Source organism: Amycolatopsis sp. NPDC050768 (assembly GCF_040654155.1).
Classification (GTDB): domain Bacteria; phylum Actinomycetota; class Actinomycetes; order Mycobacteriales; family Pseudonocardiaceae; genus Amycolatopsis.
In genome coordinates this window covers 112,422-227,764 of sequence record NZ_JBFAHL010000003.1, presented here as the reverse complement: position 1 = coordinate 227,764, position 115,343 = coordinate 112,422, and the positions used below count along the sequence as shown (strand labels likewise).

Sequence of the window (115,343 nt, the reverse complement as noted above, 5' to 3'; positions counted from 1 at the left end):
AGCTCGCCTACGGCAAGCAGTGCAGTGGCCAGCAGGTCAACTACACCGCCAGCGGCTCGGGCGCGGGTGTCAAGCAGTTCAACGGCAACCAGGTCGACTTCGGCGGCACGGACTCCCCGGCCACCGGCGCCGACCTCGAGGCCGCCAACAAGCGCTGCGCCTCCCCGGCGTGGAACATCCCGATGGTCGTCGGCCCGGTGGCCGTCGGTTACCACCTGTCGGGTGTCGACAAGCTCGTTCTCACGCCGTCCGTGATCGCGAAGATCTTCAGCGGTGGCATCACGAAGTGGAACGACCCGGCCATCAAGGCGATCAAGGGCAACGAGAGCTTCACCTTCCCGGACAAGGCGATCCAGGTCGTCTCCCGCTCGGACGAGTCGGGCACCACCGACAACTTCCAGAAGTACCTCGGCGCGGCTGCCAAGGCCGACTGGACCAAGGGCGCGGGCAAGAAGTTCAACGGTGGCGTCGGTAACGGTGCTTCCGGCTCGAACGGTGTCGCCACCACGGTCAAGGGTGCCGACGGCTCGATCACGTACGTGGAGGGCGCGTTCGCCAAGGACGGCGTCACCCCGGCCCTGATCGACAGCGGCTCCGGCGGCGTCGAGCTGTCCGCCGAGAACGTCGCGAAGTCCCTCGACTCCGCGACCTTCCTGAACCCGGGCTCCAACGACCTCGCGCTCGACCTGAACAAGATCTACGCGAGCAACGTCGCCGGTGCCTACCCGCTGCTGCTCACGACCTACGAGCTGGTGTGCTCGAAGTACTCGAACCCGGACGTCTCGAAGGCCGTCAAGGCGTTCCTGACCACGTCGGCGACGACCGGCCAGCAGCAGCTGTCGAGCAAGGGCTACGTGCCGATCCCGCAGAGCCTGCAGGACAAGGTGCTGACCGCCGTCAAGGCGATCTCCTGACTTATCCTCGACTTGGCTGAATAACAAGTACACGCAGGACCTAACCAGTCGATGAGCGAGTCATCCTCGACGCGAACGCCCACCGGCACCCCCGGTGGGCGTTCGTCGTCCGCCCGAGCGTTCCCGGAGGATCCGATTTCGGACACAACATCCGCGCCGGCGCCCGAAAGGCCACCCGCGCAGGAGAAGCCGAAGAAGGTGCGGGCCGGTGACCGCATCTTCCAGAACCTGACCACCGGGGCCGGCATCTTCATCGTGGCTCTGATCGGCCTGATCGGGATCTTCCTGATCATCCAGGCCATCCCGGCGCTGCGGGTCGACAAGGTCAACTTCCTGTTCAACCACGGGTGGTCGACGAACGACCCGGAGAACATGGCGTTCGGCATTGCCGACCTGTTCGAGGTCACCGTGGCCACCTCCGTGGTGGCGCTGATCATCGCCATGCCGGTGTCGCTCGGCATCGCCCTGTTCCTCACCCAGTACGCGCCGAAGCGGCTCGCCCGCGGGTTCGCCTACGTGATCGACCTGCTGGCCGCCGTGCCGTCGATCATCTTCGGCCTGTGGGGCATCATCGTGTTCGCCCCGGCGATCGAGCCGTTCTCGCTGTGGGTGAACTCCACGTTCTCGTGGTTCCCGCTCTTCGCGCCGGGCAACGTGCAGCCCAACGTGCGCGGCACGATTTTCACGGCCGGCATCGTGCTGGCGGTGATGATCCTGCCGATCATCACGTCGCTCTCGCGCGAGGTCTTCGAGCGCACGCCGACCCCGCACATCGAAGGCGCGCTGGCGCTGGGGGCCACCCGCTGGGAGGTCATCCGCACCACGGTGCTGCCGTTCGGCAAGGCCGGTTACGTCGGCGCGTCGATGCTGGGCCTCGGCCGCGCGCTCGGTGAGACCATCGCGCTCGCGGTCATCCTGCTCATCCCGCAGGGCCGCAACTTCGACTGGAGCCTCTTCGACGGCGGTGCGACGTTCGCGTCGAAGATCGCCGCGAACTACAGCGAGTTCAACAACGCCACCTCGGCCGGCGCGTACATCGCCGCAGGTCTGGTGCTGTTCGTGCTGACGTTCCTGGTGAACTTCGCCGCCCGCTCCGTCATCAGCAAGAAGGGGGACTGAGCATGTCCACAACGCTCGAACGTCCCGCTGTGACCCCCGCGTTCCAGCAGGTCAGCCTGGCCCGCAAGGCCAAGAACGGCCTCGCCACCGTGCTCGTGTGGCTGGCGTTCCTGATCGCCGTGGTGCCGCTGGTGTGGGTGCTTTACACCGTGGTCGTCAACGGCATCAAGCGGATCCCGTTCTCGAACTGGTGGACCGAGGACTTCGGCTCCGTGCTGAGCGACGAGGTCGGCGGCGGTGTGCTGCACGCGATCATCGGCACGCTGGAGCAGGGCCTGATCTGCGCGATCATCGCGGTGCCCATCGGCCTGCTGGTGTCGATCTACCTGGTGGAGTACGGCCGCGGCAAGCTCGCGAAGGCCACCACGTTCATGGTCGACATCCTCTCCGGTGTCCCCTCGATCGTGGCCGCGCTGTTCATCTACGCGCTGTGGATCACCACGCTCGGCCTGCCGCGCAGTGGGTTCGCGGTGTCGCTGGCGCTGGTGCTGCTCATGATCCCGGTGGTCGTCCGCTCGTCGGAGGAGATGCTGCGGATCGTGCCGGACGACCTGCGCGAGGCGTCCTACGCGCTGGGCGTGCCGAAGTGGAAGACGATCATGAAGATCGTGCTGCCGACGGCGTTGTCCGGCATCATCGGCGGCATCATGATGGCGCTCGCCCGCGTGATGGGCGAGACGGCGCCGCTGCTGGTCCTCGTGGGCTACTCGGCCTACGTGAACTGGAACCCCTTCGACGGCGAGCAGGCCGCACTGCCGCTGGTGATGAACAACGAGCGCGTGACCAACTCGCTCGACCCCGGGAGCGTCGGCTTCGACCGGATCTGGGGCGCGGCGTTGACGCTGGTCATCATCATCGCGATCCTGAACTTGCTCGCCACCCTGCTCTCCCGGCTCCTCGCCCCGAAGAAGAAGTGAGTCATGGCCAAGCGAATCGACGTCAAGGACGTAGACATCTACTACGGCAAGTTCCACGCCGTGGACAGCGTCACGCTGAACGTGCCGCCGCGCAACGTCACCGCGTTCATCGGGCCGTCGGGCTGCGGTAAGTCGACCGTGCTGCGCACGCTCAACCGGATGCACGAGGTCATCCCGGGTGCGCGCGTCGAGGGCGAGGTGCTGCTCGACGGCGAGGACATCTACGCGTCCGCGGTGGACCCGGTGCAGGTGCGCCGCACGATCGGCATGGTGTTCCAGCGCCCCAACCCGTTCCCCACGATGTCGATCAAGGACAACGTGGTGGCCGGGCTTCGCCTGGGCGGCACCAAGAACCGCAAGCAGCTCGACGAGATCGCCGAGCGCGCGCTGCGCGGTGCCAACCTGTGGAACGAGGTCAAGGACCGGCTCAACAAGCCGGGCGGCAGCCTCTCCGGTGGTCAGCAGCAGCGGCTCTGCATCGCCCGCGCCATCGCGGTGCAGCCCGACGTGCTCCTGATGGACGAGCCGTGCTCCGCGCTCGACCCGATCTCGACCCTCGCCATCGAGGACCTGATCGGTGAGCTCAAGAAGGAGTACACGATCGTCATCGTCACGCACAACATGCAGCAGGCGGCTCGTGTTTCCGACCAGACGGCGTTCTTCAACCTGGCCGGCGTCGGCCAGCCCGGCCGGCTGGTCGAGCTGAACGACACGGAGAAGATCTTCTCCAACCCGGAGGAGAAGGCGACCGAGGACTACATCTCGGGCCGCTTCGGCTGATCGTTCGCTTCGGTCCGCGACAAAACGGCTCCTCCGTCCGATGTGGACGGAGGAGCCGTTCTCGTTTGTCGTTGCTCAGCAGTCGTGGGCGATGGCCTGCCGGGCCGCGTTGACGGCGGCGATGACCGCGGCGTTGGCACCGACGACCTTGTCCAGCGTCGCGTTGTCGCGGAATCCGGTGTCAGCGAGGAGAACCAGCGTCGGGCCAAGATCAAAGTGGACGGTCGACCCGCCTTCTGATCGAAGAGCCTTTGTGGACTGACCGCGAGATCAGACGTTGAGGTCCTCGTCGGAGTCGTAGCCCGGCATGCGGCCGGTGACCACGAAGATCATGCGCTTGGCGACCGAGACTGCGTGGTCGGCGTAGCGCTCGTAGAAGCGGCCGAGCAGCGTGACATCGACGGCCGTGGCGACACCGTAGGGCCACTCGCGGTCCATCAGCACGGTGAACAGGTGACGGTGGATGTCGTCGACCTGGTCGTCCTCGGTCTCGAGGTCCTTGGCGGCGTTGACGTCCTTGGACTTGATGACCTGCTCGGCCTGGCGCGCGAGCTTCACCGCGGCGCGGCCCATCTCGATGAAGTAGGGCCTCACCGACTCCGGCAGCACCGCCTCGGGGTGGCGACGCCGTGCGGCCTTGGCGACGTGCAGGGCGAGGTCGCCCATGCGCTCGAGGCTCTCTGCGGCGTGGATGGCGGCGAGCACGGTGCGCAGATCCGTGGCGACGGGCGCCTGGAGGGCGAGTAGCGCGTAGGCCTGCTCCTCGCACTCGGCGCGCGCGTCGTCGACCTTCGCGTCGTCGCTGATCACCTGCTCCGCGAGGCCCAGGTCGACCTCCAGCAGTGCCTTGGTGGCCAGCTCCATCGCCTCGGCGACCTGAGCCGACATGGCGGCCAGGTTCTCGGCGAGCTGTTCGAGTTCGACATGGTAAGCCTCACGCATGGAGACACCCTACGACGCGCGTTGTCCGAATACCGCATCGTAGGGTGAACCGCACGTGAATCCGGTCTAACGAATCCCGTGGCTCAGCCTTCGGCGGTGCTGCTGTCGGTCTTGGCCGAGTTGCCCGCGTTGGCCGCGGTGGTGGTCTTTTCGCCGGGCAGCGGGGTGTTGTCGCGCAGGGCGTCGAAGAGCGAGTCCGTTCTGGACTGCACGAGGACCTCGTTGCCGCGCTTGTTGGCGGTGCCGGTGGTGGGCACGGTCATGAAGTTGATCTTGGACGGGTCCACGCCGCGCATCGACTGGGCGAGCGTCATCATCTGCTGCACACCGAGGTTGTCGCCGAAAGTGGCCTTCGCGAACGCCGTGATGAAGCCGGAGAGCTTGCCCGGGTCGAGGACCACGTCGGACGACATGACCTTCTTCAGCAGCGCCCCGATGAACGCCTGCTGCCGCTTGATGCGGCCGTAGTCGGACGTCGGGTCCCCCTTCACGTGCCGGGCGCGCACGTAGTTCAGGGCCTGGTCGCCGGAGATGGTGACGTCACCGGTCTCCAGCAGGACCTTGCCGAGCACCTCGTCGTCGATGGGCTTCTCGTTGTTGATGGTGACGCCGTGGACCGCGTCGACCATGTCCTTGAAGCCGTTGAAGTCGATGCCCACGAAGTGGTTGATGCGCAGGCCGGTGATCTTCTGGATCACCTTCGTGACGCACTGCGGGCCACCCACGGCGTACGCGGTGTTGAGCTTTGCGATGCTCTGGCCCGACACGACCTCGTCGGTGGTGACGGCCTTCGAGGGGTCCCAACGGTTGCAGTCGGGCCGGTTGATCTCGAGGTCGCGCGGGAACGACACCACGACCACGCGCTTCCGGTCGGCCGGCACGTGGGCGACCATCACGGTGTCCGAGCGGGCGCCGGGGTTGCTCTCGGCCGTGCCGACGCCTTCTTCCGCCGAGGCGCCGTCGCGGCTGTCGGAGCCGACCATGAGGAAGTTCTCGTCGTTGGCCTGGGCGTCGGCGTTGCGGATGTCGGAGGAGTTCTCGTCGAGCGCGGCGACCTGGGTGAACTTGGCGTCGAACCAGTTCACCGCCCCCCAGGCCACGCCGGTGCCCAGGAAGACCAGCACGGCCAGCACGATGAGCACGATCCGCCCGATCCGGACGGCCCGCTCGTTGTGGCGCTGCTTTTTCTCCTGCAAGCGGGTTTGCGGGGCGCGCTCTTCGGGATTCTCGTCGTCTGCCTCGGCTTCGGCTTCCGCGGGAATCGCCTTGTAGATCCCCGTAGGCGCCACCACGCGCTGCAGGGCGGTGCGCGTCTGCTCGAACAACGCGACGGGCCTCGCGGTCAGCCGCGCCATCCGCTCGCGCCGCTTGTCCTCCTCCGCCAGCATCTCGTCGTGGGCAGCCGAGAAGCGTGCGAGGGTGTGGTCGATCTTCCGGCGGTACTGCGTGGCCTCGTCGATCGCCTCCATCTCGTCCGTCATGGTCAACGGATCGAGCTCCGACCGCGCGGGCACCCCGGCGGGGCGCGCGGGTGGGCGGCGCTGGCGGGGCGGACGTTTGCCGTCGACGGGAGGGGTGAGCTGAGTGCGCTCCCCGACGGGGGAGGTGAGCTGAGTGCGCTCGGCCCCCGGGGCCGCTTGGTTGTTCTGGTCGGCTTCGGCGCTTTGGTCGTTCTCGTCGAACCCGTCGGCCGCGAGACCTCGGTCTGTGCCGGGCAAGCCGGATTTGCCGTTGTCGGCGCCGTTCGGCCCGGGCCGGCCGTTCGCACCGGCTTGGGGCCGCCGCTTGCCATTCGCCCCGGCCTTGCCATTCAGCCCGGCAGCACCGTTGGCCCCCGGGACACCGTGCGGCCCGGACGTGCCATTCGACCCCGGCTTGCCATTCGCACCCGCAAGACCATCCGGTCCCGGCATCCCGCCGGGGCCAGGCATACCGTTCGGTCCCGGCTTGCCGTTGGGACTCGCCTTGCCATTGAGCCCGGCACCGCCGTTGGCCCCCGGCATGCCGCTGCCATTCGGCCCGGCCTTGCCATTCGGCCCAGCTTGAGGCCCTGGCGTGCCGCTGGGCCCGTCCTTGCCATCGGGCCTGGCGACGCCGTTGCCACCTGGCACGCCGTTGCCCGCGGGGTTGCCATTCGGCCCGGTTTGAGGCGCAGGCTTGCCACTGGGCCCGTCCTTGCCATTGGGCCCGGCAGGACCGCCGGGCCGCGGCATGCCGTTGGCCGTCGACATGCCATTGGGGCCTGCCTTGCCATTGGCGCCGGCAGCTCCTGGCACGCGATGGGGGCCGGACGTGCCATTCGGCGCGGACGTGCCATGGGGGCCGGCAGGACCGCCTGCGCCTGGCACGGGCGCAGGCATGCCATTCGGGCCGGGCTTGCCATTGGGGCCGGCGGCGCCGTTCGGTCCCGACATGCCATTCGGGACGGTCTGGGGGCTCGGCTTGCCATGGGGACCCGGCTTGCCGTTCGGACCGGCGGCGCCGTTGGGCCGTGGCATGCCGTTGGCAGGAGGCATGCCATTCGGGCCCTGGTTGCCATTCGGTGCGGCAACGCCGCCGGCGCCTGGCATGCCGTTCGGGCCGGGGCGCTGGCCGTTGGGGCGGGCGGGGCGTTCGGCCGGGGGTAGCGGGGCGACACCCGTCGGGCCCGGGGTGCGGCCGCGGGGGCGGCCGTTCGGGGGCTCGGACGGTGCGGAAGTGCCGTGGCGGCCGGGGGGTTCGGCGGCCGGGAGGTCCGAGAAGTCGGGGCCGTCGTCGGGCACGGCGTGGCTGCCGCCGGGCGCCGGGGGTTCCGGGGCGCGGCGGCGGCCGGTGGGGAGTGGCTGCGAGGTCGTCGCGCGGCGCGGGGAAGGCGGTTCCGGTGCGGCCCGGCGGGGCCCGCGCGAGGGGGCCGGCTCCGGGGCATCCGCGGCGTGCGAGGTCCGGCCCGGCGAATCCGCGTGTGGCACGGGGCCGCCCGCCGAAGGTGCGGCGGGCGGGTCGTCGTCGGGGCGGGCGCGGCGGCCGCGGGGTGGCGGCTGCTCGGCGCGGCGAGAGCGGGAAGAGGTCGAGTAGGTCTCGTCCGCGAGGTGTGAGCTGCCGGGGCCGGCCAAGTGGGAGTTGCCGTTGGACTCTGCCGAGTGTGAGCTGCCGGGGCCGCCCAGCCGGGAGTTGCCGTTGGACTGTGCCGAGTGTGAGCTGCCGGGGCCGCCCAGCCGGGAGCTGCCGTTGGACTCCGCGAGGTGTGAGCCGCCATCGAAGTCGGAGTCGTCGGCGCGGCGCGAGCCCGGGCGGGAGCCGGGCGCGGCAGAGTAGCTGTTGGGGCCGCGCAGGTGGGAGCTGCCGTTCGACTCCGCCAGGTGCGAGCTGCCGTTCGACCGCGTTCCGGGTTCCGCGCGCCGCGAGCCCGGGTCCGAGTCTTCCGTGTCGAAGGTCGGGCGTTCGCCGGTGTGGCGGGCCACGACGTCGGAGACGCTGATGCCGCCCTGGGTTTCCATGGAGCGGCGGCGGCCGGCGCGGGTGTGGGGAGTGCCGTTGTCCGAGTGGCGACCGGTGCCGGGAAGGGGGCGATCGTCGGGCACTCGGACTCCTTTCGCACTTCGGGCGCTTACGAACCGGCGGCGGGGCCTTTCGTTCCGGCTCTCCCAGGGCACGTCGTTCCTCGGGAGGTTTTCGTTATCGTACGGATACCCGCCGTTCGTGACGACACCCTCCCGCGAATTTCTTCACCATGAGTCGACCCAAGACGGCCCGAAGCGGACGAACAGGTGAAGATTGGAGCAAGCGAATGAGAGTAAGCTCGCGTTTACGTTACTCAGAGTGGGTAATGACCCGCGTCGTTTCGCGGTCGTGATAGGCGACTTTGTTGCGCCCCGCGCGTTTCGCCGCGTACAGGAGGTTGTCCGCGCGCAGGAGTTGCCGCTGGGCGGACACCGGGCCGGCGGAAGCGTGCGCCAGGCCCGCGCTGATGGTGACTCTCAAGCCGGGCTGAAGTTCTGACCAGGGGTGACGGGCGACCCGCGTGCGGGCGGCCTCGACGATCCGCACGGCCCTGGGCGCGTCGACGCCCGGCAGCACGAGCGCGAACTCCTCGCCGCCGTAGCGCGCGCAGAACCCGTCGGGCGGCAGCTCTTCCTGCAGGAGGTCGGCGACGCGGCACAGCACCCGATCGCCGAGTAGGTGACCGTACGTGTCATTCACGTGCTTGAACCGGTCGAGGTCGATCAGCGCGACGGCCAGACCGCGTGCGGCCGGCAACCCGGGCAGGCGCTGGTCGAGGTAACGGCGGTTGTAACTCGACGTCAGCGTGTCCCGGAGACTGCCGGCCCGCGCGATGTCGAGCGCGCACCGCAGGTGCTCGTACGCCCGGCGCCAGTCGCCCTGCTTGGCGAACATGCCGGCGATGGACTCGTGCAGGCTCAGCAGATCCGGAGCGGGTGCACCCGCCGTGAGCTCGTCCTCGGCCGCCACACCCACCTCCGCCACCTCATGGTTGTCGTCTTAAAGGAGCGGTGTCTTGAGGCATCGGTACGCGCGAAAGCGAATATCGCTCAAGTGGACGACTGGGGACCGGTTTTGTCACGCACCGAAGTTCTGTTGCCCCAACGACGAAAACGGCTTCTTCCCCTTGAGCTGCGCGTACTGGTCTTTGGCCCAGTAACTCACGTTTACCCCAGTGCCTTCGAGCAACTGTGCGTAATCGGTCCACGAGACCCACCGCCAGCCACCGACTTCCTCGGGGTTCGGCTCGGGGTCGCGATCGACCCACGCGACGAACACCGGGCAGAACTCGTTCTCCACGATCCCCTGGAACGGCGGCGTCCGGTACCGGTACTTCGGCAGCACGCACTCCAGGTCCTGCAGCTCCGGCAGCCCGATCTCGTACGCCGCGCGCCGGCGCACGGCGTCGGGCAGCGACTCGCCCGGCGCGGGGTGCCCGCAGACGCTGTTGGTCCACACCCCCGGCCACACCTTCTTGTCCAGTGCTCGTTGCGTGATCAGCAACGCCTGGTCCGAACGGCGCAGTACGTAACACGAGAACGCGAGGTGCAGCCGCGTCTCGCCGTGGTGGCTCGCGAGCTTCGGCCCGGTCTCTCCCGTCGGCACGCCGTCCTCCGTGACGAAGACGACGCGCTCGGACTCGGATTCGGTGATGGTGTCCACGTGACCACTGAACACCAGAGCTCCACGGACGAGGTACCGCAAGGCGGGTGGCCGTGCCGTTCATCCCGTTTCGGGTGGCCGGGCGGCACGGTGCGTGACCGCCGCGGCCCGCCGCGCCTCCGGGTGACCTCCTCGGGTGAACCATTGAGTCCGAAGTGGACAAAACGGCGCCGAGCCTCATTGACCGACACGATCCGTCACCGCCGGCGCCCTCGATCCGCCGTTTGGCCCGTCTCGGGTGAACTATCGGGCCGGCTCTTGACGCACGGTTGCCGCGAGCCTGGAAACCCGGCGACCAACGGGAAATCCCTACCCCAGAGCGAAAATCGACAACACAAACCGTCCCCGGCGAACACGTCGAACAGCACAGTCCGTGACAGCCGCCGGCCCGCAGGTCAGCGTATGACCGCCTCGGGTGAACGATCTTGTCCAGCGGTCCGAATTGGACGGATGTCAGTAATAATTCCCCTGTGCCAACGAAACCCGGGCCGGCTCCTTCGTCAGTGGCTGCCGAGGTGCTCCACGATGAGGGAGGTGAGGGCCTCGGGGGCTTCTTCGGCGACCCAGTGGGACACGTCCTCGAGCATCTCGAACCGGTACGGCCCGGTGACCCAGTTGCCGGTGTCGAGCGCCGCCGTGGAACCGAACGCGACGTCCTCGGTGGACCACACGTAGAGCGTCGGCACGTCGATCTTGCCGATCTTCCCGCCCGGCCGGCCGCCGCGGTACCAGTTCAGCGCGGCCGTGAGCGCGCCCGGTTCCTCGAGGCGCCGCACGTACTCGTCGATCCGGCTCGGCGGGATGCGGCGCTCGAAGATGTCGCGCAGCGCGCGGGCGCCCTCGGCGAGCATCTTCCGCTCCGTGGCCGGGGTCGCTCGCCACTCCGTCATGTACGCCGAGCGCAGGTGCTGGTCCTCGTCGGTCTTCATCGCCGCCGCGAGAGCCGCGGGGTGGGGGGTGGACACCACGGCGAGGCTGCGCAGCCGGCCGGGGTGCGCGTCCGCGGTCCACCACGCGACGGCCCCGCCCCAGTCGTGCCCGACGAGGTCGAACTTCGGCCACTCCAACGCATCCGCCATTGCCACGGCGTCGTCCACCAGGGTAGAAATACCGTACTCCGCCGGTTGTTCTGGTCGAACGTCCGGCGAGTACCCCCGCTGGTCGGGTGCCACGGCGCGGTAGCCGAGCACGCCGAGGGTCGCGACCTGGTGTTCCCACTCCACGGCGGCCTCGGGGAAACCGTGGAGCAGCAGCACGGGGCGACCGTCCTCGGGTCCGGAGGCGATCGCGTCGAAGGAGCCGGCTTCGGTCGGGATGGTGAGCTGGTCGATCACGGCTCGCACTCTACGGGGGCGCACCGACACTTTCCGGCGATGGCCTCTCATGCAGACCTGGGCGGAAAAAAGGGCAAGGAGCGGACCGATCCGGTCAGCCGCACCCGGGCCTTGCTGGGCATGTCCTGTTTGTCCGGTCGTGAACGCTGTTGCCCCCGCGTCCGCGACGTGGTGTCCATAAGGGAACAACAGACCGCAGGGTGTCGCGCACTCACTTACCGTTACCTCGCCGGCTCCGGTAAGCCTTCTCGAACCTCGGAAGTGTGAAGCGGCGTCACGGCATTTGCGATGAACCGTCCTCACGACGACGTCGTGTTGGCGGAGAGCAGCTTCGACTACATGTCGACAATCGAAGAAAAATCCAACCAGAGGAGAAGAGCATGGCTTCGCAGGACGGCGCCAAGGTCGATACCGGGATCATGCGTCAGGGTGCGAGCACGATCACCAGCACCGGTGACGGGATCACGAGCACCGGGGGCCAGGTGGACTCGACCATGCAGGAACTGCTCGGCACCTGGCGGTCGGACTCCGCCACGATCTTCCACCAGGCCATGGGCGAGTTCGACAACACGGTGAAGAAGATCGTGCAGCGCCTGACCACGCTTTCCGAGCACGTCACGCAGGGCGCGGCGGACTACGACCGCGGCGACGAGGACAACACCTCGACGGCTCGCGCGCAGGCCGCTGCCATCGGCGGCGGCGGCCTCAACGGCTTCTGATCTGCTCGAAACCAACCCAGCTTTCTCCTGAGAGGACAGATCCATGGCTCTGGGCAACTTCCAGATCAACTTCGCCGTGATGGGCGACACCGTCAACACGGCCAAGCAGCAGGCGCAGCAGATCACCTCGCTGCTGGAAGAGATGCACAGCAAGATCCAGGCGCAGCGCGAGCACTGGACCGGTTCGGCGGCCGACGAGTTCCAGTCGACCTACGAGTGGTGCCACCAGCAGGCCCAGGTCCTGCCGCAGGCCCTCGACGCCGCTTCGCAGACCCTGTCGCACATCAACGAGGGCACCTCGACCACCGAGAGCGGCAACGCGCAGCGGTTCGCGCAGCGCTGATGCCGGCGTCGCGGGTCCCCGGGGCGCGGTGGGTCACCCGCCGCGCCCTCGGTGTCCCCACCGGGTCCGCAGACCTGAAAGGACAGTGAGCACTCATGGCATTCGACCCAGTCGTCTTCGAATCGGCGAAGACGGTGATGGACTCCATCAACGGCGACGGGAACAACACCCCGGCGTCGACGAGCGGCCCGTTCAAGAGCCCTGGTGACCAGACCCCGCCGCCGGTCGACAACCAGTGGATCCCGCAGGGCAACGTCACCACGCCGCCCGCGGTCCCCGGTGGCGCCGACCACCCCGGCAAGGGCGTGACCACGGTCAACACCGAGGCGATGCGCACGTTCGCCACGAACATGCAGACCCTCGCCGACGGCCCGCTCAAGGACCTGCCCGGCCAGCTCGACGGCATCACCGTCAAGCCCGGTATCTTCGCCACCGCCAACGGCAAGATCACCCAGCCGATCGTCGGGCCGGGCGGGGTGCGCGACACCACGCGCGCCACGATCCAGGACCTCATCACGTCGCTGCACGACCTTTCCGAAGCCGTGAACACGGCGTCGAAGGCCTACGACGACGCGGACGAGGCCAACAACATGACGATGGACAAGTACAACCAGTACTTCGGCAACGTCAGCAACGAAATCAACAACGCGGGCAACAAGCACAGCTGACCGGTCCCACGGGGGCGGCGGTCCCAGGTTCGAGGCGAACGAGGGAAGATGGCAGACAACCCGAATAACAGCAACGGGTTCCAGCAGGACGACGACGGCATCTGGCCCGATTCCAGCAGCAACGGGAAATCGAACACCACCGGGGACCCCGGCAAGGACTTCGACGGGCTGACCTGGAAGCAGATCGAGGCCGCCATCCTCGGCGGCGGTTCGATGACCGGCGGTCAGGACAATCTGGACCGGGCCTACGGCAACGTCAACTGGCAGTCGCTGCAGGCCGCCGCCGGCGTGTTCCAGACGACGCAGCTGAACCTCGCCGCCATCTCCCAAGCCATCAAGGACCAGACCGCCGCTCTCGCGGGCGACGACGGGCCGTGGAAGGGCACCGCCGCCGACAACTTCAAGGTCCTGGCCGCCAACCTGAGCGGTAAGTTCGACGCCCTCGTGCACATGATCACCGACGGCGGTGGCGGTGCGCGCGACATCCCGACCCAGCTCGTGAACTCCGCCGCCTACCTGCAGTGGGCGCAGAACACCCTTCGCTACATCGACAGTTACTACGCCGAGCAGGTCATCGCGCGCGGCAAGGTGCTCGGCGACGGGCGTGCCTTCATCTCGCAGTTCCCCGACGCGGTCGAGATGATGACCAACGACATGCGTCAGGTCGGCAACCAGCTCGCCGGGAAGTACAACACCGTCGCGACCTCCAGCTACACCCCGCCGCCGCCCGGCCAGGCCCCGCCGCCCCCGCCGCCGAACGTCCCGCCGCCCGGCGGCGGCGGCGACAACCTGCCGCCGCCCCCGAACATCCCGCCGCCCGCCGACATCCCGCCTCCCGGCGGGGGTGCCGGTGGTGGCGACGGCGGTGGTGGCGCGGGCAATGTCCCGCCGCCGAACATCCCGCCGCCCCCGGGTGACACCGGTGGCGGTGACGGGACCGGTGGCGCCGGCAACCCGCCGCCCCTCAACGCCGCGGCCATCCCGCCGCCTCCCGGTGACCTCGGTGGCGGTGACACCGGTGCCGGCGACCCGCCGCCGTTCCAGAACCTCAACGTGGCGCCGCCCAACCTCGACACGTCCGGTGGCGGTGGTCCCGGTGGCGGGCCCGGTGGTGCCGGGCTGAGCAACTTCGACACCACGCCGCCTCCGCTCACGTCGCCGAACCTGCCGCCGCCCCCGGGCTCGATCGGTGGCGACGACGGCGGGCAGAACGGTGGCCAGAACGGTGATCTGGGCAACCTGCCCCCGTTCACCTCGCCCAACCTGACGCCGCCGCCCGGCTTGACGGGCAGCAACAACGGCGCAAACAACGGCGGGACCAACCTCGCCGACATCAAGCCGCCCGCGCTCACGCCGCCGCCCGGTGACGTCAAGGGCGGCGGTGGCCCCGGCAGCACAGGTGGCGGTGGTGGTCTCGGCGACATCAAGCCGCCGGCCCTCACGCCGCCGCCGGGCAGCGCCGGCCTGGGCAACAACCTGTCGAGCAACGCGCTGAACCCGTCGGACCTGCCGCCGGGCTTGCAGGACGGCAGCAACAACGGCAACCAGGGCGCCATTCCGCCGCCGTCGATGATGCCGCCGCCGACCGGCGCGGGTGGTGCCGGTGGTCTGGGCAACCAGGGCAGCGAGCGGCCCGACTCCGCGGGCCTGCTCGGTGGCGTGGACAAGCCGTGGCTCTCGGACATCCCGAAGGGCATCGGCGACCCGACCTCGCTCGGCGAGACCCCGCCGCTGAGCCACGCTTCGTGGGCGCCGCCGCCCGGTGACGCCGGTGGGACCGGCGGCGCGGGTGGTGCGAACCTCGACGGCGTCGGCGGCCTCGGTGGCGCGGGCTCGGACGGTCCCGGTGGGATCAAGGGGCTGGACTCCAGCAACCTCGTGCCGCCGCCGGACCTGCCTCAGTCGCTGGCGGACCCGAACGGGACGAACGGTCCCGGCCAGGTCGGTGCCGGCGGTGCGGGCTCGGGCACGCCGATGATGCCGCCGGGCGGCGCGGGTGGTGGCGCGGGCGGCCTGGGCAACCAGGGCAGCGAGCGGCCCGACTCCGCGGGTCTGCTCGGGGGCATCGACAAGCCGTGGCTCACCGACGTCCCGCAGGGCATCGGCGACCCGACCTCGTTCGGGGAGACGCCGCCGCTCAAGTCGGCGTCGTGGGCTCCGCCGCCCGGAGCGGACGCGGGCGTCGGTGGTGCCGGTGACCTCGGCGGTGCCGGTGACAGCGGTGGGCTCGACGCGGTGAAGGGGCTCGACTCGAGCAACCTCGTGCCGCCGCCGGACCTGCCTCAGTCGCTGGCCGACCCGAACGGGACGAACGGTCCGGGCCAGGTCGGCGCCGGTGGCGCGGGCTCGGGCATGCCGATGATGCCGCCGGGTGGCGCGGGAGGCGGGGCGGGTGCGAACGCGCCGGCCGCCGACCGGCCCGACTCGGCCGGTCTGCTCGGTGGCGTGGACAACGCGTGGCTGGCGAACTCGTCGGCCGGTGTCGGTGACCCGAACTCGTTCGGGGACACCCCGCCGTCGAAGTCGGCCGACTGGGCGCCGCCGGCACTGTCCTCTGTGGACGGCCTCGACACGCCCGCCGTGCACGACACCGACAACACCGGCACGCCGGGCATGGCCGCCCCGCCGCAGAACGGCATGGGCGGCCCGGCGCCGACGGGCACCGCGACCGACCGGCCCGACTCCGCGAGCCTGCTCGACGCCACCACGCAGCCGTGGACGAACGGCCAGGTCCCGGCGGGCGCCGGCGACCCGGCCGTGCTCAGCGACACCCCGGCGGCGCCCGCGACGTCGTGGTCGACGCAGCCCGACCCGGTGCCTGCCGCGCCGGTGCCGGTGGACATCACTCCGGTCACCCCGGTGCCGGTCGACGCCACTCCGGTCCACCCGACGCCGGTCCACTCGGCGCCCGTCAAAGCCACCCCGGTCGAGACGGCGACCCCCGACGACCCGGCCCCCGTCACGGGCTGGGGCACCGGCGACCAGCCGGCAGCCGGCTCGGCTGGCTGGGCGACGAGCGCGGTCCCGGCCGTCCCCGTCGTGGTGCCGTCCGTGCAGGCGGGCTGGGGCGTGGCCGGGTCGGCCGCAACGGCGGCAACCCCGGCGACCCAAGCCACGCAATCGGCCCCGAACACGCAGAACTCCGAGCAGCACAACGACAAGCACGACGACCGCGAAGGCGCGACCGCGGGCGGCGTCGGCGGTGGCGAGCCCGACGAGGTGCGCATCGCTGTGGTCCAGGCCGCGGAGGTCGTGGACACCTCGGCGTGGGACGCCGGCACGGCCGACTTCCTGCCGGGCCTGCTGCCTTCCTCGGTGTTCGCGCAGCGCGAGGAGCGGGAGGAGGACTTCGTCACCGACCTGGTGGAGCGCTCGGACAAGCCGTGGCGCCCGGCGGGTGGCACGGAGGACTCGCCGCACCTCGCGACGTACCAGCGGGTGCGCACCGGCCAGGGCGAGTTCTACGCCGACGAGTTGCCCACGAACGGCGGACCCGACCCCTACGAGCTCGAGTCCGAAGAGGACACTGCGGAAGTCGAAGAGGGCGAAGAGGAAGAAGAGGCCGAACGCACGATGGCGGACCTGCTGAGCCAGGACGAGTCCGCGTGGGGTCGCCCGGCGAGCCGGCCTTCGGGCGTGCTCGAGTGACGGGGAACGTTCGGAAGGAGGTGCACCGGTGAGTACTGAGACGGTCAAGCGTGGCCCGCGGGTCGCGGGTCCGGAGCTGCCCGAGGGGCAGGAAGACCTGCAGGAGCCGCCGGTGCTCGCCGAGCCGGCGGCGCGGGACTTCAACTCGCTGTTGATGATGCTGCCGATGGGCATCGGGTCGATGGTGATGATCCTGGCGTTCTCGGGCGTCGGCGGCAGCTCGCCGATGACGTACGTGCTCGGTGGCGGCATGGGCGTGTCGATGATGGCCATGAGCCTGGGCCAGCTGTCGCGGGCGGCGGGTGAGCGCAAGCGGAAGATGAAGGCCGAGCGGCGCGACTACCTGCGTTACATCGCGCAGGTCCGCGAGCGCGCCCGGTCGACGGCGGAGCACCAGCGGCGGGCGGTGGCGTGGAACAACCCGTCGCCGGATTCGCTGTGGTCGCTGGCTATGGGGCCGCGGCTGTGGGAACGGCGGGTGAGTCACGACGACTTCGGCCGCGTGCGCATCGGGCTGGGGTCGCAGCAGTCGGCGCTGGAGCTGATGCCGCCGGTGACGAAGCCGATCGAGGACCTGGATCCGCTGTCGGCGATCTCCTTGCGGCGCTTCACCGAGACGTACCGGACGTTGTCGGGCATTCCGACGGCGGTGGGGCTGCGCAGCTTCACGAGCGTGGAGTTCGACGGCGACCCCGAGGCCGCCGTCGGTCTGGTGCGGGCGATGCTCGCGCAGCTGATCACGTTCCACTCGCCGGATGAGCTGCGCGTGGCGGTGTTGACGACCGAGGCCGCCCAGTCGCAGTGGGACTGGGTGAAATGGATGCCGCACAACAACCACCCGACGTTCCGCGATCCGGCGGGTCCGTTGCGGTTGCTGGCGACGGATCACGACGAGCTGATGGACATCCTGGGCCCGGACGTCGCCGACCGCGACGACCACGACAAGGCAGTGGGTCCGACCACGACCGAGCCGCTCGTGGTGATCGTGGCGCACCTGGCGCCGATCCCGGAGTCGTCGCGGCTGGTGGGCGCGGGTCTGCGCAACGTGGTGCTGCTCGACGTCACGGGCGCGCTGCCCGGTGGCCCGAAGGTGCTGCGGCTGACGACGAAGGACGACCTCGTCGAGTTTCCCGCCGGCACGGGCGCGGGTTCGGCGTTGCGCGACGAGCTGTCGGTGACGCAGGCCGAGGGCCTGGCGCGGTTGCTGGCGCCGAAGCGCACGAGTGGCACGTTGGAGATCGCGGAGCAGCCGCTGGAAAGCGACTTCGGGTTGACGGCGTTGCTGAACATCAAGGACGTGCACACGTTCGACATCCCGGCCCAGTGGCGGCCGCGGGCGGTGCAGCGGGCGCGCATGTCGGTCCCGATCGGCGTGACCGAAGAGGGCGAGATCGTCGAGCTGGACCTGAAGGAATCGGCGCAGGGCGGCATGGGCCCGCACGGCATGCTGATCGGCGCGACGGGTTCGGGCAAGTCGGAGCTGCTGCGCACGCTGGTGCTGGGGCTGGCGGCGACGCACTCGTCGGAGATCTTGAACTTCGTGCTGGTGGACTTCAAGGGTGGCGCGACGTTCCTGGGGATGGACCGGCTGCCGCACACCTCCGCGATGATCACCAACCTGGCCGACGAGCTGCCGCTGGTCGACCGCATGCAGGACTCGCTCAACGGTGAGATGGTGCGCCGGCAGGAACAGTTGCGTGCCAGTGGTTATCCGTCGTTGTACGAGTACGAGAAGGCGCGCGCGGCCGGTGAGCAGCTGGCGCCGATGCCGACGTTGTTCCTGGTGGTGGACGAGTTCTCCGAGCTGTTGAGCGCGAAGCCGGAGTTCATGGAGCTGTTCGTCTCGGTCGGGCGGCTGGGCCGGAGCCTCGGTGTGCACCTGCTGCTCGCGTCGCAGCGGCTGGACGAGGGCCGCATCCACCGCGTGGAGGGCCACCTGTCCTACCGGATCGCGCTGCGCACGTTCTCCTCGATGGAGTCGCGCAGTGTGATCGGGGTCGGCAGCGCGTATGAGCTGCCTTCGGAGCCGGGCAACGGTTTCCTCAAGATCGACACGACGAACCTGGTGCGGTTCAAGGCCGCGTACGTGTCCGGTCCCGTGCCCGCCGGCGGCGGCGAGGGCCACTCGGACGCCGCGCGCGTGAGCCGCGAGGTGGTTCCGTTCTTCACCCAGTCGCGCCCGAGCCGGTTCATCATCCGCGACGACGAGCCGGACCCCGCCGAGAAGAAGATGTCCGATGTGGACGCTCTCGACGCGGCGCCGGTCGGCCCGACGCTGGCCGACGTGTTCGTCGACCGGCTCACGGGCGCGGGTCCGGCGGCGCGGCAGGTGTGGCTGCCGCCGCTGGCGGAGTCGCCGAGCCTCGACTCGCTGCTGCCCAGCGTGCTGCCCGACCCGGTGCGCGGCATGAGCGTGCAGGACCCGGCGCACCACGGTCGCCTGCGGGTGCCGATGGGCATGATCGACCGGCCGTTCGAGCAGGTGCGCGAGCTGCTGATGGCCGACCTGTCCAGTGCCGCGGGCCACGTGGCCGTGGTGGGTGGCCCGAAGACGGGCAAGTCGACCATCGTCCGCACGCTCGTGCTGGCACTGGCGATGACGCACACGCCGCAGGAAGTCCAGTTCTATGGGCTGGACTTCGGTGGTGGCGGCATCATGTCGATCAACGGCCTGCCGCACGTCGGCTCGGTCGCCACGCGCCTCGAGCGCGACCGCGTGGTGCGGACCATCGAAGAGATCTCGCAGATCATGGAGTACCGCGAGAACGTGTTCTCCGAGCGTGGGGTCGAGTCGATGGAGGTCTACCGGCAGCTGCGCCGGCGCGGCCAGATCGACGACCCGTTCGGCGACGTCTTCCTGGTCATCGACGGCTGGTACAGCCTCAAGAACGACTACTCGGAGCTGGAGCAGAAGATCGGCGAGCTGGCCTCGCGCGGTCTGTCGTTCGGCATCCACGTGGTGATCGCGTCCACGCGCTGGTCGGAGATCCGTCCGTACCTGCGCGACCTGCTGCAGACCCGGTTCGAGCTGCGCCTGGGTGACCCGATGGAGTCGGAGATCGGCTCGCGCAAGGCCAAGACGGTGCCGAACCAGCCCGGCCGCGGCATGACGCCGGACGGGCTGCACTTCCTGGCGGCCCTGCCGCGCATGGACGGCAGCTCGGCGACCGACGACCTGGCGGCGGCGACCAAGGCCGTGGCCGAAGAGGTGCACACGTTCTGGCCGGGCCGCAAGGCGCCGGCGGTGCGGATGCTGCCGAACACGTTGCCGATCAGCGAGCTCCCCCGGCCGGACGGCGACCTGCGGATCGCGCTGGGCCAGGACGAGCAGCGGCTGCTGCCCGTGTGGCACAACTTCGAGGCCACGCCGCACCTGCTCACCTTCGGCGACAACGAGACCGGCAAGACCAACCTGCTGCGGCTGGTCATCCGCTCGGTGCTCGCGCGCTACCAGCCGAGCGAGGCGAAGATCGTGCTCGCCGACCCGAGCCGCATGCTCGACACGGAGGTCCCCGAGGCCTACCGCGTCGGCTACGCCACCACCACGGAGGCGTTGCAGGAGCTGGCCGCGCAGGCGAGCGTGTCGCTCACCCCGCGCGTGCCGGACCAGTCCATCACCGCCGACCGGCTCAAGCGCCGCGACTGGTGGACGGGGCCGAGGCTGTTCTTCGTGGTCGACGACTACCAGCTGCTCACCGGCGGAATGGGCTCGCCGCTGGAGCCGTTGCTGTCGCTGCTTTCCCAAGGCTCTTACATCGGGTTCCACCTCATCGTCGCGCGCAGCACCTCCGGTGCGATGCGGGCGCTGAGCGACCCGGTGATCCGCCGGGCCTGGGAGCTCGGCAGCCCCGGCGTGGTCTTCTCCTACCCCAAGGAAGAAGGCAAGTTCCTCGGCGAGGCGACCCCGCGCAACCTGCCCGCGGGCCGCGCGCAGTTGGTCACTCGCCGCGGCGTGAAGCTCGTGCAGACCGGTTACGTGCCGCTGGGCGCGGAAGCCGAGCAGCAGCAGCTGGTGGGCGGCCTGCGATGAGCACTTACGACGACAGCGCTTCCGATGACAACGCGCGCGCTGGAAGGAGCCGACGTTGACAGCCATGCAGGGCGAGCTCTGCCGGATCACGGTGTACGGGCCGCAGGGGCGGGCCGACCTGGCCGTGCCGATGTCGGTGCCGCTCACGAGCCTGCTGCCGGTGCTGCTGCGCCACACCGGCGGCCGCGAGGACCTGGCCGACACGTGGGTGCTGCAGCGCCTCGGTGAGGCCCCGCTCGACGCGGCCGGCACGCCGGAGTCGCTGGACTGGAAGGAGGGCGAGGAGTTCCACCTCCGCCCCCGCCTGGACCCGCTGCCGGAGCTCGACTTCGACGACATCGCCGACGGCATGGCCACCGCGGTCAGCCGTCAGCCCGGCCGCTGGAAGCCGGAGTTCAACCGCTGGCTGTTCCTCGGCTTCGCGATCTTCGCGCAGGTCGTGCTGGCGTGGATCCTGCTCATGCCGGGTCCGCTGGGCCTGTCCGCGATCGGGACCGCCGTCGTGGCGCTCGGCCTGGTCGTGGCCGCGGTCGCCTGCGGCGTGCGGTCCGACGACGGGGCGCTGCTCCTGCTGCTCGGCCTCGGCGGCTGCGGGTTCGCGGCCATCGCCGGTGCCGTGGGCGTGGCCGGGGTCGACGCCGCGTTCGACCTGCAGGGCGCGCCGATCCTCGTTGGCTCGCTGACGTTCGCGCTGGCCGGTGGCCTGCTCATCGGCGGGCGCGCCGCGTGGTCGCCGGGGCTGCCGTTCGTGCCGTTCGGCGCGGTGGTGGCGACGGGTGTCGCCGGCGCCCTCTCGATGTGGCTGCACCTCGGTGCCGGGCTGACCACGACCCAGACGGCCGGCCTCGTGTCGGCCGTACTCATCGCGGTGCTCGTCTTCGCTCCGCGCATCGGCATCCGGTTCGCGCGCATCCGCGGCCCGCAGCTGCCGCGCACCGCGTCGGAGCTGCAGTACGACATCGAGCCCGCGCCCGCGGAGCAGATGGTGCGGCAGACCGCCTACGCCGACGGTTACCTCACGATCTTCTGCATCGCGTCGGCGGTCGTGTTCACCTGCGCGTTCCCGTTCCTCGCGGAGCAGGACCTGTTCCCGAAGCTGCTGGCGTTCCTGGTGGCCGCGGCGGTGCTGATGCGCTCGCGCGCGCTGCTGGGCGCGTGGCAGCGGGTGCCGCTGTCGATCGCCGGCTCGGTCGGGCTGGTGCTGCTCGCGCTGTCGCTGGTCGACCCGATGGCGGCCAACTGGCGCGGGGTGTCGGCCGGCGGGCTGGCGCTGGTGTTCTTCCTGCTGGTGCTGGCGATGCTGCGGCCGCCGCCGCGGCGCCTGCTGCCGATCTGGGGCCACCTGGCCAACTGGACCGAGACGTTGAGCGCGGTGGCGGTGATCCCGATCCTGCTGCAGCTGTTCGGGGTCTACGGCTGGGCGACCGGGCTCACGGCGTGAACGGGGTGAGCTGACATGGTGCAGACGCAGAAGGACCACGTCGAGGCCTATTCGTTCCTCATCGGACGGATGACCTCGGCCTTGGTGCTGGGCGACGCGAGCCACCTCGACGTGCCGGCCAAGCGGACCTGGAACGGGCTGCTCGGCGGCGCGCTGCTGGCCCTGCTGATCGTGGTCGGGTTTTTCGTCTACGGCCTGATCGCGCATCACACCGGCGGGAGTGCGCCGTCTGCACCAGTGGGGGGCACCGGCGGGCCGTCCCACACGGTGCGCATCCCGACGTGAACCGATAGACCTACGCCGCACGTGACAGCTGTGCCGGGAGCTCGGGCCGGTGCCGGTAGGAAGGACGAAGGTGAACATGGACCTCTCGCTGGTGCGTCGCGGGACCGGTGCCTCCGGTACCACCCTCGACAAGCAGACGGTCGGGAACGCTCTTGTCGTCCACCCCGCGACCGGGATGACCGACGAGGCCCAGGCGCTCGCGCTGGGCGTCGCGGCCGACACCGAGCACGACCTGGTCGTCGTGGACCTGCCGGTGGACTCGCCGATCTCGCTGTGGGAGTCGGTGGCGAAGGTCCTGCCGCGGCGCCGTCGCGGCGTGCGGCTCGTGATCGGCGGACGTTCACGCGAGACGTCGGCGCTGGCCGGGCAGTGGCTGTCGGAGCGGATCAACCGCACGGTGCTCGCCCCTGACGGTTCGGTGATCCCGAGCGCCGGCGGTGCCCTGTTCGTCCACTCCGGACGCGGCAGCGGCTGGGTGAAGTTCCAGCCGGGTCGCGCGCCGAAGTGGGAGGCCAAGCGGTTCCCGCGGCCGTCGTGGGACTCCGGGCTCACGGCGGAGCTGACGTCCACGAGTTCGCGCGGGGTCGCGGAGCCGCTGCCGGGTGGGCTGTGGGTGCGGCCGGTCGGCTTCGACCAGGGACAGCGCGCCCACCGCGCGGCGCTGGTCAAGGGCCTGCCCGCGCAGCACGACACGATGACGATCGTGCTGGGCTGCCCCGGCTGCCCGCCGCTGACGCTCGACGACGCGGCCCGCCTGTGGGTGCGGTTGCCGGAGAACGTGCGGGCCAACGCCCGGTTCGTGCAGTACGGCCCGATGTCGGTGCCGGCCGGGACGTCGCTGGGCCAGGCGCTGGCCGACCTGCTGGGCAAGGAGGTCGCGTTCTACACCGGCCTGCCCGTCGGGTCGCCGCAGCTGGTCGACGTGCGCACGGTGCTGTTCGACGGCCGGCTGGGCTGGACCACGTTCGTGCGCGAGATCGGTTACCAGCCGCGCGTGCAGGGCGGGCCGGTGCAGGCGCCGCGCCTGATCAGCCACCGCCCGCCGATCCACGGCCTCAACGAGGTCGCCCCGGCCGTGTACTGGTACTCGCCCGACGCCGTGATCGAGGTCGTGCAGTCCGGCCTGCTGGTGCGCTCGCCGCACGACGGCCGCGACACCCCGGCAGTGCGCTCGCTGACGCTGGACAACTCGATCAACAACCTGACTTTCGACGCGACGAGCGAAGACGCCGCGGACCGCATGCGGATGCTGGCCCAGGACGTGCTCGCGCGGCTCGACGAGAACACGCGGCGCATGAGTCGCGTCCTGCCCGCGCACGCGCTGCTGGCCGAGCGCGGCCGGGTGCAGGTGACAACCAAGGCGCTGGCGGCGATCGAGCAGGGTGACGCGGCTCCGGCCCCAGCGTTGCTGGAGGCCGGCCCGACCGAGGTCGTGATGCCCGGCGGTTACAAGCCGGCCGCGCCCGTTGACCTCGAGGTGGACGTCACGCCGGAGCCGGCGTTGCTGCGGTCCGAGCCGACGATCACGCAGCGCCTCGACCCGGGTGTCGGGGTGCCGCGGTCGCTGGCCGGGGTCGGCAGCCCGATCACGATCACATCGGCTCGGCCGCCGATGGTGCCGGTGGAGGAGTCCTCGAGCGGTCCGTTCGGGGACGGGCAGGACGACAAGCCGGCGGGCCGGCACAGTGCCGGGTTCGCGGGTCCGGTCGGCCCCACGGTGCCTCAGGGCGAGGTTCCGGTTGCGTTCGCGGGTCCGTCGGCGCCGCCGAAGTTCGGGGCGCCCGGCGGTTTCGCGGGCCCGGGCGTGCCGGTTCTCGGTGCGCCGACCGGGTTCTCGGGTCCGGCTGCCCCGCCCGCGCCGATTCCGCCTGCCGCGCCGCCGGTGGGGATGCCGTCGGCTCCGGTGGCTCCGCCCGGTCTGGCCGCTGTGCCCGTGTCGATGCCGCCGGCCGCCACCCCGCCCGTGGGGATGCCGCCCGCGGCCAGGCCTCCGGCCGGGATGCCGCCGGCTGCCACTCCGCCCGCCGGAATGTCGCCTGGCGTGGGGATGCCGCCCGTGGCGCCGCCGTCGGTCGACGCGCCGACCGTGCAGGGACCGGTCGTTCCCGTCGAGACCACCACCGAGAACACCGAGAACACCGAGAACGCTGAGAACACCGAGAACACCGAGAACGCTGAGACCAGCGAGAACGCTCAGGCCATCGAAGCCGTCGCCGAGCCGGTCGCCCCGGTCGTTCCGGCCGAGAAGGGCGAGGCGCGCCTGCAGCCCACCCCGGGTGCCGAGGCGACGGCGCTGCTGCCCAAGCGTGGCGCCGAGAAGGAACGCGAGTGGCTGCGCAAGTCACTCGGCGCGGAGTACGGCCTGATGTCCAACGCCGTGGCCCGCATCCTGTCCGAGCACCCCGGGTTCCAGGGGGCGCTGTCGACGTCGTCGGCCGAGGTGCTCACCGACGCGGTCGCCGTGCAGCTGTACCTCTCGGCCAAGGGCGCGGCCATCGACGGCGCGCTGCGCACCGGCGCCAACGGGCCGCACGTGCCCATCGCGCGCTGCGTGGTCGCCGGCCTGAGCCGGCTGCCCTCGCACCGCGGGCCGGCGACGTTCGCGACGTCCGTGTCGAAGTCCGAGTGGGACCTGTTCCGCTCGCAGAAGGTGCTCACCGAGTGGGGTTTCCTCAACACGCTCACGCAGCCGTCGTCCACTTTGGACGGCGACACCGACGTGCTGGTCTGGTCGATCACGGCCCGCCGCACGAAGCTGCTGGAACCCACCGCCGGTGGCGTGGAGAACCGGGTGCTGTTCGTGCCCGGCACGAGTTTCAAGGTGCTGGACCTGCGCGAGCCTGCCGAGGGCGTGCGCGGGCTGGTGCTGCTGCGGGAACTGACGTCGAGCGAGGTGGACGAGACCGGCAAGGTCGCGTCCGACCGGATCTCGCTCGACGAGCTGGCGCTGGTGTCGCTGCGCCGGGAGCTCGAGGTGTGGGCCGAGGCCGACGGCCGGGATCCGATCGCCGAGGTGTCCGCGCCGCGGTTCGGGGCGCTCCCGGGGCTGGTGTGAGCGTGGTGTCGAGGCGGGAGAGGCGAAATCGATGAACCGACAGTTGCTCGTGGTCGGCGGTGATCGGCCGGGGGCGTTCCCGACCATCGGCGCCGCGCTGGCGCAGGCGCAGCCGGGGGCCACGATCAGCGTGAACCCGGGCCGCTACGAGGAGAACCTCGTGGTGGACCGGATGGTTTCGCTGGTCGCCGAGCAGGGTGCGGGCACCGTCGAGGTCGTGGCGAGCGAGGGCAGCGTCCTCGTCGCCAACGCCGAGGCCGTGCAGCTGCGCGGGTTCACGCTCACCAGCACCGACAGCAACCTCGTGGCCGTCGACGTGGTGCGCGGCGAGGCGGCGCTGGACGGCTGCCGGATCTCCGGCGCGTCCTGGGCGACGCTGCTCGCGCGCCTGCAGGGCCAGCTCGCGCTGCGCGGCTGCACGGTGACGAGCTCGGCGGGCGCCGGCGTGGTCGTGGCTTCGCCCGCGCAGAGCACGATCGAGGACACGGAGATCGTCGACGCGGCGTCGTCGGGGATCGTGGTGGCCGAGGTCGGGTCCGTGGTGCTGCGCCGGTGTGCGGTGCGCCGCCCGCAGGGCAACGGGATCTGCGTGAACGGCGAGGCGGTGGCAGTAATCGAACACTGCGAGATCACCGGCGCACAAAAACCCGCGATGGTGGTGGAACAACAGGGTCGCGCAACAATCACGGGCCTCACTGTGCGTGAAAGCGCAAATGTTGACCTTTATCTCACGAGTCAGGGCCGGATCTCGGTGGCGAGTTCACAGTTCGTCGCCGCGCCGATGCAGGCGGCGCACGTGGCCGGGTCGTCGGCGCCGCTGCTGCGCGAGTGCGTGTTCTCCGGTGCCGAGCGCAACGCGGTGCAGGCGACGGCGAACGCGGCGCCGCAGTTCGTGGACTGCACGTTCGAGGGGTCGCCGGTCGCGATCCTCGTCGACGGTGAGGCGACGCCGAAGTTCGAGCGCGCGACCGTGCGCGGTTCGACGCAGACGGCGGTGCTCGTGAACGCCGAGGCGGCCGTGAAGATCACCGGCCTGCGGCTGAACACCGAAGCCGGGCCCGGCATTGTCCTTTCCGGACAGTCGCGAATGGAACTGGCCGACGCGTCGATCGAGACCGGCCGCGAGGCGGGCCTGGAGGCCACGGAGTCGGCGCGGGTGACCGTGGCCGACGTCAGAGTGGGCTCGACCGCCGAACACGCCGTGACGCTCGGGGCGAGCACGCCGTCGTCGCTCACCTCGGTGCTGGTGCGCGGCGGCGGCCTTCGTGTGTCGGGCCCGGCCGAAAGTTCGTTGCAAGACTGTGAAATCGCCGAGGCGAAGGCCGACGGGATCACCGTCGCGGGCGGCTCCGTGCTGAGTGCTTCGCGGTGCCGCGTGCGCAGCGCCAAGCGCAACGGTGTGGTGCTGGAAGAGGGTTCGCGCGGATCGCTCGTCGAGTGCGAGGTGCTTGGCGCGGGTGGCGACGGGTTCCTCGTCGAGACGCGCGAGCCGGTGACGATCCGCGACTGTGTGGTCAACGACGCGGGCGGCGAGGCCGTGCATCGTCTTGAGGACGACCAGGCGACGGTGGAGAACGTGAGCACCGACCAGGCGCGCGCGGAATCCTCTTCGCCGAGCGGGTTGTCCTCGGAGTTCCCGTCGACGCCCGACCAGCCGACCGGCCCGCAGAGCGTGAGCGACGCCGCGGGTGAGGTGCTGGACGGGCCGCTGGGTGACCTGGAGTCCCTGGTGGGTCTGGCCGGGGTGAAGAAGGAGGTCACCGGCCTGATCAACCTGATCAAGATGTCCCAGATGCGTGAGCGCATGGGGCTGCCGATGCCGCCGATGAGCCGCCACCTCGTGTTCGCGGGCCCTCCCGGTACCGGTAAGACCACGGTCGCGCGCCTGTACGGCACGGTGCTGGCGGAGCTGGGCATCCTGTCCAAGGGTCACATGATCGAGGTCGCGCGCCAGGATCTGGTGGGCCAGTACATCGGTTCGACGGCGATCAAGACCACCGAGGTGGTCGAGAAGGCCATCGGTGGCGTGCTGTTCATCGACGAGGCGTACACGCTGGCCGCGGGTTCGGGTGGGTCCGGTCCGGACTTCGGTCAGGAAGCCATCGACGCGCTGATGAAGATCATGGAAGACCAGCGTGATTCGCTGGTGGTGATCGTCGCGGGGTACTCGGAGCAGATGGATCTGTTCCTGCAGTCCAACCCCGGTCTGGCGTCGCGGTTCACGCGCACGATCGAGTTCCCGAACTACAGCGTCGACGAGCTGGTCACGATCACGACGGGCTTGACGCGCAAGCACTACTACGAGCTGACCGACGACGCTCTGCAGGCGCTGCGCGAGTACTTCGAGCGGGTGCCGAAGGACGCGACGTTCGGTAACGGCCGTGTGGCGCGCAAGCTGTTCGAGGCGATGGTGAACAACCAGGCTTCGCGGCTGGCGTTGCAGCCGCCGTCGAAGGACTCGGAGCTCAACCGGCTGACGGCCGAGGACCTGCGGGCGGAGCTGGTGCAGCTGCCGTCGGCGGCGGCCGCGGCGGTGTCGGTGGGTTCGGACCCGGCGGCGGCCGTCGGTGCGAGCACGGGCTGGAGCCGGCTGCGGACCCTCGTCGGCCAGACCGGAGTGCGGGAGAACGCGCAGCGCCAGCTGGTGCGCCTGGGCGGGCTGAAGCAGGAGCGGCAGCCGCTCGGGCACCTGGCGAACCTGGTGATCAGCGGCGAACGCGGGTCCGGGCGGGCCGAGTTCGCGAAGCTGTACGCGTTGAGCCTGGCGGAGCTGGGGCTGGTGAACGTCGGGCAGCTCGTGCGTTGCTCGGTGGCCGCCGACCTGTACCCGCGCTGGCCGGGGCAGGCCGAGCACCTCGTGCGCACAGCCATGAACGACGCCAGTGGCGGCGTGCTCGTGCTCGATGTGGACGGTGACTGGGAGATCGCGACGCACAGCTCGGGCGCGGAGGTCGTCGAGGCTGTCGCAGAGGCCGTGACGCGCCGTCCGGCTGACCCGGTGGTGGTGCTGACCGGGCAGACGCAGCGGGTGGCCGCGCTGCTGGGTGTGGTGCCCGCGTTGCGGAGCTCGTTCACCGTCGGGTGGGAGCTCGGCGAGTACACAGTGGACGAACTGGCGGAGATCGCCGTGCGGCTGCTGGTGCGGCGCGGTCACGACGTCCCTGACGACGTCCGGGACGCGCTGGCCCACGAGCTGGCGTCGGCTTCGGAGCACACCGTGCACGCGGCTCACGAGCTGGCGCGGACGTTGTCGGTGGCGGCCGCGTCGCGCACGCTCGCGGCCGCGGACCTGCGCGGGATCCGTCCACCTGAGACCGGAGCGCTGGCGCTGGGCCCGGGCCTGGCGTCGGTCGGCTGAGGAGGTAACGCATGAGTTCGCCGTACCAGAAGATGCTGGACGACGCCATGGGCGCCTACCAGCAGCAGCGTGATCGGTTCGAGGAGAACCGCAAGCAGGTGGATTCGCTCACGACCAGCGCCACGTCGGCGCGGCGCGAGGTGACCGCGACGGTGTCGCGCACCGGTGAGCTGACCGAACTTTCCTTCCCCACCAGTGTGTACAAGAGGATGGCGCCGGCCGAGCTGGCGGCGGTGATCGTGAAAACGGTCGAGGAGGCGCGGCAGAAGTCGATCAGCGCCTCGGCGGAGGCGATGGCACCGATGCTGCCGCCCGGGCTCTCGGCGCAGGACTTGATGAGCGGCCGCGTGGACGTGCGGGCGTTGTTCTCGGGACGTGTTCCCGGCATGGAGGAAGGGCCCCAGGCATGACTGACGAATTCTTCGTCGACGCGGACGGACTCACCAACAGCGCCAACGGCTTCGCCCAGAAGGTGGGCGAGCTGCGGAGCCTGGCTCAGCGCGTGCAGGCCCTGACCAACCCGAGCACCGTTCTCGCGGCGACCGGCAATGACAAGAACGGCTCGAACTTCGCCAACGTGCACCTCGCGGCGGCCGGCAAGATCTACAACGGACTCGACGCGTGGGCCAAGGCCGTGGACGGCACGACCACGGCGGTGCGCGACATGGCCGACTCGTTCCGCGACGTCGACGAGGGCGCGACGGAGCTCGCGGGATCGTTGCGGACGGACTTCACGCAGCTGAACACGGACGTCAACAGTGGTGGCGACGGCGGTCCGACCGCGCCGTTGCAGGCGCGTGAAGGCACCGCGCTGAAGCCGACGATTCCGTCGAAGCCCGCGCACTGAGTCCTTTGTAGACCCGTTTTGTCGAGGGGGTGAACCCGCGGTGAGCCTGATGGTGGATCCGAGCCTGAACTGGATCTTCTACATCATCGCGGGTGACGCCTGGCCGCAGGGCGACGAGGACGCCATGCGCGCGCTGGCCGACGAGTGGGACGACGTCGCCCGGCGCGTGGCCGAAGCGGGCACCGGCTTCAACCAGATCGCGGGCCGCGTGGCCGCGAACGTCGGCGGCGACGTGCAGAAGAACTTCGTCGACTTCGCCAACAACCTCGGCACGATGGGCACGGACTTCATCGCGGCCGCGCAGGGCCAGGCGCAGGCGTTGCGGGCGCAGGCGCTCGACGTCGAGAAGTCCAAGTACAGCATGTTGATCGCCATCGCGATCACGGCCGCCGACATCATCTGGGCGATGTCGAACCCGTTCACGATGCCGCTGGTGCCGGAGATCTTCGCGGCAGGGCGCACCGCCATCGTGGAGATCGAGCGGACGCTCATGCAGCGCCTGATGAACCTCGCGACGCACCTCGCGGAGGCCGCCGCGGAGGAGGCGGCGGAAGAGATCGCGGAAGAGATGCTCGCGCAGGTCATCCAGATCGCGCAGGGCAACCGCCACGGCCTCGACGGCAAGGCCATCATGCAGTCCGGCGTCCTGGGCGGCATCGGCGGCGCGTTCGCCCACAACTTCCACGGCGCCATGAACAAGTTCGACAACAAGTTCGGCACCAAGTTCGGCAAGAACGTCTGGGGCGCCGCCGCCAACGAAGCCACCACCGAAGTCGTCGTCGGCGGCGCCGGCGCCGCCATCTTCGGCGGCGACACCGACAGCCTCGGCTGGGGCGCCCTCAACGGCGGCCTCTCCGGCGCCGCCTCCCACGGCGCCCACCACGCCGGCCAGTCCCTCCACGACAAACTCAACGGCGGCGGCGACGGCCCGACGGCCAAGGGCCCGAACGGCCCGGGCGACCTGGGTGGGATCAACGGGAATCCGGGTTTGGGGAACCTGTCGGTGCCTCCGCCTCCACCTCCTGCCGCCGGTGGTTCTGGCGGCAACGGCTCTGGTGGCTCGGTTGGCTCCGGCGGCTCTGCTGGCAACAACGGCTCCGGCGCCAACTCGGGCTCCGGCGACACGGGCGGCAACACTGGCGGCGCCAACTCCGGCTCCGGCAACACCGGCGGCGGCAACACTGGGGGCGCGAACACCAGCGGCGGCGCAACCGGCGGCACCAACTCCTCCGGCGGAACCAACTCGGGCAACGGCGCAACCGGCGGCGCAAACACCGGCAGCGGCGCGAACTCGGGCTCTGGCAACACCGGGACTGGGAACGCGGGCAACACCGGCAACGCCGGCGCCGGGAACACTGGCAACACAGGCGCCGAGAACACTGGCAACACCGGCGCAGGCAACACAGGCAACACCGGCGTCGGCAGTTCCGGCAACGCCGGTGCAGGAAATACCGGCAACGCCGATGGCGGCAACACCGGCAACGCCGGCACCGGAAATACGAGCGGCGACAACTCCAGCTCAGGCAACACAAACACCGGAACTGGCAACACTGGCTCGACCGGCAACCCGAACGCAGGCGCAGGCAACACGGGCACTGGCAACACAAACACGGGCGCGGGCAACACCGGCACGGGTAACACGAACACCGGCACGGGTAACACCGGCTCCACCAACACAGGCACCGGCAACACCAACAGCGGCCCGGGAAGCACGGGCACCGGCAACACCAACAGCGGCACGGGCGACACCGGCGCGAACGGCTCCGGCACCAACACCGGCACAAACAACATCGGCGACACTTCGGTACCACCGCCATCAGCGCCGAACTCAGTCAACACCGGCAGCCCGGTCCCACCGCCCTCGGTCCCGGGCGGCGTGAACTCCGACACCGGCAACACAGCCACCCCACCGCCCGTCACCGCTGGCGACCACTCGGCCACCCAGAACGACCCCGGCCTCCCCGGCTTCGGCGGCAACCAGAACACCGGCGCTCCGCCCAACACCCCCACCAACGGCAACGCCACCCAGGCCCCGAACACCACCACCAGCCCCAACACCAGCAACACCGGCACAGGCCCGAACACCTCGGGCACCAACGCGAGTTCGAACAGCAACATCAACACCAGCCCGAACACGACCTCGGGCAACACAAGTTCGAACAACAACATCACCAGTGGGCCAAACAACACCGCCGGCACCACCACGGGGCCGAACACCAACACCGCCACGGCTCCGAACACCACCTCAGGCACCGTGGGTTCGAACAGCAACATCGGCACAGGTCCGAACACCAACGCGGGTCCGAATAACAACACTGGTACCGGTCCGAACACCACCTCGGGCACCAACGCAAGTTCGAATAGCAACACCGGCGCCGGCTCGAACACCACCTCCGGTACCAACACAGGTTCGAACAACAACACCGGCACCAACACCAACGCGAACCCGAACACCACCGGCAACACCAAGACCAGCCCGAACACGACCTCCGACCCAACCTCGACCAAGTCGGTGCCGCCTCCGGTGGCCGGCAGTGTCAGTGGCGTCAAGTCGACTTCGGGACCCGATCAGACCCCGGGGAACATCTCCACCAACCCGAACACCAAGACCAGCACCGACGGCCCGAACCTCACCCCGGCCGCCGAACCGAACACCTCCCCGACGCCCGCACCCCAGAACCTCACCCCCACGCCGGCGCCAAACCAGAACACCTCGCCCTCGCCGACGCCGGCCGCGAACACTTCGCTGTCGCCGACTCCGGCCGAGAACACCTCGCCGGCTCCCAAGTCGAGCGAGAACTTCTCGCCGAACCCGGACCTGGCGACGAACCCGAACGTCTCGCCGACCCCAGCGCCAACGTCGCTGAACACCTCGCCGACCCCGGCCCCCTCCACGAACACCGCCTCACCGAAGCCGATCACCACCGGCCCCAAGGCCGACACCAGCTCGAAGTCGCCGAACCTGAAATCCGACTCCAACCCGGACACGGATACCGACACCGAGCCGAACACCACCCCGGCTCCCGCGCCAAAGATCGGCACCAGCCCAACGCCGGCCCCGGCCACCGCGCTCAACACCGAGCCCACCCCCGCCCCGGCCATCACCACCGACTCCGACCTGGCGACGAACATCAAGACCGAACCCTCGCCCAGTGCGGAGACGAAAATCGCGGTCGATCCCGACTCGACCACCGACGTCAAGACCGAGCCGGCCCCGGCGCCGGACATCAAGACCGAGACCGGCTCCGACTCGGCTACCGACATCAACGTCGATCCGAAGCAGGATCTGGCCACAGACACCAAGTCCGAGACCGCTGTCGACTCGGCGACTGAAGTCAAGACCGAGCCGAACGCTGACCCGGCGACCGAGACGAACGCCGACCCCAAGCAGGACTCGGCCACTGACATCAAGTCCGACCCCACGCCGGACGGGGACACCAAGACCAACACCAACCCCGAGACAAACACCAACGCCAACCAGAACCCAGCCGCCAACCAGAACCCGAACCCCACCCCCCGCCGCAACCGCCACACCCCCGCCGAAGCACCGAGCAAGCAGGGCCCCGCCAAGAAGGACCAGAGCACCCGCGACACCGGCCTAGTCGAAGCAGCACTCCGCAGCGCGCACTTCCAATCCGCCAAAGTGGGCAGTGCGAAACCCTTCCTCACCAAAGCCGACATCAAAACCGCGACCGACTCGCTCATCACCAAGGTCACCGAGAACCCCGGCAACTTCGACTTCACTTCCCTCAAGCCCAACGGTCTCGGCGACTGGGCGGTCAAGAACCTCGACTCCCGTCAGCTCAAGGACGTCGCGCCGGATCTGGAGCCGGAGCAGAAAGACGCCGACGGCGCCACGCACATTCGCAACTGGCGTAAGGCCGTGTCTCAAGACCTGGCCGGGCCGTCGGGCAAGCGGTGGCAGGATGTGCGCACCGCGGTGAGCAGCAAGCTGTCCGACGGCGACCGTCAGGTGCTGGACCACATCACCACCGAGGTCACCGAGAACGGCAAGCTGCCGACGTCCGCGGACCTGGTCGTCAACGGGTTGCAGACGCCGTCGTGGCATGACTCTGTCGTCGGGAAGCGGTTGCCGCAGGCGGTGGCGCATGCGTTGGACGTGCGGTTGATCGTGGAGCGGGGTGGGCCGGATCACACGTCGCGCTATGGGAGTGAGAGCAATCCCGAGGTGCGCGTTCGCAACCAGGACGGGCAGTTCGGGGCGCTGGGTGGGCCGTCGCGGCGGGAGATGGTGCGCGGGTTCGAGGCGGCGCTGAGCGACCTCGACGCCGACCAGGTGCGCGACATCGTCGTGGACCTCGCGACGAACCAGCGCGACAACGACATCAACGATCCCGCCGCGCGCTTCGAGCGCATGCGGCAGGCGCTGGTCCAGGGCAACTCCGACGTCCTGACCAACGACCTCAACAAAGACTTCCTCGACGGCGCCAAACGCATCCTGCGCCTCAAGCAGGCCGTGGCCTATCCCGGCGGCCCGAACGAGTTCACGAAGGCGTTGCGGGACAAGCGAAACGACGTCACCACCCGCATCGGCGACCTCAAGGCCGAGGGCAACTCCCTGGCCAAGCGCTTCCTCGGCGAAGACCAGGACACGCGCGACCAGCGCGAACAGCTGATCACCAGCCTCGAGCAGATGCAAGAGGAGCTCACGAGCCGCATCCTGCTGCTGGCGGCCGACAAGCGGACCCTCGACAACCTGTACCTGCTCGACCAGCACGTCGACGGCCCCGACGCCGACAACCTCTCCCGGCTCCGGCCCAACCAGCTCAAGTCGCTCGACACGCACCTCAACCAGCAAGTCGACGCCGCCACCAAGGCCGGCTTCGACACCACGCACCTGAAGACGCTGCAGCAGCGCGTGCAGGACGAGCCGACCGTGCGCCAGCTCGTGAACAACATCCCGGTCACGGGCACCCAGCACTTCGAGAACCTCGCCGAGCAGACCGCCGACAACCTGGAAAGCCTGCGCGAGGACCAGAAGAACGTCGCGCTCGACACGGGCCTGTGGAGCTTCCTCAACCACCTCGACACGAAGGAGAACGCCGACTACCGCGCCCAGCTCGACCAGGAGATCAGCCAGACCGAGGACCACCTGTCGGATCTGCAGCGCAAGATCGACCTGATCAAGAACCCCGACTACGGCACCCGCATCTCCCGCAGTGCGCGCATCTTCAAGAACATGCAGCACCTGGAGACGTTGACCACGGAGGGGAAAGCCAAGGCGGCAGCGGAAAAGGCAGCACTCGCGGCCAACCGGAACCCGGACCCGCGGTCCACGCCGGACATCAAGCCGGTCGACGGTCCGACGCCCGACCCGAAGTCCACAACGGACACGGACCAGAACCAGAACGCCGACCAGGACTCCACTCAGGACCAGCACCAGAACCCGGACAACAACCCGGACCCGACCCCCGCCGACCTCGGCCCCGACCTCGAACGCGAAGTCTTCGAGTCCTCCCTCTACGGCATGGACCGCTCGGGCCTCAACGCGCTCCACACCCTCCACCTCGACGACCCCATGCGGCTCCCCGAGGTCCAGAAGATCCTCAAGTACGACAAGATCGCCCTCTCCGAAGGCGGTCTCGACGGCCACCTGAAGAACTTGCAGACCTCGATCGACGACGTCACCAAAGACCTGCAGGGCCTCAAGAACGTCAAGGACCAGCTGCCCAACAGCCTGAAGACGGACTCGATGATCCGCGACCAGGCCGAGCGCAACCAGCAGCGTGAGTTCCTCAACCGGCGCCTCGACCGCCTCAACCAGCAGGTCGAACAGCTCAACCAGAACCGCGCCGCCGTGCTCACCGTCTACGGGCTGCACGTCGGCAACGACCCGAAGTCGTGGGGCTGGCGCCAGGTCGGCGACCAGGACCTGCCGGGGATCGCCAACCACGTCGCGCAGCAGATCACCGCCGGGCAGCTCGGCGGGAACCCGACCGAGCACCTCGACAACCTGCTCGAGACCGTCACGAACATGATGGTCAACGGCCGCCCGCCGGCGCCGTTCTCGCCCTCGGACGCGCCGCCGAAGCCGCACGGCGACAGCAACCAGCCGAACCCGGGGCAGTCGCCCAAGGATCTGCCCGGTCCGAAGGACTGGGGCAACCGACGCGACACCGCGCCGTCATCGCGGCTCGTGCTGGAGCGGTTCGACCCGAAGAAGGCGATCGCGCAACAGTTCTCCGGCAACCGCGACGGCCTGAAGGACGGCCAGCTCGAGGGCGCCGTGATGCACATCCGCTACGACGTGCGCCGGTTCGAGACCTCCCCGGGAAACTGGGTTCGCGAGCTCACCGTGCCGCTGGACCTCACGTCGTCGACGAACTCCGTCTCGACGGACGCACGCAACCAGCTCGCGCAGGACCTCCAGAACCACCTGGACAACACCGTCAACCAGCACTACCACCTCCCGAACGGCGACCAGCTGCACGTCACCGTCGATGCCCGCGCGAACGACAACGTCGACCTGGATGACGACAGCTGGACCGCCGACCCGTCACGCGGAGTGCCGGTCAACGTCCACGACTCCACTGTGGATTCGAAGCAGGACAAGAAAACGCCGCCGACGAACCAGACCAATTGGGACGTCAACGACAACAGCGCCGGTCTCACACACGAGATCATGCACTTCATCGGGCTGGGCGAGGGTTACAAGAACAACACCCTGCTGTTCAACCGCACCGACCAGCCCGGTGTGATGGGCCGCAACGCGTGGAGCGACTCCTCGCTCACCGACGACAACCTGGCCAAGATCGAGGACATCTCCAACCAGGCGGTGATCCACGACCACCACCTGGACAGCCCGGACGCGAAACCGAACCGTCCGTACCAGCCACCGCAGCACACGGGCGAGTCTGCAAAGGACAAGCCCAACCTCCATACCCCCGCGGAAGCGCCGAACCCGAACCAGTCCGATGAGGACACCGACGACCACGTCGTCCCGGGCAGCTTCGACACTCGACCGAACACCCGGAACGACGACCCGCGGCCGTTGCAGCAGCACCAGCCCAACACCGACAACGTCGGCCTGGTCGAGTCCGTCCTGCGCAGCTCCGCGTTCCAGCACGCTCCCGTCGGCAACGGGGCACCCTTCGTGAGTAAGACCGACGTCAAGTCCACTGTGGATGACGTAATCGCGAACGTCCGCGCCAACCCGGGCAACTTCGACTTCGACGGCCTCAACCCCGACGGCCTCTCCCGCTGGGCCGCCCAGCACCTCGACACCGACCAGCTCGCGAAGATCGCCCCCGACCTCGCCCCGACCGACCCGAACCTCACCGGCGACGCCCACACCGACCAGTGGCGCGGCAACCTCGCCGACAAGCTCGCGGAACCGTCGGCGAAGCACTGGCAGGTCACGCGCGCGGCGATCGACCCCGACGGCCTCACCCACGGCGACCGCGATCTCCTCGACCACCTCACCAACCACGTCACCGAGACCGCCACCCTGCCCACCTCCGCCGACCTCGTGACCCAGGGCCTGGAAAACCAGTCCTGGCACGATTCCCACGTCGGCTCGCACCTGCCCGACACGATCGCCCACGCGCTCGGCGTGCACCTCGTCGTCGATTCCGGCGGCACCCGCACCGACCACGGTCCGGCGAGCGGCCCGCGCGTGGAGATCGGGTCGCAGAACGGCCGTTACTCGGCGCTTGGCGAGCCGACCCGCAAGGACCTGCGCGACGGGTTCAACGCCGTGCTCGAGGGCATGAACGTCGACCAGCTCACCGACGTCGCCGCGGACGTGTCCGGCCGCCAGGATCCCGCGCTGTTCGCCGGTGCACAACGGATGTTGCGCCTCAAACACGCGGTCGCGCACCCCGGCGGCCCGGACGCGTTGATCCGCGAGCTCACCGACAAGCGCAACGGCTTCGACCAGCAGCTCAAGACCGCGAAGGGCCAGCGGTCCTGGACCCCGCAACGGTTCCAGAGCCCCCGCGAGCAGGCCGCGCAGCAGCGGCTCAACGCCGACATCACCGCCTACCAGACGCTCAGCACCGATTACACCGAACGCATCGACGCGCTCACCGACGACCAGCGCGCCCTCGAAGTGCTGAACCTGCTCGACAACCACGTCGCCGGCGAGAACGCCGACGGCCTCGAACACCTCAGCGCCGACACCCTCGACCGCCTCGACAACCACCTCACGCGCAAGATCGACGCCGCCGAGAAGGCCGGCTTCGACGCCTCCGCGCTCAAATCGCTGCACACCCGCGTGCAGCAGGAGCCGGACATGCGCGAGGCCGTGCGGCAGGTCCGCCGCGGTGGCCTGGATTCCTTCGCCGACGAGGTGCGCAAAGCGGAGGAAGACCTCGACGCGTTCCGGCAGGCGAACTCGACGTGGAACTCGGCCGGCCGTCAGCTGCGCAGCTTCTTCGGCTCGACGGAGGCGTCGCAGGAGATCGCCGACCTCGCGAAGAACATCCGCCTCAGCGAGGACCTCGTCGCGCGCTACCAGCGCAACTTCAAGCTGGCGACCCACCCCGACTACAGCGGCCGCGTCGAGAAGGCCGCCGACGTGCACACGCGCTATCAGGACTGGAAGAAGTCCAACGAGGAGCGGCAGACCCGCGTCGAACGCATCAAGCAGATCGACGATGAGCTGGCGCAGATGCGCCGCAACGCTCGCAACCGCGAGCTCGGTTTCCCCGCGTCACTCTACGGCCGCAATCCGGAGCAGCTGACCGAGCTCGTCTCGGCACAGACCGATCCGAAGCAGATCGACCAGCTCGAGCGGATGATCGACGTCACCAGACAGGCGCGCATGGGCGTCGGGATAGACGAGCACCTGCAGGACCTGCGCACGGAAGTCGACCAGTGGACGCGCGACCTGCAGGGCAACCCCAGCCCCGAGATGCGGAACCTGCTGCAGGGCTTCCTCGACGACGCCCAGTCACGACTCGCCCAGGCCCAGGACCTGCGGCTCGAGGCCCTGACCGTCCACGCGCTGGGACTGCCGCCGGACCTGACGTCGAACGAGTGGAACGCGTTCCACCCCGACGACCTGCAGGCGATCGAGGACCACGTCGGCGACCTGATCCTCAACGCGCGCGCCGGCGGGTACCCGACGGAACACCTGGACTCGTTGTGGGAGAACGTCAACAACGTCCGCACGGGCAACACGGGAGACGTCACTCCCGAGCCGGACCCGAACCAGGACACAGACACTCACCAGGACACGCAGCCGGAACCGCACGCACAGCCCGAGAACCAGCCGACCCCGCCGCCTCCGGCCCGCTCGCTGGAACACGACCCCGAGACGCAGCCGTTCATGCGCCCCGGCCCCTCGGCCCTGACCCAGCAGCAGGACAGCACGACGGCACCCGACCGCGACCTGCGCGTCCCCGGCGGCTTCGACCCGGTCGTCGAAGGTTCGGTGAAGTCCTTCGAAGCGTCGCTGTACGGGATGGACCGCGCGGGCCTCGCCGAGCTGTCGGCCAAGTACTCGAACGACCCGGACCGCCTGCCCCTGATCCGGCGGATGGACGACTTCGCTCGCATCACCCGCAGTCCGGGTGGCTTCCAGCGCCGGCTCGCCGACGTCGAGCAGATGCTGGACGACGCGCAGCGCAACCGGGAGGCGCTCACGTCGAAGTCCGACCTCCTTCCCAAGGCGCTCAAGTTCGCCTCGGCGCGCCGCGACCAGGACAACCGCGAGGCCGAGGCGCGCCGGCTCGACCAGGAGGCTCAGCACCACCGCGACCGCGCCGACCAGCTGCGTCGCGGCCGCGTGGCGGTGCTGACAGTGAACGCGCTGAGCCTGCCGGCCGATCCGTCGGCGCGGGGCTGGGATTCGTTCACGCCGCAGGACCTGGCCGACGTCGAGCAGCACGTCGAGATCCAGATCCGCGACGCGCACGCAGGCGGGCACCCGACCGAGCACCTGCAACGCTTCCTGGACTTCAGCCGCGACCTGCGCGGCGCCCCCAGCCCACAGAACGAGCCACGGAACGAGCCCTCGACCAGCGCGCCCAGGCGTGACCCGGTGAACCGGCCGTTCATCCAGCCCGGCACCGCGGTGCACGACCGCGCAGCCGAACACGTGCCCGGCCGCGACGTCGACCTGCCCGGGAACCTCGCCGACACCGACACCGACGGCGCGTTCGACGCGTTCGAAGCGTCGCTGTACGGCATCAACAGCGACGGCCTGCGGAACCTGAAGTCCGTCTACTCCGACGACCCTGGCCGTTCGGCCGTGATCGACAAGCTGATCGACCTCTCGCGCCCCGGCGACTACGACGTCCGCGTGCAGGCGGCGCGCGACGGGCTCGCCACCACCCGCAACGCGACCCGCCGCACGCAGCTGGAAAACCGGCTGGCCACGCTGGAGCAGAACCGCACGGCCGCGCTGACCGCGAAGGCGCTCGCGCTGCCGGCCGACCCGTCGGCGCGTGGCTGGCGTTCGATTTCGAACGCCGATCTGCGCGCAATCGATCACCACGTCGAGCAGCAGATCGAGAACGCCTCCCGCGGCGGGTACCCGATCGACCACCTGCGCAACTTCCAGGACTTCACGCGGCAGGTCCTCGACAGCCGCCACACGCCGACAGACGCGCCGCCGAAACCGCACAGCGACAACAACCGGCCGAACCCCGGCCAGTCGCCGAAGGACCTGCCGGGCCCGAAGGACTGGGGCAACCGCCGCGACACGGCGCCATCGTCACGGCTGGTGGCCGAGCGGTTCGACCCGAAAAAGGCGATCGCGCAGCAGTTCTCCGGAGACGGCCTCAAGCACGGCCAGCTCCAGGGCACGGCCACCCACGTCCGCTACGACGTGCGCCGCTTCGAGACGTCACCCGGCAACTGGGTGCGCGAGTTCACCGTGCCGCTGGACCTCACGTCGTTGTCGAACTCCGTCTCGATCGACCAGCGCAACCAGCTCGCACAAGACCTGCAGAACCACCTCGACAACACCGTCAACCAGCACTACCGCCTGCCCAACGGCGACCAGCTCCACGTGCGGGTCGACGCCCGTGCGAACGACACCGTCGACGCCAACGACGACAACTGGACCTCGGACCCGTCACGCAGCGTTCCGGTCAACATCCACGACACCACTGTGGATTCAAAGCGGGACCACAAGGCCCCTCGCACCAACCAGACCAACTGGGACGTCAACGACAACCCCACCGGTCTCACCCACGAGGTCATGCACTTCCTCGGCCTCGGCGAGGGCTACCGGAACGACACGCTGTTGTTCAACCGCACCGACCAGCCCGGTGTGATGGGCCGCGACGCCTGGTCCGACACGTCGCTCACCGACGACAACCTGGCGAAGATCGAGGACATCTCCAACCAGGCCGTGATCCACGACCACCACCTCGGTGACCCGGACGCGAAGCCGAACCGCCCGTACCAGCCGCCGCAGCAGACGGGCGAGTCCGCAAAGGACAAGCCCAACCTCCACACCCCGACCGAGGCCCCGACCATCACGGTCGACATCAACGGCAAACCCCTCCCCGTGCAGCACGGCACCGTGATCCCCCGCGACGTCCTGCGCCCCGCGCAGGGCACGATGCTCGGCACCCACGGCATCGAGGGCGTCTACGTCGGCGGTCACGAAGGCCCCGACAACTTCCGCAGCGCCGTCATCGCGAGCATCTCGCAGGACGCGCCCAGGGAACACCAGCGCATCACCACGAATCTTCGCGCCAACACCGACACCGACCTCGATGCCATCGCCCGCGCCGCCAACCTCCGCGTCCACGTCCTGGAACAGAACGGCACCTGGACCAGCCACGGCCCCGAAACCGGCCGCCCGGTCCACATCGCCAAGGCCGAAGTGGACGGCAAGGACAGCTACCTCGGCACGAAGGAAAACGTCCACATCGGACGCCAGAACGTCAGCTACCCCGGCCCGTCGGTCGTGCTGACGAAGAAGGACCTCGCGGCCAACACGTTCGACCGCGAGAAGCGCAAGGTCCTCAACCGCGGCGAGTTCGAGATCGAGACGATCCGCGGCGAGCAGTACGTGCGGATGTACACCGCGGTGCTCAATCCCGCGAAGCCCGGGTCGTTCAAGGACGTGCACCAGGACGACGAGGGCAACGTCAACGTCTTCGGCGGCGCCGGCAAGGCCGACATCTTCTGGGTCGGCGGCGGGCGGCCCATGCGCGCGGTGCAGTGGACGTCGAAGTACGAGACCGACCCGAACTTCCAGCCGGGCATGCAGCCGGTGCTGCGCTCGTTCCTGGTGCCGCTCGACACATTCACCAAGGTCAGCCGCGAAGCGACGGTCGAGGCGCTGCCGGACAACAAGCTCGCCATGAACGTGGACCAGACCGGTGACGTCAACCAGTTCGGCCTGCGCGGCGAGCACTTCACCGCCATGCGCGACGCCGCGCTCAAAGGTTCGCTCGTCACCTACTCCGCCAACCAGACCTACGACCACTCCGAGCTGGCCGGCCGCCAGGAGGACATCGCCGACCTCTACTCGCGGCTCGGCCTGCCGCCCGGCTTCCAGTCCGACGCGCTGGGCAAGGACAACGACCCGTGGTTCGGCTGGACGACGGACAAGGGCCAGGACCGCAAGTACTTCCGCAACGACCCGCAGGACCTGCGGGCGTTGGCCACGAAGCTGTCGGACCTCTACCACACGCACCAGGAACTGAAGGGCGGGAAATCCTGGGACGCGTACTTCACGCCGCATTCCGACTCGATTCCCGGTGACAAGGAGAAGCCCGGCAAGGACGGTGGGAAGTCGGCCCCGCCGAGCACCGTCGAGCAGCGCCGCCAGGACCTCAACGTCTTCCTCAACACCCGCGGCCCGTCCGGTTCGGTCGTCAAGCAGCTCACCGACGGGATCGGCCGCACACTCGGCGAGAAGCTCGACCGAGGCCCGGACACGGTGGCACTCGACGGCATCAAGGTGCGCGACGAGGTTCTGACGGCCGCGAAGAACCTCGGCGGCATCCTCAAGGACGTCGTCAACAAGGAGTTCCGGGCGCTGCACACCGACCCGGTCACCAAGTTCGTCTCGCCCGACGCCAAGATCGAGACGATCGCCAAGATGCGCGAGGTGATGGCGAACGAGGAGCTCGTGGCCGCCATCGCCAAGAACACGGCCGACCAGCTGGTGACCACGGCGCTCGATTCCCTGGGCGCGAATCGCGGGGTCGACGGCTTCAAGCAGAAGCTGACCACGGCCGTCGAGAACGCCGTGAAACAGCAGTTCACCGTCACCGGCGGGAAGTTCAGCGACAAGGTCGAGCAAGGGTTCGCGAACAACGAGGGCGCGAAGAAGAATTACTTCGCCGGCAACCGCGCCGACGCCGTCGCGGCCGAGGTCTCGGCGGCTCTGAAGAACGCCGACCTGGCCCAGGACGCCAGGGACTCCGGCCTCGGGTTCGACCGGGGGACCGTGAAGCAGCGCCTGTCCGCCGGCGTGCTGCCCGACGCCGTCTCCGACGTGACAACGCAGCAGCTCGTCGGCCTCGACCAGAAGCAGCTGCAGGAAGTGTTCGAGAACGGCCTGCAGGACGCGGCGGCCAAGGTGCGCACGAGCATGGACAAGGACCCCGTGCTCAAGTTCACCACCACCGCGCAGCGCGAGGCCCTCGCCGACGAAGCCGCGAGGGTGCTCAATCCCGACACGGTCAAGGGCATCGAGTTCAAGCCCGTGACGCAGGAAGACGTCGACGCGTTCATGGCGAAGGTGCCCGACTACGCCACCCAGGCGGAGATCGGCGCGGCCATCGCCACCGACGAGAAGCGCGTGAAGGTCGACTTCAACACCCGCGAGAACGCCTACGACCCCGCCACCAAGCAGGTCGACTCGAAGACGTTCGACAACGACTACGGCGCCTGGTCGCAGGGCGCGACCCGCGGCCACACGCAGTTCCACCCGGCCGGTGAGTTCGGCCGGCACCAGGACATCGGCCGCGGCCTCGACACCGTGATCGGCGACGAGCTGGCGAAGACCGACGACGACCACCGCGGTGCCGAGCGGATCCTCGACCACCTCGTCACCCGGCTCGACAGCCGGCCGGACGGCAGCAAGCCCGACACCCACGAGTCGATCGTGCGCAAGTTCAACGAGGTCGTGAAGGCCGAGGGCAAGCACAACCGCTACCGCACCGGGACCAAGACGAACCCGAACACCTTCGGGGAACACGCCCAGATGGTGCTCAACCAGTACCTGCGCCTGACCCGCGGCGAACACGACGCCGACCGGTTCGTGCCCCGCGAGACGCTGGCCAAGGCGATCCTGTTCCACGACATGGAGAAGGAGAACTCCAAGAACCAGTACGGCGCCGGGCAGGAGCAGCACGACAACGAGCCGGAGCACCGCGGCGCCGTCGAGCAGATGAACCGCCACGAAGGCCTGTGGAACTCCGCCCGCGATTTCCGCATCGCCCGCGAAATGGTCGACGCCGACCCGTTCGGCTTCTACTTCCGCGGCAAGGACGTCAGCGCCCAGCAGGTGCACGATTTCATCGAGAACCTCGCGAAGGACGTCGGCCGGCCCGGCGGCGGGCCGGTGCGGGCCGCCGATGTGAAGAAGCTGTTCGACGAGTTCCACCAGTACTACCAGGCGGATTTCTCGTCGTACTACGCCGACAGCCACTTCGTCCACAATGGCAAGGTCGAGCCCTTTGGCGCCAAGTCGGCCCTGTCGGGGATCAAGGAGGAGCGGAAGAACGGCCCGCTCGTCACCACGGACGGTGGCCACCGCTTCGAGTACGACCCGGACTACGCGCGGAAGTACGACGAGCTCAAGCAGCTGTTCGACGACGACGTGCGGCGGGACCAGGAAGAGCAGGAGCGCGTCGTCACCGTCGCCGACGACGATCCGGCGCCCGACACCCGCTCGCTCACCGACCGGCTGCCTGAGTACGCCAAGAAGGGCGAGGCCCTCGGCTCGCTCGTGCCGATGAACCCGCGGGGCGTGAAGCAGGTCGGCGACACCATCAAGCGCCTGGTCACGTCACTCGACTCCCGCAGGAACCCGCCGGACCCGGTGGGCATCGAGGCCATCACCGGCACGCTCGACAGCGCCGCCTTCGAGTCGTTCCTCGGCCAGGGCCGCAAGTCCATGGTGCGCGTCGGCGAGAAGTGGTTCGAGGTCCACGTGCGGGCCGAGCTCGACCTGGACGCGGTGCCGGCCGACGGGATCGCGAAGCAGCCGCACGCCACGATCAGTGACGTCAACGACCAGACGCAGGCCACGCACGCCCAAGGCCAGAACGACACGATCGCGCGGACCGTCGGCACGTCGTACTTCGCGCTGATCCCGCCCGGCGCCTACGTGTCGGTCGCGCCCACGGTGCAGCTCGCGACGGCGGCGCAGACGCACACGTCCACCGTCACGGGCACCGAGCAGCGGGTGGTGCGCTCGGCCGGCGACGTGGACGGTGCCGACGTCAACGTGAGGTACTCGATCACCGTCACCGACCAGGTCGGCGGGCTCACTGGGTCCACTGTGGACGGAAAGGTCTCGCTGCTGTGGTCGCAGGACCTCGGCAACCTCAAGCCGGACGCCGAAGCCAAGGGCGACCCTAAGCCCGACTGGGCCGAGAACATCGAGCTGCTCGCGCCCGAGGCCGTGCTGCTCGACGAGCAGGCGCTGTTCGACAAGGTGGCCAAGCGGCTGCGCCCGTCGGTCACGAAGTTCGGCGCGCCGGGGCGTCAGGCGTTGCGCGAGTTCGTCAGCGGCGGTGGCATCCGCGGTGTCCTCGGTACGGCGTTGCAGGGCGGCCCGGTCGTGTCCAACGACCTGCTCAGCCCCCACGGCAGCCACCGCGACGCCGTGCAGCTGCAGGCGCGGCCGAAGGACGTCGAGCTCGTCGGCGTGGTGCCGGGGGACAGCGAGCTGCGGTTCAACGACTCGTCGGTGAACGGCGGGGCGACGGCAGCGGCGTCGAAGTCCGGAATGGACCTGTCCGTCACGGTCGGCGGTGGCTCTTACCTGCCGGGCAAGGTCGGTGGGCTCGTCGGCGTCAGCGGGTCCGTCTCGTCGAAGGTGACCGAGACGGCGACGGGTGGCACCAGCGTCACGGCGAAGAACACGGTCGAGGCCAAGGGCGACATCGGGATCTACAAGGTGAAGGTGGACGTCGACGTCGTCACCTCGGCCGGAGAGGTCGAGACCGTCGAGGCCACCGCGTACGTCCGTATGGGACTGCCCGAGGCGAAGGCCCAAGGCCTGCCCGTGCCGGCGGACACGCGAGACAAGCTCACCGACGTCGGCAAGCGCTACGAGCCGCCCTACCTCGCCGCGGCCGCCGCCGCGGGCCACGTGCGCACGGGCTCGTTCACGCCGGCCGCGAAGGTGCAGCCGCAGATCGAAAACGCGCTGCGCGACCGGCCTGGCATGGCGAAGTTCCTGCCGCGCTGGGACAAGTTCCAGGCCGACGACAAGAGCTCCAGCCGCGACATCGCCGAGCGCTTCGCCAACCTGCGCAAGCTTACGGCCACATTCTCGCCCGCGGCGCTCAAGGCCAAAATGGACACTCTGCTCGGCCCCGGCGTGTCCGTGCAGCTGAAGCGGCGCGGCCTGTTCACCGACGAGTACCTCAGCGTCACGGTGAAGGCCAAGCTTTCGCCGGGCCGGCACCTCGGACAGGCCACCGGACGCTCGGTCAAGGGCTCGGTCGCCACGGCGCCGTCGCTGAGCAGTGCGACCACTGTGGACAAGAGCTGGTCGGTCGGGCTGGAAGGCCGCATGGTCATCCCGCAGCCCACGTCGATCGCGACCTCCAGCATCAGCCCCGCGGTGGTGCCGATCCAGTACTCCGACGCGTACAGCTGGAAGAACTCCGGCGGCCCCACCGTCACGACCACCACGAGCCTTTCCGGCAGCCCCGACTCGCAGGTGTTCGAGCACGACGTGGAGTTCGAGGTCGAGATCACCAGCTACACCCGCAACCGCCCGTGGGTGAAGCGCCTGACGCCGGGTTCGCCGTTCCGCGTGACGCCCAAGGTGTCCACTGTGGCCAAGACCGGCGACCCGGCGCTGCCGAAGATCTCCGGCAAGGTCGACCTGTGGGTCAACGACGGTTCCGCACTGAAGAAGGACCCCGGCGACTTCCTGCCCGGCAAGCCCGGCACCACCGTGCTGAACAAGAACGACACCCTGACGATCGAGGACATGCTGGCCGGCCCCAAGCCGGACCAGCCGAAGTTCCTGCACGTCGAGGCGTTCACGAACACCGAGGCCCTGCGTGACGAGGCCCTGCGCCAGCTGGAGCGGGCGTCCGACGGCGACGGCGTGCTCGGCCTGTCCGGTGGCGAGGCCCGCAAGCGCGTCGACCGCATGTTCTCGCCCGAGACCTTCCGCGGCGGCCTGCCGAAGTTCCTGCGCCAAGGCGCGCGGGCCGGCGGCTTCCGCTACGAGCGGCGCGTGGCCGACCGCGTCGGCGGGCTCGGCATGAACGTGGCGCTCAGCAACCCGAAGGTCGTCGTGGCGTCCGACGCGGGCGGTAGCGAGACCACGTTCGCCGGTGGCGCGAAGGCCGCGTTCGAGCAGACGCACAAGCAGGCGCTCGAGGGCAACGTGCAGCTCGGCGTCACCATCCGGCCGGACGGCAGCATGGCCACCGCCCACGGTCAGGGCCAGGTCTACGCGTCGGCCAAGTGGAGCCCGTGGACGCGCACGTCGGGCGGCTCGACGGAGGTCAGCGCGAGCGTCGACCACCTCAACCGCGCCAACGCCAAGGGTCGCACCGTGCTCGTGCAGTACGACGCCGACGTGCGGCTGGTCGCCGAGACGCGCCAGGAGAGCCTGGTCAACGGCTCGACCTCACGTGCCGGCGCCGACGTGAAGCTGCCTGGCGCGGTGTACGTGCGCATGTCCGAGGACCAAGCCCGCGAGCAGGGCCTGCTGCCGAAGGTCGAGCCGCGCACCGAGCCGCCGGGCAAGATGGCACCGCCCGCGCTGGTCGGCCGCGACTCCAGCGCGCTGGGCGCCGCCGTGGTCGAGGACGCGCCCGACCTGTCGCAGCTCGTGCGCGACGCCCGCACCGCGCTGGGCCGCACCGGCGACAAGCTGCTGCCGAAATCGGTGCTCGACGACTCCATGACCAACCTGCAGCGCACGCTCGACCTCGCCTCACCCGACGCCGTCACGTCCCTTGTGGACAGTGCGCTCGACGGCGGCGCGCCGCTGCTGCTGCACGACGCCGGCGTGCTGTCCACCGACACCTACCAGGTGCTGCTCAAGGCGACGATCACCGACACCGAGTTCCTCGACGTCGTCCACGACGGCGGCGAGATCGACCACGTCGTGAGCGCCGCCGTGACGGACAAGGAGAACGCCGGCCACGGCTCGTCCTACGGCGGCCAGTTCCGCGGCGCCGGGCGCGGCCTGTTCAGCGACACCAAGCCGGACGTGAGCGGCTACGAGGGTCTCACGCTCGGCGTGTCCGGCTCGAAGACCAAAACCGACCAGACGGTGTCGGCCACCGCGACGACCAAGGGCTCCAAGGCTTCGCAGAGCGGCCCGGCCGTGCGCTACCGCCACCAGGTGAAGTTCGAGCTCGTGGTGCAGCGCGGCGGTAAGACGTACCCGGTCACCGAGCAGAACGCGAACGTGACCGTGCGCTCCGCGGCCGATGACCACAAGATCAGCACCGAGGGTCAGACGCCGGAGGCCCACGAGCCGCGCACCACCGAGCTCACCGCCGCCGACACGACACCCGAGAGGCTCGCCGAATGGCAGGCGCAGGGCGTGGGCAAGCTGCCGCCGTCGGCGCACACCGAGGGCGTGCGCGGGTCGGCCGCGGTGCAGGCCGGGGCCGAGCGCGCGCTGCGGCTCGCCGGCGCCGGTAACGGCCTCACCGGCCGGGGCACCGGCGCCAACAACACGCTGGTCACGTCGCTGACCAACGAGATCCTGCAGGGCCACCTGCCGAGCATGCTCGACGGTCCGCTCGCCGCGCCCGACCTGCATGAAGCGTCGCTGATCAAGAATGGCCACGGCAGCGTGAAGGTCTACTCGCGCCTGGCCAATCCGGACCTCACGGCCCTGAGTGACACCGTGAAGCTGGAGCGCACCGACCAGACCACGGCCACGTTCACGGGCGAGGCGAAGGAAGCCCTCAGCGGCGAGAACCAGTACATGCCCGGCGTCGGCGGCGTCACCGACCCGAAGGACAACTCGCACTCGTGGAGCGGCGCGGACATCCGCAACCCCGCCGCGATGAGCGATCCGACCGCGACTGTCGCGGGTGGACAGCGGTCCACCGTCGCGAAGCCCAAGGGCCGCAGCGGGCTCGTCGGGTTCGACGTGGAGTACCGGGTGGTCGCCGACCTCGGTGGGGGCCGCACGGCGGCGGTCGAGGTGAAGGTACCGGCTTCGGCGCTGGTCCGCATGTCCGATGTGGACCTCGAAAAGCTGCTGGGCGAAGCGCTGCCGGACGCGATCACCAAGGCGCAGGACACGGTGAAGGACGCGGCCTCGGACTGGCGCAAGGCGGAGGAGGCCGTGGAGACGGCCCAGCACGAGGCCGACGACCGCTGGCTCGACGAGCGCGACAGCGTCAAGACGTTGACCAAGGACGCGAACGGGCTGGCCGTCGAGACCGACGCCGACCCCGTGCGCGAGCTGCGCCAGGCGCTGGCCGACGCGGAGAACGACGCCAAGGACGCCGGCCGTGAGCTGCGCGAGGGCAACGCCGAGATCACGCGGCTGCAGGACGTCTCCGAACAGGCGCTGGCCCTGGCGTCGGTCACCGACGAGGGCTCGCCCGAGCGGCGGCAGTTGCTGGACCAGGTCTCCCGCGCCGAGCAGGGCGTGCGCGACATCCGCACCGCGCAGCCCGCGCTCGTGCGGCGCCGCCAGGACGCGCAGGACCGCGCGGAGCAGCTGGCCAACGTCCTCAACCCCTACCGCAAAGACAGCTCCGACTTCACCTCCCGCCGTGAAGACGCGCTGCGCCAGGTCCGGGAGGCCCGTGAGAAGGCCGGCGAGGCGCGCAAGAAGTGGTGGCAGGCCAAGGAAGAGGTCGACTGGCGGCTAGCCACGCACGTGTGGCCGGCCAAGAAGGTCGAGTCCCGCTTCGACCCGCGCTCGACCGAGCACGTTGTCGAGGCCCCGGACACCGAGTCCGACACTGGGCCCGCGACGATCTCGGGCTGGGACGTCAACGCGGACCGGCCGTATGACTTCGACGTCAGCGACGTTCAGCTGCACCAGGTCACGGACCGCTCGGGCAAGGTCGTCGCGGTGTCGTTCCTGCCGGCCGCGGAGCAGACGTCCGCGGTCGAGCACGACTGGGTCGCCGACAACTCCGGTGAGGTCTCCTCACTCGACGAGGGCGTGACGTCGAAGACCCTCGACCCGGTCGTTGCCGAGGCTCGCCGCAACGGCACCACGCCTGACCTGGGCGGACGCCAATTCGGTGACTGGGCCGCGAAGTCGCCCGCGCCGTGGGGCACCGACACCGGCGACACGTTCTTCGTCTTCGCCCACGGCAAACCACAGTCGGTGAAGCTGACGCTGGTCGGCGGGCAGACCGTGCGGGTGGATGGTCGGACGTTCGCGCGGATCGTCGCGAACTCGGCGCCGTTCGCGCAGGCCGGGCCGAAGTCGTCGGTCACGCTCATCGCGTGCAGCACCGGCCAGACCGACGGCCCCGGCGGAGTGGCCCACGACTTCCAGCGCGCGCTGAGCGACCTCGATGGGCCGGCGACGGTGCACGCGCCGACGAAACCGACACTGTTCGGCCGCGACACCGCGACGCTGGGCAAGGCGCTCGGCTCCACCGGCGCGTTCACCGCGGTCACGGACGGCGGGCACTTCCGGACGTTCGGCGGCAATCCGGGTGACGAGACGATCGTCGCCCTCGTGCACGAGCTCGACACCGGCCTCCGCACCGAACCGCCGGCCGGGCCGATCTCGCTGGCGGACCACGACGGCACGCTCGCGCTGGCGTCCACTGTGGAGCGGCAACTGGCCGACACCGCCGCCCGCACCGGCGAGCTGCGGCTCACCGACGTCCACGACCTCGTGGCCCGCCACGAACGGCCCGACGTCGTCTACTCGGCTGTGCTCACGCACCTGGCCTCGGGCAACACGCCGGTGCACACCGTCGTCGACGCCCGCCGCGACCCGGACACCGGCGAATGGACACGCGCGTCGCTGCCGCCGATGGCGCGTGGCCTGATCACGGTGACGGGCAAGGGCACCTGGAGCACCGACGAGCTGGCCCGGCCCGCTCGGCTCAACCCCGCGTGGACCGAGGGTCCGGCGCGCGAGACCACGCACTCGCGGCCCGACGCCGCGCACTACGCCGAGACGCTCGCCGAGCACCACCTCGACGGCGAGCCGCTGCCGCCGGTCACCGTGCCCGCGGACCGCGTGGACCACTTCAAGGCCGACGTCACGCGCCTGGTGGGCGAGCGCGGCTTCGGTGACCTGGCGTTCGACCACCTGGTGCACGTCGACCACACGCGCCTGACCGGCGAGGTCGTCGGCGAACCGGGCGTGACGATCGACTTCGCGCCCGGCGCGGTCACCACGACCGTGCTGACCGACCACACCGGCACCGCGCGCGGGCTGACGTTCCTCGAATCCGCTGAGGCCGCGAAGGTTCAGACCTGGCTGCGGCAGACCCGGGGCGAGAACCTCGTGGTCGAAGCCGATCCGGACGAGATGCGCGCCTTCGCCACCGGCGCGGCGAACGACCTGCGCGGCCGCGGCCCCGGCGACGGCGGCATCCCCGTGCGCACACCGTGGGCCGACGAACTGGCCGAGGGCCGGACGTTCCTCGTCACCGGCCACGGCGAGGAAACCCGCGTGAAGGTCGCCGTGACCGGCCCGGACGGCACGCGGCGCGAGGTCTACGTCGACGGCGAGACGCTCGCCCAGATCGTCACGGCGTCGCCTGAGTTCGCCGACGCGCAGCCGGATTCGGTCACGCTGTTCCAGTGCGCGGCGGCCCGTCGGCTCGGCCCCGGCGGGGTCGCGCACGACTTCCAGGCGGCGCTCGAAACCCGTGGCGGGCCGTCGATCGTGCACGCGGCGACGGATTCCGTGCTGGCCAACCACTGCGACGACAGCCCTGACGACGAACCGTCGGCCCCGCTCTTCGGCGCCCGCGACGACGCGTTCACCGCCGTGGTCCGCGGCGGGCACTGGGAGACGCTCGGCCGTCCGCCCGACGCCGACGCCGTGGTCGACGAACTCACGAACGCGTTGCTCAAGAACTGGCGCTACGCCCGGGTTCCCGCCACGGGAGGCCCGGTCCGCCTCGCCGACCGCGCCCGCACGCTGTACCTGGCGGCCGAGGTCGTGAACGCCGTCTACGACCGTGCGCCCGACGACGAGGTGCAGGCGCTGCTCGGCCGGCACGAGGATCCCGAACTGCTCGCCGCCGTGGTCAACGAGTACCTGCGAGCGACGATGGCGGACTCAGAGCCCGACGAGGTGCCGCCGTACACCTCCGCCGCCGAGCTCACCCGGGACCTGCGCGCGATCTCGGCCAACCACGGCCCGGCGCCCGACGGCGCGCCACTGCTCGGGCCCGACCTGTTCGGCCTCTACCGCGCGCCGGAGCCGCCCGGCTTCCTGCGTGGCCACGACTACTCGAACCTCACCGCGGGCCAGGGCCTCGCGCTGCTGGACACGCTCGACCTCACCCAGGGCGTGCCCGTGCTGCGCGATCAGGCCGACCCGGCGAACCTGCCCGACCTCAGGGACTGGACGATCGAGCACACGCGCGCCGACGACCGGCTGTCCGCGTGGGCGCCCGGTGACGTCGAGCCGTTGGCAAAGACCACGTCGACGCCGCTGCTCATGCACGCCATCTGGCTCGGCGGGCCGCTGCGCGACGCCGGCACGATGAGCGCGTTCCGCGAGAACTTCGGCGGCGCGGCCGCGCGGCTGCACGACGGCGTCGTGCCGGTGCTGTGGACGGACGTCCCGCGTTCGCAGATCGAGTTCGCGCTGACCACCGTGCCGCCGGCCGAGGGCCCCGACCAGCTCGCCGACGTGCGTGACTTCGTGAACTGGGCGCAGCAGCACCACGTGCGACTGGTGAACGTCGACGAGGTGTTCTCGAGCGAGAACCCCATGCTGCTCAACGAGTTCTACCACTCCGAGACCGGAAAGCTGACCGGTCCGGGCTACGCGGCGGCCAGCGACATCCTGCGCATGGAGCTGATGAACCGCTTCGGTGGCCTCTACACCGACGGCGACAACGTGGTGGAAAGCCTCGAGGACCTGTTCCACGCGGCGACCTCGCGCGAGGGCTACGCGACGCACCGCATCGGCATGAACGTGGCCAACTCGGCGTTCGCGATGAGCAAGGGGCACCCGTTCGCGCGCGTGCACCTCGACGTCGTGCGCGAGAACTACGGCAAGACGCAGCGCAACCTCCTGCCGCCCGAGGCGTACGACCTCCCGCCGGCGTTCTTCCAAATGCCGCAGGGGCGCGTGCACCGCAACTCGATCATCGTTCGCACCGGGCCCTCTGCGCTGTCGGGCACCGCGCGGCGCATCGGCCTGCCGTCGGCGTTCGACCTGCCGGAGATGACCGACATCCGGATGAACAGCGACGGCAGCTGGCTCAAGCCGCCCGCCGCGGGGACGCGACCGGTGTCGGGGCGCGACGAGACGCTGGAGCTGACCCAGCACGTGGTGCAGAGCCTGGTGCGCGGGCTGTACAACCGTGCCGGTGACCTGCACCTGACCGCGGTCGAGCCGGCCGTGCACCGCCACGCTGACCCGGACCTGGTGTGGGACGCGGCGCTGGCGTTCCTCGCGGCGGACCCGGACCTGGCGCCGCTCGTGCGCACGGTGACCGACCAGCACACCTACACCGGGACCGACCACGACGTGCGGCTGCCGGCTTCCGCGCGGGCTCTGCTGGACATCGATCCCGACCGGGTGCACCGCACCCTGGGTGAGGTCCAGCACGGGGCCACGCTGCGGAACCCGGACGACGCTGTGTTGGTGTCCGATATGGACACTCCTGTGGAGACCGGCGCGCGGGAGCTGGCGCGGGCGTTGCGGGCGGTCGAGGGCGAGCTGCCCGCGATCCACGTGACCGGTGGTGACCGTGCGCAGGCACGCGAGGCCGCGCGGGAGCTGGCCGGGCACCTCGGGCGTGAGCTGGGTGATCGCGACCTGCTGGCGCGAGTGCCGGTGAAGATCCGGGTCGCCGAGGGTTCGGGTGTCACCGTGTCGTTCCGGCCGGTCCGGGGTGGCGCGGTGGAGTTCTCGCTTGACTCACCGGCTGCTCCCGCCGTGTTCGGTGGTGTCGACGGGCAGCCGTACTCCTCGGATTCGGCACCGTTCGGTGGCTACCGCGGTGCGAAGCCCGGTGTGGTCACGAAGATCGACACCACGCCCGAAGGCAGCGCCGAGCTGATGCAATCGTCCGACCGGCCGCCGACGCTCGTGCTCGTGTCGGGTGCGCTGGCGGACGAGTTCACGCAGCACGTGCGTTCGTCCGGAATGGACCTTCCGGTGCACGCCACGCCGACGCCCTCGCCCGACAACGTCGTGGACACCTTCCCGGCCGTCTCCTACCTGGTTTCCGGTGACCACGCGCTGACCGAAGACGACCGGCGCACGATCGCCGAGCTCGGCCAGGCCGCCGAACACGGCTGGTGGTACCGGCCGTCGATTCCGGCCGGCCCGGTGAGCCTCGACGACCGCACCGGCACGCTGGCGCTGCTCAGCGGCGCGGTCAGCGCGTTGCGTTCGGGCGGGACGGCGCTCGACCTCACGGCTGCCGCCGACGTCGTGGCCCGCCACGAGCAGCCCGATCTCCTGTGGACGGCGGCGCTGGAGCTGGCGTCGCACAACGTCGACGTGCCGCACGTGATCGACCACCGGCTCGTCGACGGACGCTGGCAGCAGGTCCGGCTGCCGGAGTCGGCGCGCGAGCGATTCACGGTGACGGGCAAGGGCGTCTGGCGCGACGGCTCGGTGTCCCGGCCCGTGCGCCTGAAGACCGAGCCCGGCCCGGCGAGCGACTTCGACTTCGAACCGGTGTCGCTGCCGCTCGACGAGTCCGTCGCGCGATGGATCGCGGAGTCCACAGTGGAACGCACGGCCGACGGACTGCCGGCACCTCGCGTCCAGGTGAGCGGCCCGGACGACGTGCGCGCCCAGTTCGTCGCGCAGGTCCAGGCTTTGCTGGCGGAGCTGACGCCGGCCGGTGCCACACCCCACGCGGCGGCCTCGATCGTGACCACCGGCTCGGGTACCGAGGCCATGGCGACGATCTCGCTGCCTGCCAACGCGGCACCGTCCACGCTGTCCGCCGCCGAAACCGCCGTCGCCGTGGGCCTGGCCGAGGAATACACGCTCCTGCAGCTCCACGGCGTCGCCGACACCCTGCTCGCCAAGCCCGGCCGTGCCGTGGAAGCGCTGCTGGACCTGGCCAACGAGGTCGCCCACGGCACGGACGTCGGCCGGGCCGCCGACGCCGTCGAGGTCCTCGACCGCCACGGCGCCCTCGACGCCGCGCTGGACAACGGCCTGTTCCTCGGCCAGTTCCGCAAGATCCTGGGCCAAGCGGACGCCGAGTCCTACGCCCGCGACCTCGCCACGGCGATCCGCTCGTTCGCCTCGGAAAAGCTCGCGCCGGACGTGCTGAAGGAAGCCGTGCGCGGCGCGCTGGAGGGCTGGCGCGGCGGGCCGGGTACGTTCGAGCAGCGCGTGGAGCGGACCCGCGACACGCTGTGGGTGATGCGGCGCCTGCACCTGAGCAGCCTGGCGTGGCTGAATCGCTGGCGCACCGCCGAGCACATCCGGCAGTACGCCGCGCGGATGAAGGAGCAGGCGGCGAAGCAGGACGCGATGCTGGCCAAGGTGAGTGAGTCGGAGGACGCCTTCCTCGCCTCGGTGGGCGAGCCGCATGCGAACGGAGGAGGCGCCGGCGATGGCGAATGACCAATGGGTGCTGCTCGTCGACCCGGCGTGGGCGCCTTCGTCCACCGACGACGGCGCCGAGGTCGCGGCCCCGCCGCTGGCCGCCGTCGTGGGCGGCTGGCTCGCCGGTGAGGACGGCGCGGTCGGCCGCTTCGAGGCGAACCCCGCCTACGAACCCTCGGGTCCTGGCTCGCCGAGCGACCCGCTCGACGCCGTGCTCCGCCTGGTCGCCCGCGGTGACGCCGACGCCGACCAGCTCGCCGCGATCCTGCGGGAGTCGACCGTGTCGGTCGCCCTCGACGTGGACGACGAGCCGCTGGTGGCGCCGTCGCCGGACAACATCCCGTGCGTGCTCGCCACCACGGCCCCGGTGCACCGCACCCGCGTCCGCGCGGCCGGCTGGCTGCCCGTCGCCGCGCGTGACCTGCCCGCGTTGCTCGAGGCTCACAACGGCGTTGACCTGCTGCTGAACCCCGGCGCCCCCGGGTGCGCCCGCCTGCTGGCCGACACCGTCCGGGACGCGCTGGCCGGCTGACCGTGTCACACTCGGTGTGATGGCTGATCTCCGGAACCGGGTAGTCCTGGTGGCCGGCGCGACCCGCGGCGCCGGGCGCGGCATCGCGGCGGCCCTCGGCGAGGCCGGCGCGACGGTGATCTGCACCGGCCGCAGCAGCTGGGAACGCGACGGCCACTCCGACTACGACCGCCCCGAGACGATCGAGGAGACGGCCGCGCTCGTCACCAGCCTCGGCGGCACCGGCGTGCCCAGGCAGGTCGACCACCTCGACCACGAGCAGGTGCGCGTGCTGGCCGAGCGCGTGCGCCGTGAACACGGCCGGCTCGACGTGCTGGTCAACGACATCTGGGGCGCCGAGCGGCTCAAGGGCGGCCCGGCCGACTGGAACACGCCGATCTGGGAGCACGACCTCGACGACGGCCTGCGGATCCTGCGCCTTGGCGTGGAAACGCACCTCGTGACCTCGCACTACCTGTTGCCGCTGCTCGTTTCGCAACGCGGCGGGCTCCTCGTCGAGGTCACCGACGGCACGCTGGAGTACAACGCTTCCCAGTACCGGATCTCCGTGTTCTACGACCTCGCGAAGGCCTCGGTGAACCGTCTCGCGTTCTCGCAGGGCCACGAGCTCGCGGCGCACGGCGGCACGGCCGTCGCGATCACGCCGGGCTGGCTGCGTTCGGAGATGATGCTCGACAACTACGGCGTCACGGAGGAAAACTGGCGCGCCGCGCTGGATTCCGGGCGCCCGGACGGCCGTCCGACCGCCCCGCCGCCCTTCGCGCAGTCCGAGTCGCCGCGCTACGTGGGCCGCGCGGTGGCGGCGCTGGCCGCGGACCCGGAGCGCGCGCGGTGGAACCAGCGGTCGGTGAGCTCGGCGGAGCTGGCGCGTGAGTACGGCTTCACCGATGTCGATGGCTCGCAGCCGGACAGCTGGGCTTGAAACGCGTTTCGCGTTTTCCGGTACGGGAGTCCGTGAATTTCGGCATTATCGGGCACATTTGAGAATGGCTTGAGGTTCGCAGCTCAAATCAACCCTAAGTTATCGCCGCTCCCGTTGCGGCCGGATGCGGTCCGACCACATCATGATCTGGCACGACACAGTGGTCGGCCGACCCTGCGTCACGACACGCACTTTGTTGTCAGAACAGGGGAATCACATGTCGCCCTCGGATCAGACGGCGGTCGCCGAGCCGCCGGAAACCTCGTTCAAGCACGAGGAAGCCGGGTACCACAAAGGACTGAAGAACCGTCAGGTCCAGATGATCGCCATCGGTGGCGCCATCGGGACCGGCCTGTTCCTGGGCGCCGGCTCGCGCCTGCACAGCACCGGTCCGGCGCTGGCCGTCGTCTACGCGGTCGCCGGGATCATCGCGTTCTTCGTGGTCCGCGCGATGGGCGAACTGGTGATGCACCGGCCGTCTTCCGGATCCTTTGTGTCCTATTCGCGTGAATTCCTCGGCGAGAAAGCCGCGTTCTTCGCGGGCTGGATGTACTTCCTGAACTGGGCCACGGCGGGCGTCGCCGACGTGACCGCGGTGGCCAAGTACACGCAGTTCTTCTGGCCGGACCTGCAGCAATGGATTCCCGCGCTCATCGCGTTGTTCGCGATCCTCGCGGTGAACATGGTCTCGGTGAAGCTGTTCGGCGAACTCGAGTTCTGGTTCGCCGCCATCAAGGTCCTCGCGCTCGTGGTGTTCATGGTCGTGGCGATCTTCGTGCTGATCAGCCGGACGCCCGTCGACGGAGTGGTGACCGGCCCGAGCCTGATCACCAGCAACGGCGGCGTGTTCCCGACCGGCGTGCTGCCCGCGTTGCTGATCCTGCAGGGTGTCGTGTTCGCCTACTCCGGTGTCGAGATGGTCGGCGTGACCGCCGGCGAGACCGCCAACCCGCGCAAGGTCATCCCGAAGGCCGTCAACTCCGTCGCCTGGCGCATCGGCATCTTCTACGTGGGTTCGGTGCTGCTGCTGGTGATGGTGCTGCCGTGGACGGCGTACAAGAGCGGGGAGAGCCCGTTCGTCACGTTCTTCTCCAAGCTCGGCATTCCCGCGGCCGGCGGCATCATGGACGTCATCGTGCTGACCGCGGCGCTGTCCAGCGTGAACTCCGGGCTGTACTCCACCGGGCGCATCCTGCGGTCGCTCTCGATCGCCGGCTCGGCCCCGAAGTTCACCTCGAAGATGAGCAAGAGCGGCGTCCCCTTCGGCGGTGTGCTCCTGACCGCGGCGGTGTACGTGCTCGGCGTGGTGCTCAATTTGGTGGTGCCGGGGGAGGCCTTCGAGGTCGCGCTGGAGTTCTCGGCGCTGGGCATCATCGGCATGTGGTCGATGATCGTGATCTGTCACCTGGCGATGACTCGCAAGGCCGCGCGCGGAGAGATGTCCCGGCCTTCGTATCGCCTGCCTGGGGCGCCGTATACGAACTACGTGACGCTGGCGTTCCTCCTGCTGGTTCTCACGATGAGCTGGTGGGGCGGCACGACCGGGCGGATTCTGATCTACAGCATTCCTGTGCTGGCGTTGGTTCTGGTCGCCGGCTGGCTCGGTGTCCGTGGCCGCGTCCGCCGGATCGCGGCAGAGCGGCAGGATGAGCTGACGTAGGTTTGCCTTGATCTCCTGGGCCTCCGGCGCGGTTTTCTCCGCCGGAGGCCCAGTTTCAGTGGGCCAGCACCTCGTCCGTCGTCCTGACCTCGACCAACGGGCCGTACAGCCGCAGGATCGTCAGCGTCTGCGCGTGGCTTTCGTCCGACACCCCCGCGCACGCGTCGGACACCACGGTCACCGGGACGCCCGCGTCGGCGGCGGCCAGGGCGGTGGAGAGGACGCAGCAGTCCGTGGAGACGCCGGCGAGCACGAGGCCGCCGTCGCCGACCAGGTCGGCCATCTCGGGCGTCCACTTGCCGAAGGTGTAAGCGTCCACAGTCGACTTCACGGGGAACTCGTCGACCACCGCGTACGCCCGCGAATCCGGTGTCTGCAAGGCGAACGGCCACTGTTCGTAGTACTTCACCCAAGCCCCAGTCGGCTTCTCCGGAGCCAGGAATCGCGTGAACGCCACCCGCGGCCCGAACGCGTCCACCAGCCGCCGCACCTGAGGCAGGATCGACGCGAACCCCGGAGTGAACCAGCCGCTCGACGGGTCGCCGAAGATGTTCTGCAGGTCGATCACCCCCAGCAGCGGCTTCATGCGGCGGCCTCCTGCGCGCGCACGCGCGAGCGGCTGACCAGCAGCGTCACCACGAAACCGAGCGCCAGTGCCACCAGCACGCCGAGGTTGGCGAACGCCCACGATCCCTCGCGGCCGCCGAGGCCGAACGGCGCCAGCAGGTAACCCTGCCAGTGCAGCCAGCTCGCCGACGCGTTGGTGACCAGACCCCAGCCGACGGCCGTCGCGACGACGATCAGGGCGACGGGCCCGAAGCGCACGTCGCCGTAACGGCCGCGGCGGTCGTAGAGGTCGGCTTCGGCGTAGTCGCGGCGGCGCAGCAGCACGTCCGCGAGCATCACGCCGCACCACGCGGCCACGGGTACGCCGAGCGTGGTGAGGAAACCCTGGAACTGGCCGAGGAAAGTGCCGCCGAAGAAGACGATGTAGACGGTGCCGGCGATCATGATCACGCCGTCGATCAGCGCCGCGACGTAGCGCGGGATCCGCAGGCCCGCGGACAGCAGCGACAGGCCTGAGGAGTAGATGTCCAGCACGGCGCCGCCCACCAGGCCGAGCACGGCGACGATCGCGAACGGCACCAGGAACCACAGCGGCAGGATCGTGGTCAGCGCGCCGATCGGGTCCGCCGCGATGCTCGAGTTCAGTTCCGGCGACGAACCCGCCAGCAGCAGCCCGAACACCAGCAGCACGAGCGGCGCCACCGACGCGCCGAACGTCGTCCAGCCGATCACGCCGCGTCCGGACGACGAGCGCGGCAGGTAGCGCGAGTAGTCGGCCGCCGCGTTGACCCAGCCGAGCCCGAAGCCCGTCATCAGGAACACGAGCGCGCCGATGAACTCCTGCGCCGAGCCCGCGGGCACCGCGCTCACCGCCGACCAGTGCACGTGGCCGGCCACCAGGATCACGTAGACCACGGTCAGCACGCCGGTGATCCACGTGATGATCGTCTGCAGCCGCATGATCAGGTCGAAGCCCATCACGCCGCTGAGCACGGTGAGCCCGGCGACCACGATCAGCGCGATCACCTTCGTCGTGCCGCCGCCGCCCCAGCCGAGCCGCTCGAACACCGTCGCGGTGGCCATGGTCGCGAGCGCGGTCAGCACCGTCTCCCAGCCGACGGTGAGGATCCACGAGATCGCCGACGGCAGGTGGTTGCCGCGCACGCCGAACGCCGCGCGCGAGAGCGTCATCGTCGGCGCGGAGCCGCGTTTGCCCGCCACCGCGATGAAGCCGCAGAGCAGGAACGAGAACACGATCCCGATCACGCCGGCGATCGTCGCCTGCCAGAACGAGATCCCGAACCCGATCGCGAACGAGCCGTAGCTGAGCCCCAGGATCGACACGTTGGCGCCGAACCACGGCCAGAACAGATCCCTTGGCCGGCCCCGGCGCTCGGCGTCGCCGATCACGTTGATGCCGTGTGTCTCGACCTTGAGCCGGGTGCTTGTTTCCGGTGCCTGTTGTTCGGTCCTGGCCATGGTGCCCGCCTATCTGAACCTGTTCATATTTGATCGATGCGACGGTAGAAGTCGCCCGTGTCGCCGTCAATATTCCGCCAGAACTCGTTCAGTTCCGCGCATGTTGGCGCGGTGGCGGGTCCGTGTCGGGTTACGGACATCGCGGCCGCGGCGTTGGCGCGGCGAGCTGCGTTCGGCAGGTCGGCGCCGCGCAGGAGCTCGGCGGCCAGGACGCCGCAGTGGGTGTCACCGGCGCCGTTCGTGTCGACCGCGGTGACGGGGAAGCCGTCGACCCGGGTGATCTCGCCGCCGTGGTGGATCGTGCAGCCGGCGGGGCCATCGCGGACGATCACGGTCGTGCTCTCGGCGAGCGCGGTGACGTCGAGCGACTCGGCCTCGCGGGCGTTGCAGCTGATGATGTCCACCGTGGACAACAGGGTGCCGAGGGTGCGCGGGTCCAGTTCGGACACCAGCGGGCCGGGGTCGAACAGCACCCGCGAACCCGGCAGGTCCGGCAGCCAGCGCAGCAGGGCTTCGCGGTTGGCGGCGTGCAGGAGGCTGTAGCCGGTGACGTACACGAGGTCGTCGGGCGCGGCGGCGACGCGCGCGAGCTGGTCGGCGCGCAGCCGGCCCTCGGCGCCGGTGCCGGTGGCGAACGTCCGCTCGCCCGAGGGATCCACGAGCGCCACGACGACGCCGGTGTCGCCGCTGACCGTGGGCTCCTGCGCGACCGTGATGCCTTCGGTCTCCAGCGCGGCGCGCACGAGGTCGCCGAAGCTGCCGGTGCCGTGCGTGCCGGCGTAGACGACCTCTGCGCCCGAGCGCGCGGCCGCGGCCATCACGTTGAACCCGCCGCCGGGCAGCAGGTTCGTGGACGTCGCCAGCACGTCGCCGCCCGGTGCCGGCAGCCGCGGCACGGTGAGGACGAGGTCGACCACGACTTGTCCTGTGTGGATCAACCGGCTCACGAGATGGTCCTGCGCACGGTGACGAGGCCGTCGACGAGCGGACCGAGGTCGAGACCGTTCACCCTGACCACGGTTTCGGCCAGCTCGGCGGGGACCTCTTCGCCGCACGCGCCGAGCAGCGCCCCGCAGATCGCGGCGACGGTGTCGGTGTCGCCGCCCAGCCTCGCGGCCGTCGTCAGCGCTTCGGCCGGGTCGAGCACCTCGGCCAGCGCGAACGCGGCGACCACGGACTCCTGCGCGGACACGGAAGTGCCGATCACGTCGGCCACGGCGTCGTCCAGCTCCGTGCGTCGCAGGCCCCGCACCCAGTCGCGGGCCCAGTGGATGCGCGCGGCGACGCTGCCGCCCGCGCTCCAGTGGCCTCGCGCCGCGCCGAGGGCGGCCGCGCGTTCGGCCAGGTCGAAGGCGTCCATGCGGTTCGCTCCGTCCACACCCGCCGACACCGCGGCGGCGACGGCGGCCGCGGCGGCGAGGCCGAGGGAGGTGTTGTGCGTGACGCGCGCGGTCTCGGCCACGGCGTCGACGAGCGTGGTCAAATCGTCGACCGGGGTTGCGATGCCGACCGGGGTCACGCGCATGGCGGCGCCGTTGGTCGTGCCGCCGCGGCCGGCCTCTTCCGGGGGGACGCCGTTTTCCAGCAATGACAACGCTTTTTTCGTCGACGGCCCGAGCAGATCGGCCGAACCGCGGCGGATCATGTCGGCTTCCCAGGCCAGCAACGCGTCGGCGAACACGCGCGGCTCGACGTGGCCGCCGCCGGCCACGAGCAGGCGCGCCAGCAGCAGGGCCTGCTCGGTGTCGTCGGTGATCGTGCCCGCGGGCAGGCCGGGCGCGATGGGCTGGTCGGCGATCGCATCACGGAAACCGTCGATCTCGCCGTACGCGGCGCGGATCTCCGCGCGGCACATCGACTGCGTCGGCATGCCGAGTGCGTCACCCACGGCCAGTCCGGTCAGCGCGGCGAGCGCGCGGTCTCGGGGGCTCATCGTCGGCCGAAGGAGAGGTGGAAGCTGAAGCGCGCGGGATCGAGCAGGCTCACGACGTGCTCGACGAGGCGGGCATCCACGTCGAGCGACGTGCGCGTGGCCTTGAGGAACAGCTCTCCGGCCGGGCGGCCGAGCAGCGCGGCCGAAGCGGCGTCGAGCGGCTGGGCGGTGATCCACTGGTCGCCGCCGACGGGCTGCAGGCCGGCTTCGCGCAGGGTGGCCGTGATGGAGCTGTCGACCAGGCGCAGCTCGGCCAGCGAGCCGACGGGCGGAAGGGTGGCTTCTTCGAGGGAGACGCCGCGGCCGGTCTCGTCGCGGCGCAGCCGTTTCACGCGCACGAACTTCGGCGTGGTGAACCGGCGGGTGAGTTCGGCGTCCTCGACCTCGGTGATACCGAGCAGCTCGGTGGTCACGGGCGCGCCGGAGTCGGCGAGCGCGCGGGCCCAGCCGATGCCCTGGTCGAGCGTGACCCCGTCGAACGTCACGAACGACCCCACGCCGGCGTGGGTGGAAATGAGCGCTTGATGTTGCAATTCCACCAGCGCGCTGCGCACAGTCCCGCGGCTGACCTGGTACTGCTCGGCGAGCTGGTGCTCACCCGGCAGCTGGTCCCCGTGGGCGAGCCGGCCCGAGCGGATGAGCTCGGCGAGGTCGCCGACGAGCTTCTGTTTCTTTCCGCCCACGTACATGTTCATACCTGTACACCCGGTGGTGACCGCCTGACAAGTCTCGGCTGTGATGTGCGTCTATCGGGAACAACTAAGTTGAGTTTACCGTTGTCAACTTTGTAAGGTCCGGTCAGCCGCCCAGGAGCTGATCGAGGCCACCTGAAGGAGGAACGCAGATGTTGATCCGGACCGACCCGTTCGCCCAGTTCGACCGCCTGACCCAGCAGTTCTTCGCCGGCCAGCCCGCCAGCTCGCCGCGCACGATGCCGATGGACGCCTACCGCAACGGTGACGAGTACGTCGTGCAGTTCGACCTCCCGGGCGTGGCCCGCGAGTCGATCGACGTGAGCGTGGAGCGCAACGTGCTGACCGTGAAGGCCGAGCGCGCCGCCGCCTTCGATGAGGACGCCCGCGTGCAGGTCTCCGAGCGTTCGCGCGGCAAGGTTTCGCGCCGCCTCGCCCTCGGTGACACCCTCGACACCGACCGCGTCGCCGCGGAGTACGTCGACGGTGTGCTGACCCTGCGCATCCCGGTGGCCGAGAAGGCCCAGCCGCGCAAGATCACCGTCGGTGGCGAGCCGCAGCAGCTCGAGAACTGAGTTCCAGAACCATTTCGCGGCCCCGTCGCTCCTCTTGGGACGACGGGGCCGAATCATGTCTGTCCACAGTGGATATTTCTGCCATGGATTCTTCCGGGCAAGTACGTTGCCCTGTCTTGCCTTCACGGTGCGGTGTGGCGGCCGTCACATCAAGATCGTGAACCGTTCACCGGATGGGACCCGTGTCTGCGGGTGTCCGGCACCGAGGTGCGGAGCCGGGAAACCCGACAAGGTTCTGGAGAATCCCATGCTGCGCAAGACTGTTCTCTCCCTGGCCGCCTTCGGTGCCGTCGCCGGCGCGGTGCTCGGCGGTGCCGGCATCGCCTCCGCTTCACCCGCCGCCTCCGGGGCGAGCGGCATCCTCGACTCGGGCATCAACTTCTCGGAACCGCAGGGCTCCCAGGGCATCGGCGGCAACGGCGGCGAGTGCATCACTGTCAACATCCCCGCCACCGGTTCGCTGCAGAGCTTCGGCGGCACGATGACCCTGTGGACCGGCGCGGACTGCAAGACCGGCGACGCCGCGGTCCTCACCGACAGCGTCGCCAACATCCCGGCCACCTTCGGCGCCGGCTTCGCCCACGTCCAGTCCATCTTCATCGGTGACAACGCCCCCGCGAAGCCGCCCGTCGCCGGCGCCAGCGCGATCATCGACTCGGGCAAGAACTTCTCGGAGCCGCAGGGCTCGCAGGGCATCAACGGCAACGTGGGCGACAAGGTCAACATCAACATCCCGGCCACCGGCTCGATCCAGTTCGTCTCCGGCACCTTGACGCTCTACACCGGCCCGAACCTGACGGGCAAGTCGCTGGTCGTCACCCACGACGTCGCCGACCTCGCCGCCCTCGGCTTCGGTCAGGTGCAGTCGGTGCTGATTGGTGCGGCCGCCTGATCTTTCCCCGCTCGCGAAAAAGGCCACTCCGACGTCCGGAGTGGCCTTTCGCTGTTTATCCACAACCCCCTGTGGACAACCTGGGGACAGCTTGTGGAGAACAGGGGAAACCACAGGTCAGAGCTTGCGCCCGATCCCGCCGGCGGTGATCCGGTGGGCGACCGTGAGCGGCTTGAGCTGCGGGCCGTCCGGCCACCAGCGCACGAGTTCGGTGATGCCGGGATCAACCATCTCCAGCCCGTCGAACAACTCCTCGATTTCGGTGCGCGTGCGCCACGTCGCGCCGCCCAGCGAGCCGCGCGCGACGGCCTGTTCGAGTTCGCGCATCACCGCGGTGTCCTCGGATTCCGGGTCGAGCAGGTGGGAGATGATCACGTAGGACCCGCGCGGGAGGGCGTCGATGTACTCGCGCATCACCTCGGCGGGCGCGCTGCGCTCGCCCTTGTGGTGGTGCAGCGTCGCGACCTGCGAGAGCGCGATCGGCTGGTGCCAGTCGAGGTGGGTGCGCACGGTCTCGTTGTCGAGGATCGAGCGCGGGTCGAAGATGTCGCCCTCGACGTAGCGCGTGAGCTCGTTCTCCTCCAGCAGCGCGGCCGTGGGCGGTGATCACGGGGTCGTTGTCGACGTAGACGACCGCATCGGCACCAGCGGCGTTCGGCGACATCGCGCTCGTCCTCCGTGTCGGCAGTCACACCGGGAGTAACCGCCGGGGCAACTCAGGGGGCCGCGGGGCGGGTCGCGTTCAGCCCGGCGAGGACGACGCCGAGCGCGTAGCGGAAGTCGTCCGCCGGGGTGGCACCGGCGGCTTGGCGGTCGCGTAAGCCTTGTGCCATCAAGGGAAACGGGATCTGCACGGTTTCGTCGGGCCTGGTCTGGTCCTCGACCGCGCGGCCGAGGACGAAGTGGACGAACACCCCCGCCGCCCGCGTCGCGTCGGCGAGCGGGAACCCCGCCCGGTGCAAGACCTCGACGGCGCGCTCCGCGAACTCACCCAGCGATCGGGCCACACTCAGGTCGGCGCCGATCGCGATGCTGGGCCCGTCGCGATGGCCGAGGAGCGCGGTGTGCAGCGCTTTGCCCGCTTCCTCCAGCCACTCGAGCCAGGGCACGGTCTTTTCCGGCAGCCGGCCGAGGACGGGCTCGACGATCGCGTCGGTCATGTGGTCGAGCAGCGCGCGTTTGCTGCTGAAGTGCCAGTACAGCGCGGGCGCCTTGACGCCGAGCTCGCCGGCGAGCCGCCGGACGGTGAGCTTGTCGAGCCCGTCCTGCTCCAACTGGGCCAACGCGGTGCGGACCGCGTCCGGTACGTCGATCGGCATGCTCCTTGATTCCTTAACTAGTTCAGGTGCACAGTAGCACTTAACAAGTTAAGGAGACTTCGCATGGACGTGGACGTCCTCATCGTCGGAGCCGGCCCCGTCGGCCTCCTCCTCGCCGCCGAGGTCCAGCTGGGCGGCGGCCGCGCCGTGGTGCTGGAACGCCTCACCGAACCCTCGCGTGATCGCAAGGCCCGCGGCATCGGCCTCCTGGCCACCGAAGCCCTCTGGCGCCGCGGCCTCGGCCCCCACCTGTCGGCCGCGGACCCCGACGGCGCCCGCGACTTCACCCGCGACCACGGCACCGAGCTGGGCCACTTCGCGAACATCCACAAACTCGCCCCAGACCCACTCCGCCGCGGCACGCGCATCTGGCAGCCCGACCTGGAACGCCTCCTCACCACCCACGCCGAATCCCTCGGCGCACGGATCCTCCGCGGTCACGACGTCGTCGCCCTGGAACCCGGTGCCGACAGCGTCACCGTCCTCACCCACACGTCCACCGGCGAACACCGTCTGCGCGCCCACTACCTAGTCGGGTGCGACGGCGCACACAGTCGCGTCCGAAAACTCACACCCTTTGCCTTCCCCGGCACGCCACCCCTCCTCCGCACCATCGCCGGCGCCGCCACCTTCACCGGCCCCGTCCCAGCCCCCGGCCGCTACCCCACCGGCACCTTCCTCCACGGCGGCTCCCTCGCCGGTGTCACGGAACTCGCCGGCTCCGCCAATTTCACCCCTGTCGCGCCGTCCGGCACCACCACCCCGGCGGCGGGCGGTGGCCTGGTCACCTTCACCACCTCGACCGGCGATTGCCGCCCAGCAGCTCCCGCCGGATGGGCCAGAGAGGACACTCCATTCACACCGGCGACCGTGCCGAGTGATGCCGCCCCGGTGACCTCGGCCAATTCGGCCGGCGAAGGCCACCACGCCATCCCGGCCGACAACCGTGGCCCGGTCACTCCCGCCGAGTTGGCCGCCGCCATCCATCGCGTCACCGGCGCCGACGTCACCGTCGACGACGTCCGCGAACCCCGCGACTTCACCGACCAGGCCCGCCAAGCCGACACCTACCGCCACGGCCGAATCCTGCTGGCCGGCGACGCCGCCCACGTGCACTCGCCCAGCGGCGGCCAAGGCCTGAACCTTGGCCTGCTCGACGCGATGAACCTGGGCTGGAAACTCGCCGCCGTAATCCGCGGCGCCGCGCCCGAGTCACTCCTCGACACCTACACCCGCGAACGCCACCCCGCCGCGGCGGCCGTCCTGCATAACACCCGAGCGCAGTCAGCCCTCCTGGCGCCCGGTCCCCACATCGACGCTCTGCGCGACATCTTCAGCGAACTCATGGAAATCCCTGCGGTGAACCGGTATTTCAGCGCTCTACTGTCCGGTGTGGACCATCGCTACGAGCTGCCGTACCCCGCCACCGAACCCGTCGGCCTCCACTCGCCCGACCTGGACCTCGTCGACGACCACGGCGTCCACTCCAAACTGCACGAACACCTGTGCTCCGGCCGTGGCCTGCTCCTGCTCACGCCCGAGACTCAAGCTTTCGCGAATTATGCGACAAACCGTGTTGAAATCCTCCCAGTGACCAACATCGGCCCGCACCTCCTCCGCCCCGACGGCATCATCGCCTGGGCAGAAGGGGACAGCGAGTCGTTGCAACTCGCACTCGATACGTGGTTTCCAGCACCATGATCAGCTCAGCGAAGTGCGAATGCCCTCACCGGCCGCGGATTTTGCGACACGCAGTGTTCGAATTCCGTCGGCGACCAACACCGGCCCGCGACACCCGAAACCCAAAGCCCAAAACCTAAAACCTAAAACCTAAAACCAGGCTCACCCGCCCGAATGCATGTCCTCAGCCTCAGGCACACAGTCGTCATCCGGGTCGTTCAGCCAACCGTGCGGCAGCGTCACCTTGCCAGGCGAACCCTGGCGCCCCCGGGGACCATCGGCGTTCTCCGGGAACGGCGCGTCGAAGTCGAGGCGCGCGATGAGGTCGTCGAGCTCGTCGAGGCTCGACACCATCGCGAACCCGCGCCGCAGCTCGGCCCCCACGGCGAAGCCCATGAAGTACCACGCCATGTGCTTGCGCAGATCACGCAACGCCTTGGTCGCCCCGTCGTGCGCCACCAGCAGCTCCGCGTGCCGGCGCAGCACCCGTGCGACCTCGCCCAGGTTCGGCCCGGCCGGGATCTCGCGCCCCGCGAACGCCGCCTCCAGCTCCCCGAACAGCCACGGCCGCCCGAGGCACCCGCGGCCGACGACCACACCGTCGCAGCCGGTCTCGTCGACCATGCGCAGCGCGTCGGCGGCGGAGAAGATGTCACCGTTGCCCAGCACGGGAATGCTGGTCACGGCCTGCTTGAGCTCGGCGATCTTCGACCAGTCGGCCTGGCCGGAGTAGCGCTGCGCGGCCGTACGCGCGTGCAGGCTGACCGCCGCCGCGCCCTCGGCCTCGGCGATGCGCCCGGCGTCGAGGAACGTGCGATGGTCGTCGTCGATGCCCACGCGGAACTTGACCGTGAACGGCACCCCCGCCTCGGCAGCCGCCGCGGCCGATTCGCGCACGATGTCCGCGAACAGCTTCCGCTTGAACGGCAGCGCCGCCCCGCCGCCCTTGCGCGTCACCTTCGCGACGGGACACCCGAAGTTCGAGTCGATGTGGTCCGCGAGCCCCTCACCGGTGATGATCTTCACGGCCTCGCGCATCGTCTTCGGATCCACGCCGTAAAGCTGCATGGACCTGGGCTTCTCGTGCTCGCCGAAGGTCATCATGTGCATCGTCCCGGGGTGCCGCTCCACGACGGCCCGCGCGGTGATCATCTCGCACACGTAGATGCCCGCCCCGTACTCCGCGCACAACTGCCGGAACGCGACGTTCGTGATCCCCGCCATCGGCGCCAACACGACCGGCGGATCGACCTGGTAGGGGCCGATCTGCAGGGCGGGCTTGCTCAAGGTGGCGGTCACGTCCTCCATTGTCGCTTGTGGTGTCGATCACGTCGAGGAGGGGCAGGTCAAGACGACTTCGCCAACTGACTGACCCGCTGGAACGAGACCCCAAGCACGTCGCCGGCCTCACGCTGCGAAAGCCCCAAAGCGAGCAGCTCTTGCACGGCTGCCCGGTTCTCCGCAGCAGCTTCGGCTTGCTTGCGCTGGGCTTCCTCTCGGAGCACCTCTGCGCGGGCCTGGTGATCTTTCACCGAGTCCGGCAGCTGCACCGTCAGGTGGAGGTCGTATTCGTCGCTGCGAAGCTCATCCATGATCTCGATGAGCTCGCTCGCCATCGCTGCGACGTCTTTGTAGCGGAGCGCCTGAGTGGATCGGTTGATCTCGCGGACCCGGATGAGCCAGAACCTTCCGTCCCGGGTGACGTCAGCGTGATAGGTCTTCATTTCCTCCACCATCCCTTCCCCAGAATCCCCTCGCACTCTTTGAAGATGTCCACCGCGAAGACCTCGCCCAGCTCGGTGTGGCGCGGGATGGGGATCACCACTCCATCCAACGCGTAGACAGTGTGGTTGGCACCTTCTCGTACCAAGACCCACTCCGTCCCCTGCTTCTTTGCCGCAGCCGCGATCTTCTTGATGACCTCACGTCTCTTCACATGATATGTCTAGTCAGGGCTAGACGCAACCGTCAACGGCGGACTAGACAATAGTCTCGATCGAATGAAGTTGACCTTGCTGACCAGGCATCACGGCGATACCACCACCTTGATCGACGCCCCTGTATCCCGCTGCGCCTCGAACGCCGCCGTGATGTCCGCCAGCGCGAAGCGGTGCGAGATGAGCGGCCGGACGTCCACCCGTCGCGACACGAGCAGCTCGAACGCCTCCTGGCAGTCGCGCGGGGTGTAGGCGAAGCTGCCGAGCAGGCGGAGCTCCTTCTGCACCAGGTCGTCGACCGGGATGCTCAACGGGTGAGCCGCGAGCGCGATCGCGGCGATCGGCGCGGCGGCGCGGGCCAGGGAGAACGCCAGCGGCAACACAGGAGCAGCACCGGAGCATTCGAACACCGCCCCGATCGCACCCGAACGAGGTTGGTAGGGCGACGAAGTCGTGCCGCGCGAGGCGAACAGGGAGGCGCCCACATCGTCTGTCGAGGGGTTCAACGCCTCGTGCGCCCCGGCGGACACGGCGGCCGCGAGGCGCCGATGTGAAGTATCCACCACGATCACATCACGGGCTCCTGCCGCGAGGAGGACTTGCACCACGCATTGTCCGATTGTTCCCAAGCCGAACACCACGATCGGCTCGTCCAACGGCGGCGCGGCGTGGTGCACGGCCCGCACGGCCACCGAAAGCGGCTCCAGAAAAGAAGCCTCCTCCAACGGAAAGTCGCCAGGAAGTACGAACAAGTGCTGCCCCACCAAGGCGTTCCGCACCAGCACCTGGTCCCCGAACCCGCCGGAGTGACCTGACCCGCCAGAGCACAGGTTCTGCCGGCCTTCCGAACACCGCGGACAAGACCCGCACGGCGCCGCCGGATTCACCGCGACCCGGTCGCCGACGCGCAAGCCGGCCACGGCAGACCCCGCCGCGGTCACCGTCCCCGCGTACTCGTGCCCGAGCGGCACGCCGGGCGCGATCCACATGCCCTCGGTGTAGGAGTGCACATCCGAACCGCAGATCCCGCACGCCCCGACAGACAGGACCACATCGGACGGTCCGCACACCGGTGCGTCGACCTCGTCGAGGGACAAGGTTTCAACCGCCTGCCAAGTGACTACGCGCACAACAGCCTCCTAAGTGGATTTACCTCGGAAAACCTGTATCGGAAACCGCCCCGGCCCAACGCGAGAGAAAGTCCTTTGTGGCCGGGATGGAAACATCGGCACCGCAACAAACCCTGAACTTCGACCAACGGTAATCACGCGTTGCGCCGCACGGGTGAATCCAGAAAGATCAAGAAACCCGTTGCCGCACAAGAACTTTGTCCTGAATCGAGAAGCTCCGAAGTGGCGCTTGACACACTCTGAACCCGGGCGCAAGCTGTCTCGAACCGACTAGTCGGTCGGGAGTACTTCGGCTGAGGCACCAGTTCCGCCTCCCTATCCATCACCTGCATCCGCACCCCTGTGTCCGGAGGGTCTGTCATGTCGTTCCCCGCACCGGTAACCCGCCCCAAGCTCTTCACGGGCAAACGCGGGCTCATGCTCGCGAGCATCCTGATCGTCAACTTCGTGGTCTGGCTGGACAGCGCGAAGTTCAGCCTGCTCAACCCGTTCTGGTCCACCGACCTGCACCTCTCGCCGAGTCAGATCTCGAGCGTCACGGCGAGCTACCTGCTGGGGTACTTCCCCCTGCTCCTGCTCGCCGGCATCCTCGCCGACCGCCTCGGCGCCAAGCAGATGCTCATCATCTGCATCTCCGGCGTCACAGTGCTCTCGGCGACGATGGCGTTCGTCCACACCTACAACGAGATGTGGTGGCGGAACCTGATCTTCGGCGTCTTCTTCGGCTTCTCCTGGGCCCCTTCACAACGGCTCCTTTCCGTGTGGTTCCCTGGCGCGCTCGGCGCCAGGGCGACGTCGACGTGGATGAGCTCGACCCTCATCGCCGGTGTGCTCGCACCGGCGATCGCGCTGCCGCTGGCGAATCACCTGTCCTGGCGGGACGCGTTCATCGTGGTGGCGGCGCTGGGTGTGCCGGCGCTGGTGATGCTGGTTCTGTTCACCGCCAACAAACCCGAGAAGCTGCGCGGGATCACGCCTGAAGAGATCGCGAGCATCCACGCCGAACACCGCGGGGTCGAGGTCCGCGACAAGCTGAGCTTCCGCGAACTGCTGGGAGCGCTCAAGAACCGCAGCATTCTCACGATGATCATCGCGACCGCGCTGGCGACGACCCCGACGTGGCTTTCGGGACCGTGGCTGCCCTACGGCCTGATCACCCTCGACAAGGTCAACCCCGACACGGTGGCTTGGGTCAGCCCGCTCATCGCGATCGTCCCGGTCCTCTTCGGACTCATCAATGGAACACTGGTGTCCCGGTTCTTCGGCGGCCGCACGCGGCCGTGGCTGGTGCTCGGCCCGGCCTGTGGCGCGGTCGGGTTCCTGATGGGTGTGCTGCTGCACGACTCGACGTGGGTCCTGTGGGGATTCTTCATCGGGGCCTTCGCCTTCCTCTGCGATCCGATGTTCTGGGGCACGGTCAACAGCTACTGGTCCGGCATCGCCCGGCCGGAGGTCACCGGCACGCTCAACGGCGCGTCGGCGGCCATGCAGGTCGCGGTCGGCTGGGTGATCACCGACCAGAGCGGGAAGTGGATCGACACTTCGGTGTCGGGCCGCGGCCAGCTCGACACCATCTGGATCGTCGGTGCGATTCTGTTCGCCGTGTCCATCATCCCGGTCCTTCTGTCCAAAGAGGTACGAGTGCACCAGGCCGTGGCGGGTGACCTCGAGCCGACACTGCCGGCCCGGACCACCGATCCGGTGTCCTGACGCACAAGAGCTGAAGAAGGGGCTTCCCCGCACCGCGCGGGGAAGCCCCTTCGGCGGTTCAGCCCGCGGTGACCGCGGAGGGGAAGCGTTCCGCAATCCGCTGCTGGCTCACCTTGGGTGTCCAGCGGTCCTCGAGGCCGGCCCAGATGTCCCGCAGCTTCGGGATCACCTGAGTGCCGAACAGCTGGTTGTTCATCGCCGCGACCTCTTCGGGCAGGTTGCCCACGTGCATGCACGTGATGAGCTGGCCGATCCGCAGATCCGTCACGAGGTCGCGCACGCGCTGCTCCACCCGCTCCGGCGTGCCGGCGATGATGTAGCCGAGCTCGTCGTACTCCCAGAAGGACAGTTCGCCGTTCTGGGCCTTCATGCGTTCCTCATTGGACATCGTGCGCGCCCGCGTGAGGTTGGCCCGGATCGACGGCAGCGAGTTGTAGCCCGGCGGTGTCGCGAACTCCAGTGCCGTCGGGTTCTGGCGGTAGAAGTACTTCACGGCGTCGCCGTAGAGCCGCTCGGCCTCGGCGTCGCTGTCGGCGCAGCAGATGATCTGCGTGAACGCCATGCGGTTCGGGTTCGTGTCGGCGCCCTGCTGCTCGGTGTAGTCCCAGAAGCCCTTCACGATCGGCTCGGCGCTCTGCTTGCCGCTGAACGAGAGGTAGCCGTAGCAGTAGTTGAAGGCGTTGACCACGTCCCACGTCTCCACGCTGCCGCTGCCCGGAATCCACACAGGAATCTCGTCCTGCACCGGCCGCGGCCACGTGTTGACGTAGCGCAGTTTGGTGTACTTCCCGTTGAAGGGGAACGGTTCCTCGGCCTTCCACGCGCGGGTGATGAGGTCGCGGGCTTCGTGGAAGCGGTCGCGGAGCTCGATCGGCGGGACGCCGTACGAGAAGCCCGTGTCCATGGGAGTGCCGAACACCATGCCGGCGATGATGCGGCCGCCGGAGAGGCAGTCGAGCATCGCGATCTCCTCGGCCACGCGCACCGGCGGGTTGTACAGCGCCAGCGAGTTGCCGCACAGCGCGATCGCGGAGTTCTGCGTGGTTCCGGCGAGGACGGCGGCGATCAGGTTGGGCGACGGCGTCATCGCGAGTGATGTTTGATGGTGTTCGTTCAACAACAGGGAGTCCCAGCCGAGGCCGTCGGCCTGCTGCATCAGGCGCAGGTAGGTGTGGTAATCCTCGTGCACCTGCGACGGGTCGGCCACCGACGCCGGAGGCGTGACCCACGAGCTGTGCACGGTGCTGCCGTAGTCGTCGGGGAGCTTGGTGTAGTACTGCTGCGCGAACCAGTGGAACTTCACGTGCGTACCTGCCTTTCGAAGGAGTAGGGGGTTCAGCCCGCTGCCATGGAGCCGCCGTCGACGCGGTAGGTCTCGCCGTTGACGAACGCCGACTCGTCGGAAGCCAGGTACAGCACCATGTTCGCGATGTCCGACGGCAGTCCGGCGCGCGGCGACGCGGTGCCGGCCAGCGACTTCTCCGGGAGATCGGGCACAGCGTCGAGCAGCTGCTGGGTCTGGATCACGCCCGGGGCGATCGCGTTGCAGCGGATGCCCTGACGTCCGTGCTGCGCCGCGATGTACCGCGTCAGCCCGACAACGGCGGCCTTGGTGGTGCCGTACGCAGTGAGCCCGGCGCTCCCGCGCAACCCGCCGATCGATGCCATGTTCACAATCGAACCGCCCCGGCCGGCCTCGACCATGTGCGGAAGTGCGAATTTGCACACCAGGAAGATGCTCCGTACGTTCGTGGCGAACGCCCGGTCCCACAGCGCGATGTCCGTGTCGATCACCGTGGTGTCGCCGAACCACGCGTCGGGACCCACGAGCGCGGCGTTGTTGTGGATCACGTCCACGCGGCCATGGCGTTCGATCACCGCGGCGACCATGTCCTCAATGGACTGCTGATCTGTGGCGTCGAATCGCACGGCGCTCGCCGCGTCGCCGATCTTCTCGGCCACGAGCTTGGCGCCGTCCTCGTTGATGTCCGCGACCACCACGGTCGCGCCTTCACGCGCGAGCGTGTACGCGGTCTCGCGGCCGATGCCCGCCGCACCCCCGGTGACCAGTGCGACCTTGCCGTCTACCCTGCCCATTTCGACGTCCTCTCAGGAATCCAGGAAAGCGGTGACCACGGACACGAACTCGTCTTCCTGCTCGACCATCGGGTAGTGCCCGGCCTCGTCGATCACGGTGACCTTGGCGTCGGGCACGAGCCGCGCGAACTCCTCGGCGTACGCGGTGGTGACGAGGCCGTCGGACGCGCCGTTGACCACGAGCGTCGGCGCGGAGATCAGCGGGAGCCGGCGCCGCAGGCCTCGGTCGGCGATGGGCCACATGAACTTCGTGGCCGAGCCGAGGTTGCGGGCGGAGAACAGGATCCCCGCGTGGGGGTCTTCGGGGTCGGGCACGAAGTTCGTCGGCTCCTGCTCGGGCGGACCGGCGTGCCACTTGGCGGCCTTCACGCCGGCGGCCGCGCCGAACGGGTCGAGCGAAGGCTGGTCGTCAAGCCAGATTCCGAACGGATCCACCAGCACGAGCCGCCGTACGAGTTGGGGAGCGATCACGGCGAGTTCGGCTGCGAACATTCCGCCGAGCGAGTGCCCGACGACATCCACCTGCTCCAGTCCCCAGGAACGGACCAGTTCGCGGTGGAACAGGGCGACGTCGAGCACGTCGGTGAAGTGCTCGAACCCGGTCGACTTGCCGTAGCCCGGCAGCTCGGGCGCGAGCACCCGCCGGGACTCGGCGAGCCGCTTCAGGAACCCGGCGCCGCCGGGGTGGCGCTCGTACCCGTGCAGGTACAGCAGGGGCGACCCGCTGCCGTCCTCCCAGAGGTCGACCTCGAACCGCCCGATGCCTGCGATGTCCAGAGTTGTCATGCGGGAACCTCCATTCCTCAGTCGGTGAACTGGCCGCCCGCCGGGTGCAGCATCTGGCCGGTGACGAACGACGATTCGGCGGACGCGAGCCACAGCACCGCGTTCGCCTGCTCGTCGGCGGTGCCGAGGCGGTTCATCGGCGTGATGCTCATCGCCGAGGAGTAGGCCGCCTCGTTGTCCTCGATGCCGGCGATCATCGGCGTGGCCGTGTAGCCGGGTCCCACGGCGTTCACGCGGACGCCGGTGGTGGCGAGCTCGAGGCCGAGGACCTTGGTGAGCATCCAGACGCCGGCTTTCGACGTGCAGTAGGGCGCCGCGCCGGCGAGCGGGATCTTCGCCGCGCTCGAGGCGATGTTGATGATCGAACCCCCGTCACCCTGCTCGAGCATCTGCCGGGCGAGCGCGCGGTCGGTCATCATCACGCCCAGCACGTTGACGTCCAGGACCCGCCGGAACGCCTCCGTCGCCAGGTTCACCACGTGCGTCGCGTCGCCGTTCTGCGCGCGGGTCTCGACGTTGCTCATCCCCGCCGCGGTCGCGATGCCCGCGGCCGCCACGCCGACGTCGACCCGGCCGAACTCGGCCACCGCCGCGGCGACGAGGGCGTCGCAGTCGGCTTCGCTGGTGGTGTCTGTTCGTTTGTACACAGCCTTTTGGCCGATTTCTTCCACCAGCCGTAAGGTTTCGCTCGCATCTTGCACGTCGCCGATCACCACGTGTGCGCCCTCGCGCGCGAAGCGCACCGCGGTGGCCCGGCCGATGCCGCTCGCGCCGCCCGTGACGACGGCGATCTTGTTCTCCAGTGCCATGACCATGCGCTCGACTGTGACCTGTGGCACGCGGGTGCGACAACGGAAGTTCGTGCGCGCTGCCGGCCCGCGGCATGTGCGGATTCCCATTGCCGCGGCGCCGGGCTCCCGCTGACGATGAGGTGGCCAAGTCAGCGCGAGTGACGGGTGGTGGATCGTGGAACGAGCTGGACAGCTGCACGTCGTGGGCCTCGGGGGCACCGTGCGTCCCGGATCGTCGAGTGAGCAGTCGCTGCGGATCGCGTTGCGGCACGCGCAAGAGCTGGGCGCGACCACGCACGCGTTCGCCGGGGCTTCGTTGGCCCAGCTGCCGATGTACGCGCCGGGCGGCGACGGCGGTGCGGTGGCGCGCGAGCTCGTCGACCACCTGCGCCGGGCCGACGGGGTGATCATCGCCTCGCCCGGCTACCACGGGTCGATGTCGGGGCTGGTCAAGAACGCTCTGGACTACGTGGAGGACATGCGTGAGGACCCGTTGTCGTACCTCGCCGACCGGGCGGTCGGGCTGGTCGTGGCGGCGCACGGGTGGCAGGCGGGGGTGACGACGCTGGGCGCGTTGCGCTCGGTGGTGCACGCGTTGCGCGGCTGGGTCACGCCGTACGGCGCGGTGGTGAACTCGCTGGAGACGCAGTTCGCCGACGGCGCCTGTGACCAGCCGCGTGTGGTGCAGCAGCTGCATCTGGTGGCCGACGAGGTGGTGCGGTTCGCGGGTCTCGTCGCCGCGGCGCGGGTCGCCTGATGGAGCTCTCGTTCGAACCGCTGACGCCACTGTCCTATCTGGACCGTGCGGCGGCGGCGCACGGTTCTCGGGTCGCGGTGGTGGACGGCGCTTCTCGGTGGACGTACGCGGAGCTGCACGACCGGTGTCGTCGGCTGGCGGGGGCGCTGGCGCCGTTGGCCGGTGGGCGTCCGGTGGCGGTGCTGGCGCCGAACACGCACGTGTTGCTGGAGGCCAACTTCAGTGTGCCGTGGGCGGGAGTGCCGCTGGTGGCGGTGAATACGCGGCTGTCGGCGCGCGAGGTCGCATACATCCTGGAGCATTCCGAGGCGTCGGTGCTGGTGCATGATCCGGTGTTCGACCCGCTGGTGGACGAGGTGCTGTCGAGTGTCAGCGGGGTGCGGCGGATCCGGGCCGGGGACGAGTACGAGGCGTTGCTCGCGGCCGCTGCCCCGCTGGCGTTGACGCCCGACGACGAGCGGGCGGTGCTGTCGATCAACTACACGTCCGGCACCACCGGTCGGCCGAAAGGCGTGTTGTACCACCACCGCGGCGCGTACTTGCAGGCGTTGGCGATGGTGGGTCACGTGGGATTGTCACCATCTTCTGTGCATTTGTGGACACTGCCGATGTTCCACTGCAACGGCTGGTGTTTCCCCTGGGCCGTCACGGCAGCTGCGGCGACACACGTGTGCCTGCCGAAGGTCGAGCCGGCCGAGGTGTGGCGGCTGATCCGCGAGGAGGGCGTCACCCACCTCAACGGCGCGCCCACGGTGTTGTCGATGTTGGCTTACGCACAAGAAGCCGCACCGGTCACCCCGACGGTGCGCGTGGCGACCGGTGGCGCCCCACCGTCACCGGCGATCCTACGGCGCATGGGTGAGCTGGGTTTCGACGTGACGCACCTGTACGGACTCACGGAAACCTTCGGACCGGCGATGATCTGCGACTGGCGTCCGGAGTGGAACGACCTCGACGCGGCGGCGCAGTCACGGATGAAGGCACGGCAGGGCGTGGGGAACATGATCGCCTGCGTCGTACGGGTGATCGGCGCCGACGGGGTGGACGTGCCCGCCGACGGAGTGACGGTCGGCGAGATCGCGTTGCGGGGCAACAACGTGATGCTCGGCTATTTCAAAGACCCCGAGGCCACGCGTGCGGCCGCGCCCGACGGTTGTTTCCGCACCGGTGACCTGGGCGTTCTGCATCCCGACGGGTACGTGGAACTGCGCGACCGCAGCAAGGACGTGATCATCTCCGGTGGCGAGAACATCGCGTCCGTCGAGGTGGAGCAGGCGATCGCGGACCACCCGGCCGTGCTGGAGGTCGCGGTGGTCGCCGCGCCGCACGAGCACTCGGGCGAGGTGCCGGCGGCGTACGTGACGCTGCACGCGGGCGCGTCGGCGACGGAGGAGGAGATCGTGGCCCACGTGCGGTCGCGGTTGGCGCGGTTCAAGGCGCCGAAGTCGGTGGAGTTCGGTGAGCTGCCGAAGACGTCTACCGGGAAGGTGCAGAAGTTCGTGCTGCGGGAGCGGGCGCGGCGGGGTCCGGCATGAGCCGGTAGAGCTGCAGGGCGACCTGCAGGTCGAGGGTGTTTTCGGGGTCGCGCCAGCCGGCTCCGTCGAGCACGTGGTCGATGCGGTCGAGGCGCTGGTAGAGCGTGTTGACGTGAATGCCGAGCGCGCGGGCCGCGGCGGGTGGGCTCTGGCCGCGGTCGAAGTAGCACTCGACGGTGGCCAGCAGGGACGAGCGGTGTTCGGAGTCGTAGTCGAGCAGCGGTCCCAGGGCCCGGCGGACGACGCGGTGCAGTTGGTCGGGGCCGACGTTGTCGAGGACTACGCCGACGACGCCGAGCTCGTCGAGGCCGGCGCCGCTGCCTTTTCGGCCGAGGGCCAGTAAAAGGCGGTGGCAGCGCAGGGCTTGGTGGTGGGTGGTGCGCAGCGCCTGGAGGTCGTGGGCCGGGCCGGCGGCTCCGGCGGTGACGGGGGTGCTCGCGTCGAGCTCGGCCGCGACGGCCCGGGCGATGGCGCCGGCCTCGCACCCGGGAAGGATCAGGACGAGGTGACCGTCCACTTCGCTCGCGAGGCCGCCGCGCCGGGTGGCGGCGCATTCGACGGCTGTGGTGAGTTCTGGCGCATCGCTTGATACCACGACGATCACGTGAGGTTCGTTTTCCACCAGGACGGTGAACCTTTTCGCACGCCGCGTGATGGAGTCCCAGTCGGGTTCGCGTTCACCGAGGAGGTCTTCCACCAGCTCGTGGCGCAGGTCTTGTTCGACTGTTGCCGTCTGGCGTTCGAGAAGTACCAGGAGTGTTGCGGTTTGTGCCGCGCGTTCGAGTGTGCCGAGTTCGGTTTCGGTCAGCGGCTGGGTGCGGCCGAAGTACAGCCGCCCGTGCGTCTCGCCGCCGGCGCGCAGCGGGACGACGGTGCCGGTGCGGAACACGGCGTCGACCGGGATCCCGCCGGGCGCGGTGGCGGCGACGCGGTCGGTGCCGGTCTCGAGGGCGACGGTGCCGTCGAGCAGCCGCGCCATCGTGTCGGCCACTTCGCCGAGGTCGGCGCCTGCGAGCGCGAGCGGCATCAGGAGCTCGTGGGCGGTGCCGGCGAGCTCGAGCGCGTGGCGTTGTTCGGACATTTGCGCGTGGGTTTCGCGCAGCTCCTCCGTGGTGCTGCCGAGCTGGCCGAACAGCCGCGCGTTGTCGATCACCACCGACGCGTGGTGCGCGAGCGAGGTCAACAAAGCGATGTCGTGCTGATCGAATATTCGCTCGTGACGATCGGCTGCGAACAACGCACCGATCACCCGCTGTCCGAGTTTCATCGGCACACCGGCGATGCTCACCACGCCGTCTTCTCCAACGGCGCTCGCCACCTGGGTCTCGCGGCGGATGCGTGGGTCGGTGAGGTAATTGGTGGTGGCGAACGGACGTCCGGTCGCGATCACGCGGCCGCCGACGCCTGAGCCGGGCCGTTGGCGCACCGAGCGGATCGGCGCGGTGACCGTGCCGGAGGTGACGCGCATGTAGGCGTCGCCGGTGTCGTCGTCGATGAGGGCGATGTAGGTGGAGTCGGTGGCCAGCAGGCGGCGGACGCGTTCGACGATGGCGCTGAGCACCTCGTCGACGTCTCGCAGCGAGGTCAGGTCGCGCGCGGTTTCGTACAGGGCTTGGGTTTCGCGTTCGCGCTGCGCGCGGCGGGCGAGGATGCCGCGGACGGTGCGGGAGTCGGCGATCGCTTGCCGCAAAAGGTTCTTCCGGTCGCCTTCGGGAAGTGCCCGGACGTGCGCCTCGACGGCTTCGAAATCAGTGGCGGGCGCCTCTTCGGCGAGCAGGGAGGTGAGGTGGGCGAGGACTTCGGCCGGAGTGTCTACTGTGGACCTGGCGAGCGCTTCCGCTGTCATGACACCACCGGGATCTGGTCGATTACGCGCCGGAGTTGCAGGGCGATGCGCAGCGTGAGCGCGCCCGCGGGCTCGCGCCAACGGCGATGCCCGAGCACTTGGTCGACGCGGTCGAGGCGCTGGTAGACGGTGTTGGCGTGCACCTGCAGCCGGCGCGCGGCGGCGCGTGGGTTCTCGCCGGCGGCGAAGTAGCCGTCGAGGGTTTCGGCGAGCAGGGAGCCGTGTTCGGTGTCGTAGGCCAGGATCGGGCCGGCGCTGTCCTCGACGAGCCGGCGGACGTGTTCGCGCGAGGCGCCGTCGAGCACCAGGCCGAGCACCCCGAGGTCCGCCAGGCTGGCGGCGGTGCCCGCGCGCCCGAGCGCGACGAGCAACCGGTGGCAACGCTCGGCTTCCCGATGCAGGCTCCGCACGACGGGCGCGGTCGCGGCGGGTCCCGCCACACCCGCGGTGACGGTGCCGCCGGTCGCGCGCTCGAGGTGCTTTCTTGTCGCTCTCACGGCGGCCGTCGCGTCGGCGCAGGGGACCAGCAACACGACATGCCCACCGTGCTCGGTCGCCACACCGCCGTGCGCCCGCACGTAATCGGCGGCAGCCCTCAGCAGACGTCTCCTCGTGGTGCCTGTCGCGGACAACACGAGAACCGTCTGCCGCACGGAAAAGTCGATGGCGCCGGACACCTTCGCGCGCCTCCGCAACGCCACCCAATCCGGCTCACGTTCGGCAAGCAACTCATCCACCACCTGCCCGCGCACTTGCTGTTCGGCGGCGGACATCTGACGTTCGACCAGCAACAACAGCGCCGCCGTCTGCGCCGACCGCTCGAGGATCCGCTTGTCGGTGTCCAACGGCTCCACGCGCCCTGCGAACACCAGATGTCCGAACGTCTCGCCGCCGGCCCGTACAGGCACCGTCCACGCGCGCCGACCCAAGTCCCGCACCCGCCCGGGCCCGGGTTCGCCGGCCGCCCGCTCAGGTGGCCCGGCCTTGTCGGGTTCATCGGCCTCGTTGGCCTGAGGCTCAGGCAGCCCCGCCTTCTCGGGCTCGCCGGTCTGCTCGGGCTCGTCGGCGAACCCGGTCGCGGTTCGGCCCAGCTCGCTTACGGATTCCTCAGACAGCTCAACCGGATCCTCCAGGCCGTCCTCCACCAGGGGCATTCCATCGGCTTCCGCGGCGAGTACGGTCCCCTTCCGCGCGTTGCGGTCCCGCTCGCGGCCTCGGTCGGTTCCCGGCTCGGCAGGCGACTGGGCGGCCGGCTCCGGTACGCAGGTCTCCACCACCGGGGTGCTATCGGGTTGGGTGGCGAGCGAAGGCACCCTTCGCGCGCTTGGTCGTACGTCCTGTGCGCGGGAGGGCCCGGGGTCGTCAGGTGGTAGGTCCGGCAGCCGGTCCAGCAACTCCGCGGGACCGGCCTTCGCCAGCGGTGTGCCGTCGGGCTCGGCCGCCAGAACCGCGCCGTCAAGTGTCTCCGCGACGGCGGCCACCAGCTCGGCCAAGTCGGCGCGGCGCAGGACCATCGCCATCAGCTGTTCGTGGGCCGTCGCTGCCTGTTCGAGGGCTTTGTTGTGGCGGGCGAGCTGGTCGTTGGCGACGGTCAGCTCTTCGGCGGTCGCCTTCGTGGCTGCGAAAAGGCGTGCGTTTTCCAACACGATCGCAGCGTGATCCGCCAGCGAGCCCAGCAGATCGATCTCGGATTGTGCGAATGTTCGCTCGTCGCGGTTGGCTCCGAACAGAACGCCGATCACTTCCGCACCCACGCGCATCGGGACGCCGAGGATGCTCACGATCCCGTCCTCCGCCACGGCCGACGCGACGGAGTGCTTGCGGCGGATCCGGTCGTCGCGCAGATAGTTGGCGGTGGCGAACGGGCGGCCTTCCTGCGCGACCCAGCCGCCGACGCCATACCCGGGCGGCTGCCGCAGCGATTCGATGGGCCGCGTGATCGTGCCGAGCGTGACGCGCATGTACGCGTCGCCCGTCTCCGGATCGACGAGCGCCATGTACGCCGCGTCCGTGCCGAGCAACCGTCGCGCGCGGGCGACGATCGCGTCGAGCGCGGCGTCGACCTCGCGCACCGAGGCGAGGTCACTGGCCGTGTCCAGCAGCGCCTGCATCTCCCGCTCGCGGCGCTTGCGGTCGGCGAGCAGCCCGCGGATGCGTGCGGCCCTGGTCAGCGTGAGGGCGACGAGCTCCCCATCACCCTCGCCCGCCAGGTCCTCGCCGAGCCGGTCGAACTCGCCCGTCGCGCCGGTTTCGTCGGCGAGCAAGTGCAGCAGCCTGGCCAGGTCCCGTTCCGTGGTGGTCACACCGCCGTTGGTGTCCATCTCGTCTCCTCGGTGCCTGTTGACATCTTGACCACAGATGTGAGGCCCCGTCGACCAAAAGCCGCTGGATGGCGCAGTGCGTGTGCGTTCACCCACGTCCGATGTACGGCTCGTGTACATCCTCCCGTTGTCGCGCGACCCGGCGCGGCCGGATGCTCGTGTCTTCGAGAGGACGGTGCCACTTGGCGACAGCGACCGTGAACGGCGTGACCCTCCACTACGACACCGCAGGCGAAGGCCCGCCGCTGCTGCTCATCGCCGGCCTCGGCGCCAACTCGAGCGCGTGGGCGGGCGCGGTGCCCGAACTGAGCCGCCGGTTCACCGTGATCACCTTCGACAACCGGGGCGTCGGCCGCAGCGCGGTGCCCCCGGGTCCGTACGCGGTGGACACGCTGGCCGACGACGCGGCCGCGCTGGTGCAGTTCCTGGACCTCGGTCCGGTCGCCGCCGTCGGCTGGTCATTGGGCGCGTCGGTGCTGCAGTCGATGCTGATCCACCACGGTTCGATCCTGTCGAAAGCCGTGCTGCTCAACGGTTTCCCGTCGTACACCCCCATCCAGCACGCCTGGCTCGACGCCGGCCTCGCCCTCCGCCGAGCCGACGTGGACCCGCTGGCCGTCGGCGTGATCGGCATGGCCTGGGCCTTCACCGCCCGCGTGTTGTCGGACCACGAAACCCTTGCTGCCCAGGCGAAACTGGCGGCGGACGACCCGTACCCGACGTCGCTGGAGGGCTTCGAAGCGCAAGCCGCGGGCCTGCGCGGCTACGACTCCCGCCCGGACCTGCCTTCGGCTCTGACCCCGACCCTCGTGCTGGCCGGCGCCGAAGACGTCCTGACGCCTGTGTCGCAGTCCGTGGAAATGGCTTCGCTGCTGCCGAACGCTTCGCTGCGGGTCCTGCCTCGCGGAGGCCACGCCATGCTCCTGGAGTACCCGGACGACACCCTCGCCGCGATCACGGACTACCTGGGCTGATGAGCCTCGCCGCCGATCTGGACGTCGGAGCGCTCGCGGCCCTGGGCCGCGGCGAACCGGTGCTGCTCGACGACTGCCTGGTCCTCTCGGCCGAGCTGGTGACCACCGCGTCGATGGCCTTCCTTATCCGCTACACCAGCGGTTTCGCCTGCGTCGCCCTCCCGCGCGAGCGGCTGCGCGCCCTGCGCATCCCGCTGCTCCCCTCCGACGACACCGACTGCCCGCCGTTCGCCGTCTCCGTGGACGCCGCCGACGGCACCACCACCGGCATCTCCGCCCACGACCGTGCCCTGACCGCGCGCACCCTCGCGGCCCCGACCACGACGTGGACCGACCTCACCCGGCCCGGCCACGTCGTCCCAATCCTGGCGCGCCCCGGCTGCACGGGCGTGGCGGAAGCGGCCGTGGAACTGTGCCGTCGAGCCGGCCTCGCCGCGGCGGCGGTGCTGGCCGCGGTCGAGGGCGAGGAGCCGGCACTCGCCGGCCTACCGAGGGTCTCGGCAGCGGAGGTGTTCTGACTTCGCGCAGGTCAGGCTGTGAAGTCGACCTCCTTGGTGGCCACCGTGCCGGCCGTCCGGCCGGGCGCCGTGTGGTAACTCCAGTACAGGTTCGTGTGTGCGACGACCTTGTCGGGTGTCGGCGCGCCGTACTCCGAGAGGTCTTCGGTGGTGTGCGCGTCGCCGACGAGGGTGGCGTCGTAGCCGCGCGCGATGGCGCCGTGGAGGGTCGAGCGGATGCACTGGTCCGTCTGCGCCCCCGAGACGAACAGGCGCCCGATCCCGCGCTCGGCCAGCACTGACTCGAGGTCGGTTTCCTCGAACGAGTCGGGGTAGGTCTTCTGGACCAACGCTTCCGAGTCCCGCCGGACGAGCTCCGGCACGTACTGCCACTTCTCGCTGTCACGCCGCATGTGGTCGCTGTTGTGCTGCACCCACACCACGTCCACGTCGGCGGCGCGGGCTTTGTCGACGAGCACGCCGATGTTGGCGACGACCTTGTCACGCTCGTGGGCGTGGTCGACCACGCCGTTCTGCACATCGATCACGAGCAGGCCGGTCTTCGGGCGGTTGACGAGTGTGGTCATGGCGCCTCCTCCGTTCGGGTGGGTCGATGGTATGTGTTGGGTCCGACAGTTTCGGGCGAAAACGTGGAGGACGCATGCTGCGCTGGGGAATCATGGGTACGGGCGGCATCGCCGGCGCCTTTGCGGAGGACCTGAAGCTCACCGATTCCGGTGTGGTCGCCGCCGTCGGCTCACGCAGCCAGGAGAGCGCCGACGCTTTCGCAGACCGTCTCGGCATCCCCACCCGCCACGCCAGCTACAAGGCGCTTGCGGAGGACCCGGACGTCGACGTCGTCTACGTCGCCACCCCGCACCCGATGCACCACGACAACGCCATGCTCGCGCTGTCCGCCGGCAAACCAGTGCTGGTGGAGAAGCCGTTCACAATGAACGCCGACGAGGCCCGTTCGCTGGTCTCCTTCGCCCGCGAACGCGGACTGTTCCTGATGGAAGCGATGTGGACGCGCTTCCTGCCGCACATCCACCACGTCCGCAGCCTGCTCCCGGAGCTCGGCGACATCGTCACCGTCTCCGCCGACCACGGCCAGTGGTTCGCCGAGGACGCCGGCTTCCGCCTCTTCGCCCCGTCCCTCGGCGGCGGCGCGCTGCTCGACCTGGGCGTCTACCCGGTTTCGTTCGCGTCGATGATCCTCGGGACGCCGTCGCGCGTGGCCTCGATCGTCTCGCCGGCGTTCACCGGCGTCGACGCCCAGACGTCCATGCTCTTCGGCTACGACAGCGGCGCCCACGCGGTCCTCAACTGCACCCTCCGCGCCGCCTCACCCACCACGGCCTCCATCGTCGGCACCGACGCCCGCCTGGACATCGAAGGCGCCTTTTACGCTCCGGCCTCCTTCACTGTCACCCCGCGCGGCGGCACTCCCGTCCGCCACACCCACACCGACCCCGGCCGGGGCCTCCGTCACCAGGCCGACGAGGTCGCCCGCCTCCTCGCGGCCGGCGCTCTGGAAAGCCCACTGATGCCGCTCGACGAAACCATCTCGATCATGGCGACGATGGACGAGGTGATCGCTCAAGCCGGCTGACGGTCCGGTCTCCGGTCTCGGGGCTATCCAACGCTCGGGAGGGCTGCGGATAGCCCCGCAGAACCGCTGTAGGCCGCGAAGTGTGGCGGCCTGTGTTCGGGACTTGGCTGCCAACCGGGGCGACCGGTGCGGCGACTTCGCTTCAGCCACGGAGCGCAGGGCCTCTCCCGTCCATCCGGGGAGCGGACGGTGACCTGCGCGGGAACCTCGCAGCAGGTGTGAGGCGCGCCCGCTGGCCACGCCTTAGCGGTGGTCCAGCTTCTCGCGAGCCTGCCGCGCGACGGCGGCCCACAGTTCTTCCATGCGTGCGTTCTCGGGCAGAAGGTCGCCGTGGTCGTGGAAGGAGAGGTCGTTGAAGCTTCCCGCCGCGCCGCGGAACAGCCCGAGCAACGGCCTCAGCTCGCGCCGCCGTTCGAACGGGGTCTTCGCGTGCACGAGCCGTTCGTGGTGCGTCCGGAGGAACGTCGCAGCGCCTGGTTCGTGCGGTCGGAGCACCTCGGCCAGCTCGGCGAGGTCGTTCAGCAGCTGATCGTCCACGCCGCTCCTCGTCGCCGGGCCTTCGTCGCGAAGACTGGCCGGGGTGATCGCAACCGTCCCGTGTCCGGGGTTGAGTAGTGCTACGGATCCGATCACCACCACCCGTCCCCGACCCTGACCGCATGACCACGGACGCCGCCACGCTGCACCGCCTCGCCGACGCCCTCGACGACCTCGGCCGGCACATCGCCGCCGTCGGCACCGAACTCCGCGTCGCCGGGGCGCCCGGCACGTCGACCGCGGACCCGGCTCAGCAGGGTGGGTCGGTCAACCCGCTGGTCAAGCCCACCTCTCAGCCGTCAGTGCCGCCGGGTCGGCCGGTGACGCCCACCGAGACGCAGCAGTCCGCTGCGGTCCAGGAGGTCCAGGACCCAAGCCAGCCCGGACACGCGCACCCTTCGTCGGCCGCTGCGCAGCCGCAGGCCACCCCGCAGCCGGCCGCACAAGCGCAGCCCAGTCCGCAGCAGCCCGGCGGCGAGCAGCCGCAGGCTCAGACTGCCTCACACCCGGCGTCACCCCAGGCAGCTCCGCAGCCGACCTACCAAGCCGGACCAGACCAGTCACCCCAGGCAGCTCCGCCGCCGACCTACCAAGCCGGAGCAGACCAGTCACCCCAGGCGGCTCCGCAGCCGACGCACCCAGCCGGACCAGACCAGCCGCCCCAGGCGGGTCCGCAGTCAACGCACCCCCAGGCCGGCTCTCAGCCGTACGCGCCGTACGGCCCCGCCTACCAGCCCTACCCAGGCCCTTACGCCTACCCGATGCCGCCCGCACCCCAGCCGTACGCGCAGCAGCCCTACCCCCAGACCAACCCCCTCCCGCCCTACATCCCGTCGCCCACGCTGAGCGAGCGGCTCGGCAAGGAGGGCGCCGGGTCGCGGTTGCTCGCGTGGGTCGGTGGGGCCGTGACGTTGCTGGGTGTCGTGCTGCTGCTGGTGCTCGCGGTGCAGCGTGGGTGGCTGGGGCCGTTGCCGCGGGTGCTCGTGGGGGCCGTGTTCGGTGCGGCGCTCGTCGGCGCGGGGGCGTGGCTGCATCGCAAGCCGGCCGCGCGCACCGGTGCGTTCGCCCTTGCCGCGACGGGGATCGCGACGCTTTACCTCGACGCGATAGCCGCCACCTCCCTGTACGAGTTCCTGCCCATTCCCGCGGGCCTCGCCGTCGGGCTCGTGACCGCGGTGGGCGGGCTGTTGCTCGCCGTCATGTGGGATTCCCCTCTGCTCGCCAGTTCCGTTGTTGTCGCGTGCGGCGTGTGCGCACCCGTGATCACCCAGGGCTTCACGCCGGAACTCGTGACCTTCTTGCTCATCATCCAGATCGCGACGGTGCCCGTCCAGTTGCGACGGTCGTGGTGGTCCCTTTCGCTCACTTCGGCAATTCCGCCCTTGACAGCGTCGCTGATCGGCACCGCGCTGCACACGCAGAACACCGGCGTCGCGGTGGCCGCCGGCTTCGTGAGCGCTGCGATTTCGCTGATCATGTTGCGCCGCAAGGAAAACGATCCGACTTTGCTGGCCGTACTCGCCGTCGCGCCACTGCCCGTGTTGGCCGCCGCGGTGGTGCTTCCGAAGACGCAGGCCGCGCTGTTGGCGGGTGCGGTGGCGGTTGTCCTTGTCGCGACATGGCCGCTCGTGCGTGGCCAAGCCGGGACCGTCGCAGGTGTCGCCGGTCTGGTTGCCGCTTTGCAGGCCACTGTCACGGAATTCGACGGGAGTGCGGTGTTGCTGGGCGAAGCCGTGGCGCTCGCGTTCGCCGCTCGCTACACGAGGAACCGTTTCGCACTAGGGGGTTCGCTGGCTTTCGCGGTGATCGGCGGGCTTGTCGCGATCGTCGTGGACGTGACGCCGGCGCTGCTCGTCGTCCCGCGTCCGCACACGACCGCCGACCTGCTCGCCGCACTCGCCGCGGCCGCGCTCATGCTGGGTGCCGCGATCGCGTTGACCTGGGCGGCTGTGCGTCTCGAAATCCTCAAGCCCAGCAAGCTTTTGCCGTGGCTTCCCGGCGGACTCGCAGCCCTCTACGGTGCAGCCGGCCTGGTCCTGTGCGCGGCACTCCTGGCGGTTCCCGGCCGATCCGGTTTCCTGCTGGGCCACGCGTTGATCACCGTTTCCTGGACGGTCGCCGCCTTCGTCCTGCTTCTGCGCGGTATCGCTGTCGTCGCGCTTCGCGTGGTGGGTCTGGTGTTGGTCGCCGCCGCGGTCGCGAAGCTGGTGCTGTTCGACCTCGCGGCGCTCGACGGGCTCGCCCGAGTGGGTGCATTTCTCGGCGCCGGTCTCGTTCTTTTGCTTGCAGGGAGCCGATATGCGCGGATGGTCGCCTCGCGCTAGCGGAAACTGTCGGTGGGTTGTGGTTCTCTTGATCTCACCACTTCCGAGGGGAGATCGAAGATGCCGTACACACCCGACCCGAACCTGATCAAGCGCGCCGGCGAGCCCGTGGGCTGGCTGACCACCATCACGCCGAAGGGACGCCCCGCACCACGCCCGGTGTGGTTCGTCCTCGACGGCGACGACATCCTGGTGTTCAGCCAGCCCGATACCGCCAAGCTCCGCCACATCGCCGGCAGCCCGGAGGTGAGCTTCCATCTCAACAGCGATGAAAACGGTGGAAGCATCCTCGTCGTCAACGGCCGCGCCCACGTCGACGAGGGCAAACCCTCCGAAGCGCCGGGCTACCTCGACAAGTACGAGCCGTCCTACGCCGGCGTCGGATACGCCGACGCGGCCGCGTTCGACGCGTCGTTCTCGGTGCGCGTCCGCATCGTCTCGGAGCGCTCTTGGGGGTTCTAGGTCAGAACCCGACGTCCAGGCAGGCCAGCCGGGCGCCCGCGGTACCGGCGTGACCGGGGTCGGTGTGCGTGTGGGTTTCGTGGATCGCCACGGAGTGCGCGCGTCGTGAGCCGAACTTCCAGTCCACAGTGGACTTTGCGTGACCCGTGCCGGAACGGTCGGTAGTGAAGTCGAGCCAGATCTCGTTGCGCGGGTTCGCGTAGGCGGGGTCGAGCGATGGCTTCACCGGGTCCGGCGTGTGCTGGAAGTGCGGGCCGGCGTCGTCGCCGGTGGGGCCGCACGCGTTCGCGTGGGCGTGGGCGCCGTACTGGTGGTTCGGCAGCAGGCCGGTGACCACGAGCACGGTGGTGGTGCCGGCGGCCCGTGCGGACGTGCCGAACACGTGGGCCTGCGCGCCGCCCGGGACGAGGTCGGTGCGATAGGTCACGGCGTGGGCGCCTGGGGCGTACCCGTTGAAGGTGCCGTGCGCGGAGGTGAAGTGCACCGGGGTTGCTGCTTCGGCGGTGGCGCCGGAGAGGCCGGCCAAGCCGGCGACGAGAGCAGCGGAAAGGAGTGTGGGAGCGATTCGCATGGTCACTCTCTAGCCAGCGCGCGGACTGCGACGCCATGGGCGCCACCCGAACGTGTGAGCAGTTCCCCCGTCGTGGGCAGTGTCGGGTGAATCCTGCACAGGCCGGTCGGCCAGGTTCGCGGGGAGGGCGGGGCCTGGCGGTCGGGCTTAGTGTTTCGGCAGGAAGCCAACCCTGGAGCCCATCCGATGACTGATCCCGACGAGCAGCGCCGAGCCAACCCGTCCTCCGAAGACCCCGCAGGAGCCGAATTCCGCCGTGGGGCCGGCCTCGGTTCGACCACCGACGGTGCACCGCCGGTGGAGGCCGACGAGGTCATCGACAACCGCGACATGGAGCACACCGGGGAGACGCGCAACCAGAAGCTGCAGCGCAACGTCGGCGAGCTGCTTCAGGAGCTGCGCGTCGCGCAGGCCGGGGTGCAGATCCTGTTCGGGTTCCTGCTGGCGGTCGTGTTCACCGACCGGTTCCAGGCGGCCAGTGGGCTCGAGAAGATGCTGCACATGGTCGCGGTGCTGCTGGCGGTCGCCGCGACGGCGCTGCTCACCGCGCCCGCGGCGTGGCATCGGCTGCTGTTCCGCACGGGTCGCCGCGACGAGATCCTGCGCGTCGGCAACCGCGTCGTGCTGGTCGGCTTCGGCTGCCTCGCCGGGGCGGTCACGCTGACGGTCGCCCTCATCGCGAGCGTCGTCTACGGTACCGCCGCTCTCATCGCCGCGGGCGGCTTCACGGTCCTGCTGTTCGGCTTGTTGTGGTTCGTCGTCCCGCTGCGCCTCCCCAAGGACGATCCGATCCCCGCCAACCCGCCGCGGCCGGAGCGCGACCGGCAGGGCTGACCGGCCGACGAGCCGTGCCCGCGGGCCGGCCGGACCGCTCGCCTGCTGTTGTGGGGCTCCGGTGCCGGCGGGGCGGCACGGCGAGACCTTGCGGGCGCCGGGCTCTGCGGGGACCGCCGGCGCGGGGCTACAGCGGGAGGCCGGAACAGCTCGAGAGTGATCCCGCCGCGACAGGACCGCTCGCACAACCTGCGAGCGCGAGAGGGACCCATCGCACCAACGCGACCTCAACGCCATGCATGCCCGCCGCAGCGCGCGCATCGGGTCGGTGCGAACCCGACGACGACTTTGCCGGAACCCTGTCTGGGGGGCGGGGGCTGTGTCGTGAGCGGGGAAGCGCTGGGGGCAAGAGGCCGGAGCCGGAAGCCCACCTCAAACACCCAGTCACAGCGGCAAAAAGCTCGGAACTGAGGCGGGGACCCGGCCTCATCCGAGAAACGCGGCGCAAAACCTCACACAGTCAGGTTGCCCCACGCATAGTTCTGCTTGGCCAGCTTCAGGTACACGAACAGCTCCGTGGACGTCACCCCGGGGATGGGGCGCACGTGGTCTCCCAGGACGGCCAGCAGGTGCTCGTCGTCGCGGCAGAGAAGGGACGCCAGGAGGTCGAAGCGGCCGGCGCAGAGGACCACCTGGTGGACGTCGGAGAGGTCCGACAGGCGGTTGGCGACCTCGCGCGGGTCGCCGCTTACAGTGATGCCGATCATGGCCTGGCGGGTCAAGTCGACGTTTTCGGGGGCCGTCACGGCGACGATCTGCATCATGTCGTCGCGCAGCAGGCGTTGGACCCGCTGGCGCACGGCGCCCTCGGAGAGTCCGACTGCTTTGGCCAGTGCGGTGAACGAGGCGCGGCCGTCGTTCTGGAGTAGGGCGATCAAGGTTCTGTCTGTGCCGTCCAACGCCTTCGGCGGGCGTTGCTCCTCGACCTTCGTATGGTTTCCGTCACCCATGCCGTCCCTCCCTGTGTTTCGGCATGTGATTCCTTAGGCGCGCAGCGTATCTGTCCTCGCGCCCGAACAGGAGTTTGTTTCGGGATTTACGTGATTCCCCGGCCGGGCCGACGACGACGCCGAAATCAGCGGTCAAGGCGCCGCCGAGGTGATGTTTTCGGCGTGCGGATGTGCAACGGCGCACACGGAGTGCCGGGCTCGAGCGCCTACCCGGTACCGTCTGGCGGCTGTGAACGGCCCAGAAGGGCCCCGAAAGAACGAGAAAGACCCGGAAGGCCTAACGAAGGCCTGGAGGGTCCGACCAAAATCCCACCCCCCGCGTAAGGAGGACCGGTCATGCCCGAAGCCGTCGCACTCGGCGCACACCCCGCCCCGGCCGTGCCGGCCAAAGGACTCCGGACAGGGGCGCTGGGCATGGTGTCGGCGATGGTCATCGGGATGTCGTCGACGGCCCCGGCGTACTCGATCGCCGCGACGCTCGGCTTCATCGTGCTCGCGGGCGCCGGCTTCAAGGCCGCCGCGTTCATCCTCCTGTCGTTCATCCCCGTCCTCTTCGTGGCCGTCGCGTTCCGCGAGCTCAACACCGCCGAACCCGACTGCGGCACCAACTTCACCTGGGCGACGCGCGCGTTCGGCAGCCGCGCGGGCTGGATGACGGGCTGGGTGGTCACTGTCGCGCAGCTGCTCGTCATGAGCAGCCAGTCGGCGCTCACCGGCCGCTACACGCTGCTCCTGCTGGGCGCGGACAGCCTCGCGGACAACCGCGCCGTGACCACCGCGATCGGCTGCGCGTGGCTGCTCGCGCTCTGCTACCTGTGCTACCGCGGCATCGAGGTGTCCGCGCGCGCCCAATGGATCTTGCTGGGCATCGAGCTCGCCGTGCTCATCGTCTTCTCCGTCGTCGCCCTCGTCCGCGTCTACGAGGGCAGCGCTGGTCCGCAGGCAAGCCACCCGCAGTGGAGCTGGCTGTGGCCCAACGGGGTCGGGCTCGGCACGGCCGTGTCGGCGGTGCTGTTGGCCGTGTTCATCTACTGGGGCTGGGAAAGCTCGCTGTCGGTCAACGAGGAGTCGGCCGACCCGCGCCGCGCGCCCGGCCGCGCCGCCGTGCTCTCGACGGTGCTGCTCGTGCTCAACTACCTGCTCGTCACGGTCGCCGCGCTCGCGTTCGCCGGCGTCGAGGAGAGCGGCATCGGCCTGGGCAACGAGGCCAACTCCGACGACGTGCTGGCCGGCCTCGGCGGCGCGGTGTTCGGCGGCTCCGGGCTCGGCAAGGTGATGGGTCTGCTGCTCATCGTCTCCGTGCTCACCAGCGGCGCCGCCACCAGCCAGGCGACGATCATGCCCGCCGCGCGCACCACGCTGTCGATGGCGAGCCACGGCGCGCTGCCCAAGGTCTTCGGCCGCGTACACCCGAAGTACCAGACGCCGTCGGTCTCCACCTGGGCGTTCGGCCTCGTCTCGCTCGTGCTCTACGTGCTGCTCGCGGTGTGGAGCGACAACGTCCTCTCGGACTCGGTCGACGCCGTCGGCCTGACCATCGCGATCGAGTACACGATGACGGCACTGGCGTGCGTCTGGGTGTTCCGCAAGACCCTGCTGGCCAGCCTGCGCCACTTCTTCCTGCGCGGGGTGCTGCCGTTCGTCGGCGCGGTGTTCTTCCTGGCCGTGCTGGTGCTCGCGGTCATCGAATACGCGAAGCCGGACGCGGGGGAGACCACGGTGTTCGGCATCGGCGGCGTCGCGGTGATCGGGGTCGTGTCGATCCTGATCGGGTTCCCGCTGATGTTCGCCGTGCACCGCGTGTGCCGCGAGTTCTTTGCCGGCCGACGCCTGCCCCGCGGGTCGGTGGCGCGTGACGGCGAAGCCATCGAGGTCTGATTTAGGCTGGTGGGCATGCCGGACACACAGTACGAAGACCTGCTCCGCCACGTGCTCGACACGGGCGCCCGCAAGCAGGACCGCACCGGCACCGGCACGCGGTCGATCTTCGGGCACCAGCTGCGCTACCGGCTGGCCGACGGCTTCCCGCTGGTCACCACGAAGAAGGTCCACTTCCGCTCGATCGCCTACGAGCTGCTGTGGTTCCTGCGCGGCGACTCCAACGTCCGCTGGCTGCAGGACAACGGCGTCACGATCTGGGACGAGTGGGCCTCCCCCGAGGGCGACCTCGGTCCGGTCTACGGCGTCCAATGGCGCTCGTGGCCGACCCCGGACGGCGCGCACGTCGACCAGATCAGCGAAGTGCTCAAGACGCTGCACGAGAACCCCGACTCGCGGCGCATGATCGTGTCCGCGTGGAACGTCGCCGACATCCCGCGCATGGCGCTGCCGCCGTGCCACGCGTTCTTCCAGTTCTACGTCGCCGACGGCGAGCTGTCCTGCCAGCTTTACCAGCGCAGCGCGGACCTTTTTCTCGGCGTGCCGTTCAACATCGCCAGCTACGCCCTGCTCACCCACATGATCGCCGAGCAGGTGGGCCTGCGCGTCGGCGACTTCGTGTGGACCGGCGGAGACTGCCACGTCTACGACAACCACGTCGACCAGGTCCGCACGCAGCTCGCACGCGACGCGCGGCCGTTCCCGACGCTGAGCCTGAAGCCGGCCGACAGCCTGTTCGACTACACCTACGAGCACATCTCGGTCGACGGTTACGACCCCCACCCCGGCATCAAGGCGCCGGTGGCGGTGTGATCGGGGTCGAATGGGCGCAGTCGTCCAACGGTGTCATCGGCCGTGACGGCGCGCTGCCGTGGCGCCTGCCGGAGGACCTCAAGCACTTTCGCGAGCTGACCTCGGGCGCGACTGTGCTGATGGGCCGCCGGACCTGGGAGTCACTGCCGCCGAGGTTCCGGCCGTTGCCCGGCCGGCGCAACCTCGTACTTTCGCGCACGCCGCAGGAAGGCGTCGAGACGTTTCCCGAATTGGCGCAGGCGTTCGCCGCGGTGTCCGGGGACGTGTGGGTGATGGGCGGCGAGGCCGTGTACCGGGCGGCGCTGCCGTTCGCAGACCGGATCGTGGTCACGGAGATCCAGGAGCACTTCGAGGGCGACACGTACGCGCCCGAGGTCGGGCGGGCGCCGGACTCCACCGGCGAGTGGCAGGAATCGTCGACGGGGCTGCACTACCGGTTGCTGACCTGGGGCTGAGGTCAGCAACCGGCTCGCTTCAGCAGCGCCGCAGCAGGTCCTCCTCGGTTTCGCGGGGCACGAGCAGCTTCGCGAAGCCGTCGCGCACGCCGATGAGCGGCGGGCGGCCCACGAGGTTGTAGTTCGAAGCCAGCGAGTGGTGGTACGCGCCGGTGCACGGCACGGCCAGCAGGTCGCCGGCGTGCACGTCGTCGGGCAGGCAGACGTCGTCGGCCAGCACGTCACCCGACTCGCAGTGGCGGCCGACCACGGTCATCGGCGTGCGCGCGGCCTTCGTGCGCCGCCCGACGAGTCGCGCGGTGTAGCGGGCGCCGTACAGGGCGGGGCGCGCGTTGTCGCTCATGCCGCCGTCGACGGCGACGAACGTCCGGCTGCCGCGCTTCACCGCGCACACCCGGTACACCGTGATCCCGGCGGGGCCGACGATCGCGCGGCCGGGCTCGATCGTCAAGCGGGGCAAGGGAAAGTCGTGCGACGAGCATTCATAGGCCAGCGCGACCCGGAGCCGACGCGCGTAGCCGTCGAGATCGAACGACGCCTCGCGGTCGAGGTAGGGCACGGCGTGGCCGCCGCCGAGGTCCAGCTCGCCCAGGGTGACGCCGTACTGGTCGCGCACGCGCACCAGCACCTCCACCATGCGTCGCGCCGCCTCCTCGTACCGGTCGACGCGCGCGACCTGCGAGCCGATGTGGCAGTGCAGCCCGACCAGCCTGAGCCCGGGCTGCGCGAGCACGGCGGCGACGGCGCGGTCCACGTTGTCGCGGACGTCCGGGCGCAGCGAGAAGCCGAACTTCTGCCCTTCGGTGCCGGTGGTGATCGCCGCGTGGGTGTCGCCGGAGACGCCGGGCGTCACGCGGATCATGACCTGCTGCGCGCCGTGGGCCAGTGCGCCGAGCTGCTCGATCTCGTCGAGCGAGTCGAGCACGATGCGGCGCACGCCGTACTCCAGCGCGGCCTTGAGGTCTTCGGGGGTTTTCGCGTTGCCGTGCAACAGGATCCGCTCGGCGGGGAAGCCGACGGACCGCGCGACGGCGAGCTCGCCCGCCGAACACGTGTCCAGCGAGAGGCCTTCCTCCGCCATCCAGCGCACCACGGCGCGCGTACACAGCGCCTTGCTCGCGAAGGCCACCTCAGCCTCCGGCAGGGCACGGCGGTAGGCGCGCGCGGTGTCGCGCACTTGGGCCTCGTCGATGAGGTACGCCGGGGTCCCGAACCGGTTGGCCAGGTGGCTCACCGGAGCACCCGCGAAGATCAGCTCACCGCCTTCGCCGAGGCAGGTGCTGCGCGGCCAGAGCCCCGGCTCGAGATGGTCGGCGGCCTCACAACCGAGGCTGGGGAGGAGCTCGCTGAGTGTCACGGTGACCTCCGGACGATGTGCGAATTCGGACACCGTCAGCACACTGCGGTGGTGTTCGATTCGCCCCAGCCGTGAACACCACCCTGACGCTCCGCCCGGCCGCGCTGACACGCTTTTAACGCGCGAGTAACTTCGGCCACATTCCGTTTGACCTGCGAAGAGTCGATTTCTCCCGCCGCGTCCCGTCTCATGGGACATGGTTGAAGAGATGACGGACTTCGCGACCGAAACCGAGACGCACCGCCACGAGCTGCGGGTGCACTGCTACCGGCTGCTCGGTTCCTTCGACGAGGCCGAGGACCTGGTGCAGGAGACGCTGCTGCGCGCGTGGCGCGGCCGCGGCACCTACGACGGCCGCGCCGGCCTGCGCGCGTGGCTGTATCGCATCGCGACGCACGCGTGCCTGGATCACCTCACCGCACACCCGCGTGAGCTGCCGGTGCTGGACTTGCCGACGGCCGGCGGTTCCGATCTGGCGCCGCGGCCGGACGTCGCGGTGCCATGGCTGCAGCCGGTGCCCGACGACGTGCTCGGCGAGGTGGTCGCGCGCGAGACGGTGGAGCTGGCTTTCCTCGCGGCGATCCAGCACCTGTCCCCACGCCGCCGTGCGGCGGTGGTGCTGCGCGACGTGCTCGGCTGGTCGGCCCGCGAGACGGCGGCGGCGCTCGAGACGACGCCGGCGTCGATCAACACCGCCGTGCTGCAGGGGCGGGCGTCGCTGAAGGAGCACCTGCCGCAGCGGCGGACGGAGTGGTCGTCCGAGGGCAGCGACGAGGAACGCGCTGTGGTGGCGCGGTACATGGCGGCGTTGGTGGATCACGACGAAGAGGCGTTCGCTTCGTTGTTGCGCGAAGACGTCCGCTGCAGTCACGCCCCGGGCGCCGGCGGGCACGTCGGCGCGGAGCCGACTTGGTACGCGGGCCGAGAGACTGTGCTCGAAGGCTGGGCGCCCGCGTTGCGCGGCCCGGACGCCGTGGCGTTCCACGTGCTGGCAACGCGGGCCAACGGCCTCCCGGCGCTCGCGACCTACCTCCGGCTCGACGGTGCCTTCCGGGCCTTCGGGCTCAACGTGTTGCGAATCGCACGAGGGAATGTCGCTGAAGTGACAACATTCGCCCCGGTGGTGTTCGAGCTGTTCGACTTCCCGCAAACGCTGCCACTCGACTGACGCTGGTCAGCGTCCTCGGTGCTGGGCTTTTTTCGCGGCGCCGCACACGCAGCCGCGCTCGGCGGAGTGGCCCGCCGCGGTCGCCGCGCAGTACCTGCGGGCGATCACGTCGTGCTCCTCGAGCGGGTGCGGGCAGCTGGGGCAGGACGTCTCGGGCCGGACTTCCGCCGGGGTCTCGTGTTCGGCGGAAGTCATGACGTGGCCGGCTCCGGCGCGCGCTCGCGCAGTGGGGCGCCGACGGAGTGGAGGTGTTCGAGCACGTAGCCGTAGGAGCGCGCCCAGCCGCACTGGGCGTAGGAAATCCCGTGGCGGGCGCAGAACTCGCGCACGATCACCTGCGCGTGCTTCAGGTTCCCGCGAGCCATGCTCGGGAAGAGGTGGTGCTCGATCTGGTAGTTGAGGCCGCCGAGGGCGAAGTCGACGACGACGCCGCCGCGGATGTTGCGCGACGTCAGCACCTGCTTGCGCAGGAAGTCGAGCTTGTGGCCCGTCGTGAGCATTTCCATGCCCTTGTGGTTGGGAGCGAACGAACATCCCATGTACAAACCCCACAGGAACTGGTGTACGACGATGAACACCAGGCCCGTCAGCGGTGACAACACGATGAACACCGCGGCCAGGTACGCCACCAGGTGCCCGATCAGCAACACCGACTCGAGCTTGTGCCGGCGCATGTCACCGGCCCACACGGCGCGAACGCTCGACACGTGCAGATTGAGGCCTTCGAGCAGCAGCAGCGGGAAGAACAAGAACGCCTGGTACTTCGCCACCCAGCGCAGGAAACCGCGCTTTTCGTGGCTCTGCGCACGCGAGAACGCGAGCGCGGCGATGTCGACGTCCGGGTCCTCGTCCTCGTGGTTCGGGTTGGCGTGGTGGCGGTTGTGGGTGGCGATCCACCAGCCGTAGCTGAGCCCGGTGAGTCCACCGTGGACGAGTCCGGTGGCGTCGTTGGCCTTGCGGCTGGAGAAGATCTGCTTGTGGCCGGCGTCGTGGCCGATGAAGGCCAGCTGCGCGAACATCATCGCGAAGAAGGCAGCGAGGAAAAGCTGCCACCAGGAGTCGCCGAGGAACGCGAACGCCACCCAGCCGCCCGCGAAGGCAGCGAGGTTGAGGCCGATGCGGACTCCGTAGGCGGCACGGCGGCGCTTGAGCAGGCCGGCCGCCTTGATCAGCCGGGAAAGTTCGGCAAAATCGCTTCCGGTGGACGGTTCTGTGGCGTCGAAAGTTGAGGACGAAGTCATGCCAGCACCGCTCTGGTTCAGGCGAATCGCTTGTCCAGCGACGGTTTCCGGCCACGACGGGTCCGGGTCCAGTCCGGGAGAAGGGCGCTGGGGCCTGGCCGCGGTGGCACCGCAGCCTGTACCCACCCTCTCACCCTTGGCTTGCGAAGGCAATTGCCCACAGCTGTCGAGAAACCTTACGAAAGTCCCCACGACGACAGCAGGCTGAAAATCCGCTCGCGCTCGGCCGCGGTCAGCAGCCGGCTCGGCGGGCGCACGTCGGGCCGGCAGAGGCCGAGTTGTGACAACGCGTCCTTGACGACGCTCACGTTGTTGGCGTTGTGTTCGGCCGCGCGCAGCTGTTCGAACGGCCGGATCAGTTCCCACAGCCGCATGGCACCGGCGAAATCGCGCTCGCGCAGCCGGGCGAACAGATCGAGCGAGATGCGCGGCGCGACGTTCACCAGCCCCGACGTGAACCCCTGCGCGCCCACGGCGAAATAACCCGGCGCCGAAAGTTCGGCCAGCCCTGCGATCCACACGAACCGTTCGAGGCCGGCGTCACGCGAAACTGTTGCAAAACGCACGGGATCTGACACCGCGTACTTCACACCGATCACATTCGGCGCGGCGTCGGCGAGGCGCGCGAGCTCTTCGCCGCCGATATCGGGGTTGCGCACGTACAGCACCACGCCCACCTCCGGCACGGCCGACGCGATCGCGCGGTGGTACTCGACCCAGCCCTCGCGTGAGACGTACGGGTGCACCGGCTGGTGGATCATCACCAGGTCGGCACCGGTGTCGCGCGCGTGCCGGGCCGCCTTGACGGCCGTGCGCACGTCGTGCCCGACGCCGGCCAGCACGCTCGCCTCCCGCGCCGCCTTCACGGCGACCTCGAGGCACAGCCGGGTCTCGTGCTCGTCGAGCGCGTAGAACTCGCCGGTGTTGCCGTTGGGCGTGACCACCTCGACGCCGTTTGTCACCAGCCGCTCGACGAGCCGGCCGTACGTCTCCGCCTCGACCCCGCCACTCCCGTTGAACGGCGTCACGGGGATCGCGACGACGCCCGCCAACCGCCGTTTCTGCACTTCGAACGCCACTGGTGTGTCCGATCTGATATATGATGTGACGGCGCAGAGGGTAGCACGGGGTGGTGGGTCAAGCGTCCTGATCTTCGGGTCGGGCGGTCCGGTAGACCTGCACGGAGACGCCCTTGCCGGTCGTGCGGTGTTCGATGAGCTCGAGTGCGCGGCGCGGTGTTCCCGGCCGGAACAGCCGTTGTCCCTTTCCCAACACCACGGGGAACACCCACACGCGGTGCTCGTCGACCAGGCCGGCGGCCATCAGCGTCTGGAGCAGATCGCCGCTGCCGTGCACCTGCAGCTCCCGCCCGGGCTCGGCCTTGAGCTCGGTCACGGCCCGCACGACGTCGTCGCGCAGGAACGCCGTGCCCTGCCACGACGAACGCGTGAGCGTGCGCGAAGCGACGTACTTCGGCAACGTATTGAGCGGTCCCGCCACCGGGTCGGAGCCGCCGACGGAGGGCCAGTAGCCCGCGAAGATCTCGTACGTGCGGCGCCCGAGTAGGAACGCGTCGGCACGCGAGAACCAGTCGGCGGTGTACTCGGCCATCACCGCGTCGTAGTACGGCGTGAGCCAGCCGCCGAGGTCGAAGCCGCCGCGCGGGTCCTCGGTGGGCGTGCCCGGGCCCTGCACCACTCCGTCGAGGGAGACGAACGTGGTGGCGGTGAGCGTGGTCATGCCATCGACCCGAAGGTCGGCGCGCCCGCGGCCGCGTACTCCTGGATCACGACGCCGGTGCTCGTCGCGCTCGTCGACAGCGGGCGCAGTGCGAGTGGGTGCGCGCCGGCGGGGAACAGCGGGTGGCCTTCGCCGAGGACGACGGGGAAGACGAGCAGCCGGTACTCGTCGACGAGGTCGTCGAGCTCGGCCACGAGGCTGCCGCTGGCGTGGAGCTGCAGCTCGCCGTCGTAGCGGGCCTTCAATCGGCGGATCTCGGCGGCGAGGTTGCCGGAGACGACGTGCCTCGGCAGGTCACCGGTGCTCGGGCAGTAGTCGGCGATGTTCTTGACCTGCAGGAACGCCGACGCACGGCGCTGCCAGCGGGCCAGGGCCGCGCCCATCTGCGCGTCGACGTGACCCGGTCCGCGCACCACGCCGTCCAGGGTCAGGAACGCCGTGACGATTAGCTTGCCCATCGGTCGTCTCCCTCGTTCGTCGGGTCTGTGGTGAACCGTCGAACGAGGGACGCGCCGAATCGACAACTTCTTGTGCGCGGGCTACCAGTTTTTGTGCCGGGTTTTTCAGTCGGCGAGGAACGCGGCGAGTTGCTCGACCACGAACGCGTGGTCGTCGGCCTGCGGCAGGCCCGAGACGCCGACCGTGCCGACCGGCCCGACGTCCTTGACCAGCACCGGGAACACGCCACCGTGGGCCGCGTACAGGTCGGGGTTGAGGCGCGAGTCGGCCTCGAAGCTGCTGCCCTTCGCACGGAACTGCGTGCCCACGAGGAACGAGCTGTGCCCGTAGCGGTCGACGACGCGGCTCTTGCGGTCGATCCAGGCGTCGTTGTCGGCCGATGTTCCCGGGAGTGCGGCGTGGAACAACCGCTGTCCGTTTCTGCGCACGGAGATCGTGACGGGTAGGGCGCGTTCGCGCGCCGCGGCGAGCAGGTGCTGGCCGAGTGCGAGGGCGGTCTCGTTGTCGAACCGGGGGAACACCAGCCGGCTCTCCTGCTCGAGGAGCTCCTGCATGAGCTCGGTTTCGGTCGTCATGTCCGATATTAAATCAACACTGTTGTGTAATTGCCACCGTGTTCAGCCGCGGTTCACATTCGGCTGCTTGTCGTGTGCCGTGACCTGGGGAAGGCTGCTTGCCGCGCGTGATGTGGATCTCCGTCACGCACATTCCGGACGAGGAGGTACGGATGGGGCAGGCGGAAGGGCGGCTGAGCCGTCGCTCGGTTCTCGGCGGCGCGGCGGCGGCCGGCATGGCAGGCGCGGCGGCGGGTCTCGGCGGCGCGTTCGCTGAGGCGGCCGCGGGCCCCCGGCGGCGCGGCAGCCTCGACGACGTCGAGCACGTCGTGGTGCTCATGCAGGAGAACCGGTCGTTCGACCACTACTACGGCACGGCGGCCGGCGTCCGCGGCTTCGGCGACACCGCGGCGGTGCGTGACGTGTTCCGCCAGCCCGACGCGAAGCGCACCGACGGCGGCCACCTGCTGCCGTTCCACGTCGACACCGCGCTCGTCGACGGCCAGGACCTCGGCGACCTCGCGCACGACTGGGCCACCACGCACCAGGCGTGGGCCAACGGCGCCTACGACGCGTGGGTCCCGGCGAAGACCGAGATGACCATGAGCTACTTCAACCGCGACGACCTGCCGTTCCACCGGGCGCTCGCGAGCGCGTTCACCCTGTGCGACAACTACTTCTGCTCGCTGCAGGGCCCGACTACGCCCAACCGCCTCTACCACTGGACGGGCATGATCGACCCGGACGGCGCGCTCGGCGGCCCCGCGACGTGGAACCCGGACGACTACAAGCCCGTCTACCGCTGGACGACCTACCCCGAGCGCCTGCAGGCCGCCGGGATCTCCTGGCAGGTCTACGCGAACGACGAGGTCGGCGACGGCGCGGACGGGTACGTCGGCGACTACGGCGACAATCCACTGTGGTTGTTCCAGCAGTACCATGACGCGCTGGCGTCGGCGGACCCGAAGAAGCGCCAGCTCGCCGAGCGGGCCAGCCTGCGCACACAGTGGAAGGCGGATTCGGGGCAGGGCAAGAACGTCGACCACGTGCTGCAGCAGTTCGTGGCGGACTGCAAGGCGGGCACGCTGCCGGTGGTTTGGTGGGTGGTGGCGCCGTACGCGTACTGCGAACACCCGGCCGCGCGGCCGGTCGACGGCGCGGCATACACGCAGCGCGTGCTGAAGGCGTTGTGGGACAACCCGAAGCTGTGGGAGTCCACTGTGGTCCTGATCAACTACGACGAGAACGACGGGTTCTTCGACCACGTCGTGCCGCCGTGCGCTCCGGCCGGGACGCCGGGCGAACTGCTGCCGGTGAACCAGCCGTCGGGCCCCGGCGGCGTCGGGACGGGCGCACTGGCGCCGATCGGCCTCGGCCCGCGCGTGCCGATGACAGTGATCTCGCCGTGGAGCCGCGGCGGGTTCGTGAACTCGCAGGTCTTCGACCACACGTCCGTGCTGCGGTTCCTGGAGACGTGGACGGGTGTGCGCGAGCCCAACATCTCGGCGTGGCGCCGCGAGATCTGCGGTGACCTGACCAGCTGCTTCGACTTTTCGCGTCGGGATGTTTCCATCCCCACGCTGCCGGACGCGACGGCGTTGCGTGCCGAAGCGGACCGGACGCAGACGAAGCTGCCCAAGCCGGCGCCCCCGCTGACAGGGCAGCAGGCAATGCCGGAACAGGAGCGCGGTACGGCTCCGGCGCGGGCGTTGCCTTACCAGCCGGTGGCTTTTGTTTCGGTGGGTGCGGGGTCGCTGGCTTTGCAGGCGTCGAACCACGGGGCGGCTGGTTTGCAGTTGGCTTCTTACGCTTATCACGCCGGTGGGGTTTCGCAGCGGTTCGACGTTTCCGGTGGTGGTTCTGCTGCTGGGAAGATTGCGTTTTCCGGTTCTTATGACATCGCGGTTCACGGACCTAATGGATTTGTGGTGGAGGCGTCAGGGGATTCGTCGACTTCGGGGGTGGAGGTCACGGCTTCCATTTCGGGTTCGGCCGCGCACCCGGTTTTCCAGGTAAAGGTGACGAATTCCACGTCTCGGCCGGCGACGTTGACGGTGAAGGGGCGCCCCGGCTTTGTGGTGGGTGCGCACGGTTCGCACACGCTTTCCGTTGATGCGCTGACCGACCATTCCGGCTGGTACGACGTGCAGCTGTCGCTCGTCGGGCACCCGGAGTGGCATCGGCGGTTCGCCGGGCACCTGGAGAACGGGCAGCCGAGCAGGACGGCTTGATCTGGCTGCGCGAGGGGACCGTTCGCTGGGCGAAGGGTCCCCTCGCGCGGCGCTCGCGCATGACTGGACCTCTCGCGCGCTCGGCGGCGTGACTGGACCTTTCGCGCGCGGGTTGCGCCGCGAGGGGACCTTTCGTGCCCAACCTGTGGGTGCGACTGGACCACTCGTGCGCTGGCTGAGACGCGACGGGACCGTTCGTGCCGTCGATTGAGTGCGAGCGGTCCGGTCGCGGCGCACCGAGCGCGGGCGAGGGGACCTCTCGTGCCACAGCAGCGGAGCGAGTGGTCGCTTCGTGCCAGTCTCGACGCCGCGAGTGGTCCCCTCGCGCCGGCGTGACTGCGCGACTGCGCGACTGGACCGTTCGCGCACATGAACCGGCACGAGGGGACCGTTCGCCCAGCGAATGGCCCCCTCGTGAGGCGTCAGCCCCGCAAAGCGTTCAACGCGAACGCCGCATACATCGCCACCCCAGCCGGCATCGCGGCCTCGTCGAAGATCACCCGGTTCGAGTGATTCGCGGGAGCGTCCGAGGGCGAAAGCCCCGGCGGGCAGGCCCCGAGGAACGCGAACGCCCCCGGAACCCGTTGCAGTACATACGAAAAGTCCTCCGCCCCCATGATCGGGTGCGGGATCTCCTGGACGTTCTCCTCGCCGAGCACCGTCGCGCCAAGGGCCAGCACCTCGGCGGCCACCGCGGCGTCGTTCACGGTCGGCGGGTAGCCCGGCTCGATGTCGGCCAGGACGCGGCAGCCGTGGGCCGCCCCGATGGACTCGCAGACGCGGGGCAGCTCGGTCCGGACCACGGCGCGCGTGGCTTCCGACAGGGTGCGGATGGTCCCTTCGAGCACGGCCGTCTCGGGGATGATGTTCGTGGTCGTGCCGGCCTCGATGCGGGTCACGGAGATCACGGCGGGGTCGAAGACGCCGATGCGGCGGGTGACCATCGTCTGCAGGGCGCCGACCATCGCGGCCGCCGCGGGGACGGGGTCGATGGCTTCCTGCGGGGCGGACCCGTGGCCGCCGCGGCCGGTGACGTCGACGCGGAAGGTGTCGGCGGACGCCATCATCGCGCCGCCGCGGACCTGGAGGAGGCCGGTGGGCGTGTTGGCCATCATGTGGAGGCCGAAGGCCTGTGAGACGCGCGGGCCGGCGGCGTCGAGCACGCCCTCGTGGATCATGAAACGCGCGCCGTGGTGGCCTTCCTCGCCGGGCTGGAACATGAAGACCACGGAGCCGGCCAAGGAGTCGACGCGCGAGGCCAGCAGGCGGGCGGCGGAGGCGAGCATGGCGACGTGGGTGTCGTGCCCGCAGGCGTGCATGGAGTCGTCGACCTCGGACGAGAACTCGAGGCCGGTGTCCTCGTGCAGCGGCAACGCGTCCATGTCCCCGCGCAGCAGCACGGCCGGGCCCGGGCGCGCGCCGCGCAGCACGGCGGTGAGCGACGTCGTGGAGCGGCCTTCGGTCACGGAAAGCGGCAGGTCGGCCAGGGCCGAACGGATGGCTTCCTGCGTCTGGGGCAGCTGGAGCCCCTGCTCCGGCCGGCGGTGCAGAGCGCGGCGCAACGCGACGGTGCGGTCCTGCAGCTCCCGCGCGGCGTCGAGCAGCCCGTCGAGGCGGGTGTCCGGGAGAGTCGGCAGGTCGGTGGGTCCGGTCATGGCTCGATAGTGGCACCACGGACGCTTCGGGTGCACCGTGCGTGCGCTCGCATCGGTGGCGGAATACGGTGTGCGCATGGCGGTGCAAGAGCCGGTCACGGGCTTCGCGATGGCAGTGGTCCGAGAAGACGGTCGGTGGCGGTGCAGTGCGCTCGATCCCGCGGCGCTCACGGAGCTCGACGCGGCGATCACCGAGCTGGGGAAACTCCGCTCGACCGGCGCGGCGTTCGGGCTCCTGGCGGTGGACGACGAGTTCTTCGTGATCGTGCGGCCGAGCCCGCGGGGGCCGTCGCTGTTGCTGTCGGACGCCGCGGCGGCGCTCGACTACGACATCGCCGCGGACGTGCTCGACGTCCTGCGCGTCGACCCTCCCGACGAGGACGACGACGCCGTCTGGCCCGAAGGCGACCTCGACATCCTCACCGATCTCGGACTGCCGGGCGGCGAGCTTGAAGTTATCGTCGGAGAGGTGGATCTCTACCCCGACGAGCAGCTCCAGATGGTCGCTCAGCGCTGCGGCTTCGCGGCCGAGTTCTCGAAACTTCTGGACGAGCTCTGAGACGCCCGGCCGACACCGAAGCCGTGCAGGCGGCGCTCGAAGCCGCGCGCGGTCCAGGCGCCGATGTGCCCATCGGCGCCGTGGTGTTCGGCCCTGACGGAAGGCCTCTCGCCGCGGCCCGCAACGCCCGCGTCGAGCTCGGCGACCCCACCGCCCACGCGGAGATCCTCGCCCTGCGCGCGGCCGCCCGCGTCCACGGCGACGGGTGGCGCCTGGAGGGCTGCACGCTCGCCGTGACGTTGGAACCATGCACGATGTGCGCGGGCGCCCTCGTGCTCGCCCGCGTGGCCCGCCTGGTGTTCGGCGCGTGGGAGCCCAAGACCGGCGCCGTGTCCTCCCTGTGGGACGTCGTGCGCGACCGCCGGCTCAACCACCGCCCCGAAGTCCACGGCGGTGTGCTGGCCGCGGAGTGCGCCGAGCTGCTCGAGACGTACTTCGCCACCCGCCGCCACCCCGCCGACGTCGTGCCTTCGGCCTCCGGTATTGTTCTCGGCGGTGGCGTGTCCGAGCGGCCGAAGGAGCACGACTCGAAATCGTGTGACGGTTAATCCCGTCCGTGGGTTCAAATCCCACCGCCACCGCTCGCGAGTGGGCGAGCTATGTCGACGGAAAGCGTCGAGGTAGCTCGCTCGCTGTGTTTCTGGGGTGCAACCCCCAGGCCCCGCCCGGAGGGCGTTGCCCCCGGACCCCCGGTGGTGGTCACCTGCCGCGGGTTGGTCACTGTGGCGGATGGCCGTCGTTGAAAGACAAATCCGGTAGTTGTGCTCAGGTCGAGCTGCCGTCAGCGCAGCCGGTCGGCGGGCGTTCGGTTGCGGCGTACCGATTTGCCGGCGGACGCGGGCGGAAGCCGGGGACTCAGTCGAACGGCAGAACGGGTGTGCCGAACGGCTCCAGGAACGAGATCGTCTCCATGATCGTCGACACCCCGGTTTCCACGGCCCGCACGACCGCCGCGCACGCCTCGATCACCGGTTGCACCGCCTCTGTCGAGCGGTCCCCCGCCAGTACCGCCACCGCGGACGTCGCGGCTGACCCCGCGACGCAAGTGACCTGAGCGGCCGTCTCCGCCGCGAGCCGGTCGAGCAGATCGGCCAAGTCCAGCCCGACGGCGGCCGTGCGGGCGGCGGCTTCGGCGGCCTGCCGGTAGTGCACGTCGAGCTCGTCGGCGCGAGTGCGGAACAGGGCGGCGGGCTCGCCGCCCCAGCGCCGTTCCGCGCGGTGGGCGCCGCTTTCGAAGGCGAGGCGGGCGGTGACCAGGACATCGCGGCCGGTCGACAGGGTGCGGGCCGACTCGCGGATGGCGGGGGGTGAGCAGTCGATCTGCTGCAGCGCGGCCACGGGGTCCGGGGCGCCGAGGCGCGCGCCCGCCTTCCGCAGCGGCTCGAGGGTCGCGGCGGCTTTCTCCAGGGCCGGGTGCAGGAAGGGCATCAGGTGAACAGCGCCGTCGCCACCGCGGGGCGGATCTTCTCCGCGTGCCCGCCCGCCGCCATGCGCAGCCGGCCGGCGAGGTCGGACGTCGCGTCGCCCAGCACGCGGGCGTCGACGTCGCGGGCGGCCAGCGCGGCCTCCCAGCGCGAGGCCAGCTCGCGCGCCGGCGCGGAGATGCCGAACGGCGTGGACTCCAGGCGCGCCTCGGCGAAACGGCCGGCCGCCTGGTCGGCATCGGCCGCAGCCTTGTCCAGCGCGTCGGCCGCGGCGCGCAGCCGCTCACTCGTCGAGCTCGCCATGGCGACCTCCCCTTCCCGGAACAAACCAGTTCAAGGTGGCCAGGCCCCCACCTCGTCACCCTGTAGGGGGAGATCTAACCTCATCACGTCCTGTGTGGTCACTCGGCCGGGCGTAGGACTGTTCCACATCGTGAAGAGCCTTGACCCCGCTCGGCAGCGCTGACGACCATCGCGCCCATGCCAGCCACCCGCCCGCGCAGCCGACCCGGTCGCCTTCCCGGCGCAGGCACAGCCGCGCTCCGGTCGACGCGGCAAGTCACTCCGATCGGCCGAACTTCGCTCAACCAAGCCGATTCGCCCACCCGGAGGGCTTGATGTCGATCGACTTCCTGCGGTCGTCGGCCACCCCCGCCGACGGCATCCTCGAAGGCCCGCGCGTGCTGCGCCGGCTACCCGAAGGCGTCGAAGAACGCCCCTACGAACTGTTCACCCTCCGTCCTCTCGGCCGGGTGATCGGGGCCGAAATCGAGGGTGTCGGCCTCGGAGCGTCATTGACCCCCCAGGTTCGCGAAGAGCTGAACCGCGCGTTGCTGGAGTGGAAGGTGCTGTTCTTCCGCGAACAGAAAATGACGTCGGAACAACAGTGCGTGTTCGCTTCCCACTGGGGAGCGTTGGAAACCAACCCCTTCATCCCGCAAGGCGACAACAACGAAGTCGTCCGCTTCACCCGCACCGCGGGCATGCCGGGCTACGAGAACATCTGGCACACCGACGTCACCTGGCGCCCCGCACCCGCGCTCGGCTCCGTCCTCCGGCTGGTGGAGGTCCCGCCGGTCGGCGGCGACACGATGTGGGCCGACATGGCCGCTGCCTACGACAACCTGCCTGCCGACGTGCGCGAACGCATAGACGGACTCACCGCCGTCCACGATTTCGTGCCCGGCTTCGAACGCTTCACCGACCCGGACCTGCTGGCCGCCCACCGGAACCGCTTCCCGCCCGTCGAGCACCCGATCGTCCGCGTCCACCCCGAGACGGGCCGGCGGACGCTGTTCGTGAACCAGGCCTTCACCACCCACGTCGTCGGCCTCGGCAAACCGGAGAGCGACCGCCTGCTCCGCTACCTCTTCCTCCAGGCCCACATGCCCGAGTACCAGGTGCGCTTCCGCTGGACCCGTGACGCCGTGGCGTTCTGGGACAACCGCGCCACCCAGCACTACGCCGTGAACGACTACCACCCCCACAACCGGGTGGCCGAACGCGTCGCCATCGTGGGCGACCGGCCGTTCGGGGCTTAACCTGGTCGTATGAGCGAACCCAAGGCCGTGGTCACCGCGTTCCTGCAGGCTCTCGAGGACATGGACGTCGAGCGGGCGCTGAACCACGTCGCAGTCGACATCACCTACCAGAACGTGCCGCTCCCGGCCGCCCACGGCCTCGCGGCCGTGGAGAAGCAGCTGCGCATGCTGACCCGGTTCGGTACCGGGTTCGAAGCGCGCACGCACCACATCGCCGCCGACGGCAACGTCGTGCTCACCGAACGCACCGATGTGCTGCGCCGCGGCTCGTTCGCGGTGGAGTTCTGGGTGTGCGGCACCTTCGAGATCGAGAACGGCCGGATCGTGCTGTGGCGCGACTACTTCGACTGGACGACGTTCCTCGCGGCCAGCGCGAAGGGCGCCGGACGCGCGGCGGTGGCCGGAGCGAAGACGCTCATCGGCAAGGCCCGTTCGTGAGCGGTGCGGCCGCCAAGCCGCCGAGCCGCACCGCCCACGAACCCCCGGGGCAAACTTTTCGCGGACGCCGCGGTCGCGGGAGAAACGGAAGATCCCGCGTCCGCGGCGTACCCCAGCGGGGCGCGAAACCGCGCGAGCCGAACACGATCAACCCCCATGTGATCGTGTCGCCTCCCCCCGCGGTGTGCGACCCGTGAGCTCCCGGGAAGTGGTCTGGGCCACATTCTCGTGGGCTCGCGAGTAAAGGTACCTCCGCCGCAAACCGACCGCGCCAAAGCTTGACCTGCATTTAAGGCAGATAGGCCGTCCGGGTGACGACCCTGGGGAAACGCCCTCAGCGCTTCGGCGCGAGAAATCCTTCGACGGTGCCGATCCCGGTTCCCACGGCCACCTTTGTGGACCGGCGCGCCGACAGTTCGGCCACGTGCCGCAGCACCTGCGCCGCCGCTTCGCCGGCCAACGGCACGCACTCGTTGTCCTCGCCGCGGCGCACGGGGATCAGCTCGAGCCGCGGCCGGTCGCCGAGCAGGCACCCAGCGAGCAGCCCGTCGACGTGGCGGCCGCGCATCGCGGGCCAGTCGAACACGAGGTTGCCGAGGCTGTAGAGGATCGGGCGGCCGCGGTAGACCTCGACGGCCTGGATGCTGTGCGGCCCGTGGCCCACCACGAGGTCGGCGCCCGCGTCGATGATCGCGTGGGCGTAGACGATCTGGTACTCGGTGAGCTCGTCGCCCGGCAGTCCCCAGTGCATCGACACGACCACGTGGTCGGCCGCCGCGCGGGCGCGGTGGACGTCGGCGACCAGGCGTTCCAGGTCCGCCGGCACCGGGGTGGTGTGGACGATCGGCGGCCGGCCCGGCACGTCGAGCACCCGCGGATCCGGCTGGTACGAGGTGTACGCGCCGGCCACCGCGACGCCCGCCGAATCGGCCTTCGCCTCCTGGCCGACCGGCCAGCACAACGACGTGAACGCGAGGAAGGCGACGCGGCGATCGACCCGTTCGATCACGGCCGGCGTGTGCGCGGCGGTGAGGTTCGCACCACCGCCGCAGTAGGCGATGCCGGCCTTCTCCAGCACCGACAGGCTGGCGAGCATGGCCGGCGGCGGGTACGTCACGTTGTTGGCGACCGACACCACGTCGATGCCGACCGCGGTGAGCGCCTCGACCATTTCCGGCGCGGAATGGCGCCAATTCGGCTTGTGCGGGATGTCCAGACCGCCGTGGTCACCCATCGATCCCGACAGCGGGCCCTCGAGGTTGACAAAACGCACGTCGGCCCCGCTCAGCAACGGAGCCAACGCCCGGAATGCCGTTTTCGGCTCGCTTCGGCCCTGCACGTTGGCGTCTCCGCCGAGTACGAGAGAGATCACTGTGTCAACCCGTCCCTCGGAGGTAATTCCGCGAACTCGTTACGAATCGTTGCCTCTTAGTCTTCCTACCCTTCGCTTGTTCGGGGGACGATGCGTCGACCGTTCATGCAAAGGGGACTCAGGGTGACCATATCCGGTCGAAGAAAGAGCGTGCTGACCGCCGCTGCCGTCGCGGGCTTGGTCGTGAGCGGCGCTCCCGCCGCACTCGCCGCACCCAGCGCGGACGCGGTCGTCGCCGAGGTCTACGGCGGCGGCGGCAACTCCGGCGCCACGCTCACCAACGACTTCGTGGAGCTCGCGAACCACGGTGGCGCGCCGCTCGCGCTCGACGGCTACAGCGTGCAGTACCTGCCGGCCACGGCCAGTGCGTCGAGCACGTGGCAGGTCACGAAGCTCGCCGGCTCGGTCGCCGCGGGTGGACGTTACCTCGTTCAGGAGTCGAAGGGCACCGGCGGCACCGTCGCACTGCCCACCCCGGACGCGACCGGGACCATCGCGATGTCCGGGACCGCCGGCACGATCGCGCTTGTCAACGGCTCCACCGCGCTGACCTGCAAGACCGCCGCCGACTGCGCCGCCGACCCGCAGGTCAAGGACCTCGTCGGCTTCGGGGACGCCGTGGTCCGCGAGGGCACGCCGACCGCCGCCCTGTCGAACACGACCTCGGCCGCGCGCGCCGCGTCGCTCGCCGACACGGACAACAACAGCGCCGACTTCACCGTCGGCGACCCGACGCCCACCAACTCCAAGGGCGAGACGGCCGGCGGCGACACCGGCCCCGTCGACCCGGGCACCCCCGCGAAGATCCACGACATCCAGGGCACCACGCGGCTCTCGCCGCTCAAGGACAAGAAGGTCAGCGAGGTCACGGGCATCGTGACGGCCGTGCGCACCTTCGGTTCGTCGCGCGGCTTCTGGTTGACCGACCCGAACCCCGACAGTGACCCGCGAACCAGCGAGGGCCTGTTCGTGTTCACCGGCTCGACCACGCCCGCCGTCGCCGTCGGCGACGCGGTGACCGCGGCCGGCACGGTGAAGGAGTTCTACCCGGACGCCCCGGCGACGTCGAACTACCAGTCGCTCACCGAGCTGTCCAGTGCACAGTGGACGGTCGGAACGCACGGGAACCCGTTGCCCGCGCCCACGAAGATCACGCCCGACCAGATCCCGGACGTGCTCGCGCCCAACGCCGGCGGCAACATCGAGGCGCTGCCGCTGGAACCGGCGAAGTACGCGCTGGACTTCTGGGAGTCGCACGAGAGCGAGATCATCAGCATCTCCGACGCCCGCGTGGTCGGCCCGAGCAACGACTTCGACGAGCTCTACGTGACGACGAAGCCGCAGCAGAACCCGACGCCGCGCGGCGGCACGGTCTACCTCGGCTACGACAAGATCAACACCGGTGTGCTGAAGATCCAGTCGATCATCCCGTTCGACCAGCAGCCGTTCCCGAAGGTCAACACCGGTGACGTGCTCACCGGGACGACATCAGGCCCCGTGGAGTACAGCAGCTTCGGCGGCTACACGCTCTTCGCGTCGCAGATGGGTCCGGCGAAGGACAACCACCTGCAGAAGGAGGTCACTGCGCGCCAGCGTCCCGGCCAGCTCGCGGTGGCGACGTACAACGTCGAGAACCTCGCGCCGTCCGACCCGGACACGAAGTTCGCGCAGCTCGCGCACGGCATCGTCGACAACCTGGCCGCGCCGGACGTCGTGACCCTGGAGGAGATTCAGGACAACGACGGCGCCACCAACGACGGTGTGGTCGCCGCCGACGTGACGCTCAAGAAGTTCACCGACGCGATCATCGCGGCGGGCGGCCCGCACTACCAGTGGCGCGAGATCGACCCGACCAACGACGAGGACGGCGGCGAGCCGGGCGGCAACATCCGCGTGGGCTTCCTGTTCAACCCGGCGCGAGTGTCCTTCGTGGACCGTCCGGGTGGCAGCGCGCTGTCCTCGGTGGGTGTCGTGAAGGACCACGGCAAGGTGCACCTGACGCAGTCCCCGGGCCGCGTCGACCCGACGAACGACGCGTGGACCGACAGCCGCAAGCCGCTGGCCGGCGAGTTCGTCTTCCAGGGCCGCACGGTGTTCGTGATCGCCAACCACTTCAACTCCAAGGGCGGCGACCAGCCGACGCACGGCCGGTTCCAGCCGCCGGTGCGTAGCTCCGAGGTGCAGCGTCAGAAGCAGGCGACCGTGCTGAAGGGTTTCGTCTCGCAGCTGCTTTCGGCTGACCGCAACGTCAACGTGGTGGTCGCCGGCGACCTGAACGACTACCAGTTCTCGCCGGCGCTGGCCCAGCTGACGTCCGGCGGCCTGAAGGACCTCCTCGCGACGCTGCCCGCCGCCGAGCGGTACAGCTACGTGTTCGAGGGCCAGTCGCAGGTGCTGGATCACATCCTGGCCGCGCCGGCTCTTCGCGGCGTGGACTACGACGTGGTCCACATCAACGCCGAGTTCGCCGACCAGGCCAGCGACCACGACCCGCAGATCGTGCGGTTCCGGCCGTCGACGGGGAACAAGCTGGAGGACCTGGCTTACGACCTGCTGGACTACCTGGACCAGTTGTTGGGGCGGACAGCTCCGCGTAAGTAGTTCTTGATACACACCGAAGGCCACCATTCTCCGCGAATGGTGGCCTTCGGTGTCTTCGGGGTGGCTAGAATTGGCTCCTTGCAAGCGAACGGGGGCGCGGTGGCAGACGAGGACGAGGCCAAGAAGACCGGCTGGGGCACGCTCGGGCACCAGTGGATCACCGCGATCGCCGCGCTGGTCACGGCGCTGACCGGGGCCGGGTTCTTCGTCGGGCGGGCCAGTGCGCCGAGCACGCCCGCGCAGCCGGCGCCGGTGACCGCGACCGCGACCGTCACGGTGACGGCCGGTGCGCCGGTTTCGAACGGCCACGCGCCGCCGCGTTCCTCGGCGAGCAACGCGCCGGACGCGTACTTCACGGGCCCGGTCACGTTCGGCAGCATCAACCTCGACCTCAACCCGCCCGCGGAAGGCGACGAGAACGACATCGCGGACCACTTCGGCTCCGACCTCTTCACCACCGGTGAGAGCAGGATGCGAGTCTGGGTCGACGACGGCGTGCCCGGTCGCGACGATTGCAGCCGGCTGGCCGCGGCCGACGGCACGAACCAGCTCGACTCGCTGCACGCCGGCAGCATCGTCTGCGGGATCACCGCCAAGGGCCGCCCGTTCCGGCTGACGGTGAAGGTGTCGGCGGCCTCGGACCTGGTGACCGACGCGGTGGTCTGGAACGCGTAGCCGATCGGCGAGCAACCCGTAGCCGAAAGGCGTACGTGGTGATCAGCCCGCCGCATGTTGTCCCGGCAGCCGCGCGATTCGTACGTTCGGACCAACCGATGAGGAGGTCCGAATGCGCAGGATTTTGACCGTGGGCGCGGCTGTTCTGGTGGCCGGCACGGTGGTGGCGGCGCCCGCCATGGCGGTGTCCGGTGGGGAGCCCGCGGCCGACGGCGCGGCGCCGTGGATGGCGACGGTCGTGTTCAAGGGTGACGAGCCCTTGGTGCAGCGGGAAAGTTGCGGCGGCGCGTTGATCGCGCCGGATCGGGTGGTGACGGCGGCGCACTGCCTCGACCACGTGGACCCCACGCACTTCGAGGTGCACCTCGGGGGTGGGACGCTGTCGACGGATCCCGGGCGGATCGTGCCGATCGAGGGGTGGTCGGTCGACCCGGGGTTTCGGCTGATCCCGTCGCCGAAGGCGCCGGAGGACTACTCGAAGGCCAGTGCCGCCGACGATGTCGCGCTGATCAAGCTGGCGCGTCCGGTGTTCGACATTCCGACGTTGCCGGTGGCCAACAGGGCGCCGAAGCCAGGCTCCACTGTGGACGTCTACGGGCACGGGCTCACCAAAACACCGGACCCGAAGGACCCGCTGCCCGCGCTCGGTGACCAGCTCGCGCACGCGCAGCTCAAGGTGATCGACGACCAGGCGTGCGGGCAGTCGTTCGGGAGCCAGGACGTGGTCGACGGGCCGTCGGTGCTGTGTACGCAGGCCGCGGCCACGGTCTGTTCCGGCGACAGCGGCGGTCCGCTGGTTCAGGACGGCCGGCTCGTCGGCGTCGTCAGCTTCGCCGGTGAGGTCGCCGGTAAGCAGTGCGGCGAGCCGACCGCCAACGGGTTCGCCGACGCGGCCGCGTTGCGTTCCTTCCTGACGCAGCCGAGGCCGCCGCTGGCACCGATGACTCAGGTGGACCCCACGATCGCCGGCACCAAAGCCGCAGGCAACACGCTCACCTGTGACGCTCCGAAGTGGACCAACGGCACACCGGCCAAGGTGGACTACGCCTGGTACTCCAACAAGGTCGACCCCTCCAACGGCTTCGAGTTCTACATCCCGATCGAGGGCGCCACGAACCCCCAGCTCGCCGTCACCCCCGACCTCGCGGCCCACAAGCTGGACTGCGGCGTCACGGCCAGTACTGCGGGCGGCACCGTCGTGCTCTACGCCGACGTCATCTGACAGCTCAGCGTTTCGCTCGCCACCCCAGCGCCAGCACCGCCTGCACCAGCTCCTGGTACGACGGCTTCACTTCCTCGAGATACCGGTCCAGGTACTGCGGCCGCGCCGTCGACACCGGCTGCGGGTCATCGGCCGGCTCGAGGAAAGTGAGCCGGGCGACGTTGTGCAGGGCCATCTTCCACCAGCGGGAAGCGCGTTCGGCCGCCTTCTCCTCGCGTTCCTTCGCGGCGGAGACGGCGGCGTGCGCGTCGGCGAGCTGGTGGTCGATCTCGTCGGCGCGGGCGAGCTCCCAGGCACGCAGGTTGTCGGCCGAGCCGCGGGCCAGGCCGACGATTTCCTTGTAGCGCATAGCCGCGCTGGCGTCGTCCGTCATGCCGGTTCTCCCGTCTGCTCGGGGCGCTGGAAGGGGATGATGACTTCGGGGGCGCCGTGCGTGGTGCGGTCGAAGAACAACGCGCGGCCCTGGCGTGGCGACCAGTGCACGACCTGGCCGGCGGCGAACGGGGAGAGCTCGTTGCCCTGCACGTCGAGCGCCGCCCAGGTGCCGATGTCGTCGGTGCCGCCGAAGCCGAGCGTGTCCTTGAGACGCGCGATGCTGCGCCACCAGCCGATGGTGTGCACGCCGTGGCCCGGGCCCGTCTTGAGCACCG

Annotated in this window: 81 protein-coding genes, 1 tRNA gene and 1 pseudogene (2 of these 83 cut by a window edge); 44 read left to right on the top strand and 39 right to left on the bottom strand. The window is 69.8% G+C overall.

Annotated features, from left to right (window positions below):
• The 4 genes from pstS to pstB form a co-directional block, all read left to right on the top strand.
• On the top strand, nt 1-914 hold the 3' portion of the coding sequence (gene pstS / locus AB0H62_RS11120) for a phosphate ABC transporter substrate-binding protein PstS (RefSeq protein ID WP_220245055.1). 217 nt of this gene lie to the left of the window's left edge; only the last 914 of its 1,131 coding nucleotides appear in the window; its start codon lies off the left edge, out of view; the stop codon is at nt 912-914.
• A 198-nt stretch (nt 915-1,112) separates the two neighbouring features.
• On the top strand, nt 1,113-2,033 hold the full coding sequence (gene pstC / locus AB0H62_RS11115; RefSeq protein ID WP_220245054.1) for a phosphate ABC transporter permease subunit PstC: 921 nt from the start codon (nt 1,113-1,115) through the stop codon (nt 2,031-2,033).
• A gap of 2 nt (nt 2,034-2,035) precedes the next feature.
• Complete coding sequence (gene pstA, locus AB0H62_RS11110) at nt 2,036-2,950, top strand: phosphate ABC transporter permease PstA (protein ID WP_220245053.1); 915 nt, start codon at nt 2,036-2,038, stop codon at nt 2,948-2,950.
• Nucleotides 2,951-2,953: 3 nt separating this feature from the next.
• Nucleotides 2,954-3,730: a phosphate ABC transporter ATP-binding protein PstB gene (gene pstB / locus AB0H62_RS11105; protein ID WP_360585609.1), complete on the top strand. Its 777-nt coding sequence runs from the start codon at nt 2,954-2,956 to the stop codon at nt 3,728-3,730.
• A 270-nt stretch (nt 3,731-4,000) separates the two neighbouring features.
• Here pstB and phoU read toward each other — a convergent pair whose 3' ends face one another.
• The 5 genes from phoU to AB0H62_RS11080 form a co-directional block, all read right to left on the bottom strand.
• Nucleotides 4,001-4,672 carry a phosphate signaling complex protein PhoU gene (gene phoU, locus AB0H62_RS11100; protein ID WP_220245051.1) on the bottom strand — a complete coding sequence of 224 codons (672 nt, stop codon included), beginning with the start codon at nt 4,670-4,672 and terminating at the stop codon, nt 4,001-4,003.
• A gap of 83 nt (nt 4,673-4,755) precedes the next feature.
• Complete coding sequence (locus AB0H62_RS11095; RefSeq protein WP_360585606.1) at nt 4,756-8,232, bottom strand: LCP family protein; 3,477 nt, start codon at nt 8,230-8,232, stop codon at nt 4,756-4,758.
• Nucleotides 8,233-8,461: 229 nt separating this feature from the next.
• On the bottom strand, nt 8,462-9,136 hold the full coding sequence (locus AB0H62_RS11090) for a GGDEF domain-containing protein (protein ID WP_220245050.1): 675 nt from the start codon (nt 9,134-9,136) through the stop codon (nt 8,462-8,464).
• A gap of 93 nt (nt 9,137-9,229) precedes the next feature.
• Entirely contained in the window at nt 9,230-9,814 is a 585-nt protein-coding gene (gene idi / locus AB0H62_RS11085; protein ID WP_220245049.1) for an isopentenyl-diphosphate Delta-isomerase, read from the bottom strand.
• Between the two features lie 500 nt (nt 9,815-10,314).
• On the bottom strand, nt 10,315-11,148 hold the full coding sequence (locus AB0H62_RS11080; RefSeq protein WP_360585604.1) for an alpha/beta hydrolase: 834 nt from the start codon (nt 11,146-11,148) through the stop codon (nt 10,315-10,317).
• Between the two features lie 380 nt (nt 11,149-11,528).
• Here AB0H62_RS11080 and AB0H62_RS11075 point away from each other — a divergent pair, with 380 nt between their 5' ends.
• The 15 genes from AB0H62_RS11075 to AB0H62_RS11005 all read left to right on the top strand — a co-directional run bounded on the left by AB0H62_RS11075 (nt 11,529) and on the right by AB0H62_RS11005 (nt 58,502).
• Nucleotides 11,529-11,867: a WXG100 family type VII secretion target gene (locus AB0H62_RS11075; RefSeq protein WP_220245047.1), complete on the top strand. Its 339-nt coding sequence runs from the start codon at nt 11,529-11,531 to the stop codon at nt 11,865-11,867.
• Between the two features lie 43 nt (nt 11,868-11,910).
• Nucleotides 11,911-12,210 carry a WXG100 family type VII secretion target gene (locus AB0H62_RS11070; protein WP_220245046.1) on the top strand — a complete coding sequence of 100 codons (300 nt, stop codon included), beginning with the start codon at nt 11,911-11,913 and terminating at the stop codon, nt 12,208-12,210.
• A 95-nt stretch (nt 12,211-12,305) separates the two neighbouring features.
• On the top strand, nt 12,306-12,878 hold the full coding sequence (locus AB0H62_RS11065; RefSeq protein ID WP_360585601.1) for a hypothetical protein: 573 nt from the start codon (nt 12,306-12,308) through the stop codon (nt 12,876-12,878).
• 48 nt (nt 12,879-12,926) lie between these two features.
• The gene (locus AB0H62_RS11060) at nt 12,927-16,526 is read left to right on the top strand and encodes a hypothetical protein (RefSeq protein ID WP_360585600.1); all 3,600 of its coding nucleotides are present in this window, start codon (nt 12,927-12,929) and stop codon (nt 16,524-16,526) included.
• Between the two features lie 28 nt (nt 16,527-16,554).
• Nucleotides 16,555-20,556 (top strand): type VII secretion protein EccCa, encoded by a 4,002-nt coding sequence (eccCa, locus tag AB0H62_RS11055; protein WP_360585598.1) that lies wholly within the window; start codon nt 16,555-16,557, stop codon nt 20,554-20,556.
• A 64-nt stretch (nt 20,557-20,620) separates the two neighbouring features.
• A complete protein-coding gene (gene eccD, locus AB0H62_RS11050; RefSeq protein WP_360585994.1) occupies nt 20,621-21,997 on the top strand; it encodes a type VII secretion integral membrane protein EccD in 1,377 nt (458 codons plus the stop codon).
• Nucleotides 21,998-22,012: 15 nt separating this feature from the next.
• Nucleotides 22,013-22,282 (top strand): type VII secretion protein EccB, encoded by a 270-nt coding sequence (locus AB0H62_RS11045; protein ID WP_220245042.1) that lies wholly within the window; start codon nt 22,013-22,015, stop codon nt 22,280-22,282.
• Between the two features lie 76 nt (nt 22,283-22,358).
• Nucleotides 22,359-25,337: a hypothetical protein gene (locus AB0H62_RS11040; RefSeq protein ID WP_360585596.1), complete on the top strand. Its 2,979-nt coding sequence runs from the start codon at nt 22,359-22,361 to the stop codon at nt 25,335-25,337.
• A 31-nt stretch (nt 25,338-25,368) separates the two neighbouring features.
• Complete coding sequence (locus AB0H62_RS11035; RefSeq protein WP_220245040.1) at nt 25,369-28,695, top strand: right-handed parallel beta-helix repeat-containing protein; 3,327 nt, start codon at nt 25,369-25,371, stop codon at nt 28,693-28,695.
• 11 nt (nt 28,696-28,706) lie between these two features.
• Complete coding sequence (locus AB0H62_RS11030) at nt 28,707-29,105, top strand: YbaB/EbfC family nucleoid-associated protein (RefSeq protein WP_220245039.1); 399 nt, start codon at nt 28,707-28,709, stop codon at nt 29,103-29,105.
• Complete coding sequence (locus AB0H62_RS11025; protein WP_360585594.1) at nt 29,102-29,542, top strand: hypothetical protein; 441 nt, start codon at nt 29,102-29,104, stop codon at nt 29,540-29,542. The genes AB0H62_RS11030 and AB0H62_RS11025 overlap by 4 nt, the downstream gene beginning before the upstream one ends.
• A gap of 49 nt (nt 29,543-29,591) precedes the next feature.
• Nucleotides 29,592-55,406 (top strand): hypothetical protein, encoded by a 25,815-nt coding sequence (locus AB0H62_RS11020; RefSeq protein WP_360585592.1) that lies wholly within the window; start codon nt 29,592-29,594, stop codon nt 55,404-55,406.
• Complete coding sequence (locus tag AB0H62_RS11015; protein WP_220245034.1) at nt 55,396-55,920, top strand: type VII secretion system-associated protein; 525 nt, start codon at nt 55,396-55,398, stop codon at nt 55,918-55,920. The genes AB0H62_RS11020 and AB0H62_RS11015 overlap by 11 nt, the downstream gene beginning before the upstream one ends.
• Before the next feature lie 19 nt (nt 55,921-55,939).
• Nucleotides 55,940-56,842, top strand: coding sequence for an SDR family oxidoreductase (locus AB0H62_RS11010; RefSeq protein ID WP_360585589.1), 903 nt, complete (start codon nt 55,940-55,942; stop codon nt 56,840-56,842).
• A 217-nt stretch (nt 56,843-57,059) separates the two neighbouring features.
• Nucleotides 57,060-58,502 carry an amino acid permease gene (locus tag AB0H62_RS11005; RefSeq protein WP_255638536.1) on the top strand — a complete coding sequence of 481 codons (1,443 nt, stop codon included), beginning with the start codon at nt 57,060-57,062 and terminating at the stop codon, nt 58,500-58,502.
• A 55-nt stretch (nt 58,503-58,557) separates the two neighbouring features.
• On the opposite strand, the gene AB0H62_RS11000 is transcribed toward AB0H62_RS11005, so the two are convergent.
• From AB0H62_RS11000 to AB0H62_RS10980, 5 genes are read right to left on the bottom strand one after another with little or no spacing between them, the layout of a single operon-like run.
• Nucleotides 58,558-59,088 (bottom strand): cysteine hydrolase, encoded by a 531-nt coding sequence (locus tag AB0H62_RS11000; protein ID WP_360585587.1) that lies wholly within the window; start codon nt 59,086-59,088, stop codon nt 58,558-58,560.
• Nucleotides 59,085-60,548 (bottom strand): cytosine permease, encoded by a 1,464-nt coding sequence (locus AB0H62_RS10995; protein WP_360585585.1) that lies wholly within the window; start codon nt 60,546-60,548, stop codon nt 59,085-59,087. Before AB0H62_RS10995 ends, AB0H62_RS11000 begins: the two co-directional genes overlap by 4 nt.
• A 23-nt stretch (nt 60,549-60,571) precedes the next feature.
• A complete protein-coding gene (locus AB0H62_RS10990) occupies nt 60,572-61,495 on the bottom strand; it encodes a PfkB family carbohydrate kinase (protein ID WP_360585583.1) in 924 nt (307 codons plus the stop codon).
• Nucleotides 61,492-62,481 (bottom strand): ADP-ribosylglycohydrolase family protein, encoded by a 990-nt coding sequence (locus AB0H62_RS10985; protein ID WP_360585581.1) that lies wholly within the window; start codon nt 62,479-62,481, stop codon nt 61,492-61,494. The genes AB0H62_RS10990 and AB0H62_RS10985 overlap by 4 nt, the downstream gene beginning before the upstream one ends.
• On the bottom strand, nt 62,478-63,176 hold the full coding sequence (locus tag AB0H62_RS10980) for a GntR family transcriptional regulator (protein WP_220245028.1): 699 nt from the start codon (nt 63,174-63,176) through the stop codon (nt 62,478-62,480). Before AB0H62_RS10980 ends, AB0H62_RS10985 begins: the two co-directional genes overlap by 4 nt.
• Before the next feature lie 149 nt (nt 63,177-63,325).
• Between AB0H62_RS10980 and AB0H62_RS10975 the strand changes: the two genes are divergently transcribed.
• Together AB0H62_RS10975 and AB0H62_RS10970 are read left to right on the top strand one after the other, a co-directional pair.
• On the top strand, nt 63,326-63,748 hold the full coding sequence (locus AB0H62_RS10975; protein ID WP_360585579.1) for an Hsp20/alpha crystallin family protein: 423 nt from the start codon (nt 63,326-63,328) through the stop codon (nt 63,746-63,748).
• Between the two features lie 247 nt (nt 63,749-63,995).
• Complete coding sequence (locus AB0H62_RS10970) at nt 63,996-64,640, top strand: hypothetical protein (RefSeq protein ID WP_360585577.1); 645 nt, start codon at nt 63,996-63,998, stop codon at nt 64,638-64,640.
• 117 nt (nt 64,641-64,757) lie between these two features.
• Here the strand turns inward: AB0H62_RS10970 and AB0H62_RS10965 are convergent, their stop codons facing one another.
• Complete coding sequence (locus AB0H62_RS10965) at nt 64,758-65,225, bottom strand: SAM-dependent methyltransferase (protein WP_360585992.1); 468 nt, start codon at nt 65,223-65,225, stop codon at nt 64,758-64,760.
• Between the two features lie 131 nt (nt 65,226-65,356).
• Nucleotides 65,357-65,959: a TetR/AcrR family transcriptional regulator C-terminal domain-containing protein gene (locus AB0H62_RS10960; protein WP_360585575.1), complete on the bottom strand. Its 603-nt coding sequence runs from the start codon at nt 65,957-65,959 to the stop codon at nt 65,357-65,359.
• Nucleotides 65,960-66,022: 63 nt separating this feature from the next.
• Between AB0H62_RS10960 and AB0H62_RS10955 the strand changes: the two genes are divergently transcribed.
• Nucleotides 66,023-67,660 carry an FAD-dependent monooxygenase gene (locus AB0H62_RS10955; protein ID WP_360585572.1) on the top strand — a complete coding sequence of 546 codons (1,638 nt, stop codon included), beginning with the start codon at nt 66,023-66,025 and terminating at the stop codon, nt 67,658-67,660.
• A 141-nt stretch (nt 67,661-67,801) separates the two neighbouring features.
• Here AB0H62_RS10955 and dusB read toward each other — a convergent pair whose 3' ends face one another.
• The 4 genes from dusB to AB0H62_RS10935 form a co-directional block, all read right to left on the bottom strand.
• Nucleotides 67,802-68,947 (bottom strand): tRNA dihydrouridine synthase DusB, encoded by a 1,146-nt coding sequence (gene dusB, locus AB0H62_RS10950; RefSeq protein ID WP_360585571.1) that lies wholly within the window; start codon nt 68,945-68,947, stop codon nt 67,802-67,804.
• A 38-nt stretch (nt 68,948-68,985) separates the two neighbouring features.
• Nucleotides 68,986-69,363 (bottom strand): hypothetical protein, encoded by a 378-nt coding sequence (locus AB0H62_RS10945; protein ID WP_220245016.1) that lies wholly within the window; start codon nt 69,361-69,363, stop codon nt 68,986-68,988.
• Nucleotides 69,360-69,575 carry a hypothetical protein gene (locus tag AB0H62_RS10940; RefSeq protein WP_220245015.1) on the bottom strand — a complete coding sequence of 72 codons (216 nt, stop codon included), beginning with the start codon at nt 69,573-69,575 and terminating at the stop codon, nt 69,360-69,362. Before AB0H62_RS10940 ends, AB0H62_RS10945 begins: the two co-directional genes overlap by 4 nt.
• A gap of 90 nt (nt 69,576-69,665) precedes the next feature.
• Nucleotides 69,666-70,706 (bottom strand): alcohol dehydrogenase catalytic domain-containing protein, encoded by a 1,041-nt coding sequence (locus AB0H62_RS10935; RefSeq protein WP_360585568.1) that lies wholly within the window; start codon nt 70,704-70,706, stop codon nt 69,666-69,668.
• A 360-nt stretch (nt 70,707-71,066) separates the two neighbouring features.
• Here AB0H62_RS10935 and AB0H62_RS10930 point away from each other — a divergent pair, with 360 nt between their 5' ends.
• On the top strand, nt 71,067-72,416 hold the full coding sequence (locus AB0H62_RS10930) for an MFS transporter (RefSeq protein WP_360585566.1): 1,350 nt from the start codon (nt 71,067-71,069) through the stop codon (nt 72,414-72,416).
• A gap of 58 nt (nt 72,417-72,474) precedes the next feature.
• On the opposite strand, the gene AB0H62_RS10925 is transcribed toward AB0H62_RS10930, so the two are convergent.
• Genes AB0H62_RS10925 through AB0H62_RS10910 form a run of 4 tightly spaced genes read right to left on the bottom strand, consistent with a single transcriptional unit; the run spans nt 72,475 to nt 76,114 of the window.
• A complete protein-coding gene (locus tag AB0H62_RS10925; protein ID WP_220245009.1) occupies nt 72,475-73,719 on the bottom strand; it encodes an LLM class flavin-dependent oxidoreductase in 1,245 nt (414 codons plus the stop codon).
• Nucleotides 73,720-73,751: 32 nt separating this feature from the next.
• A complete protein-coding gene (locus tag AB0H62_RS10920; RefSeq protein ID WP_360585563.1) occupies nt 73,752-74,513 on the bottom strand; it encodes a glucose 1-dehydrogenase in 762 nt (253 codons plus the stop codon).
• Nucleotides 74,514-74,525: 12 nt separating this feature from the next.
• The gene (locus tag AB0H62_RS10915) at nt 74,526-75,299 is read right to left on the bottom strand and encodes an alpha/beta hydrolase (RefSeq protein ID WP_220245007.1); all 774 of its coding nucleotides are present in this window, start codon (nt 75,297-75,299) and stop codon (nt 74,526-74,528) included.
• Nucleotides 75,300-75,316: 17 nt separating this feature from the next.
• Nucleotides 75,317-76,114 carry an SDR family oxidoreductase gene (locus AB0H62_RS10910; protein ID WP_220245006.1) on the bottom strand — a complete coding sequence of 266 codons (798 nt, stop codon included), beginning with the start codon at nt 76,112-76,114 and terminating at the stop codon, nt 75,317-75,319.
• A gap of 151 nt (nt 76,115-76,265) precedes the next feature.
• Here AB0H62_RS10910 and AB0H62_RS10905 point away from each other — a divergent pair, with 151 nt between their 5' ends.
• Both AB0H62_RS10905 and AB0H62_RS10900 read left to right on the top strand, forming a co-directional pair.
• Nucleotides 76,266-76,847: an NADPH-dependent FMN reductase gene (locus AB0H62_RS10905; protein ID WP_354864886.1), complete on the top strand. Its 582-nt coding sequence runs from the start codon at nt 76,266-76,268 to the stop codon at nt 76,845-76,847.
• Nucleotides 76,847-78,382, top strand: coding sequence for an AMP-binding protein (locus AB0H62_RS10900; protein ID WP_360585560.1), 1,536 nt, complete (start codon nt 76,847-76,849; stop codon nt 78,380-78,382). The genes AB0H62_RS10905 and AB0H62_RS10900 overlap by 1 nt, the downstream gene beginning before the upstream one ends.
• Here AB0H62_RS10900 and AB0H62_RS10895 read toward each other — a convergent pair.
• Both AB0H62_RS10895 and AB0H62_RS10890 read right to left on the bottom strand, forming a co-directional pair.
• The gene (locus AB0H62_RS10895) at nt 78,324-80,228 is read right to left on the bottom strand and encodes a GAF domain-containing protein (RefSeq protein ID WP_360585558.1); all 1,905 of its coding nucleotides are present in this window, start codon (nt 80,226-80,228) and stop codon (nt 78,324-78,326) included. The genes AB0H62_RS10900 and AB0H62_RS10895 overlap by 59 nt on opposite strands.
• Nucleotides 80,225-82,549, bottom strand: a complete 2,325-nt coding sequence (locus AB0H62_RS10890; RefSeq protein ID WP_360585556.1) for a GAF domain-containing protein — start codon at nt 82,547-82,549, stop codon at nt 80,225-80,227. Before AB0H62_RS10890 ends, AB0H62_RS10895 begins: the two co-directional genes overlap by 4 nt.
• 182 nt (nt 82,550-82,731) lie before the next feature.
• Between AB0H62_RS10890 and AB0H62_RS10885 the strand changes: the two genes are divergently transcribed.
• A complete protein-coding gene (locus AB0H62_RS10885; protein ID WP_220245002.1) occupies nt 82,732-83,523 on the top strand; it encodes an alpha/beta hydrolase in 792 nt (263 codons plus the stop codon).
• Nucleotides 83,523-84,041, top strand: a complete 519-nt coding sequence (locus tag AB0H62_RS10880; RefSeq protein WP_220245001.1) for a 3,4-dihydroxy-2-butanone-4-phosphate synthase — start codon at nt 83,523-83,525, stop codon at nt 84,039-84,041. Before AB0H62_RS10885 ends, AB0H62_RS10880 begins: the two co-directional genes overlap by 1 nt.
• An 11-nt stretch (nt 84,042-84,052) precedes the next feature.
• On the opposite strand, the gene AB0H62_RS10875 is transcribed toward AB0H62_RS10880, so the two are convergent.
• Nucleotides 84,053-84,607 (bottom strand): isochorismatase family protein, encoded by a 555-nt coding sequence (locus AB0H62_RS10875; RefSeq protein ID WP_360585554.1) that lies wholly within the window; start codon nt 84,605-84,607, stop codon nt 84,053-84,055.
• Nucleotides 84,608-84,681: 74 nt separating this feature from the next.
• Here AB0H62_RS10875 and AB0H62_RS10870 point away from each other — a divergent pair, with 74 nt between their 5' ends.
• Complete coding sequence (locus tag AB0H62_RS10870; protein WP_360585552.1) at nt 84,682-85,632, top strand: Gfo/Idh/MocA family oxidoreductase; 951 nt, start codon at nt 84,682-84,684, stop codon at nt 85,630-85,632.
• 243 nt (nt 85,633-85,875) lie between these two features.
• Here AB0H62_RS10870 and AB0H62_RS10865 read toward each other — a convergent pair whose 3' ends face one another.
• Nucleotides 85,876-86,169, bottom strand: coding sequence for a hypothetical protein (locus AB0H62_RS10865; protein ID WP_360585550.1), 294 nt, complete (start codon nt 86,167-86,169; stop codon nt 85,876-85,878).
• A 122-nt stretch (nt 86,170-86,291) separates the two neighbouring features.
• Between AB0H62_RS10865 and AB0H62_RS10860 the strand changes: the two genes are divergently transcribed.
• Together AB0H62_RS10860 and AB0H62_RS10855 are read left to right on the top strand one after the other, a co-directional pair.
• Complete coding sequence (locus AB0H62_RS10860; RefSeq protein ID WP_360585548.1) at nt 86,292-88,493, top strand: DUF2339 domain-containing protein; 2,202 nt, start codon at nt 86,292-86,294, stop codon at nt 88,491-88,493.
• A gap of 60 nt (nt 88,494-88,553) precedes the next feature.
• Nucleotides 88,554-88,955 carry a pyridoxamine 5'-phosphate oxidase family protein gene (locus AB0H62_RS10855; protein ID WP_220244997.1) on the top strand — a complete coding sequence of 134 codons (402 nt, stop codon included), beginning with the start codon at nt 88,554-88,556 and terminating at the stop codon, nt 88,953-88,955.
• Between the two features lies 1 nt (nt 88,956).
• On the opposite strand, the gene AB0H62_RS10850 is transcribed toward AB0H62_RS10855, so the two are convergent.
• A complete protein-coding gene (locus AB0H62_RS10850; RefSeq protein ID WP_360585545.1) occupies nt 88,957-89,526 on the bottom strand; it encodes a superoxide dismutase in 570 nt (189 codons plus the stop codon).
• 330 nt (nt 89,527-89,856) lie between these two features.
• Here AB0H62_RS10850 and AB0H62_RS10845 point away from each other — a divergent pair, with 330 nt between their 5' ends.
• Complete coding sequence (locus tag AB0H62_RS10845) at nt 89,857-90,360, top strand: DUF6328 family protein (protein WP_220247221.1); 504 nt, start codon at nt 89,857-89,859, stop codon at nt 90,358-90,360.
• A gap of 452 nt (nt 90,361-90,812) precedes the next feature.
• Here AB0H62_RS10845 and AB0H62_RS10840 read toward each other — a convergent pair whose 3' ends face one another.
• On the bottom strand, nt 90,813-91,310 hold the full coding sequence (locus AB0H62_RS10840) for an Lrp/AsnC family transcriptional regulator (RefSeq protein WP_220244995.1): 498 nt from the start codon (nt 91,308-91,310) through the stop codon (nt 90,813-90,815).
• A gap of 336 nt (nt 91,311-91,646) precedes the next feature.
• Between AB0H62_RS10840 and AB0H62_RS10835 the strand changes: the two genes are divergently transcribed.
• Genes AB0H62_RS10835 through AB0H62_RS10825 form a run of 3 tightly spaced genes read left to right on the top strand, consistent with a single transcriptional unit; the run spans nt 91,647 to nt 94,456 of the window.
• The gene (locus tag AB0H62_RS10835) at nt 91,647-93,188 is read left to right on the top strand and encodes an APC family permease (RefSeq protein WP_360585543.1); all 1,542 of its coding nucleotides are present in this window, start codon (nt 91,647-91,649) and stop codon (nt 93,186-93,188) included.
• Between the two features lie 15 nt (nt 93,189-93,203).
• On the top strand, nt 93,204-94,001 hold the full coding sequence (locus tag AB0H62_RS10830; protein WP_220244993.1) for a thymidylate synthase: 798 nt from the start codon (nt 93,204-93,206) through the stop codon (nt 93,999-94,001).
• Nucleotides 93,998-94,456: a dihydrofolate reductase gene (locus AB0H62_RS10825; protein ID WP_220244992.1), complete on the top strand. Its 459-nt coding sequence runs from the start codon at nt 93,998-94,000 to the stop codon at nt 94,454-94,456. The genes AB0H62_RS10830 and AB0H62_RS10825 overlap by 4 nt, the downstream gene beginning before the upstream one ends.
• A gap of 19 nt (nt 94,457-94,475) precedes the next feature.
• Here the strand turns inward: AB0H62_RS10825 and lysA are convergent, their stop codons facing one another.
• Nucleotides 94,476-95,813: a diaminopimelate decarboxylase gene (gene lysA, locus AB0H62_RS10820; RefSeq protein ID WP_220244991.1), complete on the bottom strand. Its 1,338-nt coding sequence runs from the start codon at nt 95,811-95,813 to the stop codon at nt 94,476-94,478.
• Nucleotides 95,814-96,021: 208 nt separating this feature from the next.
• Here lysA and AB0H62_RS10815 point away from each other — a divergent pair, with 208 nt between their 5' ends.
• The gene (locus tag AB0H62_RS10815) at nt 96,022-96,981 is read left to right on the top strand and encodes an RNA polymerase subunit sigma-70 (RefSeq protein WP_255638531.1); all 960 of its coding nucleotides are present in this window, start codon (nt 96,022-96,024) and stop codon (nt 96,979-96,981) included.
• A 6-nt stretch (nt 96,982-96,987) separates the two neighbouring features.
• Here the strand turns inward: AB0H62_RS10815 and AB0H62_RS10810 are convergent, their stop codons facing one another.
• From AB0H62_RS10810 to AB0H62_RS10785, 6 genes are all read right to left on the bottom strand, one after another.
• Nucleotides 96,988-97,176 (bottom strand): RGCVC family protein, encoded by a 189-nt coding sequence (locus AB0H62_RS10810; protein WP_220244989.1) that lies wholly within the window; start codon nt 97,174-97,176, stop codon nt 96,988-96,990.
• Nucleotides 97,173-98,222, bottom strand: a complete 1,050-nt coding sequence (locus tag AB0H62_RS10805) for an acyl-CoA desaturase (protein ID WP_220244988.1) — start codon at nt 98,220-98,222, stop codon at nt 97,173-97,175. The genes AB0H62_RS10810 and AB0H62_RS10805 overlap by 4 nt, the downstream gene beginning before the upstream one ends.
• A 176-nt stretch (nt 98,223-98,398) precedes the next feature.
• Nucleotides 98,399-99,301 (bottom strand): dihydrodipicolinate synthase family protein, encoded by a 903-nt coding sequence (locus AB0H62_RS10800; protein ID WP_220244987.1) that lies wholly within the window; start codon nt 99,299-99,301, stop codon nt 98,399-98,401.
• 58 nt (nt 99,302-99,359) lie between these two features.
• Complete coding sequence (locus AB0H62_RS10795; protein WP_220244986.1) at nt 99,360-99,962, bottom strand: dihydrofolate reductase family protein; 603 nt, start codon at nt 99,960-99,962, stop codon at nt 99,360-99,362.
• The gene (locus tag AB0H62_RS10790) at nt 99,959-100,486 is read right to left on the bottom strand and encodes a dihydrofolate reductase family protein (RefSeq protein ID WP_360585540.1); all 528 of its coding nucleotides are present in this window, start codon (nt 100,484-100,486) and stop codon (nt 99,959-99,961) included. Before AB0H62_RS10790 ends, AB0H62_RS10795 begins: the two co-directional genes overlap by 4 nt.
• A gap of 39 nt (nt 100,487-100,525) precedes the next feature.
• On the bottom strand, nt 100,526-100,996 hold the full coding sequence (locus AB0H62_RS10785; protein ID WP_220244984.1) for a heme-degrading domain-containing protein: 471 nt from the start codon (nt 100,994-100,996) through the stop codon (nt 100,526-100,528).
• A 152-nt stretch (nt 100,997-101,148) separates the two neighbouring features.
• Here AB0H62_RS10785 and AB0H62_RS10780 point away from each other — a divergent pair, with 152 nt between their 5' ends.
• Nucleotides 101,149-103,206 carry a phosphocholine-specific phospholipase C gene (locus AB0H62_RS10780; RefSeq protein WP_360585538.1) on the top strand — a complete coding sequence of 686 codons (2,058 nt, stop codon included), beginning with the start codon at nt 101,149-101,151 and terminating at the stop codon, nt 103,204-103,206.
• Nucleotides 103,207-103,628: 422 nt separating this feature from the next.
• Here the strand turns inward: AB0H62_RS10780 and AB0H62_RS10775 are convergent, their stop codons facing one another.
• Nucleotides 103,629-104,861 carry a M20 family metallopeptidase gene (locus tag AB0H62_RS10775; RefSeq protein WP_220244982.1) on the bottom strand — a complete coding sequence of 411 codons (1,233 nt, stop codon included), beginning with the start codon at nt 104,859-104,861 and terminating at the stop codon, nt 103,629-103,631.
• Between the two features lie 76 nt (nt 104,862-104,937).
• Here AB0H62_RS10775 and AB0H62_RS10770 point away from each other — a divergent pair, with 76 nt between their 5' ends.
• The 3 genes and pseudogenes from AB0H62_RS10770 to AB0H62_RS10760 all read left to right on the top strand — a co-directional run bounded on the left by AB0H62_RS10770 (nt 104,938) and on the right by AB0H62_RS10760 (nt 106,001).
• A complete protein-coding gene (locus AB0H62_RS10770; protein ID WP_220244981.1) occupies nt 104,938-105,420 on the top strand; it encodes a tRNA adenosine deaminase-associated protein in 483 nt (160 codons plus the stop codon).
• Nucleotides 105,421-105,443: 23 nt separating this feature from the next.
• A pseudogene (locus AB0H62_RS10765) lies at nt 105,444-105,869 on the top strand (nucleoside deaminase); the annotation flags it as partial.
• A gap of 45 nt (nt 105,870-105,914) precedes the next feature.
• A tRNA-Ser gene (locus AB0H62_RS10760) sits at nt 105,915-106,001 on the top strand.
• 274 nt (nt 106,002-106,275) lie between these two features.
• On the opposite strand, the gene AB0H62_RS10755 is transcribed toward AB0H62_RS10760, so the two are convergent.
• The gene (locus AB0H62_RS10755) at nt 106,276-106,848 is read right to left on the bottom strand and encodes a hypothetical protein (RefSeq protein ID WP_220244968.1); all 573 of its coding nucleotides are present in this window, start codon (nt 106,846-106,848) and stop codon (nt 106,276-106,278) included.
• The gene (locus tag AB0H62_RS10750; RefSeq protein ID WP_220244967.1) at nt 106,848-107,147 is read right to left on the bottom strand and encodes a hypothetical protein; all 300 of its coding nucleotides are present in this window, start codon (nt 107,145-107,147) and stop codon (nt 106,848-106,850) included. Before AB0H62_RS10750 ends, AB0H62_RS10755 begins: the two co-directional genes overlap by 1 nt.
• A gap of 314 nt (nt 107,148-107,461) precedes the next feature.
• On the opposite strand from AB0H62_RS10750, the gene AB0H62_RS10745 reads away from it, so the two are divergent.
• A complete protein-coding gene (locus tag AB0H62_RS10745) occupies nt 107,462-108,385 on the top strand; it encodes a TauD/TfdA family dioxygenase (RefSeq protein ID WP_220244966.1) in 924 nt (307 codons plus the stop codon).
• 9 nt (nt 108,386-108,394) lie between these two features.
• A complete protein-coding gene (locus AB0H62_RS10740) occupies nt 108,395-108,823 on the top strand; it encodes a limonene-1,2-epoxide hydrolase family protein (protein ID WP_220244965.1) in 429 nt (142 codons plus the stop codon).
• Between the two features lie 334 nt (nt 108,824-109,157).
• Here AB0H62_RS10740 and AB0H62_RS10735 read toward each other — a convergent pair whose 3' ends face one another.
• Entirely contained in the window at nt 109,158-110,195 is a 1,038-nt protein-coding gene (locus AB0H62_RS10735; RefSeq protein ID WP_360585533.1) for a CapA family protein, read from the bottom strand.
• Nucleotides 110,196-110,318: 123 nt separating this feature from the next.
• Between AB0H62_RS10735 and AB0H62_RS10730 the strand changes: the two genes are divergently transcribed.
• The 3 genes from AB0H62_RS10730 (at nt 110,319) to AB0H62_RS10720 (ending at nt 114,693) form a co-directional block, all read left to right on the top strand.
• The gene (locus AB0H62_RS10730; RefSeq protein ID WP_360585531.1) at nt 110,319-112,796 is read left to right on the top strand and encodes an endonuclease/exonuclease/phosphatase family protein; all 2,478 of its coding nucleotides are present in this window, start codon (nt 110,319-110,321) and stop codon (nt 112,794-112,796) included.
• Nucleotides 112,797-112,874: 78 nt separating this feature from the next.
• On the top strand, nt 112,875-113,471 hold the full coding sequence (locus AB0H62_RS10725) for a hypothetical protein (protein ID WP_360585529.1): 597 nt from the start codon (nt 112,875-112,877) through the stop codon (nt 113,469-113,471).
• A 112-nt stretch (nt 113,472-113,583) separates the two neighbouring features.
• Nucleotides 113,584-114,693: a serine protease gene (locus AB0H62_RS10720; RefSeq protein ID WP_220244961.1), complete on the top strand. Its 1,110-nt coding sequence runs from the start codon at nt 113,584-113,586 to the stop codon at nt 114,691-114,693.
• 4 nt (nt 114,694-114,697) lie between these two features.
• Here AB0H62_RS10720 and AB0H62_RS10715 read toward each other — a convergent pair whose 3' ends face one another.
• Entirely contained in the window at nt 114,698-115,066 is a 369-nt protein-coding gene (locus AB0H62_RS10715; RefSeq protein ID WP_220244960.1) for a hypothetical protein, read from the bottom strand.
• On the bottom strand, nt 115,063-115,343 hold the 3' portion of the coding sequence (locus AB0H62_RS10710; RefSeq protein WP_360585526.1) for an FtsK/SpoIIIE domain-containing protein. The gene runs 2,461 nt beyond the window's last position; the window shows 281 of its 2,742 coding nt (coding positions 2,462-2,742); the start codon falls outside the window, past its right edge; its stop codon occupies nt 115,063-115,065. The genes AB0H62_RS10715 and AB0H62_RS10710 overlap by 4 nt, the downstream gene beginning before the upstream one ends.

Excerpts from the sequence above, each read along its gene's own strand:
- AB0H62_RS10720 (WP_220244961.1), top strand. The coding sequence starts at position 113,584 with ATGCGCAGGATTTTGACCGTGGGCGCGGCTGTTCTGGTGGCCGGCACG.
- phoU (WP_220245051.1), bottom strand. The coding sequence starts at position 4,672 with ATGCGTGAGGCTTACCATGTCGAACTCGAACAGCTCGCCGAGAACCTG.
- AB0H62_RS10980 (WP_220245028.1), bottom strand. The coding sequence starts at position 63,176 with ATGAACATGTACGTGGGCGGAAAGAAACAGAAGCTCGTCGGCGACCTC.
- AB0H62_RS10835 (WP_360585543.1), top strand. The coding sequence starts at position 91,647 with ATGCCCGAAGCCGTCGCACTCGGCGCACACCCCGCCCCGGCCGTGCCG.
- AB0H62_RS10955 (WP_360585572.1), top strand. The coding sequence starts at position 66,023 with ATGGACGTGGACGTCCTCATCGTCGGAGCCGGCCCCGTCGGCCTCCTC.
- pstA (WP_220245053.1), top strand. The coding sequence starts at position 2,036 with ATGTCCACAACGCTCGAACGTCCCGCTGTGACCCCCGCGTTCCAGCAG.
- pstB (WP_360585609.1), top strand. The coding sequence starts at position 2,954 with ATGGCCAAGCGAATCGACGTCAAGGACGTAGACATCTACTACGGCAAG.
- AB0H62_RS10960 (WP_360585575.1), bottom strand. The coding sequence starts at position 65,959 with ATGCCGATCGACGTACCGGACGCGGTCCGCACCGCGTTGGCCCAGTTG.
- AB0H62_RS10805 (WP_220244988.1), bottom strand. The coding sequence starts at position 98,222 with ATGACTTCGTCCTCAACTTTCGACGCCACAGAACCGTCCACCGGAAGC.
- AB0H62_RS10815 (WP_255638531.1), top strand. The coding sequence starts at position 96,022 with ATGACGGACTTCGCGACCGAAACCGAGACGCACCGCCACGAGCTGCGG.
- AB0H62_RS10920 (WP_360585563.1), bottom strand. The coding sequence starts at position 74,513 with ATGGGCAGGGTAGACGGCAAGGTCGCACTGGTCACCGGGGGTGCGGCG.
- AB0H62_RS11040 (WP_360585596.1), top strand. The coding sequence starts at position 22,359 with ATGGACCTCTCGCTGGTGCGTCGCGGGACCGGTGCCTCCGGTACCACC.
- AB0H62_RS11045 (WP_220245042.1), top strand. The coding sequence starts at position 22,013 with ATGGTGCAGACGCAGAAGGACCACGTCGAGGCCTATTCGTTCCTCATC.
- AB0H62_RS11065 (WP_360585601.1), top strand. The coding sequence starts at position 12,306 with ATGGCATTCGACCCAGTCGTCTTCGAATCGGCGAAGACGGTGATGGAC.
- AB0H62_RS11075 (WP_220245047.1), top strand. The coding sequence starts at position 11,529 with ATGGCTTCGCAGGACGGCGCCAAGGTCGATACCGGGATCATGCGTCAG.
- AB0H62_RS11000 (WP_360585587.1), bottom strand. The coding sequence starts at position 59,088 with ATGAAGCCGCTGCTGGGGGTGATCGACCTGCAGAACATCTTCGGCGAC.
- AB0H62_RS10875 (WP_360585554.1), bottom strand. The coding sequence starts at position 84,607 with ATGACCACACTCGTCAACCGCCCGAAGACCGGCCTGCTCGTGATCGAT.
- AB0H62_RS10900 (WP_360585560.1), top strand. The coding sequence starts at position 76,847 with ATGGAGCTCTCGTTCGAACCGCTGACGCCACTGTCCTATCTGGACCGT.
- AB0H62_RS10850 (WP_360585545.1), bottom strand. The coding sequence starts at position 89,526 with ATGCGAATCGCTCCCACACTCCTTTCCGCTGCTCTCGTCGCCGGCTTG.
- AB0H62_RS11020 (WP_360585592.1), top strand. The coding sequence starts at position 29,592 with ATGGTGGATCCGAGCCTGAACTGGATCTTCTACATCATCGCGGGTGAC.
- AB0H62_RS10930 (WP_360585566.1), top strand. The coding sequence starts at position 71,067 with ATGTCGTTCCCCGCACCGGTAACCCGCCCCAAGCTCTTCACGGGCAAA.
- AB0H62_RS10985 (WP_360585581.1), bottom strand. The coding sequence starts at position 62,481 with ATGAGCCCCCGAGACCGCGCGCTCGCCGCGCTGACCGGACTGGCCGTG.
- AB0H62_RS10890 (WP_360585556.1), bottom strand. The coding sequence starts at position 82,549 with ATGGACACCAACGGCGGTGTGACCACCACGGAACGGGACCTGGCCAGG.
- AB0H62_RS10860 (WP_360585548.1), top strand. The coding sequence starts at position 86,292 with ATGACCACGGACGCCGCCACGCTGCACCGCCTCGCCGACGCCCTCGAC.
- AB0H62_RS11070 (WP_220245046.1), top strand. The coding sequence starts at position 11,911 with ATGGCTCTGGGCAACTTCCAGATCAACTTCGCCGTGATGGGCGACACC.
- AB0H62_RS10845 (WP_220247221.1), top strand. The coding sequence starts at position 89,857 with ATGGAGCACACCGGGGAGACGCGCAACCAGAAGCTGCAGCGCAACGTC.
- AB0H62_RS10830 (WP_220244993.1), top strand. The coding sequence starts at position 93,204 with ATGCCGGACACACAGTACGAAGACCTGCTCCGCCACGTGCTCGACACG.
- AB0H62_RS10870 (WP_360585552.1), top strand. The coding sequence starts at position 84,682 with ATGCTGCGCTGGGGAATCATGGGTACGGGCGGCATCGCCGGCGCCTTT.
- AB0H62_RS10770 (WP_220244981.1), top strand. The coding sequence starts at position 104,938 with ATGGCGGTGCAAGAGCCGGTCACGGGCTTCGCGATGGCAGTGGTCCGA.
- AB0H62_RS11010 (WP_360585589.1), top strand. The coding sequence starts at position 55,940 with ATGGCTGATCTCCGGAACCGGGTAGTCCTGGTGGCCGGCGCGACCCGC.
- AB0H62_RS11015 (WP_220245034.1), top strand. The coding sequence starts at position 55,396 with ATGGCGAATGACCAATGGGTGCTGCTCGTCGACCCGGCGTGGGCGCCT.
- AB0H62_RS10780 (WP_360585538.1), top strand. The coding sequence starts at position 101,149 with ATGGGGCAGGCGGAAGGGCGGCTGAGCCGTCGCTCGGTTCTCGGCGGC.
- AB0H62_RS10880 (WP_220245001.1), top strand. The coding sequence starts at position 83,523 with ATGAGCCTCGCCGCCGATCTGGACGTCGGAGCGCTCGCGGCCCTGGGC.
- AB0H62_RS10915 (WP_220245007.1), bottom strand. The coding sequence starts at position 75,299 with ATGACAACTCTGGACATCGCAGGCATCGGGCGGTTCGAGGTCGACCTC.
- AB0H62_RS10895 (WP_360585558.1), bottom strand. The coding sequence starts at position 80,228 with ATGACAGCGGAAGCGCTCGCCAGGTCCACAGTAGACACTCCGGCCGAA.
- AB0H62_RS10715 (WP_220244960.1), bottom strand. The coding sequence starts at position 115,066 with ATGACGGACGACGCCAGCGCGGCTATGCGCTACAAGGAAATCGTCGGC.
- dusB (WP_360585571.1), bottom strand. The coding sequence starts at position 68,947 with ATGGAGGACGTGACCGCCACCTTGAGCAAGCCCGCCCTGCAGATCGGC.
- AB0H62_RS10995 (WP_360585585.1), bottom strand. The coding sequence starts at position 60,548 with ATGGCCAGGACCGAACAACAGGCACCGGAAACAAGCACCCGGCTCAAG.
- AB0H62_RS10855 (WP_220244997.1), top strand. The coding sequence starts at position 88,554 with ATGCCGTACACACCCGACCCGAACCTGATCAAGCGCGCCGGCGAGCCC.
- AB0H62_RS10970 (WP_360585577.1), top strand. The coding sequence starts at position 63,996 with ATGCTGCGCAAGACTGTTCTCTCCCTGGCCGCCTTCGGTGCCGTCGCC.
- eccD (WP_360585994.1), top strand. The coding sequence starts at position 20,621 with ATGCAGGGCGAGCTCTGCCGGATCACGGTGTACGGGCCGCAGGGGCGG.
- AB0H62_RS11035 (WP_220245040.1), top strand. The coding sequence starts at position 25,369 with ATGAACCGACAGTTGCTCGTGGTCGGCGGTGATCGGCCGGGGGCGTTC.
- AB0H62_RS11060 (WP_360585600.1), top strand. The coding sequence starts at position 12,927 with ATGGCAGACAACCCGAATAACAGCAACGGGTTCCAGCAGGACGACGAC.
- AB0H62_RS10910 (WP_220245006.1), bottom strand. The coding sequence starts at position 76,114 with ATGGTCATGGCACTGGAGAACAAGATCGCCGTCGTCACGGGCGGCGCG.
- AB0H62_RS10975 (WP_360585579.1), top strand. The coding sequence starts at position 63,326 with ATGTTGATCCGGACCGACCCGTTCGCCCAGTTCGACCGCCTGACCCAG.
- AB0H62_RS11025 (WP_360585594.1), top strand. The coding sequence starts at position 29,102 with ATGACTGACGAATTCTTCGTCGACGCGGACGGACTCACCAACAGCGCC.
- AB0H62_RS11030 (WP_220245039.1), top strand. The coding sequence starts at position 28,707 with ATGAGTTCGCCGTACCAGAAGATGCTGGACGACGCCATGGGCGCCTAC.
- AB0H62_RS10810 (WP_220244989.1), bottom strand. The coding sequence starts at position 97,176 with ATGACTTCCGCCGAACACGAGACCCCGGCGGAAGTCCGGCCCGAGACG.
- AB0H62_RS10840 (WP_220244995.1), bottom strand. The coding sequence starts at position 91,310 with ATGGGTGACGGAAACCATACGAAGGTCGAGGAGCAACGCCCGCCGAAG.
- AB0H62_RS10795 (WP_220244986.1), bottom strand. The coding sequence starts at position 99,962 with ATGACCACGCTCACCGCCACCACGTTCGTCTCCCTCGACGGAGTGGTG.
- AB0H62_RS10750 (WP_220244967.1), bottom strand. The coding sequence starts at position 107,147 with ATGGCGAGCTCGACGAGTGAGCGGCTGCGCGCCGCGGCCGACGCGCTG.
- AB0H62_RS10775 (WP_220244982.1), bottom strand. The coding sequence starts at position 104,861 with ATGACCGGACCCACCGACCTGCCGACTCTCCCGGACACCCGCCTCGAC.
- AB0H62_RS10755 (WP_220244968.1), bottom strand. The coding sequence starts at position 106,848 with ATGCCCTTCCTGCACCCGGCCCTGGAGAAAGCCGCCGCGACCCTCGAG.
- AB0H62_RS10785 (WP_220244984.1), bottom strand. The coding sequence starts at position 100,996 with ATGACGACCGAAACCGAGCTCATGCAGGAGCTCCTCGAGCAGGAGAGC.
- AB0H62_RS11005 (WP_255638536.1), top strand. The coding sequence starts at position 57,060 with ATGTCGCCCTCGGATCAGACGGCGGTCGCCGAGCCGCCGGAAACCTCG.
- AB0H62_RS10740 (WP_220244965.1), top strand. The coding sequence starts at position 108,395 with ATGAGCGAACCCAAGGCCGTGGTCACCGCGTTCCTGCAGGCTCTCGAG.
- AB0H62_RS10945 (WP_220245016.1), bottom strand. The coding sequence starts at position 69,363 with ATGAAGACCTATCACGCTGACGTCACCCGGGACGGAAGGTTCTGGCTC.
- AB0H62_RS10745 (WP_220244966.1), top strand. The coding sequence starts at position 107,462 with ATGTCGATCGACTTCCTGCGGTCGTCGGCCACCCCCGCCGACGGCATC.